Annotated in this window: 63 protein-coding genes, 1 tRNA gene, 1 rRNA gene and 1 pseudogene (1 of these 66 running past the window's edge); 48 read left to right on the plus strand and 18 right to left on the minus strand. The window is 45.0% G+C overall.

Annotated elements, in window-relative coordinates; genetic code table 11:
• Both HMPREF0663_RS01300 and HMPREF0663_RS01305 read right to left on the minus strand, forming a co-directional pair.
• Positions 1-203, minus strand: partial view of a phage holin family protein gene (locus tag HMPREF0663_RS01300; protein ID WP_004368243.1) — the 5' portion only. 148 nt of this gene lie to the left of the window's left edge; the window shows 203 of its 351 coding nt (coding positions 1-203); it begins with the start codon at positions 201-203; the stop codon falls past the left edge of the window.
• A 9-nt stretch (positions 204-212) separates the two neighbouring features.
• Positions 213-431 (minus strand): YtxH domain-containing protein, encoded by a 219-nt coding sequence (locus HMPREF0663_RS01305; RefSeq protein ID WP_004368244.1) that lies wholly within the window; start codon positions 429-431, stop codon positions 213-215.
• 230 nt (positions 432-661) lie between these two features.
• Between HMPREF0663_RS01305 and HMPREF0663_RS01310 the strand changes: the two genes are divergently transcribed.
• From HMPREF0663_RS01310 to thrS, 5 genes are all read left to right on the plus strand, one after another.
• Positions 662-1,150 (plus strand): SPOR domain-containing protein, encoded by a 489-nt coding sequence (locus tag HMPREF0663_RS01310; protein WP_004368245.1) that lies wholly within the window; start codon positions 662-664, stop codon positions 1,148-1,150.
• Between the two features lie 76 nt (positions 1,151-1,226).
• Positions 1,227-1,640, plus strand: coding sequence for a Holliday junction resolvase RuvX (gene ruvX / locus HMPREF0663_RS01315; protein ID WP_004368246.1), 414 nt, complete (start codon positions 1,227-1,229; stop codon positions 1,638-1,640).
• Between the two features lie 81 nt (positions 1,641-1,721).
• Entirely contained in the window at positions 1,722-2,285 is a 564-nt protein-coding gene (def, locus tag HMPREF0663_RS01320) for a peptide deformylase (protein ID WP_004368247.1), read from the plus strand.
• A gap of 15 nt (positions 2,286-2,300) precedes the next feature.
• Positions 2,301-4,277, plus strand: coding sequence for a tetratricopeptide repeat protein (locus HMPREF0663_RS01325; protein ID WP_004368248.1), 1,977 nt, complete (start codon positions 2,301-2,303; stop codon positions 4,275-4,277).
• Positions 4,278-4,377: 100 nt separating this feature from the next.
• Positions 4,378-6,342 carry a threonine--tRNA ligase gene (thrS, locus tag HMPREF0663_RS01330; protein WP_004368249.1) on the plus strand — a complete coding sequence of 655 codons (1,965 nt, stop codon included), beginning with the start codon at positions 4,378-4,380 and terminating at the stop codon, positions 6,340-6,342.
• A 408-nt stretch (positions 6,343-6,750) separates the two neighbouring features.
• Here thrS and HMPREF0663_RS11535 read toward each other — a convergent pair whose 3' ends face one another.
• Positions 6,751-8,037 carry a hypothetical protein gene (locus HMPREF0663_RS11535; protein ID WP_143150400.1) on the minus strand — a complete coding sequence of 429 codons (1,287 nt, stop codon included), beginning with the start codon at positions 8,035-8,037 and terminating at the stop codon, positions 6,751-6,753.
• Positions 8,038-8,375: 338 nt separating this feature from the next.
• On the opposite strand from HMPREF0663_RS11535, the gene infC reads away from it, so the two are divergent.
• The 4 genes from infC (at position 8,376) to HMPREF0663_RS01350 (ending at position 10,900) form a co-directional block, all read left to right on the plus strand.
• Positions 8,376-9,068, plus strand: a complete 693-nt coding sequence (gene infC / locus HMPREF0663_RS01340; protein WP_004368251.1) for a translation initiation factor IF-3 — start codon at positions 8,376-8,378, stop codon at positions 9,066-9,068.
• An 82-nt stretch (positions 9,069-9,150) separates the two neighbouring features.
• Complete coding sequence (rpmI, locus tag HMPREF0663_RS11610; RefSeq protein WP_004368252.1) at positions 9,151-9,348, plus strand: 50S ribosomal protein L35; 198 nt, start codon at positions 9,151-9,153, stop codon at positions 9,346-9,348.
• 36 nt (positions 9,349-9,384) lie between these two features.
• On the plus strand, positions 9,385-9,729 hold the full coding sequence (gene rplT / locus HMPREF0663_RS01345; RefSeq protein WP_004368253.1) for a 50S ribosomal protein L20: 345 nt from the start codon (positions 9,385-9,387) through the stop codon (positions 9,727-9,729).
• A gap of 343 nt (positions 9,730-10,072) precedes the next feature.
• On the plus strand, positions 10,073-10,900 hold the full coding sequence (locus HMPREF0663_RS01350; protein WP_004368255.1) for a carboxylesterase family protein: 828 nt from the start codon (positions 10,073-10,075) through the stop codon (positions 10,898-10,900).
• 12 nt (positions 10,901-10,912) lie between these two features.
• On the opposite strand, the gene HMPREF0663_RS01355 is transcribed toward HMPREF0663_RS01350, so the two are convergent.
• Complete coding sequence (locus HMPREF0663_RS01355) at positions 10,913-13,042, minus strand: Tex family protein (protein ID WP_004368256.1); 2,130 nt, start codon at positions 13,040-13,042, stop codon at positions 10,913-10,915.
• A gap of 373 nt (positions 13,043-13,415) precedes the next feature.
• On the opposite strand from HMPREF0663_RS01355, the gene HMPREF0663_RS01360 reads away from it, so the two are divergent.
• From HMPREF0663_RS01360 to HMPREF0663_RS01480, 23 genes are all read left to right on the plus strand, one after another.
• Complete coding sequence (locus HMPREF0663_RS01360) at positions 13,416-13,745, plus strand: hypothetical protein (RefSeq protein WP_004368257.1); 330 nt, start codon at positions 13,416-13,418, stop codon at positions 13,743-13,745.
• A gap of 183 nt (positions 13,746-13,928) precedes the next feature.
• Positions 13,929-16,298 (plus strand): TonB-dependent receptor, encoded by a 2,370-nt coding sequence (locus tag HMPREF0663_RS01365; RefSeq protein WP_004368259.1) that lies wholly within the window; start codon positions 13,929-13,931, stop codon positions 16,296-16,298.
• A gap of 10 nt (positions 16,299-16,308) precedes the next feature.
• Positions 16,309-17,346, plus strand: coding sequence for a hypothetical protein (locus tag HMPREF0663_RS01370; protein WP_004368261.1), 1,038 nt, complete (start codon positions 16,309-16,311; stop codon positions 17,344-17,346).
• Positions 17,347-17,417: 71 nt separating this feature from the next.
• On the plus strand, positions 17,418-18,494 hold the full coding sequence (locus tag HMPREF0663_RS01375; protein WP_004368263.1) for a hypothetical protein: 1,077 nt from the start codon (positions 17,418-17,420) through the stop codon (positions 18,492-18,494).
• 790 nt (positions 18,495-19,284) lie between these two features.
• Complete coding sequence (locus HMPREF0663_RS01380) at positions 19,285-21,216, plus strand: leucine-rich repeat protein (RefSeq protein WP_004368267.1); 1,932 nt, start codon at positions 19,285-19,287, stop codon at positions 21,214-21,216.
• Positions 21,217-21,232: 16 nt separating this feature from the next.
• Positions 21,233-21,430 (plus strand): hypothetical protein, encoded by a 198-nt coding sequence (locus HMPREF0663_RS01385; RefSeq protein ID WP_004368269.1) that lies wholly within the window; start codon positions 21,233-21,235, stop codon positions 21,428-21,430.
• Between the two features lie 224 nt (positions 21,431-21,654).
• Entirely contained in the window at positions 21,655-22,746 is a 1,092-nt protein-coding gene (locus HMPREF0663_RS01390) for an AAA family ATPase (protein WP_036875776.1), read from the plus strand.
• A gap of 50 nt (positions 22,747-22,796) precedes the next feature.
• Complete coding sequence (locus HMPREF0663_RS01395; RefSeq protein ID WP_004368272.1) at positions 22,797-23,279, plus strand: hypothetical protein; 483 nt, start codon at positions 22,797-22,799, stop codon at positions 23,277-23,279.
• Between the two features lie 626 nt (positions 23,280-23,905).
• Positions 23,906-25,993, plus strand: coding sequence for an ABC-F family ATP-binding cassette domain-containing protein (locus tag HMPREF0663_RS01405; RefSeq protein ID WP_004368278.1), 2,088 nt, complete (start codon positions 23,906-23,908; stop codon positions 25,991-25,993).
• Between the two features lie 26 nt (positions 25,994-26,019).
• On the plus strand, positions 26,020-28,053 hold the full coding sequence (locus tag HMPREF0663_RS01410; protein ID WP_004368279.1) for a M13 family metallopeptidase: 2,034 nt from the start codon (positions 26,020-26,022) through the stop codon (positions 28,051-28,053).
• 383 nt (positions 28,054-28,436) lie between these two features.
• Positions 28,437-31,670 carry a SusC/RagA family TonB-linked outer membrane protein gene (locus tag HMPREF0663_RS01415; protein WP_004368281.1) on the plus strand — a complete coding sequence of 1,078 codons (3,234 nt, stop codon included), beginning with the start codon at positions 28,437-28,439 and terminating at the stop codon, positions 31,668-31,670.
• A gap of 6 nt (positions 31,671-31,676) precedes the next feature.
• On the plus strand, positions 31,677-33,602 hold the full coding sequence (locus HMPREF0663_RS01420; RefSeq protein WP_004368283.1) for a RagB/SusD family nutrient uptake outer membrane protein: 1,926 nt from the start codon (positions 31,677-31,679) through the stop codon (positions 33,600-33,602).
• Positions 33,603-33,623: 21 nt separating this feature from the next.
• A complete protein-coding gene (locus HMPREF0663_RS01425) occupies positions 33,624-35,180 on the plus strand; it encodes a DUF1735 domain-containing protein (RefSeq protein ID WP_016665583.1) in 1,557 nt (518 codons plus the stop codon).
• 516 nt (positions 35,181-35,696) lie between these two features.
• Positions 35,697-37,325 carry a malolactic enzyme gene (locus HMPREF0663_RS01435; RefSeq protein ID WP_004368286.1) on the plus strand — a complete coding sequence of 543 codons (1,629 nt, stop codon included), beginning with the start codon at positions 35,697-35,699 and terminating at the stop codon, positions 37,323-37,325.
• Between the two features lie 297 nt (positions 37,326-37,622).
• A complete protein-coding gene (gene metA, locus HMPREF0663_RS01440) occupies positions 37,623-38,540 on the plus strand; it encodes a homoserine O-acetyltransferase MetA (protein ID WP_004368288.1) in 918 nt (305 codons plus the stop codon).
• A gap of 30 nt (positions 38,541-38,570) precedes the next feature.
• On the plus strand, positions 38,571-40,457 hold the full coding sequence (locus HMPREF0663_RS01445) for a peptidase U32 family protein (RefSeq protein ID WP_004368289.1): 1,887 nt from the start codon (positions 38,571-38,573) through the stop codon (positions 40,455-40,457).
• Entirely contained in the window at positions 40,444-41,454 is a 1,011-nt protein-coding gene (locus HMPREF0663_RS01450) for a hypothetical protein (RefSeq protein WP_004368290.1), read from the plus strand. Before HMPREF0663_RS01445 ends, HMPREF0663_RS01450 begins: the two co-directional genes overlap by 14 nt.
• A gap of 226 nt (positions 41,455-41,680) precedes the next feature.
• Complete coding sequence (locus HMPREF0663_RS01455; protein ID WP_004368291.1) at positions 41,681-43,180, plus strand: hypothetical protein; 1,500 nt, start codon at positions 41,681-41,683, stop codon at positions 43,178-43,180.
• A 36-nt stretch (positions 43,181-43,216) separates the two neighbouring features.
• Positions 43,217-43,663, plus strand: coding sequence for a hypothetical protein (locus HMPREF0663_RS01460; protein ID WP_004368292.1), 447 nt, complete (start codon positions 43,217-43,219; stop codon positions 43,661-43,663).
• A gap of 57 nt (positions 43,664-43,720) precedes the next feature.
• Positions 43,721-45,265: a hypothetical protein gene (locus HMPREF0663_RS01465; protein WP_231375190.1), complete on the plus strand. Its 1,545-nt coding sequence runs from the start codon at positions 43,721-43,723 to the stop codon at positions 45,263-45,265.
• A 25-nt stretch (positions 45,266-45,290) separates the two neighbouring features.
• Positions 45,291-48,761: a hypothetical protein gene (locus HMPREF0663_RS01470; protein WP_004368294.1), complete on the plus strand. Its 3,471-nt coding sequence runs from the start codon at positions 45,291-45,293 to the stop codon at positions 48,759-48,761.
• A 44-nt stretch (positions 48,762-48,805) separates the two neighbouring features.
• Positions 48,806-49,378, plus strand: coding sequence for a hypothetical protein (locus tag HMPREF0663_RS01475; protein ID WP_004368295.1), 573 nt, complete (start codon positions 48,806-48,808; stop codon positions 49,376-49,378).
• 50 nt (positions 49,379-49,428) lie between these two features.
• Positions 49,429-50,253: a zinc ribbon domain-containing protein gene (locus HMPREF0663_RS01480; RefSeq protein ID WP_004368296.1), complete on the plus strand. Its 825-nt coding sequence runs from the start codon at positions 49,429-49,431 to the stop codon at positions 50,251-50,253.
• A 68-nt stretch (positions 50,254-50,321) separates the two neighbouring features.
• Here HMPREF0663_RS01480 and HMPREF0663_RS01485 read toward each other — a convergent pair whose 3' ends face one another.
• From HMPREF0663_RS01485 to HMPREF0663_RS01495, 3 genes are read right to left on the minus strand one after another with little or no spacing between them, the layout of a single operon-like run.
• The gene (locus HMPREF0663_RS01485; protein ID WP_004368297.1) at positions 50,322-51,560 is read right to left on the minus strand and encodes an ABC transporter permease; all 1,239 of its coding nucleotides are present in this window, start codon (positions 51,558-51,560) and stop codon (positions 50,322-50,324) included.
• A gap of 19 nt (positions 51,561-51,579) precedes the next feature.
• Positions 51,580-52,329 carry an ABC transporter ATP-binding protein gene (locus HMPREF0663_RS01490; protein ID WP_004368298.1) on the minus strand — a complete coding sequence of 250 codons (750 nt, stop codon included), beginning with the start codon at positions 52,327-52,329 and terminating at the stop codon, positions 51,580-51,582.
• A gap of 47 nt (positions 52,330-52,376) precedes the next feature.
• A complete protein-coding gene (locus HMPREF0663_RS01495) occupies positions 52,377-53,552 on the minus strand; it encodes an efflux RND transporter periplasmic adaptor subunit (RefSeq protein WP_004368299.1) in 1,176 nt (391 codons plus the stop codon).
• Positions 53,553-53,710: 158 nt separating this feature from the next.
• Here HMPREF0663_RS01495 and HMPREF0663_RS01500 point away from each other — a divergent pair, with 158 nt between their 5' ends.
• Positions 53,711-55,075, plus strand: a complete 1,365-nt coding sequence (locus HMPREF0663_RS01500) for an MATE family efflux transporter (protein WP_004368300.1) — start codon at positions 53,711-53,713, stop codon at positions 55,073-55,075.
• Between the two features lie 84 nt (positions 55,076-55,159).
• Here the strand turns inward: HMPREF0663_RS01500 and HMPREF0663_RS01505 are convergent, their stop codons facing one another.
• Entirely contained in the window at positions 55,160-55,966 is an 807-nt protein-coding gene (locus tag HMPREF0663_RS01505; RefSeq protein ID WP_143150401.1) for a hypothetical protein, read from the minus strand.
• A 116-nt stretch (positions 55,967-56,082) separates the two neighbouring features.
• Here HMPREF0663_RS01505 and HMPREF0663_RS01510 point away from each other — a divergent pair, with 116 nt between their 5' ends.
• From HMPREF0663_RS01510 to HMPREF0663_RS01530, 5 genes are all read left to right on the plus strand, one after another.
• Entirely contained in the window at positions 56,083-57,453 is a 1,371-nt protein-coding gene (locus HMPREF0663_RS01510) for a DNA recombination protein RmuC (RefSeq protein WP_004368302.1), read from the plus strand.
• Positions 57,440-57,919 carry a low molecular weight protein-tyrosine-phosphatase gene (locus HMPREF0663_RS01515; RefSeq protein ID WP_004368303.1) on the plus strand — a complete coding sequence of 160 codons (480 nt, stop codon included), beginning with the start codon at positions 57,440-57,442 and terminating at the stop codon, positions 57,917-57,919. The genes HMPREF0663_RS01510 and HMPREF0663_RS01515 overlap by 14 nt, the downstream gene beginning before the upstream one ends.
• A gap of 292 nt (positions 57,920-58,211) precedes the next feature.
• A complete protein-coding gene (gene nth, locus HMPREF0663_RS01520) occupies positions 58,212-58,862 on the plus strand; it encodes an endonuclease III (RefSeq protein WP_004368304.1) in 651 nt (216 codons plus the stop codon).
• 1 nt (position 58,863) lies between these two features.
• Entirely contained in the window at positions 58,864-59,574 is a 711-nt protein-coding gene (locus tag HMPREF0663_RS01525; protein ID WP_004368305.1) for a DUF2461 domain-containing protein, read from the plus strand.
• Positions 59,571-61,109, plus strand: a complete 1,539-nt coding sequence (locus tag HMPREF0663_RS01530) for a ComEC/Rec2 family competence protein (protein ID WP_004368306.1) — start codon at positions 59,571-59,573, stop codon at positions 61,107-61,109. The genes HMPREF0663_RS01525 and HMPREF0663_RS01530 overlap by 4 nt, the downstream gene beginning before the upstream one ends.
• On the opposite strand, the gene HMPREF0663_RS01535 is transcribed toward HMPREF0663_RS01530, so the two are convergent.
• The 4 genes from HMPREF0663_RS01535 to HMPREF0663_RS01550 all read right to left on the minus strand — a co-directional run bounded on the left by HMPREF0663_RS01535 (position 61,099) and on the right by HMPREF0663_RS01550 (position 68,108).
• The gene (locus tag HMPREF0663_RS01535; protein WP_231375187.1) at positions 61,099-61,818 is read right to left on the minus strand and encodes an ABC transporter ATP-binding protein; all 720 of its coding nucleotides are present in this window, start codon (positions 61,816-61,818) and stop codon (positions 61,099-61,101) included. The two genes, HMPREF0663_RS01530 and HMPREF0663_RS01535, sit on opposite strands and share 11 nt — an antisense overlap.
• A gap of 4 nt (positions 61,819-61,822) precedes the next feature.
• Positions 61,823-65,311 (minus strand): preprotein translocase subunit SecA, encoded by a 3,489-nt coding sequence (locus HMPREF0663_RS01540; RefSeq protein ID WP_004368308.1) that lies wholly within the window; start codon positions 65,309-65,311, stop codon positions 61,823-61,825.
• Between the two features lie 260 nt (positions 65,312-65,571).
• Positions 65,572-66,939 (minus strand): alkaline phosphatase family protein, encoded by a 1,368-nt coding sequence (locus HMPREF0663_RS01545; RefSeq protein WP_004368309.1) that lies wholly within the window; start codon positions 66,937-66,939, stop codon positions 65,572-65,574.
• Positions 66,936-68,108 (minus strand): Lnb N-terminal periplasmic domain-containing protein, encoded by a 1,173-nt coding sequence (locus HMPREF0663_RS01550; RefSeq protein WP_004368310.1) that lies wholly within the window; start codon positions 68,106-68,108, stop codon positions 66,936-66,938. The genes HMPREF0663_RS01545 and HMPREF0663_RS01550 overlap by 4 nt, the downstream gene beginning before the upstream one ends.
• A gap of 141 nt (positions 68,109-68,249) precedes the next feature.
• Between HMPREF0663_RS01550 and bamG the strand changes: the two genes are divergently transcribed.
• From bamG to HMPREF0663_RS01570, 4 genes are all read left to right on the plus strand, one after another.
• Complete coding sequence (bamG, locus tag HMPREF0663_RS01555; RefSeq protein ID WP_004368311.1) at positions 68,250-69,551, plus strand: BamG family beta-barrel-assembly machinery protein; 1,302 nt, start codon at positions 68,250-68,252, stop codon at positions 69,549-69,551.
• 24 nt (positions 69,552-69,575) lie between these two features.
• Positions 69,576-70,211 (plus strand): LptA/OstA family protein, encoded by a 636-nt coding sequence (locus tag HMPREF0663_RS01560; RefSeq protein ID WP_004368312.1) that lies wholly within the window; start codon positions 69,576-69,578, stop codon positions 70,209-70,211.
• Positions 70,212-70,295: 84 nt separating this feature from the next.
• Complete coding sequence (locus HMPREF0663_RS01565; RefSeq protein WP_016665590.1) at positions 70,296-71,525, plus strand: hemolysin family protein; 1,230 nt, start codon at positions 70,296-70,298, stop codon at positions 71,523-71,525.
• A 186-nt stretch (positions 71,526-71,711) separates the two neighbouring features.
• Positions 71,712-73,853: a peptidylprolyl isomerase gene (locus HMPREF0663_RS01570; RefSeq protein ID WP_004368314.1), complete on the plus strand. Its 2,142-nt coding sequence runs from the start codon at positions 71,712-71,714 to the stop codon at positions 73,851-73,853.
• A gap of 342 nt (positions 73,854-74,195) precedes the next feature.
• Here HMPREF0663_RS01570 and HMPREF0663_RS01575 read toward each other — a convergent pair whose 3' ends face one another.
• Entirely contained in the window at positions 74,196-75,011 is an 816-nt protein-coding gene (locus HMPREF0663_RS01575) for a hypothetical protein (protein WP_004368315.1), read from the minus strand.
• A 226-nt stretch (positions 75,012-75,237) separates the two neighbouring features.
• Here HMPREF0663_RS01575 and HMPREF0663_RS01580 point away from each other — a divergent pair, with 226 nt between their 5' ends.
• The 4 genes and pseudogenes from HMPREF0663_RS01580 to msrB form a co-directional block, all read left to right on the plus strand.
• On the plus strand, positions 75,238-76,512 hold the full coding sequence (locus tag HMPREF0663_RS01580; protein ID WP_004368316.1) for a replication-associated recombination protein A: 1,275 nt from the start codon (positions 75,238-75,240) through the stop codon (positions 76,510-76,512).
• 27 nt (positions 76,513-76,539) lie between these two features.
• Positions 76,540-77,496, plus strand: coding sequence for a D-2-hydroxyacid dehydrogenase (locus HMPREF0663_RS01585; protein WP_004368317.1), 957 nt, complete (start codon positions 76,540-76,542; stop codon positions 77,494-77,496).
• A complete protein-coding gene (locus tag HMPREF0663_RS01590) occupies positions 77,497-78,138 on the plus strand; it encodes a trimeric intracellular cation channel family protein (protein WP_004368318.1) in 642 nt (213 codons plus the stop codon).
• Between the two features lie 136 nt (positions 78,139-78,274).
• Positions 78,275-78,739: pseudogene (gene msrB, locus HMPREF0663_RS01595) on the plus strand (peptide-methionine (R)-S-oxide reductase MsrB); the annotation flags it as partial.
• Between the two features lie 373 nt (positions 78,740-79,112).
• Here msrB and HMPREF0663_RS11885 read toward each other — a convergent pair.
• The 5 genes from HMPREF0663_RS11885 to pyrB all read right to left on the minus strand — a co-directional run bounded on the left by HMPREF0663_RS11885 (position 79,113) and on the right by pyrB (position 82,263).
• A tRNA-Cys gene (locus HMPREF0663_RS11885) sits at positions 79,113-79,183 on the minus strand.
• A gap of 58 nt (positions 79,184-79,241) precedes the next feature.
• Entirely contained in the window at positions 79,242-79,430 is a 189-nt protein-coding gene (locus HMPREF0663_RS01600; RefSeq protein ID WP_004368321.1) for a hypothetical protein, read from the minus strand.
• Between the two features lie 80 nt (positions 79,431-79,510).
• Complete coding sequence (gene glyA / locus HMPREF0663_RS01605) at positions 79,511-80,791, minus strand: serine hydroxymethyltransferase (RefSeq protein WP_004368322.1); 1,281 nt, start codon at positions 80,789-80,791, stop codon at positions 79,511-79,513.
• Positions 80,792-80,853: 62 nt separating this feature from the next.
• Positions 80,854-81,309, minus strand: a complete 456-nt coding sequence (locus HMPREF0663_RS01610; RefSeq protein ID WP_004368323.1) for an aspartate carbamoyltransferase regulatory subunit — start codon at positions 81,307-81,309, stop codon at positions 80,854-80,856.
• Positions 81,310-81,315: 6 nt separating this feature from the next.
• Complete coding sequence (pyrB, locus tag HMPREF0663_RS01615; protein WP_004368324.1) at positions 81,316-82,263, minus strand: aspartate carbamoyltransferase; 948 nt, start codon at positions 82,261-82,263, stop codon at positions 81,316-81,318.
• A gap of 117 nt (positions 82,264-82,380) precedes the next feature.
• Between pyrB and HMPREF0663_RS01620 the strand changes: the two genes are divergently transcribed.
• The gene (locus tag HMPREF0663_RS01620; protein ID WP_004368325.1) at positions 82,381-84,693 is read left to right on the plus strand and encodes a transglycosylase domain-containing protein; all 2,313 of its coding nucleotides are present in this window, start codon (positions 82,381-82,383) and stop codon (positions 84,691-84,693) included.
• Between the two features lie 489 nt (positions 84,694-85,182).
• Positions 85,183-86,651: ribosomal RNA gene (locus HMPREF0663_RS01625) — 16S ribosomal RNA — on the plus strand; the annotation flags it as partial.

Below are 86,651 nucleotides of genomic sequence, written 5' to 3' on the forward strand. Positions count from 1 at the left end.
GCGTACACGGCAGCAAAAGATATGTAGATAAGGGCCAATATAAGGAGCAGCGACAGCACGAGCGTAAGAGCGATGGCCGTTATCAGGCGCACCACTTTTTCTATTACATCGAGCTTTGCAAACTCCGTTTGAAGCCCGATGTAATGCTTGAGCACCTCTGCAAGTTGCCCTATTGTTTCTATGTTTTTATCGTTAGAAAACATGCCGATATCTTATTCTACCGTATCTGTAGCTGCATCTTTGATGTCGTCTACCAAGTCATCTACTTGCTTTCTTGATAGTTTGATGTCGTGTTTTTTGCAGAAGTCGTCTACCGCATCGGCAATTTTATTACGTGTGTCAGCACCTTTTTCGGGTGCAACAAGCAAACCTAAAGCAGCTCCGGCGATAGCTCCGCCGATGAAAGCTCCGATATAACCTAATGTTTTCATAAATGTGATATTTAAAAAATTATACGTTCTATATACATTATATATACGGGACAAATATAACAAAAGATTTGTTATTCGTGACAAGAAGTGCTGCCATTTTTTGTTAAAATATGCGTATTTCCTTGATTTAACAAACTTTATGTGCGGTTTTTCAGTGTCTTTGTGAGATATTTTGTAATTTCGCCAAGGAAGTAAACAAATGGTTTAATCTATAAATAACTGAGTAGAATATGAAAAAAAGTATTGTTTTATGTGCAGGATTGTGCATGGTATTGACTTTCACCGGTTGTAAATCAAGCGAAAGTGCTTATCGTAAAATGTATGAAAAGGCACAGGCTCAGGAGAACGCACACGCACAGGAACAGCCTCAGACCGAAGCTCCTGTCGTTGCTCCGCTGACAGAAAAGCCGGCTACACAGACTACCGTTGTCGACAATTTAGATAATGTTTCTGTTCGTTCAGAGAATGTTCAGCTCGTTAATGGTTCCGGATTGCAGGACTTCAGTGTAGTTGTAGGCTCTTTCTCGTTGAAGGCTAATGCCGAAGGACTCCAGAGCACGTTGAAATCGGAGGGCTATGATGCACAGATAGCCTATAATCCCGGTAACAATATGTACCGTGTGATTTCCGCTACTTTTGCATCTAAAGCCGATGCAGTAACGTCTCGTAACCAGTTCCGCAGTAAGTATCCCGATGCTTGGTTGCTATTCAAGAAGTAAGTATCGGAAAGAGATATCAGGCAGGAATGCCGCATTTGTCTGACATGTTAGTGCGACAGACGCCTGCCGGTACTATATGACACGTATACTTTCTATAGATTACGGGCGGAAGCGTACGGGGGTAGCAGTCACCGATCCATTGCAGTTAATTGCGGGTGGATTGGCGACTGTTGCTACATCAGAGCTATTCAACTACCTTATGCAGTATGTGCAGCATGAGGAGGTGGAGCGTATAGTGATAGGAAAGCCTATGCAGACCAACGGCCAACCGAGCGAGAACCTGCAACGGGTAGAGCAGTTTGTGGACAGATGGCGTAAGGCAATGCCGCAAATACCTATCGAGTACTACGACGAGAGGTTTACTTCGGTGATAGCACAACGGGTTATTATCGACAGCGGATTAAAAAAGAAAGCGCGACAAAACAAGGCGCTGGTAGATGAGATCAGTGCAACGATCATTCTTGAAGACTGGATGGCTTCAAGAAAATGATTAGTACTACTATGGTTGGAAGAGAGAAATGTCGACAATAACTGCATCCTCTATGATTTTGAAATAATATTTTAATAACGAATGATATTACCTATTTATATATATGGACAACCGGTGTTGCGCAAGGTGGCGAAAGATATAACGCCGGATTATCCGGACTTGGAAGAGCTTATTAAAGATATGTTTGAGACGCTAACGGCGTCGGATGGCGTGGGATTAGCTGCTCCCCAAATTGGGAAAAGCATAAGAGTTGCTGTGATAGACCTTGATGTGTTGAGCGGTGAGTTGCCCGAATATAAGGATTTCAGGAAAGCATATATCAATCCGCACATCATAGAAATCGACGATAACAGCAAGAAAGAAATCATGGAGGAGGGCTGCCTGTCTATTCCGGGAATTCATGAAAGCGTTACAAGACCGTCGCGTATTCATGTACAGTATATGGATACAGCCTTTGTACAGCATGATGAATGGGTGGATGGATATTTGGCTCGTGTGATGCAACATGAGTTCGATCATCTGGATGGAACTATGTTTGTGGATCGTTTATCGCCTTTCCGCAAGCAGATGGTCAATAGTAAACTCAAGGCTTTGATACAAGGTAAGTATCGTTGTTCTTACCGTACGAAGCCGGTACACAAATAGAATTATCCCCGAAATATGTATCGAAAGCTCATTGTTTGGGTACTTTTATGTCTGTCATTGAATGCATATGGGCAGTTCAATACCGACAGATTACTCACGAGTGGACAGATTGCACTTCACTATGAGGACTATGTTCTTTCGATTCAATACTTCAATCAAGTTATTTCTTTGAAGCCTTTTCTGTATCAACCTTGGCAGTATAGAGGCGTTGCCAAGTTCTATCTCGACGATTATGTGGGAGCAGAAGCTGATGCAACCGAGGCAATTAAATTAAATCCGTATATCCACGGACTCTACGATTTGCGGGCTATTTCGCGCATACGACAGGAGAAATATGAGGATGCCATTGCAGATTACACTCAAGCCATACGTATTGATCCGCAGATACAGAACTATTGGTTCAACCGTGCCATCTGTATGTTGAATACGAAAGAATACGATCGAGCGTTGCTGCAAACGGATACCATCGTTTCTAAATGGGCGAAATTTGCCAATGCTTATACCTTGAAAGCAGAGATATATCTGCAAAAGAAAGATACTACGCAGGCAGCCAAATGGCTCGATAAGAGTTTGGAACTCGATCCGTATGACGGCAATTCGTGGACTACGCGCGCTTATATCAGTCTTTCGAGGCATAAATGGCGCGATGCAGATCAGGAACTTTCTAAGGCTATACACCTGAAACCGAATACAGTGAACAACTATGTGAACCGTGCACTTGCACGATTGAACTATAATAATCTGCGCGGAGCGATGGCCGATTATGACAAGGCATTGGAGTTGGACGACAGGAATTTCCTTGCTCATTATAACCGCGGACTGCTTCGTATGCAGCTTGGAGATGATAATCGTGCCATCTCCGATTTCGATTATGTTATCAAATTAGAACCTAAGAACTTTTTAGCAATATTCAATCGGGCACTGCTGAACGACCGTACGGGTAATTTGCAGGCGGCTATCCGCGACTATTCACTTGTAATAGATCAATTCCCTAACTTCTGGACTGGGCTTTCTCATCGTGCTAACTGTTATCGTCGATTGGGACAGGTGGCAAAAGCCGAGCTCGATGAGTTTCGCATTCTTAAGGCCCAAATGGATAAACGGCTTGGCGTACAGCAACGGTGGAGCAAAAGTAAATTGCACCAAATGCGCAAACGAAGCGAGATAGATCCCGAGAAATACAATGAAATTGTTGTCGAAGATGAGAACAAAGTGGAACACGAATATAAGAGCGAATATCGCGGACAGATACAAAATAGAGCCGTAGACGTGGCGTTTATGCCTATGTATGAGCTTTCTTATTTGCCTTATAAGAACGGTGTAAAGGCGTATCAAGCCTATGAACGCGAGGTTGAAGCCTTTAATACCCAAGCTAAACCGGCCCACCACGTGTATGTAACGTGCAATACCGGTCAGTTGAGCGAACGGCAATCGAAGGCTTATTTTGCCATGATCGACTCTCTTTCGGCACATATCGCAGCAGTACACCATATTGACGACACTCGTAATTTGCTGTTCGAGAGAGCCGTAGCCTACGGACTATTGCAGAATTACGATGCTGCGATCAGCGATCTCACCGTATATTTACAGATCGATAGCACCTCTTCGATGGGGTATTGGCAACGTGCAGTATGCCAAACAATGATGAACAATTTCGATGCTTCCAAGGGAGTGGATACACAATTGAAAGTGGCAAAAGCAATGGAAGACTTCAACAAAGCCATTGAACTCAATTCCCGAAACGCGTACATATACTATGATCGTGGCAATTTGCATGCCATGAAAAAAGAATATACGCAGGCTGCAGACGACTATACCATGGCTCTTAAATACGATCCGCGACTGGCCGAAGCCTATTATAACCGCGGCTTGGCACGAATATTCAGTAACAACAGGGCCGAAGGGATTGCCGATTTAAGCAAATCGGGAGAGCTCGGACTTTATGATGCCTACAGTGTTATCAAGCGTTATTCAGTTAATAAGAGCAAATAAGATATAGTACATCTAATGCTATTTTTAAATGAAAACATTACTTGTTCTCGAAAGAAAGCATTACTTTTGTGCCCGATAAAAGATTAAATACTAATTTGTTATGGTAAAAATCACATTTCCGGATGGCTCTGTACGTGAGTACGAACAGGGCGTGACGGGGTTACAAATCGCCGAGAGTATATCACCTGCTCTCGCTCGCAACGTTGTATCTTGCGGTGTTAATGGTGAGACAGTAGAGCTGAACCGTCCGATCAACGAAGACGCAACCATTGCTCTTTATAAATTTGAGGACGAAGAAGGCAAGCATACCTTTTGGCATACTTCTGCCCACTTATTGGCCGAGGCGCTACAAGAGCTATATCCGGGCATACAATTTGGCTTTGGACCGGCCATAGAGAATGGGTTCTTCTATGATGTTATGCCCAAGAAAGGCGACGTGATATCAGAGAGCGACTTTCCAAAGATAGAGGCCAAGATGATGGAACTTGCTAAAAAAGATGAACAGGTGGTTCGTAAATCTTTGTCTAAAGCGGATGCTTTGAAGGAATTTAAGGCCGACGGACAGGTATATAAGTGCGAACATATCGATCAAGACCTCGAAGACGGCACGATTACAACATATACACAAGGCGCGTTTACCGACCTTTGTCGCGGTCCGCACCTGATGTCTACCGGTCTTATCAAGGCCGTTAAGATAACCAGTGTGGCCGGTGCATTCTGGCGAGGCGATGCAAAACGTGAGCAATTGACACGCATCTACGGCATCACTTTCCCCAAGAAGAAGATGCTCGACGAATATCTCGTGATGCTCGAAGAGGCCAAGAAGCGCGACCATCGCAAGATAGGAAAAGAGATGGAACTGTTTACTTTCTCCGAAAGAGTAGGCAAAGGATTGCCTATCTGGTTGCCGAAAGGAACGGAATTGCGCCTGCGTTTGCAGGATATGCTGCGCAAGATACAGAAACGTTTCGGCTATCAAGAAGTAATAACTCCGCATATCGGTTCCAAGAATTTGTACGTAACATCGGGCCATTATGCACATTACGGCAAAGATAGTTTCCAACCCATCCACACGCCGGAAGAAGATGAAGAGTACATGCTAAAGCCGATGAACTGCCCTCACCATTGCGAAGTGTTTGCATGGAAGCCGCGTTCTTACAAAGATCTGCCGTTGCGTATCGCCGAATTCGGCACGGTGTATCGCTACGAAAAGAGCGGAGAGTTGCACGGACTCACCCGTGTACGTTCGTTTACCCAAGACGATGCGCATATTTTCTGCCGTCCCGATCAGGTGAAGAGCGAGTTCCTGCGTGTGATGGATATCATACAGACCGTGTTCAAGATATTCAACTTCGATAACTTCGAAGCACAGATATCGCTCCGCGATCCTAAGGATCGTGAGAAATATATCGGCGCCGATGAGGTTTGGGAAGAAAGCGAACAGGCGATAAAAGAAGCATGTGCCGAGAAAGGACTCGATGCAAAGATAGCTTATGGAGAGGCTGCATTCTATGGACCGAAGCTCGATTTCATGGTAAAAGATGCCATCGGTCGCCGTTGGCAGTTAGGAACAATTCAGGTAGATTATAACCTTCCGCAGCGTTTCAAGTTGGAATATACCGACGAGGATAACGTGAAGAAGACGCCTGTAATGATACACCGTGCTCCGTTCGGCAGTCTTGAACGTTTCACAGCCGTGCTTATCGAGCACACCGCAGGTCATTTCCCGTTGTGGCTCACGCCCGACCAAGTGGCCATACTGCCCATTTCTGAAAAGTATAACGACTATGCCAAGAAGGTGTCTAAATACTTTGATGCGCAGGGAGTACGTGCAACAATCGATGATAGAAACGAAAAAATCGGCCGTAAAATTCGTGATAATGAATTGATGCGTGTGCCCTACATGGTGATCGTAGGCGAAAAAGAAGCTGCCGACGGCCTTGTTTCGATGCGGAAACAAGGAGGAGGCGAACAGGCTACCATGACTATGGAAGAATTTGCCAAGCGCATTAATGGCGAGGTTGCCGAGATGCTTAAGGTAACCGACATACATCCGAAAGACTGATACATCTTGCATTGTGCAGGGGCAGAGGGGTAAAACAGCCGTTCTGCCCCTGCTTTGTTTTTGCTTTGTACATGAAAAAGGTGCCGGTTTGTGCGGCTGTGTAATTTAAATACCGTTTTTTCACTATGGTAATAGAGGTATCGGACACGAGATTTATTTTCCTTATATATCGATAATATACAGCAGATATATCAATGATAGATAAAAGGTCTGTCGAAAATTTTCTTTTGAAAATATTGTTATATAGGAATTTTTTATGTAGAATATTTTCGGTCTAATAACATCTTGTGTCTGAAAAATTATACGCCTGTGTTTTCGTATAAAGTCAATTAAATATAAGTAAGAGAGAACCATGATTTATAGAGATCAGTGGTTTTCTCTTACTTAAAATTGTGTGTAACGATAAGTCTATTTCACAGCGACTTTCTTGCCATTCTTGATATAAATACCGTGGTTGAGCTCTTTAATATCGGAAACGTTCCGCTTGACCAATTGACCGGCAATATTATAAACATCCGATTTTTTTGTTTTATCTTTGTTAATAGAAGAAATGCCGGTAATTATAGAACCACTGCCCGATGTTGAACTGTACGTTAACGTATAGCCGTTGGTGTTGATGGTACCGTTGTTTACCAAAGTCGTAATGGTAGTATTTTGCGTTAGATTCCATGTAACACCTGTACCAACAGTTACATTTAGAGCCGTAGCATATGAATCCTTTGCCACATATCCGGTAACAGTCCATGTTGAGTCGGTTTGCAACACCAGATTTCCTGTGCCGCCATAAGTGCTCCAACGGGTGTTGTAGTCCACATACATCAGATTGTTACTTGGCACGGTCAGGTCTACATCTTTCAGTGTGAGTGTACCTGTAATGTTGGTAGGAATTTCACATAGAGGAGCGCTTGAGTCGGTTAATGTAATCTTGCCCCCGTTGATGGTGATGGTACCATTATAGCCTTCTGAGTCTCCCGAGCCACTCTGTAGAATCATCAATCCGCGAGAACTGCTGCCGGACGTGAAGTCGCAGTTATTGATAGTGATAGAGTTGTCGCCTTCGATTACGCCAATTTCGCCTTGAGAACTGGAGCCTGTCGCATCTGTAGCTGTAATAGTGCCCGTCGAATAGAGGATGGCACAGTCGGTACCTGTGGTAACATAAGAGCCTTCATTGATGGTTACCGTGCCACCGCCACGGTCGGTAGCACAGACAGATGAGTTGCTGCCACTGGTAGTAATCGTTAAATTGGTAGCATTGATGGTACCGCCACCTGTAGCATGGATGCCGCGTGAGAGATTTGCAGTATTCGTAATAGTTACATTACTGATATTTAGAATGCCGGAACCGTAAGCAAAACCGGCATTAGCTCCGATGGCCGATGTGGTGATAGTTCCGCCGGCCATATTGATGATAGCATTACTTCCGTTCACGTATACGGCCGAATTAATGCCATAGAATGAAGAACCGTCTGAATCACTGGTATCGCCCCCTGTCTTTTGAATAGTACAATTGGTAAGTCCCAGTGTGCCTTTCGTTACTTGAACTACATTGTAGTCAGATGTCGAACAGGTAAGTGTTTGATTTGAAAGTACAGTTGATGTGGAACCATCAGAGAGGGTGTAGGTTGCTCCCGAAGGAGAAGAAGTGGTAGAACTTGTACTTCCACCATCGTTACGAGAACTGCTTTGTGCCATAATTGATGCCGAATTCATGCACAAAAGCGCAAAAAATAAAAGGGTAGACTTTTTCATAAAAAGTGAATTTTGAATTGTTAAACTTATTGATTGATAATGTATTAGTCTATTTGATCGATGTTGCAAATATAGTAAAAGATCGGATAAGTTTCTGTCCATTAACATTTTTTATTTAATATGTTTGATTTTTACTGTGAATTTGAATTTTGTTTTTCTCTAAAATAGTAAATAAGTCCCAATTGAAAGTTTAATAAAATAATATTAAAAGTTTTGCTAATTGGTGGAAAAAACGTAACTTTGCAGCCGTTTAGCAGAATAAACACAATTAAAATAGTTGAATGAAGAATGACAAAATGAATAATCAGTACCGCGTGAATGAGCAAATTCGCGTAAGGGAAGTACGTATTGTAGGTGACGACGGCTCTACTGTAATGCCAACACGGCAAGCCTTGGATATGGCACGTCAGCAAGGTGTTGATCTTGTAGAGATATCTCCTAATGCCCAGCCACCCGTTTGTCGTCTCATCGACTATTCCAAGTTTCTTTACCAACAGAAGAAGCGTCAGAAAGAAATGAAGGCCAAACAGGTAAAGGTGGAAGTAAAAGAAATACGCTTCGGACCGCAGACCGATGAGCATGATTACCAGTTCAAGTTGAAACATGCTAAGGAATTTCTTAACGAAGGGAATAAGGTTAGGGCATACGTCTTCTTCCGTGGGCGCTCCATTTTGTTCAAAGAACAGGGCGAAGTTCTACTGCTTCGTTTCGCAAACGACCTCGAAGAGTTGGGGAAGGTAGAGCAAATGCCGAAGCTCGAAGGCAAAAAGATGTTTCTTTATCTTGCACCGAAAAAGGTCGGGGTGGCAAAGAAAAGTCAGCAGAAAATGGATCGCGAGAAACGTGAAGCCGAGGCCAAAGAGCAGAAAGGGGCCAAAGCAGAAGACGAGACTGCGGCAGTTAATCCCAATGCAGGTCTGTTTGCCAACGCCAAAAATGGCGAAGACGCGCTGAAGAAACTCAGTCAAGAGTAAACGAAATGAAAGAATGTGCGTAACGTCTTGGTATATACGTTGCCACAGAAGTAAATAAATAACAATTTAAAATTAACAAAAAATGCCAAAAGTAAAGACAAATTCCGGTGCAAAGAAGAGATTCCGTTTTACCGGTACTGGTAAGATTAAACGTAATCATGCTTACCATAGTCACATTCTGACTAAGAAAACAAAGAAGCAGAAGAGGAATTTAGTTCATCAAACTCTTGTTGATCGAAGCAACATGAAACAGGTACGCGACCTGCTTCGCCTGCGTTAATTCATTTTTAGTCGAACAATTAAAGGAAAAGAAACTATGCCAAGATCAGTAAATCATGTTGCTTCAAAAGCAAAAAGAAAAAGAATTCTGAAGCTCACCAAGGGTTACTATGGAGCGAGAAAGAATGTTTGGACAGTAGCAAAGAATACTTGGGAGAAAGGTCTGACTTATGCTTATCGCGACCGTCGTAATAAGAAACGTACTTTCCGTGCATTGTGGATACAGCGTATCAATGCTGCTGCACGTCTTCAGGATATGAGTTATTCGCAGTTAATGGGGGCTCTTCACAAGGCTGGCATTGAGATCAATCGCAAGGTTCTTGCAGATTTAGCTGTTAATAACCCAGAAGCTTTCAAGGCTATTGTTGATAAAGTGAAGTAAAATCGTTTAAATCAATAATACAAAGAGATGTATCAAGGCGATGCTTGGTACATCTCTTTTTTGTTTTATCTCGATGGTGTGAGTATGCTTCTTAAAGGCCATAAACACACGTTAAAAAACTCTTTTTATCGCTATTTTTATGTTTAAACAATCCTAATCCGGTGGTATGGCCGTTATTTTTTCCGTATCTTTGGCAATGATGGCGTAAATCGAATGTAATTAAACTTACGATAAATTATTGAGATACTGCCTATCTTATGCAAAAATAGTGTAAGCAGAGCGCAAAAGAAATTGCTTGGAATTACTGATATGTAATCTGTTTTAGGCAATACAATATTCGAGTATGAAAGGTTTAAAAATAAGAAAATACGGCTTTGTACTTTTATTTATTTTCTGTTGTCTGCCGTTAATGGCGCAACAGATCGATAAAGGTGATTTTAAAACTGTAAGCGATTTGGCTCCTAACGGTTATCGTTTTTGGATATATACGCCGGCTGATTATGAGCAAGGGGGACATCCTCTTCCGCTTGTCATCTTTCTTCATGGTGCCAGTCTTTGTGGAAATAATCTGCAAAAGGTAAGGCGTTACGGCGTATTGGATGCCATCGACAGAGGGAAAATAATCCCCACGTTGGTGGTAGCACCGCAAAATACGGGTGGTGCATGGAATGCACATAAGATCAATGACTTATTGGAATGGACGAAAAATCATTATGCTGTAGACACTACCCGTGTGTATGTTCTGGGCATGAGTTTGGGAGGTTACGGCACAATGGACTTCGTTGGGACCTATCCTGATAAGGTCGCAGCAGCCATGGCTCTATGCGGCGGTTGCTCTTTAAGCGATGTCGGCGGACTCGGAAAGGTGCCTTTGTGGATTATGCACGGTACGGGCGACCGCGCCGTATCGGTGAAACAATCGCAGAATGTGGTTAGTAAATTACAGCAAATGGGGCTCGACAAACTGTTACGCTACGACTGGCTGAAAGGCGCATCTCATGGGTTTTTAGCCCGATTGTTTTACTTGCAGAAAACCTACGATTGGCTCTTTTCGCATTCATTGCAGGACAGTCCCCGAACAATAGATAAGCATTTCGACATCACTTCGGCAGATATTCAGCAGACGTATCAAGAGCTTCGCGTCGTTCCTTCTATGTACGACAACGATTAGAATACCATATCTCTACAATTTCATCGTCAAACTTATTCGCCTGCGCTGCATATCTACCGCCAAAACCTTTACCTGCACATGCTCGTGCAGATGTACCACGGTAGCCGGATCGCTTACGAATTTGTTCGCCAGTTGCGATATATGTACGAGTCCGTCTTGATGAACGCCGATGTCGACAAAGGCACCGAACTTGGTAATATTAGTCACAATGCCGGGCAAGAGCATCCCTTCGTGCAGGTCGTCTATGGTCTTTACGTTCGGATCGAACTCGAACAATTCGATTTCTGCACGCGGATCACGCCCGGGTTTTTCCAGTTCTTTCATAATATCATTGAGCGTCGGAAGCCCCACTTCCTTAGTTACATACCTGTTCAAATCTATGCCTTTCTGCCTTGTTTTGTCTTTTATCAGCTCGTCTACGCTGCATCCGCAATCGTCGGCCATCCGCTCTACGATGCCGTAACTCTCCGGATGAACCGCACTGTTGTCCAATGGATTTTCGGCATTCGGAATGCGGAGGAAGCCTGCACATTGCTCATAAGCCACGGGCCCTAATCGGGGAACTTTTTTCAACTGTACGCGCGAGACAAACTCACCGTTCTGTTTTCTGTATTCCACGATATTCTTGGCAAGCGTAGGACCGAGTCCGCTCACGTATGTAAGCAGGTGCTGACTGGCCGTATTCAGGTTTACACCCACCGAGTTCACGCAACTTGCCACCGTTATATCAAGGCTCTTTTTCAGTTTCGCTTGGTCTACGTCGTGCTGATATTGCCCTACACCGATGCTTTTTGGATCGATTTTCACGAGTTCAGCAAGCGGATCCATCAATCGTCTGCCTATTGAAACCGCGCCACGTACGGTAACATCTTCATTCGGAAACTCCTCTCGTGCCGTCTTCGAGGCCGAATAAACGGAAGCGCCGTCTTCGCTTACCACAAATACATGTATGCCCTCTTTCCGGTAATGAGCCTCCCGAAGAATGTCAGAGGTTTCTCTGCTCGCCGTTCCGTTGCCCACTGCAATGGCCTCGATGTCGTATTCGTCGACGATTTCCGCAAAGTGTCGCATGGCTGCTTTCCTGTTTCCTTTGGGCGGAAAAGGGTAGGCAACGTCGTTATAAAGCAGGTTTCCCTGCGCATCGAGGCATACCACCTTGCATCCGGTGCGTATTCCGGGATCGACACCCATCACGCGTTTCTGTCCTAAAGGGGCTGCCAACAGCAGCTGACGAAGGTTTTCGGCAAACACACCGATAGCTTCTTCGTCGGCTTTTTGCTTATATAAGGCGGCTATTTCGGTCTCTATAGAGGGTTCGAGCAGCCGTTTATAAGCATCCTCTGCCGCTTCTTTCACCAATAGAGCGCAATCTCCGTACCCTCTGACGAACTGTCGCTGCAGTTGAGAAACGGCTCTTTCGTTGTCAACCGAGATATTGATGCGCAGAATACCCTCGTTCTCGCCGCGACGCATGGCCAGCAGACGATTGCCGGAGCAACGGCGCAACGGTTCCGAAAAGTCGAAATAATCGCGATATTTAGCCGCTTCGTCGGTATCTTTTTGGGTTTTAACAACCTTAGACGTAATTACCGCTCCGTGCAGAAAGGCATTACGCAGCCGTTGTCGGGCCTGTTCGTTCTCGCAGATATTCTCTGCAATGATGTCTTTCGCACCGTCTATGGCCGCCGAAACGCTGTCTACCCCCTCTTTAACGAACCTCTGTGCCGCCTGCATCACGTTTCGTTCGCGTTGCTGCATAATGATATCGGCCAAAGGTGCCAATCCCAATTCGCGTGCCACCTGTGCCCGTGTGCGACGTTTGGGCTTGTAAGGCAGATAGATGTCTTCCAATTCGGTGCTGTCCCAACAGTCGTCTATGCGTTTTTGCAGTTCCGGCGTCATCTTTTCCTGCTCCTCTATAGTGTTGCAGATGGTCTGTTTACGTTTTACGAGTTCGTTCAGCCGGTCGTTCCACTCGCTGATAAGTCCGATCTGCACTTCGTTCAACCCTCCGGTACGTTCTTTCCGATAGCGTGCAATAAAGGGTATAGTGCATCCTTCATCAAGAAGTTGCAGTACATTTTCTACTACCGAGTCGGCCAAATGCAACTTGCTAACAATGATCTTTGTAAAAATATTCATCTTTTTCCGTGGTTTCTGTCTTGTTTAAGTATTATTAAACGGAAATAAGGAGGTATGCTTCGGTTTGCCGATACACCGCCTATCCTTTGCAAAGATACTGTTTTTATGGTAAGAACAGGCAGAAAGTGAAACTTTTGTAACGTGAATAAAATATAAACAAACGCCGGGTAATGCAGAAATAAAAGCGGTTTATGACCGGAAAACGAGGGCAGGTTATGCGAATATAAGTTAATATTTTAAATTCCCATACCGTAGACATTTAATTTATAAATATAATTTCTTACATTTGCAACGTATATAGTTATTTTTATTGTACGCATTGTACAAAATACTTATAATGCACAGACGGTAAACGGTAATTGGCAAAATCGTCATGATAGGAAGAAACACAACCATAAAACAACGCTTGGCATGGATGTTATTGACAACATTTATGCTTATGTTGCTGTTGAAAGGTATTCACTATCATGGCAACGTTTATTCGAGCAAAAAGGCTGCGGTAGAGCATTGCGACAGTATCGATGCGGTGAAAAGCACGTGCTCTATTTGCGAATTTACATTACATGAGTCGGTGGAGCCCCATAACTATTCTTACGCTCCCGTACTCTTGTTTTCGATCTATACCATACCCGAACCGACTTTTGTTGCAGCTTATCGTCCTTTTATTCCGATAAGCGCCCATTCTCCTCCATGCAAGGCGTGAAGTCCATGCTTGCAGCGTGTGCATGAAAAACGGTACATGTATCAGCCATATTACATATTTCTATGACCGATATATGTTCTGTCTGTCGGCGTTACACGGGCTATGTATGGATTATGTTGTCTCGGTCTGTGCGGGATTGAGGCAGATAACTTTATTCTGAAGAAATCAATTTAATTTTAATATATGTGTTACAATATTCATGTGCGCAGTATCGCCATGATGATCGTTACAATATTGTCTGTGCTGTACAGTCGTGCAGAGGTGTGCTCAGCGGTAGCGGATAACAGTGTAAAACGTATCGTTGTTATCGATGCCGATACGCAGCTACCGTTGGCAGGAGCACGGATCATCATTGGCAGACAGGAGTGGCTGACCTCGAAAGATGGGCATGCAGAAGTGCCGCCAGCGGCTCTTGTAGGAAAGATATGCATGATAAAAAGCGTGGGTTACGAGCCTGTAAGCGTAGATATAAGAACGCTTGTGTCGGCAGAAACGCCGTTTACCGTGCGTATGATGCCCTCGATCAACAGTCTCGAAGAGGTTGTAGTCTCCGGAAAATATGGAGAAAATTCTCCTGTACGGCAGTCTGTGGCCCTTGGTAGTAACGAAATACAGCGCAATGGAGGCGTTTCGTTGGCAAAAATGCTCGAAAGTGTGTCGGGTGTGAGCACCATCAGCAATGGGGCTACGATATCTAAACCCGTCATACAAGGTATGCATAGCAGTCGCATTTTGCTTCTTGACAACGGTATACGGTTGGAAGGACAGGGTTGGGGAGCCGATCATGCGCCGGAAATAGACCAAACTGGCTTCGGTAAAGCCGAAGTTGTGAAGGGTGCAGAGAGCGTTCGTTACGGTTCGGGGGCATTAGGAGGCGTAGTATTGCTCAATCCGGCGCCGTTACCTTATGGTTCCGACCGTTGGAGTTTATCGGGTTATGCCGGTATGGGATATGCTACGAATGGCAGAGGCAAGGATATTTCGGCTACCGTAGAGACGGGTAAAGGGGCTTGGGCCGTTCGTCTGCATGGATTGTGGCGATATTCCGGCGATTATTCCACGGCCCGTTATCTGCTCAATAACACCGGACAGCGCGAGAACAGCTGGTCTCTATTTACGGGATATAGGGCAAAGAAGTTCGATGCTTCTGTCTTCGCGAGCTGGTATCATACCAAAAGTGGCATATTCTTCGGTTCTCATGTGGGCGGATTAGAAGACCTCTTGGCAAGATTTCGTACGGGTAGACCGGTGGAAGAGTCCGTTATGCCTTACACAAGCGATATACGTGTGCCTTATCAACAGGCCGATCATCTGCTGTTGAAAGGTGAACTGGCTTGGCATCTTGCCCGAAATAGCCATCTTATATTGGATGTTGCGTATCAGCATAACCACCGTCAGGAGTACGAAAACCGGCGTAGCGAAGTTTATGATTATGTACCCGTAATGGATATACACCTGCGCAGTTTCTCTCTCGATCTGCGTTGGCGTAAGCCGTGGAAGGCTGTAGGATGGGAAACACAGTGCGGTTTGTCGACCATCTACCAGCGCAATGTAAATCAGGAGGGCACGGCTTCTACGCCTTTTATTCCCAATTATACTACCCTTGCATCGGGTGTTTATCTTATTCAGAAAGCGGTCTTGGGCGGCGTACAAGCCGAAATAGGACTGCGATACGACTTTCGTAATACCGATGCGAGCGGTTACGATTGGCGTCGCGAGCTCTATGGAGGTACCAAACGGTATAGCAATTTTACCGGTAGCATGGCCTTCTATAGACAGTTCGACAGGCACTTTTCCGCAAGAATAAATATGGGATTGGCATGGAGGGCGCCCGATGTGAACGAGCTTTATAGCAATGGTTTGCATCATGGCAGTTCATGGTCGTTGGGCAACAGAGACCTGAAATCGGAACGAGGTTATAAGTTCGTCGCCGGTGCAGAGTACAAAGAGGCGTGGTTGTCGGTAGAGCCGAGCCTCTTCTACCAGTATATCGGCAATTATATATACGACAGCCCCGACAAATCTTTGGGTGAGGGAGGCATCCATGTTCATTGGAATGGCGTTTATCCTATATTTGCCTTCCGGCAAGACAACTGCCATTTTTATGGCGCAGACCTGAATGCTCGTGTCGTATTACCTAAAGGGTTCGCGCTCAAGGGGAAAGGAGAATGGACGAGAGCACGCAATGCTACGCTGCATACATGGCTGCCCCTCATTCTGTCGGACAGGTACACGTTTGCGGCAGAATGGCAATGTAAGTGGGGTAGAAGGCGACAATGGAAGGCTGAAGCAAGGGTTGAAAACCTGTTTGTATGCAAACAAACGCGCTTTGACAGGGAAAAGGAGCTCGTTGATGATACGCCCTCGGCCTATTATCTGCTCAATACGTATGCGGAAATTGCTTGCCGTATCGGCAGTGACCGTACGGTCAGAGTCATGTTGTCTACCGAAAATCTTCTCAATAACGAGTACAAGGAGTACACCGATCGGTTCAGATATTACGCTCATGCCCCCGGGCGAAGCGTATCTGTCAGGACAGTAATTAATTTTTAAACAATATATTATGAACAGAAAACTATTTGTATGGACGGCGCTGATGTTTGCTGCCGTCTTGTTGTTTGCCTCGTGCGATAAGAATGCACTTGAGGCCCCGAAGCCGAAGGTGGAGGATGAAATCAAAGGACATGATGAGTGGAATAAGATTAAACTGGTGATGCGAATGGGCAAAATGAGTGCCGATAATAAGTTTGTAGAGGCCTACGACGAGTCGTATCAGAACGTGATACCCGTGAAACAGGTTATAGAAATAGGCCGTGCAGCGGGTGGTACGGGCAGTGTTCAGATACAAAGTGCGCTCAAAGAGTTCCAAGTTATCAAGGGCAGCAATGTTTATTATACGCTCGAGATGTTATATTACGATCGCAAAGGCAGGCTGATGAACGAACAATTTTGTACTTGTCCGGCCAAAAAGGAGTTACAGATGCTGCCCATACACCAGCATTTTTTTACGATCAGCGATAAGGATTTTTCAGGAAAGGAGGCCTATCCGACCACGCTCGATGGCAAAGAAATAGATGAATTCGGTAAGTCTGGCGGCACAAGACCGTCGTTTCAACAGCTACAGAAGCTAACGAAAACGGTATTCAATTACTCTTATCGCGATACAGATCCCGTGGACAAAACGATAGGAGATACCTATCAGGATGAGAAGACAGGCAAGAGCCGCACCGTGGACCGGATAAGGAAAGGCCGTTCGTTGGATGCCTCGGTACCTTACGACCGTGTAGGATTGAAAGGATATTTCCGGTTTGTGCGTGCCGACATACGCTTCCAGATGCGCATAGACCTCGTTCATGTACTGCCGGGGGATAAGTATATCGGTCGTGGAGAGGGTGGATTGCTCGATTTCGATGAGCGTCATCCGGCATGGAGTGTTAGCGATGTGATACTTAAACTGCCTTTCCGTGTGGTGGCCGATGCCGATAATAACATCGACGTTTACGTAAAGGAATTGGCCAAGGTGCTTGGTAAAGACGAAAAAGATGTGGCGGCAATACTTAAAAGTAGCGATATAAAAGTGCAGAAGGGCTTCCGAATGTAAGCACGGCAACCTGTTCTTATGTACAATTTGTTCATAGTAAAATAAAAACAAACCTAAAATAATTGTCAATTATGTATAGAATTTTAAACAAATCGATATGGGCGGGCATGGTGTTTATCCTTATGTCTGCCGTATTTACGGCTTGCTCTTCCGACGATAACAACACCCCCGCACCCGAGCCGCAGCCTAAACCTAAGGTAGAAGGCGATATAGACTGGGCCACTTGCGAAGTGCTTTTTAAGGAAGGACACCTGCATGGCGCAAAGTTTCACGGTAATCCCATGTCTTCTAAAATGACCTTCCCGAGAGAGCAACATTGTGTGCTGAAGAAGAATGCCGACGGCACCATCGCCCTGATATCGGGTAAGGGAATGGAAGGGCGCAAATACTTTGTGGCGCTCGGAGGGTATTACTATGCCCTGCGTCTGGTATTTAAAAATGCTGCCGGAAAGGTGTTGAACGACGAAATAAGCAGCAAAGAAAATGCGTCGCATTATCAGATTTTCTACACTGTATCCGACCTCGACGACAGCGGTAAGCCGTATGTACCGAAGAATGTACGTACGGGGAATGCTCTTAAAGGCGATTGGGACAAGAAAGACTTTGCCGCAAGAGCAGCGATGAGTTCAGACTTTTTCGACTATAGATACCGCGATACCAATCCCGACAGCTTACAGATATCCACACAAATACCCGGAGGCAGCGCAGACGATGTGGTAAGCCTCCTGCGTATAGGGCGCGTTACAGACGGCACGCAACCACAGGATTACGTCGGTTTCAAGGGCTATTTCAATTTCTATTTGCAACCTAAAGATGAAGAAGAGCAGGAACTTCCGAGCTATTTCATTGCCATGCGACTGCTCTATGCCAAAGCCACGAAGTACTTAGCTACGGCCGATCCCGACGATGAAGACGATACCTATAAAAATATTAAGCGGCCTCTACCTTATTATTCTGCACCGACTGAGTGGAAAGAAGTATTGCGCTTTAATCTCCCGATACGTGTTATTGCAGAGCAAAACGACTCGTTCCGCGATCCTGAACGCTTCTATGAAGACCTTAAACGGGAGTTCAAAAAGAGCGTAGAGGAACTAAAGAAAGAGTATGAAGAGCTTATTCCCGACGATAACAGCAGCTTTTATATGTAATTACAGCCTTTAGATAAGGAAAACAGACGATACTAATGCCACGCAATTAGCTTAAATTGCGTGGCATTTTTCGGCTATCTATCCTAATATAGTTCCTAATAAGAACAAAAAAATGGGGTAGTTTCTCATAATTTACAATAAAAAAAGTATTTTCTTAAAAGAATTGTTTACCTTTACAGCCGGTTACGATTATTTGTAACACAACATAAGAGTTTTAACGAAGCGTTATGCTTATCTTGTGGCTTGAAAACTTAGGAAACTTTCAAAGAAATACAGAGAATGCATACGGATCGCCACGCATAAAGGCGTGGGCTGTAAACCGTATTCTGTATTTCAGGTATTCCTAAGACCTTCAAGCTACGAATGTGGGCATTGCAGTTCCACGCTTCATGTGTAATAAAAGGGCCTTTTACGAGGAACAGACGGGGCATATAAGGAGTTTATGCGTATGGTGTATAAGGAATAGACACGGTTTTTAATGAAATTCATGCTATTTTATAGAATAGAGAGTTGTAATTCTTTAAAAGCAAACTATTTATATTTTATTGAAGTTTCGCAGATGTTTAGCTTCTTAAAATGTAAGATGTTGTGCTGTTAAGATGCAAAGACATTAGTTATAGGTACTAAAAACGAATTGAATAAATAGTTTAGGTTTGCAGGTTTAATTCGCTGTTTTTCGGTAATTCAACGGCTTGCAGACTTGTGTAAACTTGATAGATAGTCTTACAATTTTATTTATATTTTGCAGTAGTGGGTAACAACTGCAGTTAAAAGAGAATTAATAAAAGAAATGAAAAGAATTATATTGTTGTGCTTTGCCATGCTGAGTATAGGGTATGCCATGGCAACACTCGAAACCAAAGTGGCAGCAGATGGCTCTGTAACACTTACGTTGAAGGCCGCCGGAGATTTGGCCAATGGCTTCAACGGGTTACAGGAAAGCGTTAAAAATGCCAAGAAAATAGCTGTTGTTACGGCTGCCGGCGTATCTATGAGCAGTGCAGATATGACGGCTTTGTGTGGCGGTTATGATGGGGCAAAGTTCCCTTTAATGGAGAAACTCTACTTGGAAAATGCCGATGTTTCTAACGACGACGACCTTAAATGGGTAAGTGTAAACACGCATCTGAAGTCGATTACTTTTCCTAAAAACACGAAGAAGATACCGGACAGGTGCTTGAAATTTGCAGGACATGGAACTGTTGAAGAAGTTATTATTCCCGATAATCCCGACCGTTCGCTTACTATCGGCGCGCAAGCCTTTGCCATTTCTACGTTAAAGCGGGTGGTATTGGGCTGCGTATCGAGCGGAACAATAGAGTTACAGGCTTTCTTGGATTGTACTGCACTGACCAAAGTAGACTTTCATACGGGGTGGACAAAAATCGATTATCAGGCGTTTCTCGGTTGTACGGCACTGAAAGACGTTGTGTTGCCCGAAGGAATTACAGAAATAGGGTATGGCGCTTTTTCGGGTTCTGCCATAGAAACGATACATTTGCCAAGCACTCTGAAGACCATACGTGCAACGGCTTTTCTCTGTAGTAACCTGAAATCGATAACTATACCGGCAGGTGTAGAGCTGATAGAGGGGCAGGCTTTCCAGAACTGTTATAACCTGTCGGATGTATATGTGTTGGGTGCGAATACGAAAGCACAGGAACAAGCGTTCCCTCCGGCTAACACCTATAATTACAATTACAACGGTGCAGGAGCCGGAGAAGTTGTAACTAAAGATGCATTTACTTGCGGCGACGGCAATATGCGCACCCGAACAGTGCTGCATTATCCTAAAGATGCTTACGACAAATATGTTAATCAGAACACGAAAACATTGGGCACAGCGGGGAATACTGCACGTTACGTGACCGATAAAGACGGCAACAGATGGCCCGTTGTCGATGAAGGAAAGTACAATAATAATACAGGTGATTACGCCGGATGGAACAACTTTATGCTCGTATCGGGGCTGAAAAAGGAGGAAACTTGGGAGGATGATAAGCGTATAGATGATAAATGGTACACGCTGTGCCTGCCGTTCGACATGACCGAGACGCAGCTCAAAAGCGCGTACGGCAGTACTGTAGAAGTGGTGGAATTTTCGGATGTAGAGGTTACTACGAGTGCCGATCACGACAAAATGATAACATTGAAATTCAAAACTCCCGTTACTTCCACCCGTGCTCACCATCCCTATATGATCCACCCGGGAATGCATGCAGGCACGGCAACGGGTGTAAAGACCACTATCACCGGCATTGAAAAACAAGAGGAGAAACAAGAAAGTCTTGAAAACCAAAAGGTTGTTGTAACTAAAGATGGCGTTACCTACACGTTTATAGGCAATTATGAAAAAACGAAGCATCTGCCTGCACCGTCTTATTACTACTATTCGGGGAAAGACGTATCGCAGTTTGCCAACGCATTTTATAAGTGGACTGCTGCCAACTCGGGTACATGGACACCGTACACCGCATGCGTAGTTCTCGATAAGGATAATGGTGCGAATGCCAAACCTATGGTTTCGTTCTTCTCAAAGGAGGATAACAGCCCGACGGGTATAAATTCTGTTACTGCCGGAAAGGGCATCTCAGACCGCCAGCCGGCCGACAATAAGGTGTACAACATGAACGGGCAGGTGGTATGCAGCGGTAATGTAAACCTGAAAAACCTGTCCAAAGGCATCTATATAGTGAATGGTAAGAAGTATATTGTACGATAAATAAGAAAAATAAACAATGAAAAATAGGTATATAAAACCTACTTGCGAAGTTGTATTTATGGAAATCTCGCGCCTTTGCAGCGGCAGTGGAACAAACGCAGGCGCCAGTATCGGCGGACAAGGAAGCCCCAATGAGCAAGAACAGGGACATATAGAAACCGGTGGACCCGGTGTATCGGGTGCCAAAGGAACTTGGTTAGAAGAGGAATGGTAAAGTAACATAAAAGTCTTTCCCGAAAGTGAAACGATAGAAAGGGCTGCAAGGTTTCTATAACGCTTGCAGCCCGTCTTTTTGATGTTCCGTATGTTTATTCGGCATAGAGATGTTGTATAAAGTGCGTATTTCTTATGTGTAATCGCGATAAAATATATTACTGTAATTCACGAGCGTATCGCGAATTTTTCGTAACTTTGTCGCCTTATTCTTTAATTGTTAATATGAACAATATCAAAAAGATAGTCCTCACGGGAGGACCATGTGCAGGTAAGACCACTGCACTCGTAAAAGTGATAGAACACTTCTCGAGTCTGGGCTTCAAAGTGTTTACCATTCCCGAAGTTCCCACGCTGTTCAGTCAGTCGGGCATGGACTATCTAACCACGAACAAAGGCTTCTTTTATGAAGGCGAAAAGGCAACGCTCGAAATACAGATGGCATTGGAAGACAAGTTCATGCGCATGGCTTCGGAATGTAAGGAGCCGACAATCATCGTTTGCGACCGCGGGGCAATGGATATTTCGACATACATGAAGCCCGAGATGTGGCGCGAGATAACGGCGTCGATCGGTACTTCTACCGCCGAACTTCGCGACCATCGTTACGACGCGGTGCTCCATCTTGTATCGGCAGCCGATGGGGCCGAACAGTTTTATACTACCGACAATAACAAGCACCGCAGCGAAGGACTGGAGCTGGCACGGCAGTTGGATAAGAAAGTAATTGCGGCTTGGACGGGACATCCGTACCTGCGGGTAATCAATAACCATGAAGATTTCAGCAATAAAGTTTACCGTGTGCTGAAAGAGATATCGAGTGTACTCGGCCTGCCGCAACCTATCGAAGAGGAGCGCAAGTACATCGTGGAGCTTCAGGGTGCCGTTCCAGACTGCATAGAGAGCGACATCACACAGACTTATCTGGTGGCCGAACCCGGTAGCGAGATACGCCTGCGTCGCCGCAGATGGCAGGGTAAGTACGTTAATGTGCTCACCACGAAGAAACGAATATCGGCAACAGAGCAGATACAGACCGAACGTCAGATCAATAACAACCTCTATTCGTCGCTTTTGCAGCAAGCTGATCCGTACCGACATACTATCCGTAAGGTGCGTAGGAGCTTCATTTGGAAAGGACAGTACTTCGAACTCGACGATTATCTTGCCCCTGTAAGCCATTTAATGATACTCGAAACCAAGGGTGTTGTAGAAGATGAAGCCGTGAAGTTCCCGCCTTTTGTGAAAGTAATCGAGGATATTACGGGCAATTCAGAGTATTACAATTACAATCTCGCACTGCGGGCGAATTCGTAATTTGTTCCGAAAAAGCCGGTTAACCGAAATGTAAACCAAGGTAACGCATAATGAGAAAGTTATTTATACCGCTACTGTTGCTTGCCATGTTGTGTGCTTTTGCATGCGGATCACGTACGGATAACGGCAAACAGAACGCAGAACAAGTTCATGAAATCGTGATAGATACCATTGCTGCGGACGATTCTTTACCCGATGATGTAATAGAGGGAGCAGGCTGTATTTACTATCGTACAAAGGGCAGATTTGTGAACGAAGAACCTCAAACGGATGTTATTTTCAACGCAGGATATCCCTATGCGGCCATGAAGATCAATGGAGAATTGCAGATAATGAAGCTGATACGTTGTAATGATAATTTCTCTGTGACTGTTTTTAAGAACAAGAAATACACGGTGGTAGTCCGTGTATCCAAAGAAAAGGCATGGGGTGGGGAAGACTCATCCGGTGCTCTTCAGGAAGGAACCATCACCGTAACCGACCGTAAAGGTGCGAAAAAGAAAATAAAGTTTTACGGATATTGCGGCTGTTAGTAAAAAATCGTTATATCTTAGTTAAAGAATAAGGTCTTTAAATTACCGGCAATAGTTGGACAAACGTTGAACTTAGTTGCAACAAAGTTATAACTAAGTTGTAGCGAAGTTGCAACTTTGCGCTTGCAACTTATTGAAAATAAAGGTACGTTCCTATATATAGAAGATAGAAAAGGAACTTCGTCGAAGAAAAGAAGCTATGCCGTAGACTTCTTTTTTCTTTATATTTTTTCCGTCGTCCGTTTTCTTTTTCTTTTTCGTTCGTTTTGCCTGTCGGGCATATTTTTCTTTTTCAAATGCGATATTATCACGGTAGGCCGCTGCTCTGTGCGGTTGGTAACGGCGATAGTTGGTTCCTTTGATAAGGATACATGTACTGCCTGTCCTGAATAGATGCCGCATCTGTGGGCGATAGACCGAAGCTATAATCGATATATAGCAAAATACCATGGAGGAATCATGATAAAAACAGCTGGCCTGTGTTTGATTTCCGTGCGAAATGTTGTATCTTTGCAAACAGTTTTATTGCGCTCCTCGGGGGCGGAAAGAACCGGCTGTACGTGGGGCAATTACTGTGCAGAGTAACGTATTGCAAGGGAAATTTAAAGAAAAGACGATAGAAACGAATGATTTCAGTAGAAGGTTTGAAAGTAGAATTCGGTGTGAAACCGCTGTTTCATGATGTGAGTTTCGTGGTGAACGACCGCGACCGAATTGCCTTGGTGGGTAAGAACGGCGCGGGAAAATCTACTTTGCTCAAGATATTATGCGGCATGCAAAAGCCCACGGCGGGCGTTGTTGCCGTGCCTGCCGATACCACTATCGGCTATCTGCCGCAGGTGATGAAGCTGTCGGACGATACCACCGTGCTCGAAGAAACGCGCAAAGCCTTCTTCAGGAACACCGAATTGAAAGCACGTATAGACCGCATGGAGCGCGAACTTGCCGAACGTACCGATTACGAAAGCGAGGAGTATCTTGCTTTGGTGGAGCAGTTTACGCAGGAACACGAACGCTACATGATGAACGGAGCCGAGGGCTACGAGGCCGAAATGGAGCGCACGCTGACGGGATTGGGCTTTCTACGAACGGATTTCGACCGCCCTACGTCTGAATTTTCGGGCGGATGGCGCATGCGTATCGAACTTGCGAAGATACTGTTGCAACGCCCCGACGTGCTTCTGCTCGATGAACCGACCAATCATCTCGACATCGAAAGCATCCAATGGCTTGAACAATTCCTTGCTCAATCGGCCAAATCGGTGGTTTTAGTAAGCCACGACAAGGCTTTCATCAACCATGTTACCAACCGTACAATAGAGATCACCTGCGGTCATATCGAAGATTATCGTGTGAAATACGATGAATATCTTACGCTGAGAGCCGAGCGGCGTGAGCAACAATTGCGGGCTTACGAGAACCAACAGAAGGAGATTGCCGACATGAAAGACTTCATCGAGCGTTTCCGGTACAAACCTACAAAGGCGGTACAGGTACAGAGCCGCATCAAGCAGTTGGCCAAGATCGTGCCTTTGGAGGTGGATGAAGTAGACAATAAGGCCATGCATCTGAAGTTTCCTCCATGCTTGCGTGCCGGCGATTTTCCTATTATTGCAGAAGATCTCGGTAAGGTTTATCCCGCTACCTCTCTCCAACTCTCCTCTGAAAAGGTAGACCGAGAAGGAATAAAAGAAAGTGCAACGACACCGACTTCTGCTCCCTTGCAGGGAAAGGTTGAAGGGGGACATCTTGTCTTTTCGGGTGTAAACATGACAATTCGGCGTGGCGAGAAGGTCGCCTTTGTGGGAAAAAACGGAGAAGGTAAGTCGACTCTCGTCAAATGTATCATGGGAGAAATCCCTTATACGGGCACGCTGAAGATCGGACATAACGTGCAAATCGGCTATTTTGCACAAAACCAAGCCCAGCTGTTGGACGAAAATCTGACGATACGCGATACCATCGACCGCGTGGCAACGGGCGACATGAGGCTGAAAATCAATGACCTGTTGGGCGCATTCATGTTCGGTGGCGAGATTGCAGACAAGAAAGTGAAGGTGTTGAGTGGCGGAGAACGGTCTCGATTGGCCATGATAAGGCTGCTACTCGAACCGGTTAACCTGCTTATCCTCGACGAACCGACTAACCATTTGGACATCCAGTCGAAAGATATACTGAAAGAAGCGATCAAAGCCTTTGACGGTACCGCCATCATCGTGAGTCATGACCGTGAGTTTCTGGACGGTCTTGTAACGAAAGTCTACGAATTCGGTGGAGGAAAAGTGCGCGAACATCTCGGCGGCATCTACGATTTTCTTAGAACAGCCTCACCCGTTGTCTCCGATGGAAAGGGAGAACTGCACGCTAACTCTATCGATGCAGCGCTGCAACAAAAATCGTCTGCCCCCAATATAGCTTCTTTTTCAGGGGGAGAAGGACGGGAAGAAGCTCCCCCGACCGGTAATCTTTCCTACGCCGAGCATAAGGAACGGCAGAAGAAGTTGCGCAGAGCACAGAAAGCAGTTGATGAGAGCGAAGTCAAGATAGCGAGCATGGAAAAGCGAATTAAGGAGCTGGACGACCTGCTGATGCTGCCTGCCAACGCTTCGAACATGGAACTTGTAACCGAATATACCGCCACCCGAAAGGCGTTGGACAGCGAAAACGAACGCTGGATGGAGCTCTCGGAGCAGCTCGAGGCAATGAAAGTTTAAATCACACATATAAAAAATTAAGAAATATGAACATGAAACAAATTTTACCGGCCATGATGATGGTGGCCGCTCCCACTATGGGATTGGCGCAAGATAAGCCGGGTATTCGCCTGTCGAACCTCGACAGAACCGTCCGTCCGGGCGACGATTTCTACGAATTTGCAACGGGAGGATGGCAGAAAAGTCACCCGCTTCCGCCCGCTTACTCGCGCTTCGGCAGCTTCGACCAGTTGCAAGAAGACAATAACAAGCGTATCAACACCATTCTTGGCGACTTGCTGAAAAAGCAATACAAAGCCGGCACGACGGAACGAAAGCTAAGCGATTTCTACAAATTGGCTATGGATTCGGTACGTCGCAACAATGATGGAGTGGCGCCGATGAAGCCGTTGCTCGACGAAATGGAGGCCGCCCGAACCTTGGATGCGTTGCGCCAATTGCAACTAAAGTATGCGTATTTCGGATACGGAGTGCCCATGGGCTGCTTTTTCGGGGCCGATGAAAAGAACTCATCCATGAACATTCTGAACATTTATCAGGGCGGTTTGACGCTCGGTTTGAAAGAATATTACCTCGATAACGACGCTGCTACGGTCGCCATCCGTGAGACCTACCGCGGACATATTGCTAAGATGTTCCGCCTGTTCGGCTTTACAGAGGCGCAAGCCAATGCAAAACGCGACGCTGTTTTGCGCTTTGAGACCGCTGTTGCATTAATTTCGAAGAGCCGCACCGAACTCCGAGATCCGCAAGCCAACTACAATAAGATGACTCTACAGGAGTTTAAGGAAAACTACCCCAACATTCCGTTGGAAGCAATGATGCAGGCCGAGGGTGTGAAATCGGCTTATATTCAAGATATGGTGGTAGGTCAGCCCTCGTTCATGGCGGGTATCGACAAACTTACATCAGTGCTTACGGCCGACGATCTGCGCGCCTTGATGGAGTGGGATGCTATTATGTCGGCGGCAAGTTATCTGAGCGACGACATTCAGGCGGCCAACTTCGAGTTCTTCGGCAAGGTGATGAGAGGGCGACAAGAGGACTATCCGCGCTGGAAACGCGTAACATCGCAGGTCGACAACCAGTTTGGAGAGGCCTTGGGCAAGATGTATTGTGCACGTTATTTCCCCGAATCGAGCAAAAAACGCATGCAGCAATTGGTGAAAAACCTGCAGGTTTCGCTCGGTCAACGTATCGATGCGCAGACATGGATGAGCGATACTACGAAATTGGCTGCACACGAGAAGCTCGCAACGTTCTACGTAAAGATAGGCTATCCCGACAAATGGGAAGACATGAGCGCGTTGACGATCGATCCTGCAAAGTCGTATTACGAGAACGTACAGGCATGCAGATTGTTCTGGGACAAGCGGAATATCGAAAAACATGCAGGCAGACCGGTGGACAAAGATGAATGGGGAATGACGCCGCAGACGGTGAATGCCTACTATAACCCCACGACCAACGAGATTTGTTTCCCTGCAGGTATTCTGCAATATCCATTCTTCGACGCGCAAGCCGACGATGCATTCAACTACGGCGCTATCGGTGTAGTGATCGGACACGAGATGACTCACGGCTTTGATGACCAAGGACGGCAATACGATAAGACGGGAAATATGCGCGACTGGTGGACGGTTACCGATGCTGCTAACTTCAAGGAGCGTGCCGATATGTATGCTACGTTCTTCTCGAACATCAATGTGCTGCCCGATTTGAAGGCAAACGGTCGCCTTACGCTCGGCGAGAACCTTGCCGACCACGGCGGTCTGGAAGTGAGCTTCCATGCTTATCGCAACGCTACCAAGCAGAAACCACTCAAAGTGAAAGACGGTTTTACGGCCGATCAGCGGTTCTTCCTCGCCTATGCAGCGGTGTGGGGACAGAACATAACGGAGAAAGAAATACGCTCGCGTGTGAAGAGCGATCCTCACTCTTTGGGCGAGTGGCGCGTGAACGGTGCCCTCCCGCACATCGAAGCGTGGTATAAGGCATTCGACGTGAAGCCGGGCGACAAGCTCTACTTGCCCGAGAACGAACGCTTGAAACTGTGGTAAGTCGTTAGCGGAAAGATAATTTTTTATATTTAGAACATCAAAAGGGCGTGAACGCTCGGTAACGGAAAAGGAACCGTACACCGAATGTTCGCGCTCTTTTCTTATTGCCTCACTCATCCATTTTTTCTGATGACCGATAAAAATGAGATGGATTATTTTCTTCCTTCTGTCGAATTGTCTATGTTATTTCAACATTGAAAAAATACAAATTATTATAAAAAATAATAATAGATATGGCTTTTAATTTTAAAATGCTTGTATTTTTTTATGTAAAAATCTATATTTGTAACCAGTTGTCCTGAATAATCAAACGACCGATTAATGAAAACTTTTGATTAGACTTAGATTAATTAACAAAAAGTACTTAACTAAATAAAAATATCATGAATGAAAAGTTGAAGAAAGATTTGTGCATTAAAAAAGGCCATTTCTTGACATCTATGAGACTTTTAGCCTTGTTCTTGTTTTCAGGAGTGAGTCTTTTTCTTAATGCGAACAGCAACAGGAAAGAACGAGGAGTCTTATCCTATGTGGTTGGACAGCCAGATGTAAGAATATATGAACAAGGGAAAAACGCCGATATTCTTCGTCAGGTGCAGAATGAAACCCGTATGTTAACGGGTATTATTACGGATAAAGTAACGGGAGAACCGCTTGTCGGAGTAACTATTCAAGTAAAAGGAAAGCCCAATTTAGGTTGTATTACCGATGTAAACGGGCGTTATAAACTTACAGGAATTATTTCTGATGACGATATAACCATCTCCTATATAGGTTACACAACAAGAACATTGAGAATAGGTAATGTGGGTGAGTTGGATATCCAGCTGACTCCGGCAGATGCCCAGATGGGTGAGGTGGTGGTGATAGGTGCAGGTACGCAACGCAAAATATCTGTAACGGGCTCCATCTCTACCGTTTCGGGAAATGATTTGCGTACGCCGAGTTCTTCGCTTACCAATAACCTTGCCGGCAAGTTGGCCGGTGTAATCGCCAAAACAAACAGCGGCGAGCCCGGCTCAGTGGGCGAATTCTATATTCGCGGCGTATCAACCTTTGGCGGACGTACACGGCCTCTCATTCTTTTAGATGATGTAGAAATCTTTCCCGGCGACCTTGATCGCATTCCGCCAGAGACCATTAAGAGCTTTACCATTTTGAAAGACGCTTCGGCTACGGCCATTTATGGCGCGCGTGGTGCTAATGGCGTAATGATTATAACAACGAAGACGGGCGAGAAAAATACCAAAACTGCCATTAACGTAACGCTGGAAGCCTCGTATTTGCATCCGGTGAACCGTGTGAAGTTTGTAGACGGACCAACTTATATGCGTATGTATAACGAGGCATTAATTACTCGCCATCCGAGTGCAACCCCGAGATATTCCGAAGATGCGATTGAAAATACAATCAAAGGAGTAAATCCTTATGTGTATCCGAATGTGAATTGGTACGACCAACTGTTTAAAAGTGGATGTTTCAATCAGCGGGCAAATCTCAGTGTGTCGGGCGGTGGAAACAGAATTGCTTATTACATGAGCTTGCAGTCGAACCATAACACGGGATTGCTGAATACGCGAAACGGCTACGCGTTCAATAATAACTATAATAACTGGGAGTATATTTTTCAGAATAATCTGACCTATGATCTCACGAACACCACGAAAGTCGGTCTTCGAATGAATACGCAAATAGGCAATACAAAAGGACCTAATATTGCATCGCGAGACCTTTTGTGGGATACATTTCAAAACGATCCTGTAACGTTCCCTGTAATGTTCCCCGCACAAGAAGGCGATAAACATATTCGTTTCGGTAATGCCGTGATGAGCGATAGTCGTTTGTTTGTGAACCCCTATGCTAAAATGTTGAGCACTTATCGGGAATTAAATTACGCAACATTCAACACCTCGCTGAACGTTACCCAAGAGTTGGATTTTATAACCAAGGGATTAAACGTTACAGCATTGGTGAATTGGAAACAATATGCAAGCTCCAACTATTCACGCTCCATCACACCTTATTACTACAGAGTGGTAGACGGCAGCTGGCAAGCGAGTGATCCCAATGCGTTTGAAACGGAACTTTTAAGGAGCGGTACCGACTTTATATCACAGTCGGATATCACAAAACACAATGATGATACGTTCTATTTTGATGCTCGCTTGAACTATAGCCGGCGTTTCGGCGGACATACTGTTGGCGGCATGCTGATGTACATGATGCGCGAATACCGCGAAGAAGTGTATCCAAGTAGGAACCAAGGTCTCTCCGGTAGATTTACCTACGATTACAACAATACCTATTTGGCCGAAATAAACTTTGGGTATAACGGAACCGAACGCTTGGCTAAAGGGCAACGTTTCGAGTTCTTTCCGGCAGCATCGATCGGTTGGGTGGTTAGTAACGAGAAGTTCTGGAAGCCCGTTTCAAAATATATTGATTTTCTGAAACTCCGTTGTAGCTATGGTCTTGTAGGAAACGATGATACTGGAGAGGATGCAGGGGCAGCCCATTTCCTCTATATAAACGAAGTGAATGTAGGAGACGGAGGCAGTTATACTACCGGTCCGTACAACGGTTCTCCGTATAATATTACTAAAAAAGGTCCTGGTGTTGTTCGCTATGCCGTGGAGGACGCTCATTGGGAGCGCGTTAAAGAGTTCGATCTTGGACTTGATCTGCGTTTGTTTAACCAATTAGACATTGTTTTCGATTATTTTCATCATAAAACCGATCGTATCTTAATGCGTCGTGGTTCCTTCCCTACAATCTTAGGTTATTGGTCGGCCATTCCTTTCAGTAATATTGGTAAAGTAGACAATAAGGGCTTCGAGTTGGCTGTAGTATGGAATACGAATATCAATAAGGAATTACATGTGGAAGTACGAGGTAACTTAACCTATAATCAAAATAAATATGTGTATGTAGACGATCCGGATTATCCTTACGTATGGCAAACGAGAACAGGGAAACCATTAAGTCATTGTATCGGGTATATTGCTGAAGGATTGTTTAAATCGGAGGAAGAAATAAGATTGCATGCCGATCAGTCGGGCTTGGGTAGCACGCCCATGGTTGGTGATATTAAGTATCGTGATGTGAATGGAGACGGAAAGATTACCACAGAAGATCGAGTGATGATTTCGGAATATGGAAGTTTGCCGCGCATGCAGTATGGAATTGGCGTAAACCTTACATGGAAAAAACTGGACTTCGGTGTATTCTTTAACGGCTCTGCCAAGATTAAGAAGATTTTGCAAGGCTTCCAGCCTTTCCATGCTAATAACAGCAGTCAACGCACTGTTATGCAATGGGTGGCCGATAGCTATTGGGCAGAAAGCAATCCTGATGCAAATGCGAGTTTTCCCCGTCTCGGGCTTTCCGAGAGCGATGATGCTAATAACCAACCGAGTAGTACGTTTTGGTTGCGCGACTTCAGCTTCTTGCGTTGGAAGACTCTTGAGATAGGTTATTCGTTCCGTCATTGTCGCCTTTACTTTAGCGGCGATAATCTTGCTGTGTTCAGTCCTTTTAAGTATTGGGATCCGGAGATTTGGTGGAATTCCTATCCACTTCAGCGAACGTTCAACATTGGTGTGCAAATTAAAATTTAATGAATTATGTTTAGTTTGAATAAGATAAAGAAAATGTCGATGGTATTATTGCTGTCGGTCTTTGTGCTAACTTCATGTAATTATTTGGATATCGTACCGCCGCAAGCTCCCGATTTCGATGATACGATGAAAGACAGAGATGCCACATTAGGCTTCCTATATTCTTGTTATACGGGCATTCCAGCTATTTATTTTGATTGGTTCTGTCAGTATTTCGGGGCAACCGACGAGTATGTGGAACCGCAATTATATGGGCATCGGGAGCAGTTTGTTTCTTACAACCAGATGACGCCGTCAAACCATACGGAGTTTGGACCGTGGACAAACTGTTATAACAATTTAGGGCAGTGCCATCTATTCATGAAATATATAGACGTGCTGCACCCCGATAATGTGTCGGAGGCGGATAAAACTCGTTGGAAAGCAGAGATAAAATTCTTGGAGGCTTTCTATCATATGCAACTGCTGAATGCTTACGGGCCTATTCCTTTAGTAGATCATTATATTCCGCAGAATACGGCCAAGACTGATTTTCCCGGGCGTAGTCATTATGATGTATGTGTGGATTCTATTTGCAAATGGTATGATGACGCAGCTGAACATCTGCCTGCCACGGTGTCTGTAGAAGAATTGGGACGTGCAACTTCTACAGCTTGCAAAGCGCTTAAAGCTCGCGTGCTGTTATATGCAGCGTCGCCATTATGGAATGGTTCGTTTCCTTATCCCAATTGGGAGAACACGGTTTATGAAACTCCCGGGCGGGGAAAGGAGCTAGTTAGCCGCATTGCTGTCCCTGCCAAATGGCAAAAGGCTTTGGAAGCATGCAACGAGGCTATTGACCTTGCGGTGAACGAAGGCAAAAGAGAATTGTTCGATATAGCGTCTTCAGAAGTTTTAAGAAATAACGACCAGCTTTCGTTGCCCGATTATAACGGTGCTGATGAAACCTTCAGAAAGAAAGTAATGCTGATGCGTTACCTCATGACAACTACCGAAACGGAAGGCAACAAGGAGACGATATTTGGTGTAATTACCACGGAAGTGAACCCAATGCTGATAAGTATTCCTCATGGAGTTACGCTGAACGGGAGTGGAAACCCCATTGGTGGATGGGCAGGTATGTCGCCCACACTTTACACAATGTCGCACTTCTTTACCGCGGATGGCAAGTTGCCCGAACGCGATGGTAATTTTTACCCGAAAGCAGACTGGCTGCAATCTGCGGGATTGAGCAATGCGAATATTATTAAGCTACACGATAAGCGAGAACCTCGTTTCTATGCATGGATGTCTTTCGATGGCGATGTGTACGGAGAGGTTATTTCGAACGGAGATCCTTTAACCGTTAACATGCTCAGTGCTGCCAGACTTGGCCAAGGCTATAATCCCTCTCGATACCAACGTGATAATAACCAGACAGGGTTCATCAACAGGAAGTTTATTCAACCCAACATCAAATTCAGGCAAGATGGTGGAAACAACATACGCATGGTGCCATTCCCCATCATTCGTTTGGCGGAACTATACTTAGATCGTGCAGAATGTTACGCCAATGTAGGGAATGTTCAGAAAGCGTTGGATGATTTGAACGTGGTGCGTAAGCGTGCCGGCGTTCCATTACTGACAACCGCCGACATCACCACCAGTCACACTTTGATGGACATGGTGCGCGAAGAGCGGTTCGTGGAGTTGTGGGGCGAAGGTCATCGCTATTACGATTTACGACGCTGGATGCTGGCACCCGATTATCTGAAGGCTGGCCGCTTCGAGGGATTAAATGCGCTCGAGAAGGTGAATCCGTCGTTTACGGAATTCAATCAAATTAAGCATATCGATCAGCCATTCCAGTGGAACGATCGTATGTACATGCTCCCAATTGCTGCCAGCGAGGTTTATAACGATCCTAATCTAAGGCAGTCGCCAGGCTATTAACCATGAAATAAATTTACGATGATGAAAAAGTTAATATATTATATTCTGTTGTTGTTTATGTGCGCGGGCGTGGCCACATCGTGCCATAACAGCGATTACGATTTACAAAATTTGGTACCCGACGCCTATCACAAGGTGGCTTATGTGAAGAATTACGGCCAGCACAACCTATCGTTGTTTACCACACAATCAACGGCCACCGACACCCTGATTGTACTAAAGGGTGGAAGTGAACCGAACACGAGTGCAACCTATCGCATGAAGGTGCTTTCACAAGACGAGTTGGACAGTGTATATAGTGATGTACAGGGGGTAAATTATAAACTGATACCGCAGTCGGCGTTTACTTTCGAGAGTGGCGAGGATATTTCTTTTGCTGCGGGTGAAGCGGGGAAGTATTTTCCGGTGAGCTTCAAGCCAATGGAAATTTTCCAACTAATAGAGGCCAACCCGAGTAGCAGGTTCGTGTTGCCATTACAGTTAGTGAGCACAACCGACAGCGTGAACGCCGATATGTGCAGCGTGTTGTATTTACTGGACGTGCGCAGCCCGATGATATCTTTCGCCGAGAAACAGATCGCCGAAATGATGATATATAAATCGCTCGACGTGATACTGCCTATGAAGATACAGAATTGCGACGCCAACAAATGGAATATCACCTGTACGCTCGACGCGACGGACAATGCGCAGGCGGTGGCCGATTATAATTCTTTCCACGGCACTAACTACGAACTGTTGCCTGCAAATGCCTACACCGTGGAGAACCTTTCATTTGCTATGGGCGCGCTTACGGCCGAAGCCACGCTCAAAATTGATCGTGCACATCTGGTGAGCGATCATAGTTATCTACTCCCGTTGAAGATCGGCTCCTCGTCGATGGGTGATCAAATGCAGATAGATGGCACTTACACGTATGTGGTGCTGAGCAACCCGCGTCTTACAACGCGCGAGGTGGATCGTTCCGACTGGCAGGTAACGTTCTGCAACAACGATAACGCCATAGGAGGATCGGAGGATAATGCAGGCATTGGCGCTATTTTCGACAATAACAACGGAACGTTCTGGCATACGGGATGGCAGATTCCAGACGCCTCTTCGTTCTCGCACGATGGTGTTTCAGGTGATGATTACGATTATTCGCACTCGCATAATTACCATGCTTTCAAGGGGCATCGTAATGCCGATGAAACAGTGTTTGTCATCGATATGGGTAAGGCGCACCACATTATTGCTGTGGGGATTACACAGCGATCGAACTTCTCGGATTTCCATACGGGCGACGTGATGCTTTCGGCCGATGAGCAGTTCCTTTTCAGGCCTGTGGCCGACGGCGGAAATTTGAGCGACTATCATCAGGTAGCACTCAACCATTGGCAGAAGTTACTAACGGTGGATGCACCCCACGACGGTGAACCACACTGGTTCGACGCGGCACAAACGGTGATTAATGCCGGCGGCGTGAAGGGAAGATTCGTAAAGATGATGGTGCGTGGTTCTTACCGTGACCAAAACGTTAGTTTGGTAGAGTTCCGGCTCAGAGAGTTGCTGGCCATAGATGGTGTGGCAGTGGAATAGCTGATAAGGACATCTGGCAATCAGTATTTCTTCTCCGCTGTGCAGTGATACTGGTGCAAGGCATTCGACGTGAAGTCGGGCGACAAGCTATATCTGCTCGAAAGCGAGTATCTACAACTATGGTAAGTCGTTAGCGGAAAGACGAATTTTTATACTTAGAACATCAAAAGGGCGTGAACGCTCGGGAGCAGAAAATGAACCGCACACCGATTGTTCGCGCCCTTTTCTTATTGCCTTACTCATCCCTTTCATATCGCCAACCGCCAAAGAAACACCATGTTATGCAGACAGGCGGCCTGTCTAAGCACGATAGAGACAATGCTTATACCGCTTAGAAGCATAGCCTTATCAACTGCCACTTTATACCTGATGGAGATTTTTACTCGAATTAGAAACCGATAGTCATTAAAATTATGAAAAAACGAGTTCTCTCCATATTCGCCTCTTCTATTTTTTACTATATTTGCAAACATAAACAACATGGGCGCCATTGCTCGAAATATAAAAATATAACTTATGAAAACAGCTCAAGAAATATTGAATGATCCGTTCTGCAACAAGGGAACAGCATTCACATTGGAAGAGAGAAAGGCATTGAACCTTACGGGAGCGTTGCCGTCTGTAGTACAAACACTTGAAGAACAAACGGTGCAGACCTACAAAGAATACCAAAGAAAAGCTACCGATTTGGAGAAACGTGTCTATCTGATGACGCTGTTTAACACCAACCGTATTCTTTTCTACGCCCTGATGTCGCGGCATGTGGCTGAGTTTATGCCTATCGTTTACGATCCTACAGTGGCAGATGCCATCAGACAATACGATGAACTGTTCATGAAACCGCAGGATGCAGCGTTCTTATCCATAGATTCTCCCGACGATATAGAACAATCCTTGAAGAATGCGGCGGGCGGTAGAGACATACGACTCATTGTGGTGACCGATGCTGAAGAGATATTAGGTATCGGCGACTGGGGCGTCGGAGGCGTGGCAATCTCTATCGGTAAGCTGATGGTTTACACGGCTGCTGCGGGTATCAACCCCAATCAAGTATTGCCGATGGTACTGGATGTGGGCACCGATAACCCTAAGTTGCTCGCTGATCCGTTATATCTTGGCAACAGACATCTTCGTGTGCGCGGCGAAAAATATTATGATTTCGTAGATAAATTCGTTATTACGGCCGAGCAACTCTTCCCGCACTTGTATCTTCACTGGGAAGATTTCGGGCGTTCCAATGCCGCAACGATTTTGGAAAAGTATCAAGATCGTATCACTACATTCAACGACGACATACAGGGCACGGGCATCGTAGCGCTCGCAGGTATTCTCGGCGCTCTGAATATTTCGAAAGAGAAATTCGTTGACCAGCGTGTGATGGTCTTCGGAGCCGGTACGGCCGGTGTGGGTATTGCTACGCAGATATACGAGGAGTTTCTGCAACAAGGGCTTTCAAAAGACGATGCCCGCAATCGTATCTACTTGGTAGATAAGCAGGGAATGCTGTTTGACGATACCGTAGGACTGACCGATGGACAAAAACGTTTTACTCGCCATCGCGCGGAGTTTGCCGATGCAACGGCATTCACCGACCTTTATAGTTCTGTAAAGGCTGTGCATCCTTCCATTCTCATCGGCACATCGACCACGCCACACATGTTCAGCGAGCAGGTTGTTAAGGAAATGGCGTCGGCTGTGAACCGCCCTGTAATCTTCCCGTTATCCAATCCTACCGAGCTGGCAGAGGCTACCGCGGAAGATCTTATCCGTTGGACAGACGGTCGAGCGCTTGTTGCTACGGGCATACCCAGTGCTCCTGTTGTGTATAATGGCGTAACTTACGACATTGGACAGGCCAACAATGCCTTGATGTACCCGGGATTGGGACTCGGTGTGATAGCCTCTACGGCCAAGATTGTTAATCAGTCGTTGCTGTCGGCTGCAGCCCATGCCCTTGGTGGAATGGTCGATACCTCGAAATCTGGTGCTGCCGTATTGCCTCCGGTGGACAAACTGACGGAATTCTCCGAGCATATCGCTGTGGTTGTAACGGAGAATGCCATCAAACAGGGCATAACAAAAGAAAAGATAACAGATGCCCGAAAGGCTGTAGAAAATATCAAATGGCAGCCTAAGTATTCTTGACAAGCGGGCATATTTGGTGTCTGCATCATTTCAATTCGCTGTGGAGAAAGCATTTGTTTTCTCCACAGTAGGTTTGTTATTCTGTGGTGAAAGGTGGATTGCATGGCTTCCTCTGCTTCTCGTTTGCTTGGAGTGCCGCTGATTTATTATCTGTTTTTGCAGCTCCGTAATCCCTTCTTTCCCCACTTAATTGCCCCGTTACTTATCGTAATTCGGATTTATATTGTATCTTTGCAGTTGAGGCGTGGCGTGCGAACCTGCCTCACGAATTCAGAATGAAAACAGATTGATGAACGAATGCCATTAAGATTACCCGATAAACTGCCGGCAGTAGACCTGCTGAAAAAGGAAAATATCTTTGTTATGGATGAAAGTCGTGCCCACAGGCAGGAGATCCGTCCATTGAAGATTGTGGTGCTGAACCTGATGCCGTTGAAGATTACGACAGAAACAGATTTGGTACGGTTGCTTTCCAACACGCCTTTGCAGCTCGAAGTCAACTTCATGAAGCTGCGTAGTCATACACCCAAGAACACTCCGGTGGAACACATGATGATGTTTTATAAAGATTTCGACGAGTTGGCAAAGCAGAATTGGGACGGTATGATTATCACCGGTGCGCCCGTGGAGCAAATGCCGTTCGAAGAAGTAGAGTACTGGGGCGAGCTTAGCAAGATATTCTCTTGGGCACGCAACCATGTTACGAGCACGCTGTATATCTGTTGGGCGGCGCAAGCCGGACTGTATTATCATTACGGCATACCCAAATATCCCTTGAAAAAGAAGATGTTTGGCATCTTCCGGCAATATCCTTTGATGCCCGAACTGCCCATCTTCCGCGGTTTCGACGACGTTTTTTCCATGCCGCAGAGCCGTCATACGGAAGTTCGCCGTGAGGATATCGTGGCGAACAATCACCTCACGCTCATCAGCGATTCACCGGATAGTGGTGTTGGAATGGTAATGGCGCGCGGCGGAAGAGAGTTTTTTATTACCGGACATCTGGAGTATGCCTCCGATACGCTCGATAAGGAGTATAAACGCGATGCAGGAAGACGGGGCGATGTAGAAATGCCTGTAAACTATTATCGCGGCGATGATGTGCGTAACGAGCCCTTGGTAACGTGGCGCGCCCATGCCAATTTGCTCTTCAGCAATTGGGTGAATTACTACGTTTATCAGGAAACACCTTACGATATCAATGATATCAGATGAAGTATTTGCAAATAATAATGATTTTCGTTTATGCGTAAACTCGAGCTGTTGGCGCCGGCCAAAAACCTTGCGTGCGGCATTGCAGCCATCAATCATGGCGCTGATGCCGTGTATATCGGTGCAGATCGCTTCGGTGCGAGGGTTGCCGCAGGCAATTCCGTGGCGGATATAGAGGCGCTGTGCTGCTATGCCCATCGGTTCGGAGCAAAGGTTTACGTCACCATCAATACTATTATTTATGAAGAAGAACTTGCTGCCACCCGCGATATAATATGCCGCTTGGCTGCATCGGGCGCAGATGCACTGCTCGTACAGGATATGGCCGTGGTGGAGATAATGAATGCATTGCGGCGCGAGAATGCAGATATGAAGTTGCCGGCACTGCATGCTTCCACACAAACCGATAACAGAACGGCCGAGAAGGTGGCATGGCTGAAGTCGACAGGCTTCGAACGTGCCGTGCTTGCCCGTGAGCTTTCGGCCGCCGAGATTGCCGAAATCCACGGTCGGGTGCCCGATATGGAGTTGGAAGTATTTGTGCATGGCGCCCTTTGTGTGAGCTATTCGGGCGTTTGTTACGCCTCTCAACATTGCTTCCATCGGTCGGCCAACAGAGGCGAGTGCGCACAGTTCTGCCGCATGAAGTTCGACCTTATAGATTCGGATGGCAGAGAAATCGAGCATCAGCGGCATCTGCTGTCGCTGAAGGATATGAACCGGATAGACGATCTCGAACTGCTTGCCGATGCCGGAGCGTGCTCTTTCAAGATAGAGGGCAGGCTGAAAGAGGCGGATTATGTAAAGAATGTGGTCTCGGCATACAGCAAACGACTGAACGAAATTATAGCAAGACGTCCGCAAGATTACCGACGCGCTTCGCTGGGAAAGGTAGAATATGCCTTCGAGCCCGATCTGAAAAAGACTTTCAACCGTGGTTATACCGATTATTTTCTGCATGGGCGACAGCCCGACATTTACTCTCCCGACACGCCGAAGGCACTCGGCGAATACGTCGGACGCGTGAAAGAATTGCGCAACAACAGCTTCAATGTGGCGGGAACTGCCGTGTTCAGCAATGGCGACGGGCTTTGCTTCATCAACGATGAGCACGAATTGGAGGGCTTCCGCGTGAACAGAGTAGAGGGTAACCGGCTGTTCCCGTTGAAAATGCCGGCACATCTGCGCTCGGGATTTGCACTGTATCGAAACAACGATGAGGCTTTCGGAAAAATTCTCTCGCAGCGGACAGCCGTGCGAAAGATACCTATTAGCATCGCATTCGGCATTACGGAAAACGGCTTCAGCCTGTCTGTTACGGGCGAAGGCATCGTGCCTGTGACCAAGACATTGGCGATGGAAAAGCAGAAAGCCCTGAAACCGCAGCGCGAAAACATACTCAATCAGCTCGGAAAACTCGGCAATACGCCCTACGAGGCGCAGCAGATAGAGATACAAGAGGGGGCAGACAAATACTTTGTGCCGTCGAGCAAACTCGCCGAATTGCGCCGTGCAGCGATGGAAAGTATTGTACCCGCGGCCGATCGGCAGCCCTTGCAAGTCTTTTCTTCGGCCGTTTCACCGGTAAAATATTGGCAACCCGAATACGAACAACACCCCTATCTTTTCAATGTTTCCAACCGTCTGGCCGGCCGATTTTACGCAGATCGCGGCATGAGAGGCATTGCTTCGGCGTTCGAAACATCGCATCTTCACGACACATCAGGTGCATCTCGTCGCCCCGACCTGCTCATGCAATGTCGTCATTGCCTGCGTTTCAGCTTGGGATATTGCGTGAAACACGGCGGAAAAAAGCCCTTCTGGCGCGAACCCTTGTATCTCAGATTGGCAGATGGGCGACGTTTTCGCCTGCAATTCAACTGTAAAGAATGTCAAATGAACCTATATGCAGAAAACTAAGAAGTTTACCGTAAGCCTGTCGGCACTTTGGTTTGTGTCGGTGCTTTTGTTGCTTTCGTCGTGTTATCATAAGAAAACAGCTAAGTCGGATGCGCTGGTTCAGTACAGCGAACGGCAGCTCGATTCGCTTTCTTTCCAAAGTACGCACCACTATACCAATAACTATAACTTTATTGTGAAGAGTGATTCCTTGGTGTTGTTGAAGCAACAACCCGAAGAAATGATATCGGGTTTGATGACCGACTCGCTGGTTCTTCGCCGACACGAGCACGTGGTAGTAGCCGATATTCGTATGATTTCTACCGATAGCATCGACTCCGTGTGGGTACAGTTAGCCAGCGATCAGCACACATTCGGGTGGATACACGAGACCGAAATGCTGCCCAAAGTGGTACCCGACGATCCTATATCGCAGTTCATCTCTACGTTTTCCGATGTTCATTTGCTCATTTTCTTGGTCGTTATCAGCATCATAGCCGTAACTTATTGGATACGTAAGTTGCTGAGGCAGCGGGCGCGTATCGTGCATTTCCGCGATATAGACTCGTTCTATCCCACGTTGCTGTGCCTTCTCGTGGCCTCCTCGGCGGCACTCTATGCCTCTATACAGATGTTCGCCCCTGATGTTTGGCGGCATTTCTACTACCATCCCACGCTCAATCCCTTCGGTGTACCCGCCATACTGTCGGTATTTCTCCTTTCCGTATGGGCTATGCTGATAGTGGGCATCGCTGCTGTAGACGACGTGCGCCATAGGTTACCGTTCGGCGAGGCTGTGCAATATCTGAGCGGACTGGTGGCTGTATGTGCCGCAGACTATATTATTTTCAGTATTTCCACCTTATATTATATAGGCTATATCCTGCTTGCTGTTTACTTTATGTTTGCTATTCATAGGTATGTGGAGTACAGTCGTGCCCGATATGTGTGCGGAAATTGCGGTGCAACGCTCTCGCATAAAGGCCGTTGTCCGCATTGTGGAGCCGTTAATTCCTGACATGATCCTTCTTTCGTTTGCATTTGTGTAAGGAACAGAAGTGTGCTCTAACGCAGATAGAAGCATGGCCTGAGTGCGATATACGGCCGTTCTATTCTTATCGTATCGCCTGTTTATAAAGCCAATAAGGTGTGATAGAGTATTAAAACTTTATGTAAAATGGGCGTAGTATGATGTTTTTTGATTACTTTTGCAACAATATACTTTTTATAAACGTCATATCTGCATGAGAAAGATATTGAAAAGCCTCTTCTATATAGTGCTTTTGACAATCATAACAGTAAGTTTTAGCAGTTGTGGAAACAGGCAGAAAAAAGATTTCAACTTAATGCTCGTCAGCTTGGCGGATAAAGATCGGACCATCGACCGTAACGATTGGCAGTCGATTGAATACTATCTTGACGCCAACAAGGCCCAACTTAAAGAATTTTACCACGACGGACAACTCGATATAGAGGCTGTGAAAAGCTATATAACCGAACTGTTCGAGCACAGACGTCCGGCTAAAAAGATCTCGTTCGTGGGTATAGGAGGGCGCGAATATCTTGCCGTTAACTTCTATCTTGAACGCTCCGGTTCGATGATTGCCTACGATTCGCCGGCGGGAGACGGTTCTTTTAAAGCGGCTATCGTGTCGATGCTCAACAGTTTACCGAACAATAACGAAGACAATAAGATATATATTGTAAACAGCAGCATTAATGCCTATCCGCAAGGGTTCCGTAAGTTTATTGCAGATAGCGATATATTCGAGGCTACAAAAGGTATAGGCGATGCCGGATATACCGATTTCGGAGCTATCTTCGGCAATATCCTCAACAAGACCGGCAATGATGAATTGAGCATCTTGGTTACCGATATGATTTACTCGACCAAGGATATGGCAGGCGTTAATCCGCAGAAAGTATTTGCCGAGGCACAGGGAATGACCAACGCAGTGTTCAAGGATGAGGTTAAAAACCGAGCAATGCTCATCGTGAAAATGCGGGGTTCGTACAACGGATTTTACTATCCTTACAACTCTCCTTCGAAAGGGTATCGGTACGATGGGTATCGCCCGTACTACATTGTTGTGGTTGGAAGCAACGACAATATAGCCCGCTTGACCAAAGACAAGAATTATATGTCATTCGCGCGTTTTGCTTCTATGCGCGGATACGAAAACATGTATCTCTTCGAGACCGACGATGTGTACAAGCCTTATTGCTCTCTACTTCTGAAACATGGTAGTATTCGCGGCAGATTTCGCCCCGAACGTGGACAGAACACCCAAATACATGCCATTGAAGATGTAGAACCCGACCGTAACAGCGGAGACATTCGTTTGACTTTAGCTGTAGATTTGTCGGGTATGCTTATTGATGATCAGTATCTTACGGATAAGGCCAATTACCGCATAGATGCCGATGACAAGATAGAAATCAAGGAGATACGTCGCATCGGTAAAGGTGATGTAACGCTGGCAGAAAAGAAATATATCGGCAGTGCTACGCATCTGTTCATCTTGTCGGCCGACCGGATAACGCACGAGCAGGATGTAAATATCAGGCTACTTAACCGTATGCCGCAGTGGATTACCGCATCGTCGAGCGACGATGATACCCATGTCGATAGCCGTACTACTTTCGGGTTGAAGTATTTGCTGAATGGTATTTACAGCAGTTATGAGAAATATTCCGACGGCGAACCCTATTATTTCCGGCTGCAGTTGAAGTTTAAAAATTAAGCAATGGGCCAACCTAAAAGAAATTAATCTTACGAAATGAAAAGAAATACTTTATTGCTGATAACGGGAATTGTACTTACAGTCTTGTTTATCATATTTTCCACTACGGTTTTAGAGGCCATGTATTACGAAGATGAGTTCTCTGTAGACATGTATAACCAAAATCTTTATTTTATCGTAGCGGTTATTTCGGCGGTAGAGGCATGGGCTTTTGCCGGAATATACTATTATGTAATCAACAGTGTGAGTTTCTCCCGATGGTATCATTGGCTGTTGGTGCTGGCGATTGCGGCGGTATCCGTTCCGATAGAAATTTATGTATATCTGAATGGAGTGTTCGATACGGAAGGCGTATCTTATTCTTCTCAGCTCTTAAGTTTTAGCGTGGTAGTAATGGTGGTAGAGGCTCTGCTCTTCGTATTGGCGAGCTATTCCGTGCGTTGGTGGTCGTCTAACTGCAGGCATACCCCTATTCCGGAATAATAACAGGCGCTTTGCGTCGATGTCTGCATGCAGACATAAAGATATTGAAAAAGAATGATGAGACTATTCTTATTTTTAGTTGGCGGTACTGGCAGCCGTGTTATGCGCCCGCTCATTATGCAGTTTGCAGCCGGAGTTCATCCGGTTGACGATAACGGGAGTCCCATATCCTTGGAGGTGATCCCCATTATTGTAGATCCGCACAAGGCAAACGAAGACCTGAAACGTACCGATAACCTGTTGCGCTGGTATAAGCAACTTCGTAAATCTCTATATGGCGAGAGTGCTGACGTGGCAAAGGGTTTCTTCTCTGTCAAGATTTCATCGTTGAGCGATATTCTGCCTAACGGCAGTAACCTGAGCGATACGTTCCTTTTCAATATGGGAGCAGTGGAGTCGAAGAAGTTTCAGGATTTCATTGCCTATTCCACATTAGACACAGGAAATCAGGCCCTATGCTCGATGATGTTTTCCGACGACCAGCTTAACACTAAGATGGATATCGGCTTTGTGGGCTCTCCGAATATTGGTTCGGTGGCGTTGAACGAGTTTAAAGACTCCGAAGAGTTCAGGCAGTTCTCCAATGTATTTCAAAAGAACGATCGTATTTTCGTGGTTAGTTCTATCTTTGGCGGTACGGGGGCGGCAGGTTATCCTATCATAGTTAAGAACATTCGCAATGCCGGAAATAATGCCCAAATAAACAATCGCGGTAATCTGCGCGATGCACGGATAGGGGCTTTGACGGTTTTACCGTATTTCAATGTGCAACAGGATGAGAACAGCCCTATCTCGCGTGCCGACTTTATCTCGAAAACAAAGTCGGCCCTGTTCTATTATCACGATAACCTGACGGGGCTGAAACGAAATGGAGTAGACATACCCATGTCGAAGATCAATGCTTGTTATTACTTGGGAGACGAAATTCCCTCTAATCCGTATTTCAATGATCCCGGAGGTAATGGGCAGCGCAATGATGCCCATGTGGTGGAGTTTGTGGGTGCATTGGCCGTACTCGACTTCCTTTCCATGCCCGACGAGCAGCTGCAAACTATCGAGGGCAACGCGATAAATCCGGTATTCAAGGAATACGGACTCGCCAGTGATAAGACAACGCTGTCGTTGAAAGACTTCGGAGTGTCTACACGTGCACTGATCAATAAGCAGTTTATTAAGTTCCATCTTGCCTATATGTATATTACAAATCAGCTGAAAGCAGACATTGGCAGAGGTTATACGGAAGACAAACCCGAAATAAAGAACAGTTTTCTATCCACAAGTTTTTATTCTACGCTGACAAGCGACTTCTTTGTAGGGTATCGTTTGTGGCTAAAAGAGCTGAAAGGCAATCAACGTAGCTTCCAACCTTTTAATCTGAATACGGATAAACTGAGCGATGCACTTACCGATATTGCACCGAAAAGCGGTCTTTTTAAGTCGGTAATCGATTATAAAAGCGTACTTTCAGCGTTGAATAAAGCCTCACAGCAAGCCGTAAAAACGCAGCAGTATGGTACCGATAAAGTAGCGCTGAAACTTTTAGACCTGCTTGATGAGACGCTCGATAAGTTGGTAGACGAGAAATACGATTTGTTTTCATAACCGGTAAAAGCAAGAACAAACGAACATGTCAAAGATATTATCATACAATAAAAAGACAACCGGTGAGGGTTGGATACCTTTGAATAACCAGTATCATGCCGATGAAATCGACATGATCGATGATCCTAACGGCGGTCTTTCGCAACGTCCGCGTACTGCAATCCCATCCCCGTTCGCTCAGATGGACTTGGTAAAGAATGCATTCAAGCGTCTTTCCATGCATACAAGTCTGAATGGCGAGGCTATGGATGAGAAACTCGTGGCCAATGCACTCGATGTGGCACAGCTGTTTTTCAATTATACCGAACTTCGCAACCGGTTGCATATCGTGGAATGGAACCGTGCGACAGCGCTCGGTGAGCTGAAAAACTCATCTCAACATAAGCTGTTGGGCGAGACAATAGAGATGTTTCTTGAACAAGACAAGGAGGCTTTTAACTTCGACCGTATGGATCGTTTGTACTTTTTGGTGCTTGGAAATCAGGTCATCGGCAGCACTTCTCCCGTTACATTGTTCATGTCGACACCCAATGCGATGCCCCATGTATTCGATATTCCTGTGGAGCAGAACGTGAAATTGTTCGACCTATGGCGGCCGCTTTATATGCGTAACGAACGTTTTATTAAGTACATTTACGCTTTGTTTACGGCTTATCCCGACTTGAAAAAACTCTGTAGCGAGGTTAATGCTTACCTCATTGCCAATATGAAGTTGCTTTCGGCAGACATGCAGGATGAGATTTTGAAAGAAATAGGTAATCCCTTGGTATACGATGTTGCCAATGTAGAGAAGGCGCGTTCGTATCTTGAGACCAATTTCGATCGTTTGGATGAGGGCGTTCAGGCGCTTGGAGTACCTTTCTATTGTGCTCGTTCCGAAGATATACAGGCTGCTATTGCACGGAGCGACTTCATGATAGTACCTTCGCGTGCGACAAACGAACGGCTTCCGTTGGTATTGCAGAACCATTTGAATGCCACGTTTATCGATCCGTTCAAGTATATTACCGGCGCTTGGGATGATACCACAGTCATACAACCGGAGGATTATGCATTGGAACCCGATAAACGTGTGCTCCCTGCAACTACGCATCAGTACCCTTGGTTGACCGATGACGACTTCTTCCAACCATCGTTGATCAAGCTCGATTATACGTTAGACCGCGATTGTTTCTTCGATGGAAACCTTTCTATCGGCAGTAGAGAGACAGACGACTGCGACTTTGTGCTCCCGTTGAAGCCCATTTATTTCAAATACTTTGATGTAAAAGATCTGTATGGAACAATAGGCGGCCGTCCGAGGTTCGAACTCCAGCACTGCAAGAACGGACAAACGGAAACCGTAACAGCCATACTTCGCATTCCTGTACAGAAACAGAACGGATATATTACCCTCCAGCGAATTTACGTGTCGGCAAATAGTGTCGATACAACTTACGATGTGAAGAACAATCGTGGGTATTTTATTACTGTGCCGTTTGCATTGAGTATTTTCCCGTTTGTACGTACGCAGGGCCTGAAACAATACAATGTGCAGCTGGTAGACCGTGCACTTGGCATGCTCGAAAACCACCATTTATCTTTGTCTTTCTATAAGAATGGCTATCGAAACAAGGTAGCCGATGCCGATATTCTTATGCGTAACCGGTCGTTGAAGTCAGAAAAACGTGTAGGATCGAGCTATTATTGCTTGCATAGCGATTTCGATTATATCGGCATAACGCTATCTGATGGCAACGAAAACCTTACTGCCGAGGGCGTTATCTGTCCGCGGTGGTCGGATTATATACCCGGGCACGAGGCATTTACATTTGCTGTCGACTTCGGTACCACCAATACGCATGTGGAAACTATGTGCGGAGCAAACATGCCGGAACCCCTTAAAATAACTTCTGCATCGCGCGACCGTTTGCTCGCCACATTATATAATGGAGAGAGTATCCTATACGATGTTATTCTTAAACAGGAGTTCTTGCCTAAGAATATCGGCGAAGATTACGGTTTCCCGCAACGTACAGTGCTTTCGGAATGCGAGCGTTTAGATGCCGAGAATGCCGATTATATCGTGGCGCTCGGCGATGCAAATATCCCGTTTATATACGAGAAAGAGTCTATCGGTTACGGAAATCGCATCGTTCCGAACCTGAAATGGTCTACAGAGATGGCAAACAGCAAGCGCGTGAAGGCATATCTTACCGAATTGGCACTGCTCATGCGTACCAAAGTATTGCTGGAGAACGGCGATATATCTAAGACTCGTCTTGTTTGGTTCTATCCGCTAGCTATGAAAGTCGGCAATATACGCAAGATGGGCGACATGTGGGCAAAGACTTTCCGCGAGGTTTTCGGAGTGCGCGACACCGAGACGAACCTTATACAAATGCCCGAGAGCGTGGCTCCCTATTATTTCTATAAGAGTTCGAGTACGTTCCGCGGCGCAGCATCTACCGTGGCAAGCATCGATATAGGCGGCGGTTCGAGCGACGTGGTGGTATTTGAATCGAATGCACATCAGCCGGTTATGCTCACTTCTTTTCGATTTGCCGCCAACGTACTCTTTGGCGACGGCTTTTCAGACGTACCTCATGGCGACACAAACCCCATGCTTATGAAGTACGTAGATTACTTCAAGCGACTTTTCGACGGCGATGACGACCGTTACGGCGAACTTAACGGCATCCTCGACGATATAACTGCCAAACGTAAAAGTGAGGATATCAACACGTTCCTCTTCTCTGTAATAACCAATAAGGTAGTATCTGGCAACGATGTTTTCTCGTATAACATGCGCTTGAACGAGGACGAACAGCGGAAGATCATATTCATATATTTCTATGTTGCGCTGATTTATTACGTTGCACGTATGATGAAGCACCGACAAATCGACAAACCGCGCAGCATTATGTTTAGCGGAACAGGCTCGAAAATACTCGATATCGTAGGCAGCAATCGCGACTTAGACCAGTTGACGCAGACTGTATTCGAGCGGGTTTACGGAGAAACTTACGATACAGATGGCCTCTCGGTGATTATGGAGAAGCGCGAACCCAAGCAAATTACATGTCGTGGCGCCCTTATGCAGGTGAGAGACCACGCCGGATGCGAACAGGTAAGCGAGCTAAATCGACTGATGGACGACTTTGACAGTTCTCTCAAGTATAATTATTCCATGATAGACAAGGAATGCCTGACTTATGCAGACATGGAAGATGGCGATATACGCAGCCGAATTGTAGGAGAGGTGAGGGCTTTTAACGATTTCTTCGTACAACTTTGCGACGATATTCGGGTAGTAGACCGCTTTCTTGTAGACAATAGGTCGTTGCAACAGTTCCGCGAATATGTAAACAAAGACTTGGAACACCACCTGCTTCATGGCTGGAACTTTGTAAACAAGAACCAAGAGGATAGGAATGCAACCGACACGATCGAAGACACTGTGTTCTTTTACCCGATAATCGGGAGCATCAGAGATAACCTGATAGAGCACCTTTAATGCCTTGGCAGAAGGAGTGATAAACTAAAATTTGCAGAAGAAACATGGGGAATATATTTTCAGGTTTGCTCGGTAAGCAGGGCTCTTCGGAGCAACAACCGGATGCGGCGGGGCAGTCTGCCGGAGATACAGGCGCCGACAGCCTTTTCTCTCAGTTGAATGAACGGATAACATCTTTAGAGAATAGAATAGATAGGCTGGAGGAAGAATTGCGACAACTCTCGAAACGTGAACAACAGAGTGCCGGTGTATCGAAGGTAGACAGTAAGGATAACGAACTTACAATGCCTGTTTACGGGCAACAGAGGCAACTCTTTCTTGCTGCACCCACTACAGATGGCGTTTTCAGTCATGCCTCCTCGGTAGAACAGATTGGGAAAAGCATCTATCAACTTACTACAATAGATGGGGTAAACGGCAGTTTTATCTTGCTCGATACGCCGGATGCCATTGCTACAGCTATGATCAGTGTGTCGCAGTTTATAAAACCAGTGTGTAAAGTCGGTGGAAATGTGAGCGGTTATCCGCGCCACATCATCACCGAGGAAGAGGGTACAGCCGTGAAAGACGGTGAGCATTGGAAGATGATGCGTAAGGCGCAAGTAAGGTTCGAATAGCGCCTATCGCTCTTTTTACATACAACAAGATATGAAAAGAAAAGAAACTGATGGAAATAAAATGTCCTAAATGTAGATTTAGATACGATACGAAGGCGCCATTGGGGATGAGTGAAATAGCCTGTGTTTGTCCTCGTTGCGGTACTCCTTTCACTTATATCTTGCCCAAGGATGAGGCTTTGCAGGCAAAACATACGGAAGATGTTTCTGCAATGCTCCACGACGAAGAAACTTTAAGAGATGGGCGAGAGCCGGTGGCAACGGCCGTTACTGCACATAAAGGTAACGAAATTCATGATGAGATTGCCGGCTATAACGCCGATGTGCGTAGTGGTTACCGTAACGAGAGTGCCAAGGAGCGGCAGCATGTTGCGCCTCCACCCCTGCTGCATGTGCCGTCTGGTCATAATCGGGGCTGCTTGAAAGGTTTCTTGTTGGTTTTGGTATCGATGGTGTTTGCTATCATTCTGGCTTTTAACACCTGCAAATCTTCCGGCGGTATAGACGAAATTCAGACCGAACATGTGGTGCAGAGTTCTTCTGTAGGTTTTTCGGAACGGGACGAAAGCAGGCGGATAGAGGAAGATTCTGCCGGATCATCCGACGGATATGAGGAGGTGCATCCCGAACCGATACCCGATTGGATACAAGGAAGATGGATTTACGATACCTCTTACGGTAGGATAGTACTGACGATAAAAGGTAAATATATTTCGGAAACACTCGATGGAAAGACGAGCAATGGCACCTTTTATTATCAGCAAGGCAAGTTGCATTGCGATTTCAAAGATAGTACCGAAACCATTTATCTGGTAGACGAAGCGGCTAAACAGATAGATGCGGGCGATGGAATGTATATGACGAAGCAGAAATAAAAACAGGGGAGTGGTTATCGTTCCCCTGCTTTTATGATGCGTATCTGCCATCTGTGGCATGTTTGTTTTTATTCGTATCTGATGGCTTCTATAGGATCGAGCTGCGCTGCTTTCTTTGCCGGATACCATCCGAAGAACACTCCGGTGAAAGTACATACGGCAAAACTCATCGCTATACTCCAACTCTGTATGTATATAGGCCAGTGGGCCAGCAGTTTTATAGCATACGAAGCGCCTATGCCGAGGGCCACTCCGATAACGCCGCCCGTAACGCTTAGCAAGATCGCTTCTATCAGAAATTGGTTCAATATGTCTATACCTCTTGCGCCGACACTCATTCTCAGGCCGATTTCACGGGTACGTTCGGTAACGCTCACATACATGATGTTCATGATGCCTATGCCGCCCACGATGAGCGAAATGCCTGCCACGCAGCCCAATAAGATAGTGAGCATGTTGGTAGTAGAATTCATCATGCTCGACAGTTCCTCTTGAGAGCGTATGTTGAAATCGTCGTCATCGGCTTCCGTTATATCGGTTGCGTCTTTCAGCTTATGGTTCCGACGCAAGATGGCGGATATTTGATCGATGGCTTTATCCGTAACTCCCTCCGTTATGGCAGAGCATTGTATGCCTCCCAAGTATGTTTGTGCCAATATACGTTTCATTACTGCCGTATACGGAGCCAGTGCCAAGTCGTCTTGATCCATACCCATAGAGTTGTAACCCTTTTTCTTCAATACGCCTATCACGCGGAAAGGAATGGAGTTGAAACGTACCACCTTGCCGATAGGATCGCTGCCATCGGGAAACAGGTTCTTAACAATCGTCTGTCCGAGGATACATACTTTGGCGCTGGATTTGATTTCAGCGTCGGTAAACATATCTCCATCTTCTACTGTAAGCTGCCTTATCTCAAGATAGTCTTGATTAACACCGTAGATAGACGACGGAGTATTGTTGTTACCGTATATGAATTGGCCGCTACTATTTACCACCGGACTGATGGCCTTGATATATGTACACTCGTTTTTGATATCCTCGTAGTCTTTCATCTTGAGTGTTTCCATCGACGAGGCATCTTGTCTTACACCGCCACGCATATCGGCTCCGGGACTTATCATAATCATATTGGAGCCCATTTCGGCAATATTTGCCTGTATACTTCGTTTGGTTCCTTGCCCTATGGCTAGCATGGTAATCACCGAGGCAATACCGATAATGATGCCCAATGCCGTGAGAAACGACCGCATTTTATTAGCTGCGATGGCTCTTAAGGCTATTTTTAAGAGGTTTATATAATTCATATATTGTTGCTGTAATTAACTATTCGTCGGAATTTGTAGGCAATGCGGCAAGTCCGTCTGCCGCTGACAAGATGTCTTGATTATACTCGTCGCTGATCACTTGCCCATCTCTAAGCTGAATGTTTCGGCTCGAATAGTGCGCAATGTCGGGATTGTGTGTCACGAAAATGATTGTCCTACCCTCGGCATGCAGCTTTTGAAAGAGCACAAGGATTTCGAAACTCGTCCTTGTATCGAGGTTCCCAGTGGCTTCATCGGCCAGTATAACGGCAGGATTGTTAACTAATGCCCGCGCTATAGCTACGCGCTGCATCTGTCCGCCGGACATCTGATTGGATTTGTGATACAGTCTGTCGCCCAAGCCAACGGCTTTCAGCGCTTCCACAGCACGGTCGAACCGCTCTTTGGCGCTTACTTCAGCGTTATACATCAGCGGGAGTTCCACGTTTTCTACGCTTGTCGTCTTGGGCAAGAGGTTATAGTTTTGGAAGATAAAACCTATCTTCCGGTTCCTCAAAATGGCACGCTGCGACTTCGACATCGTGCGTACAGACACGCCGTCCAAGTAGTATTCGCCGCTCGAAGGGGTATCCAAGCAGCCCAACTGGTTCAACAGAGTAGACTTACCCGAACCGGATTTCCCCATTATAGTTACGAACTCACCTTCGTATATCTTGAACGACACGTCACGGAGAGCATGTACAGTTTCGTCGCCTACGAGGAAATCGCGCTTTACATGTTGCAATTCTATGACAACTTTCTTATCCATATTTATTCTTTTTGTTTCGGCTGTGCAGGGTAGGGTTACGTTTTACCTTACTTTTTCCTGCCCCTTGGGCCCGGTGCAAACGGACTACTTTCTTGATTGTTGCTTGTTTCTTGTTCGTTGTTCGAGCCCACTTTAATGGCTGTTATCACTTCCTTACCTTGCGAAATGCCGCTCAAAATCTGCGTATGCGTGCCGTCTGTCATACCGATGTTCACGGCATGTGCTTTCAATGTATTGTTGTTTTCGAGCGTCCACACCTTATTCTTAGCCTCCGTGTCTACAATCTTCTTGTTGCCCACAGTCTCCTTGGTGGGCGTAAAGCGCAGCGCTTTCGACGGTACGCTCAATACCCCTTTGCGCTCGGCCGTGTAGATAGTGACGTTAGCCGTAAGTCCCGGCTTCAGTTTAAGGTCTGTATTGGGCGCACTGATCACCACCTCGTAGGTCACAACGTTATTTGTAGTCGTGGCTTCTTGCCTTACTTGCTTCACTACACCCTCGAACTTGTCGTCCGGATAGGCATCTACAGTGAAGGTAACTCGCTCTCCGTCGGCCACATCGCCGATGTCTGCCTCGTCTATATCGGCCACCACCTGCATATTGGTCAGGTCTTTGGCGATGGTAAACAGTTCGGGCGTGCTGAAACTTGCTGCTACCGTCTGCCCCTCTTCTACGCTTTTAGACAGCACGATGCCATCGATCGGCGAGGTTATAGTGGCATATCCCAAGTTCGTTTGTGCCTTCCTGACCGTCTCTTGTGCCGATGCTACCTGTTCTTTAGCCTGCTTGTAGGTCAGCTGGGCATTCTCGTAATCGTCGGCGCTCACCAAACCTTTCTTGTACAGAGTGGCATATCTTTTAAAGTTCTCGGCCTGATAATTCAGCGTACTCTGTGCACTTGTCAGATTTGCTTGGGCTGTTTTCAGCTCGCTAATGAGGTTTGTCTTGTCGAGTTCGGCAATAACTTGACCTTTCTTCACCACACTATTGTAGTCTACATATAACTTGTTAACGATGCCCGACACCTGTGTACCTACGGTAACCGATGTAACCGGCTCTATCGTACCCGTGGCCGTGATGCTGTTTTGTATGTTTGCAGGCGCCACCTTTGCTGTATCGAAAGCAATTTCTTCTTTCTTCTCGTTGCCCGAGAGCAGCCATGCAGTCACTGCCGCTATGAGCACTATGCCCGCTGCTATCCATACTTTGCTAACCTTCTTCATCTGTCTGTTATTCTTTCGTTATCATTTTTTTCGTTTGGTTATTTGACCGTATAATCATCGGAAAGTTTATTTGCGGGCGTTTATCTTAACATAAATTTGGAATACATCTGTCTTCCGTCTTTGTTTTATGCTTAACTTTGTGCAGACAAGTGCACTCAATGAACAGCAGAAACAGCCAAATACTTCGTTTGGCATTGCCCTCTATCGTATCGAACATTACCGTTCCGTTGCTCGGGCTGGTAGATCTTACGATCGTCGGTCATATGGGCGATGTGGCTTATATCGGCGCTATCGCCGTGGGATCGATGATTTTTAACGTCGTTTACTGGATATTCGGTTTCCTTCGCATGGGCACCAGCGGCATGACATCGCAGGCACTCGGCGCACGTAATCTGGCAGAAGTCATGCGGATGCTTGTGCGTTCATTGGCGATAGGCGGAGCAATAGCGTTGCTGCTCATTGTGTTTCAGTGGCCTATACGATGGGTTATGCTCTCGATTATGCACCCTTCGGCACAGGTAACTCCCCATGCAGTCACCTATTTTAATATATGTATCTACGGCGCACCCGCCATGCTCGGGCTTTATGGCCTTACGGGATGGTTCATAGGCATGCAGAATACCCGCATTCCGATGATGGTCTCCATTTTACAGAACGTGGTGAATATCGTGGCAAGTCTATCGTTTGTCTTTTTTCTTCATTGGAAAATCGAGGGCGTGGCCGTAGGAACACTCGTTGCACAGTGGGCAGGTTTCCTCGTTGCATTGGCCTGCTGGGTGCGGTATTACTCACGATTGAACCGCTACGACTGGCACTCGTCGCTCTTCGACCGTAAGGCGATGAGCCGTTTCTTTACCGTCAATCGCGACATTTTTCTGCGTACACTCTTCTTAGTTGGCGTGAATTTCTTCTTTATATCGGCCGGAGCGCGGCAGGGAGACGTCATTCTGTCGGTAAATACTCTGCTGATGACGCTCTTTACCCTGTTCTCTTACGTGATGGATGGCTTTGCTTATGCGGGCGAAGCCCTTAGCGGTAAGTACTACGGAGCCCGCAACCGTGAGGCGTTCACCGGACTTGTGCGAGCCTTGTTTCGTTGGGGTGCCGCCATGGCAGCGGCTTTTACGTTGGTTTATGCGGTGGGCGGAAACGCTTTCCTTAGCCTGCTTACCAACGAAACGCTTGTGGTAGAGGCGGCCGAACCTTACTTTTATTGGGCGGTATCGATACCCGTTGCGGGCGTTGCGGCATTTATCTTCGATGGCATTTTCATCGGAATTACCGCTACGCGCGGCATGCTCGTCTCGTCTGTAGCGGCCGCCTTGGCGTTCTTTGCGATAGACCTGTTGCTGCAACCCGTCATGGGCAATCATGCTCTGTGGCTTGCTTTCATTGTTTATTTGGCCATGCGAGGTGCCGTGCAATGGCGGATTTTCGGCCGACAGAGATGGGAGGAGGAACCTTCCCCTGCCCCTCCAAAGGAGGGGAGTGCCTTGCAGAAGCCGGATAAACTATCCATCTAATTGCCTTAAATGGGTAATATAAGCACGTTACAAAACTCTTCTATGGTGCTTAGATGGCCTGTCTAAGCGTGAAGTTTCTATGTGCTATCTTTCGCGCTCGTTCCAAATGGCGTTGAAATCGGCCTCGGTAATCAGTGCTTCTTCTATAGGTTCCTCTTCATAACAGTCGTAAATAAGCATTTCGAAGTCGTACGATATGCTCCTTTCGTCGTGTCTTTCATCGTAAAATTCGGTAGATGTTGCACTGCGAAGAATGGCGCGTGTTACGCTTTCATGATTGTATTCAGCATAATAGGTTTTATCGTTGAAGCATTCTTTGATATACTTCTTTCCGGTAAATGATGTGCTGACGAGGTTCGAGAGTACGTCTCTAATCTCTCTTAACAGCTTGTCTGTAGCCTCTTTTCGGGCAAGTTGAACACTGATGGTTAACGATCCGAAAGGCACATCGCTAACGATTGTCGGTTGCAGAGGTACTGAAAGTCGGCCGAAACTGTCGCGTATTTCTGCGATTTTCATCTCGCATTCTTCTTGAAGATGTTCCACGTAGGGATTGAGATTATAGAGAAAATGAATGTTGAAAATATTCTTATTATGCGTTATTTCCAACAACCAGTAATTGTCTTTATATGCAGATAGCGACGTAGGGGAGTAATAAAATTCTTCAAAACCGCCTTCTGTAACAAGAATATCGGTAAAACGTCGCCACTTTCGCCGGATTTTAATTTGCTTGAGACCATAGCATATCTGTTGTAGAATAATGAAAGATATGATTAGGATAGCAAGAAATAGAAAACTATACCTTACGTCCGGACTGACGATAAAGTAAAAGATGATAAGCAATGCGCCAAGTATTACTACTATAGTTAGCCAACAGTCTAATCGTTTCATAAGCATGTGTTTTGCACAAAGATAAGAAATATTCGGAAAGTGTGCAACATTTTGCGGCATAAAATAAAACATGCGTTTTATTTTGGAGTGCGGTCTTTTTCAGCTATCTTTGCGGTATGGAAATAGTATTCTTGGTTGTTGGCGTCGTTATAGGCGGCATAGTAACCTATTTTGTGTTGAATGCGAGGCAGAAAGACGCGGCTGCCAAGCTGATGTTAACTACACAACAGCTGGCGCAGGAGCAGTCGGCAAATAGGCAGTTACGGGCCGATATGGATGGTGCAGTGGCCGAAAAGCGCGATTTGCAGGAGCAACTTACGCAGTTGAAGATAGACCTTGAGCGCGCCAACACGCAGTTGCAGGCCGAGCAGGAGCATAATTCGAAAGAAGCAGAGATGCGGAAAGAGCAGTTCGAACAGCAGCTAAAAACCGTTCAGGAGCAGTTCTCGAACCTTGCAACCCGTGTGCTCGATCAGACGGCAGATAAGCTGAAACACTCTAATTCGGAGTCGATGGAGAGTATCACCCGCCCGTTAAAGCAGAACATAGAGCAACTTCATCAGGTTATCCAGACCACTAATAGCGAAACAACCAAGCATACAGCATCGTTATCTCAGCAACTTAAGGAGATGGCAGAGCAGACGCAAAAGATCGATGCTACCGCTACAAGGCTGACAAACGTTATACGCGGCGGTAACAAGGCGCAGGGGAATTGGGGGGAGAGACGCCTCGCAGAGTTATTAGAAAGCCAAGGACTGCGCCAAGGAATAGACTATGACATGCAACAAACCATCACTGATGACAAGGGAAATGCCGTTCTGAACGACGAAAGCGGTAGGCGTATGATCCCCGACGTGATACTTCATTATCCGAACAACGAAGATGTAATCGTTGATTCCAAAGTATCTATCGATGCTTATTATAATTATGTGAACACCGAGGACGAGGGTTTAAAGCGGAAATATGCCGAAGATTTGGTGCGCAGCATACGCACTCAAGCCTTCGGTTTGGCCAAGAAAGACTATAGCAAGTACGTTCAAAAGCCGCGAAAAGCTATCGATTTCGTCATTATGTATGTGCCTTTCGAGGGCGCTTTGCAGCTGGCGTTGGCCACAGAACCCAAGATTTGGGGCGAAGCATTCGACAGACAAGTGCTGATAACGAGCCAGCAAAACCTCATAGCTATACTGAAGATGATCCAGATAGCATGGCGGCAGTACGCCCAGACGGAAAATCAGAAGAAAGTGTTCGGTATGGCTGAAGAGCTTCTGAAGCGTGTAGGAGACTTCATAAAACGCTTTGATAAAGTGAAAAAGGATATAGAGAACCTGCACAGAGATTACGACGATGCCTACAGTAAAGCCTATACAGGTCGCCAAAGCATTGTGCAGAAGGCCAACGAACTGAAGCAACTCGGCGTAAAGGAGAGCGCCAATCAGCCCATACCTGATACGGAACCCAACCTTTTGGAAGATGAAGAAGATTAAACTATTGTTCGTTTGTTTGGGTAATATATGCCGAAGTCCGGCGGCAGAGGGCGTAATGAAGCATATCGTACACCAAGCCGGCGCCGACGAAATGTTTTATATAGACTCGGCAGGCATAGGTGATTGGCACGTCGGACAGTTGCCCGATGCCCGTATGCGCAGGCATGGAGCGGCGCGAGGTTATGATTTCGGCAGTCGTGCACGACAGTTCAAGCGCGACGACTTTAAGCGTTTCGACTGCATATTGGTAATGGATCACGACAATTTACGTATGGTCAATGCCATGACAAACGACGAAGAAGACCGCCGAAAGGTGCATCTGCTGACGGAATATCTTACGGAACACCACGACGCAGCCACTGTTCCCGATCCTTATTACGGCGGAAGTGCCGACTTCGACTATGCTTTAGATTTAATCGAAGATGCCTGCCGCGGTTTATATCATAAATTAACGATTTCTGTATAGAGCCAGCTTATCGGCGGCAAAATCTGCGGACAGATAGGACAATGGAAGCCTAAATTGCCGAAATATCTATGCTCTGATATCGGTAGAGCAGATAAATAAGTCTCGTATTAGATACATCTGTTTGTTATAGACAGTATATCTGATGTGAGATTTTTCCGTATTTTGTGTTCTCAAGAGCACCGGCCGCAGCTTTTTCATTTATCGTCTTGTATAGACAAATGCAGCTGTCGGGCCTTAAAAACAAATGAATTTATTTTGCATTTTATTCTACTTGCAGTAACTTTGCATTGTTATGAATAGAAAAGAACGCTATGTTTATATTTTGAATTACTTCCGTAAAAAGATGCCGAACGTGTCGACAGAGCTACATTTCGGGAGTGCTTTTCAGTTGCTTGTATCAACGTTACTCAGTGCACAGTGTACGGATAAGCGTATCAATCAGATTACTCCGGCGTTATTTCGGCGCTATCCGACGCCGCAGGAAATGGCTAAAGCAGAGGTAGAAGATGTACTTGAGTATATTAAAACGGTGAGTTATCCGAACGCGAAGTCGAAACACCTTGTGGAGATGGCACGGATGATCGTAGATGACTTTGGGGGCATTGTTCCTGAAACGATGGAAGAGTTGACGAAGTTGCCCGGAGTAGGGCGTAAGACTGCCAATGTATTGCAGGCAGTTTGGTTTGGTAAGGCCACTATGGCTGTAGATACGCACGTGTATCGTGTGAGTCATCGACTGGGATTGGTACCGAAAACGGCCAATACACCCTATAAAGTGGAGCGTGAACTGTTGCGGAATATTCCGAAAGAAGACGTGCCCGACGCACACCATTGGTTGCTGTTGCACGGCCGTTATGTATGTTTAAGCCGGATACCCAAGTGCCCGGAGTGTCCGTTTGGTAGCTTCTGTCCGAAATTGTTGGAGAACTCGAAATTAGAATAATATGGATGCAAAAAGAATAATCCGATTTTTGAAAGACGTATCGGCTAATAACAATCGTGAATGGTTTCTGGCACATAAAGATGAGTATCTTGCCTGTAAGGAGGATTACGAAGCCGGTGTAGCAAAAGCAATCGCGGCAATTACGGAGTTCGATCCTACCGTTTCGCACATTACACCTAAGGATGCGTGTTTCCGATTTTATAGAGATACGAGATTTTCACAGGATAAATCTCCTTACAAGAACCACATGGGAGCCTATATTTGTGCACATGGCAAGAAGTCGCTGCATGCCGGATATTACCTGCACATAGAGCCGGGACGATGCATAGTTTCCGCCGGTTCTTATTGGTTGCCTACTAATATATTGACTTCGTGTCGTAATGAAATCATGGGTAATATCGATGAATGGCGCAAATGTGTGGAGAATGGAAAATTCGTAAAGTATTTCGGTTATGCCAACGAGGGGGAGTGGAACGATGAATATATGTCCCCCAAAGGGTTCGGACTGACACATCTTAAGACGGCTCCGAAAGACTTCCCGCGCGATTATGAGTTCTTGGAATACCTGAAAATGAAGGATTATGCCTGCTGGAATATGGTGGGAGACGATTTCTTCAATGGCGATAAATGGCTGGTACGAATGGCGGATATGTTTAAAGTAGCTAAGCCGATGATGGATTTTATGAACAGTGTGATTGATGATTATGAATGAAAATAGACGGTAACATTCAATTGTTTCCGCTGTTGCGCGTGGCGCTTGCATTGATTGCTGGTATTGCAATAGGCAGTTATGTGGGCGACGGTCTGCCAATGCATGTTTGGTTCGTGGCTCTAATCGCCTCGCTCTTGATGGCGTTGATAGGTTATAAAAGGTGGCAATTGCAGAGTGTGATGCTATTATTGTCGACATTCCTATTGGGTGCATGGATGCTGTCTGTCCGCGAAACCGAATATCGGAAAAACGTTTATGGCGATTGTACTTATAAGGCTGTAGTAATAAGTCGCCCCGTTGTTAGGGGAAAAGTGTTGCAATGCGATCTGCTTGTAGCATCGGGACCTATGAAGAATAAGAAGATTAAAGCCTCGATTTTGCGGGATACCATAGACAAAAGATATCTTCGATTGGCACTGGGTGACGGGATTGTTGCCCGTTCTGTTTTGGAAAGACCGAAGAACTATTATACTCATTCGCACTTCGATTATGCTTTATGGCTCCGTATTCACGGTTACGAAGCGCAGACTTTCGTTTATTACACGAATTGGCAAAAGGCGGAAGTAGGGCTGGGCGATCTATCAAGAATGGAGCGTATCCGACTGAAGGCACGACAATTTCGCGACCGATTGATGGTACATTTCCGTGCTTATGGACTGGCCGAACAGGATTATGCCGTTGTGGCAGCAATGACACTGGGGGATAAAAGTATGCTTTCAAAGTCCATGAAAGAAGAATATTCTTTAGCCGGAGCATCCCATTTGCTTGCACTTTCGGGGCTTCATCTCGGCATCATTTACTTCATGCTTACACTTCTGTGCTTGGGGAACAGACATTTTATGCTTGTTCAAGTATTCATTCTTACGGCCATTTGGACGTATGTGATTATGGTAGGAATGGCACCGAGCGTGTTGCGTTCTGCCATAATGCTGACTGTTTATGCCTTTGTAACCTTGCTAAATCGTAAACGTATGTCGGTTAATGTTTTAGCCTTGGCGGCTATCGTTATGCTGATAGCTGATCCGCTCGTACTGTGGGATGTGAGTTTTCAGTTGTCGTTCATGGCCGTGATGGGTATTCTGGTATTCTATTTCCCGCTCTATCATCTTGTTAAAGACCAGATACTTTTTACTTCGAAGGCCGTTCGTTGGCTTTGGGGAATGGTTGTGGTTTCCGTATCCGCACAGCTCGGTACAGCTCCATTGGTGATGTATTACTTCGGAAACGTCTCTTTTTATTTTCTTCTTACCAATCTTTTTGCCGTTCCGCTTGCCACCATTATTCTATATTGCGTGTTTGTATCGGTGTTGACGGCACCTTTCCCTGCACTTCAAAGCATTGTAATTGCCTTGTTGTCTGCAGTGGCGGGCGTATTAAATCGCGGTATCGCCGTGATAGCATCGCTTCCCGGATCGCATATAAGCAATGTAAATGTTAATTTCTATCAAGTTGTACTTATGTATTTGTTGATAGGATGCCTTTATGGTTTAGGCTTCTATTGCAGGAAAATGGTAAGAAGTGCTCCTAAATACTGAAGTATTCTTCCAGTTCTTTCTCCGCACATCTGTTGTTGTTCGGTAGGTCTTTGATAATGCGACCGTGCTCTAACAATGCAATGCGCGTACTTATTTCTACGGTATGCTGTAGATTATGACTGCTCACAATGATGGTTGCTCCCGTTTTTTGGTTATAATCGAGCAAAATTTTCTTTAGGATATTCTGGCTTGAAGGATCGAGAAAATTGAAAGGTTCGTCGAGAATAATTAATTTGGGGTGCGTGAACATAGCTGATATAATACCTATTTTCTGCTTGTTGCCGGCAGAAAAATCACGGATAAGTTTCTTTTGTCCGAGAATTTCATTGCCCATGAAAGTCTTGAAATCTTCAAGTTGAGTTTCGATAGGGGCGCCGTTCTGATTGTTCACTGTGCTAATGAACTCAAGATACTCCTCTGCTGTAAGGAAATCGATTAGAAATCCTTCGTCGATATAAGCACCGGTAAATTGTTTCCAGACTTCGGTTTTCGAGGGTTCTATTTCCCCTTCAATCTCTTTGTCCGATATTAATATCCTGCCGGAATCGGCATTCACGAGGTCGAGCAGCAAGCGGAAAAGGGTGGTTTTCCCTGCACCATTGTTACCTACAAGGCCGAGAATTTCGCCTTGTCCGATTAAAAATTCGGGGATATCGACAGCAGTCTTATCCCCGAATTTCTTCATTAATTGTTCAAATTTGATTTGCATATCTTTATCTGATGTTCCTGCCATGGCAGTTCTTGAACTTCTTTCCCGAACCGCAAGGGCACGGATCATTAGGACGCGGCATCTTTTCTTTAATGATAGGAGCCTGCGGTTGGCGTGCTGTTTCGCGTGTATCTTGATGCGCAGCGGCCGCTTGATGAGGATCATTCAGCTCTTGTTTCATTTCATTATAGCGTTGACTTCGCTCTTCGGGGGCTGCCTCGCGCACTTCGTCTTGCTGCATTTCGGGAATTTGTCCACGCATTAAGATGCTTGCCGTGCGGTTGTTCATGTCGTCAATCATAGTATCCCAGAGCTTAGCACTCTCGAGTTTGAAGATCAAGAGCGGATCCTTCTGTTCATAAGAGGCATTCTGCACGCTGTGACGCAGCTCATCAAGCTGGCGTAGGTGTTCCTTCCAATCGTCGTCGATGATATGAAGAAGAGTGACTTTCTCAAACTGTTTCACCACATCTTTAGCCTCAGAATCGTACGCTTGTTTCAGGTTACAAGGGATATTATATACACGTTTGCCGTCTGTAATGGGCACCATAATCCGTTCATACATCTGTCCTTGATTTTCTTGTACCTGCTTTATGATCGGCCATGCTACGCTCTGTATGCGGTCTGTCTTACGTTTGAATGCGGCCATAGCATCTTGGAACGATCGTTCTTCCAAGTCGTTTCTCTTGTTATTGGCAAAATCTTCTTCGGTAAAAGGTACCTCCATGGCAAGAACTTTTAAGAACTGTTCCTTGATACCCTCGTAATCGTTGGTTTCGATGATATTCACTACACGGTCCCAAATTACGTTCGTAATATCCATACCTATACGTTCTCCCATGAGTGCATGGCGGCGCTTCTCGTAGATAACCGTACGTTGTTTGTTCATAACATCATCGTATTCGAGCAGATGTTTACGGATACCGAAGTTGTTTTCCTCTACTTTTTTCTGGGCACGTTCTATACTTTTCGAAATCATAGGGCTCTCAATGCGTTCTCCGTCCTTAAATCCGAGGCGGTCCATAACACTGGCTATGCGCTCGGAAGCGAACAAACGCATGAGCTTGTCTTCCAAAGAAACGTAGAAAACAGAACTTCCCGGATCACCTTGGCGGCCGGCGCGACCGCGTAACTGGCGGTCTACACGACGGCTTTCATGGCGCTCTGTACCAATAATAGCCAATCCTCCGGCGGCTTTTACCTCAGACGTAAGCTTGATATCCGTACCACGACCGGCCATATTGGTGGCTATGGTAACGGCACCGAGCAGGCGTTCTTCTTGTTTTACAAGTTGTTCAGCCTGTTTCAATGCTGTATCCATATCGTGTTTGTCTACCTTTTTTTCCTCAATAAGGAGCTCTGCCTGATGCTCTGCTGCCGTATCTTTGTCGATGAAACCTTTGCCGTCTGTGCTTACCCAAGCCTGCCCCTTGTTGGACCGACCGGCCTCTGCAACGATATCAGCTTCCTTTTGATGGAGCTTTGCGTTCAACACCTGATGCGGTATTCTGCGCATTTGAAGCATCTTGCTCAGCAATTCCGAGATTTCTACTGATGTAGTTCCGACCAGACAGGGACGCCCGTTAAAGCGCATATCCATAATTTCTTCGATCACGGCATTGTATTTCTCGCGCGCTGTTTTGTACACCCGATCGTCCATGTCCTTACGTATAACAGGGCGATTTGTCGGTATTTCTACGACATCCAGCTTGTATATGTCCCAAAACTCGCCTGCCTCGGTACTTGCAGTACCCGTCATACCGGCAAGCTTATGGTACATTCGGAAGTAATTCTGCAAGGTAATGGTGGCGAAGGTCTGTGTGGCAGCTTCGACTTTTACATGCTCTTTCGCCTCGATAGCTTGGTGCAAGCCATCGCTCCAGCGGCGTCCTTCCATGATACGTCCCGTCTGTTCGTCTACAATCTTTACCTCTCCGTCTATCACGACATACTCATCGTCTTTGTTAAACATGGTATACGCCTTGAGCAATTGTTGCAAGGTGTGCACACGTTCGCTCTGTACGCCATAGTGAGCCAATAGCTCATCTTTCTTATCGAGGCGGTCCTGATCGCTGATATTGGTTTGTGTTTCGAGATTGGAAAGCTCGGATGCTATATCCGGAAGTACGAACAAATCGCGGTCGTTTACCTGATTTGCCAGCCATTCGGTACCTTTATCGGTGAGATCGGCAGAGTTTAATTTCTCGTCGACCACAAAGTATAACGGTTCTACAGCCTTGGGCATCTCGCGGTTGTTGTTCTGCATGTAATACTCTTCTGTCTTGAGCATGCCCGCTTTGATACCCTCTTCAGAGAGATATTTGATAAGCGGTTTGTTCTTAGGCAGGCATTTATAAGAGCGATAAAGTGCAAGAAAACCCTCGTCCGTCAGCTTCTGATCCTTGTTCTGCAGCCCTTCCGTAATCTTTTGTTTGGCTTCGGCAAGGTATTGAGTGGCCAGTTTACGCTGAACATCTACCAGTCGTTCTACTAATGGTTGATATTCTTCGAACATCTGATCATCGCCTTTCGGCACCGGTCCGGCAATGATGAGCGGCGTACGGGCATCGTCTACGAGCACCGAGTCAACCTCGTCTACGATGGCATAATTATGGGAACGCTGCACAAGATCGGCAGGAGAAATAGCCATATTGTCGCGAAGATAGTCGAATCCGAACTCATTGTTGGTGCCGAAAGTGATGTCTGCAAGATAGGCGTTGCGACGCTCCGCCGAGTTCGGGCGGTGCTTGTCGATACAGTCTACCGAGAGTCCGTTGAACTCATAAAGCGGTCCCATCCATTCCGAGTCGCGTTTGGCAAGGTAATCGTTCACGGTTACGACGTGCACGCCATTGCCCGTCAACGCGTTCAGAAATACCGGCAGAGTGGCCACGAGCGTCTTTCCCTCACCGGTGGCCATTTCGGCAATCTTGCCTTGATGCAGGGCAATGCCGCCGAAGAGCTGTACATCGTAATGTATCATTTCCCATTTCAGGTCGTTTCCTCCGGCCGTCCAATGGTTATGATAGATGGCTTTATCGCCATCGATGGTAATAAAATCTTTTTTCGGATCGGCAGCCAGTTCGCGGTCGAAATCGGTTGCGGTAACAACAGTTTCTTCGTTTTCGGCAAATCGGCGGGCTGTATCTTTCACGATACTGAATGCCACGGGCATAATATCATTAAGGGCTTTCTCGTATATATCGAGCGCTTCTTTCTCGAGTTTGTCTATCTGATTGAAGATACTCTCGCGTTCATCGATGGGTGTATCTTCGATATTCTCTTTCAGTTTTGCAATCTGCTCCTTTTGTTCCTTAGCTGCATCTTGCACATATCTCTGTATTTCTTTGGTTTTTGCACGCAATTCATCGTTGCTAAGTGCCTTTATCTCCGGATAGATGGCATTTACACTTTCGACGAGCGGCTGAATGAGACGCATATCGCGTGCAGATTTGTCTCCGAAAAGAGACTTTAATAGCTTGTTAAAATTCATTTTATCGTATTGTTTTTATTTTCCTATATATAATTAATGTGCAAATTTACGAATAATAATCGGTAATCTGCCATTTATGGAATAATTATTTGCCGATGATATTGCAGAGACAGATTACTGCCGTATCGGCGGTAAAGCAGAGATGGGTGTATGTTGTGGAAATGACAGATATGCTATCTGTTTCAGTCAGATATATAGTATGATAGACTTATACCACGGATATATCCGACATAAACCACCCTTCTGCTTTCTGCATGCCGTTATTGCAACGGTGCAGCTTTGCAGGCATTCGGTGCCCGTATTTGTATGGCTTTGGCAATGGTAGGCGCAATTCGGTCTACCGTAACAGGGGTATTGATGCGTTGTGGCTTTATTCCGCTTCCGTAAAAAATAATGGGAAAGGGGATAAATGCCGCACGCGATGTGTACGATTCGTGGTTGTCTTCGTTTAAAAGCTGCCATCCGGGCGAAACTTCTATGATAAGATCGCCACTGATAGATGGGTTGTAAGGACTCTCTTGTACGGCTCTGACGCCCGAGACCTGTACAAGAAATTCTTTTGAACGCGAAATAATGTCGGAGAACGAGATGCGCTTGTCTTCGATAAGTTTCCGGTTCAGGTAAATTTGGTTGTGGAAACAGGTCTCTACATAACGCCCCTGCCCGTAGATAGCGCCCAAATACATGTTGAGCAGATTAGCCGTGCGGTTGATATAGAATGTTCCCGTGGGGATACGATATTTGGCAAAGTCTACCTTCGGATCGTCGGTATAGCCTGTACTTGTGAGTACAAAAAGCACGTGTTGTGCACCAACACTCTGTTCTATATGGCTGAGTAGTGAGGATAGAGTATGATCGAGGCCACGATAGACACTCTCCATACCGATGCGCCATTGTGCCGAATTGTCAGTTGCTTTGGCCGAGAGTGTGATGGAGATGTAATCCGTATTCTCGTCGCGCCCCATGGCATTTCCATTAATACAGCTGATAGCAATGTCGCTAACGGCATCGTTAGTAAGAGTCTTTGCCTTAGATGGTTTCACATTAACGCTACGGTAAGAGTTCAACCATTTCTGCCCGTTTTGCGAATAGTATTGAGATGTTACCCAATCTCCGCTCTTTTCATCTATCCAAAAGGCCCCGTCAGCTGCGTGACCTGCTGACAATACGGCAGCATCACGGTCGGCTGCAATTCCATATACGATAGCAGCACCGTTGGTAGATATTTTGAGTTCGTCGGCAATTGTCGACGTAGACATGTTTTGCGGAGAGGTTTTGTATTTGCTGTCATCTACGCAGAACAGTGGCCGCAGTGTATTGCGGTCGAGCCATTGCGTACCGATGATATTATTATAATAAGGAGTAGTACCCGTAGAAATGGCAGCTATGGCCGATGAACGGTCTACCGGAGCGAACGGATAGCTTGCTGCTTCGTACACGGTACCTTGCTGTAGCAGTTTTTTAAAGCCGTTTGGTGAATACAGAGTGGCGAAATGTTCTATATAATCGGTGCGCAGTTGATCGATACTGATGTTGACCACGAGGCGTGGAGCGACTTGCAGCGATTGTGCATAGGCTTCCGTGCCCGTTAATGTTGCCAAAATAAGCGCAGATATATATTTATTCATTTCGTTGTTTTATAGATTTTTTTGCAGCTGTAATACAACCACGTGATACGTATAAGCAAAGATAGTGCCACAATAAACATACCTTCTGCATAGCTCTGCCAATAACCTAATACAAAGAAAAGTAAAAGTAATGCTCCCCAGAATGGCAAATAAGTATGGATTTGTTTATTTCTAAGTCTCTTGACCGTAGGATATACGAAAAATAACGATAAAGGACAAAGTGCCAATATTTGGAAATTGAGGCTCACGGCGGGATGTTTGGAGAAGATCATCAGGAAGAGTATTAGGCCTGCAAGGCCATCTAACGTCATTACCAAGATATCGAACCCCCACCATACACGTTTAGTACCCCATTCGATGGCGCAAACTATCAATACAATCAATAAGAAAATCAGTGCGCATGTTATCGGCATGGGTAACGAAGAGTGCATAATTCCATCGGGATCAGGTTCGTAGAGAATGTGGAATGTAGAGTCTACCAAAGCCCTGCGATGCCCGTGTGTGTCGATTACAATGGCATGGGCAAAGTCTTGCATAAGGCTGTCGGGTAGGAATTGTCGGGCGGTGTAGCTCGTTTTAGCATCAGCCTTAACGCCGAGAAGCAGATCGTTTCCGAAATTTGCCCACGGGTGCGAGGCAGTCCATTGACGGATCATGCTGCGATAGGTTGCCGATGTCTGCGTATCGACAGCATAGACTACGCTGCCTTGAATATGATCCGTAATCATATCTCTTGCGCGAGTGGTGCAGTTATCGTAGAAATAATTGTATCTGTAAACTCTATTCTCGGGGCGATAATTCTCATCGATGGCTTGTGTAATGGCCCACTTTTCTTCGCGCGTAAGGTTCAGTTTCTGTTCTGTGATCCATCGTCCGGCCGCCTGATACTCGTCGACAAAGGCATTAAAAGGTATGATACCCATTTCGTAGTCGGTGAGTCCGAAGACAAAGCGCAGTATGAAGAATTTCTGTTTAAATGAGAAAATGCCGTAGTTGATGGCCAAGTCTTGATCTCTGCCTTTATCATGATACCTTATTGCCGTATGGCCATAAAGGGAATAAACCTCCTCTCCGGGCCCGCAGGTGAGCAGTCCTATCTCTACAGAGTCCATGCTTTGTAACAAAGCGTTGTCGGTTTGAGCATTCGCATAGACCGTTGTTAATAACATAAAAATAACACTCCATGCGCACCTTAAAATATAATTAAAACGTTTCACGATGCAAAAATAGCTTATATTTTGCAGTTATCGTGCCCTTATTTCGAATTTTTTCGATATTTTTGCAACCAAAAATAAGAATTATAGAGGAAAATGAAAAAAATAATATGCGCTGCTTTCATGGCTGCAATATCTACGACAGCGCTTGCTCAGAGTGGTACCAATTCGCCTTATAGTGCGTATGGTTTGGGAGAACTTACTGAACAGTCGAGCGGTTTCAATCGGGGAATGAATGGTTTAGGACTGGGGTTTCGTGAACATAATCAGGTAAATTATCTGAATCCGGCTTCGTATTCTGCGCTCGATTCTCTGAGTTTTATTTTCGATACAGGTTTGTCTTTACAGTTGACAAACTTCAGTGAAAATGGCAAAAAAGTAAATGCCAATAATGCCGATTTCGAGTATGTAGTTGCCGGATTTCGTGCTGCACGCCATGTAGGTGTTAGCTTCGGTATCATTCCTTTTACTAATGTAGGTTATAACTATGCCAATACGCAATATGTAGGAGGCAGTGCGGCAGCCTCGTCTACTACCTATACCAATACTTATGCAGGAGATGGCGGTCTTCATCAAGTATATTTAGGTGCAGGTTGGGAGCCTTTTAAGGGCTTTTCTGTCGGTGTGAATGCCTCTTATCTGTGGGGGACTATAAACAGATCCGTAATAAATAGCTACAGCGATGCTAATGTAAATACGCTGTCGAAATACTATAATTCTTCTACCAGAAGTTATAAAGTAAACTTCGGTATGCAGTATACTGCGCAGGTATCGAAGAAAGATGCCGTGACTTTGGGCGTCACCTATGATTTTGGGCACAAACTTAATGCCGATCCGGAGTGTAGGGTTATTTCAAGGAATACCCAGACCGGAGTTGCCGATACTGCCGTATATAAGATAGAAAATGGCTTGGAATTGCCGTCTACCTATTCTGCCGGCATCATGTGGGATCATCATTCGAAATGGAAGATAGGACTGGATTACTCTTTTCAAAAGTGGTCATCGGTGAAATATCCGGTGTATAATGTGGTAAATGATGTACCGCAATACGCTCTTCAGACCGACTTGTTCAAGGATCGTCATAAGATGACTTTTGGAGGAGAGTATTGCCAAGATATGAATAGTCGCAGTTTCTTGAAACGTATACGTTATCGTGCGGGAGTTTCGTACGCGACACCTTATTTAAAAATAAACGGGCAAGATGGGCCGAAAGAACTAAGTGTAAGTGCAGGTTTCGGCATTCCTATCGTAAATGGCTATAACAACCGTTCCATTCTGAATATATCGGCGCAGTGGGTAAATAGAGAAGCAACGGGATTGATCAAGGAAAATACATTCAGAATCAATATCGGACTTACTTTCAACGAGCGTTGGTTTGCGAAGTGGAAAGTGGAATAAAAGAAACATCCTATTGTAGAGACTTTGAGGTATTCTGTATTTTCATTTACGCTTCTTCTTCTGTTTTTTGCTTCTTGTGAGGAACAGAAAGAACATATTGCACCGGCGATACGCGAGCGAGATTCCGTGGCTATGATGATAAGTTATGGGGTAAATACCTTGATATCCGACTCGGGAGTGATAAAATATAGGATTGTAACCGAGAAATGGGAGGTAAACGAAAACTTACATCCGCAGCGATGGATATTCGATAAGGGGCTTTTTTTGGAGCAATTCGATGAAAAATTTCACGTACAGTCGTATATACAATGTGACACGGCTTACTATTTCAACGAGAGACGTCTATGGGAATTACGTAGCAGAGTACATATTTTGACGAAAGATGGACTTCGGTTTACCAGTGAACAACTGTTTTGGGATGAACGAAATCATGAACTATATTCGCATGTCTATTCTCATCTCGTTACCCCTGAACGTACATTGGAAGGGAGCTACTTTAGAAGTGATGAAAAAATGACGAAGTATTTTGTTTCGAATAGTCGTGGTTCTTTTGAAAAGAACGACTTTAGCGGAGAGGGAGATACGCTAACCTCCGCTCCTGATACGACAAAAGCGAAATTAAGGCTGCAAGCTCCTCCGCAGCGTAAGATCGGAAATTAGACTAAGCTTAAATTATATATATTCATTTAAAATACATTTATCGGTTTGGATATAGATATACCTCTTATAATAAGTATCATCGTTATGATGGTCTTGTCGGGCTTCTTTTCCGGAATGGAAATTGCGTTTGTCTCGAGTAATAGGATGCTTGCAGAGATGGACAAAGAAAAGAGCGGACTCTCTCAAAAACTGCTTTCTCTCTTCTATCACCATCCTAATGGCTTTGTAAGTACCATGCTGGTAGGTAATAATATTGTGTTGGTTATATATGGTATCTTGATAGCTCGCTTGTTTGACAATACGATATTCCGTGGAATGGATGCTGCATTTACCGTGCCTGCCGATACCATTCTTTCTACGTTTATCGTACTTTTCACGGGAGAGTTCTTGCCCAAAACGCTTTTTAAGAGTAATCCCAATCGTCTGCTTAGTTTGTTTTCAGTACCGGCTTATCTATTTTATATCATTTTGTGGCCGATCAGTCGTTTGTCGACTTTCCTATCCAAATGTCTTTTACGGATGGGCGGTATAAAGATGGATAAGGAAACCGACGACGAGGGCTTCTCTAAAGTAGATTTGGATTATCTTGTAAATTCGAGCATTGATAATGCGCGAAGTGATGAAGAGATAGAAGATGAAGTAAAAATATTCCAGAACGCATTGGAGTTTCCTGATACAAAGGTGCGCGACTGTATGATACCACGTACGGAAATTAATGCAGTAGATATCAATGAATGTACTATAGAGGAACTTAAGCAGAAGTTTATAGAAAGCGGGAATAGTAAACTGATTGTGTATAATGAAGATATAGATCATGTTATAGGTTATATACACAGTTCGGAACTGTTTCGTAATCCTGATCGTTGGAAAGAAAATGTGTGTACGATGCCTTTCGTGCCTGAAACGATGGCAGCACAAAAGTTAATGAAAATATTACTCCAGCAGAAAAAGAGTCTCGGAGTAGTAATTGATGAGTTCGGAGGAACAAGCGGTATCGTTTCACTTGAGGATATTGTGGAAGAGATATTCGGAGAAATAGAAGATGAGCACGACAGTACGAAGTATGTGGCGAAAAAACTCGATGATGGTAACTATCTTTTATCCGCACGTTTGGAAATTGATAAGGTGAATGAAATGTTTGGATTGGATTTGCCTGAGAGTGATGAATATATGACTGTTGGCGGTCTTATTTTGCACGAGTATCAAAGTTTTCCGAAATTGAACGAAATCATCAGGATAGACAAGTTTGAATTTAAGATTATAAAAAATACTATGACAAAAATAGAACTTGTGAAATTAACCGTGACAGGCTGATGTGTTGTAATAAGTGGATTTAAAGGCAATTTTTATATTAAAAGTTCTGTAGTTTGATAATATTTTAGTATTTTTGTACGCATTTAATGCAGAAAGCACAAAAATAATTTATATGGAGGATTGATAAGTGTATATATTTTTGTGCTTCTATGGTATGACAAAAAGAATAATAAATAATAACTTAAAATGGCAGCATTAGGAAAAATCAGAGGAAAAGGTACAATCCTGATAACTGTGTTGGGTATTGCACTTTTTGCATTTATTGTAGAAGAAGGTGTTCGCACTTGCGAATCGAGACAAAACGAGCAACGTCAACAGATTGGTCAAGTGTTAGGTAAAAACATTGATGTTCAAGAATTTCAGAAGCTTGTTGACGAATATACCGAGGTTATTAAAATGCAGCAAGGACAGAACAATCTGAATGATGAACAATTGAACCAAGTAAAAGATATGGTCTGGAATACGTATGTTCAGACTAAGATAATTGAGAAAGAGGCCGAAAAGCTTGGTCTTATTGTAACAGATGAAGAATTGCAGAATATATTAAACCAAGGAACAAATCCCATGCTTCTCCAAACGCCGTTTGTAAATCAGCAGACCGGTCGCTTTGATGCAAACGCCTTGAAAAAGTTCCTTGCCGATTATAGGAGTCAGCAGACTACCAATTCGCAACTTGCAGAACAATATCATACGATTTATAAGTATTGGTCGTTTGTAGAGAAAACGCTTCGTCAGCAGATACTTTCTCAGAAATATCAGAGTTTGTTTGCCCATTGTTTGCTGTCTAATCCTATAGAAGCCAAGATGGCATTTAAGGATGAAAACGAAGAAAGTCGGATAGAACTTGCTGCGTTTCCTTATTCGAGTATAGCCGATGATAAGGTGCAGGTGACAGATGCAGACTTGAAAGCTAAGTACGATGAGCTGAAAGCTCGTTTTAGGCAGTATGTGGAGAGCCGAGATATAAAATATGTGGATATTGAGGTTATGCCTTCTTCACAAGATCGTGCAGCTCTTCAAAAAGATTTTACTGGTTATGCGAAAGACCTTGCTGCTGCTACCGATCCTTCAGATGTTGTAAAAAAGAGTACGTCGGTAATCAACTATCTTGGTATTCCTGTGGCTAAGACGGCTTTTCCTGCAGATATTGCTGCACATCTTGACTCAATGTCGGTAGGACAGACTTACGGACCAGTTGAAAATAAACAAGATAATACGTTGAATTTAATAAAGTTGGTGGCTAAGCAACAGTTGCCGGATTCTATTCAATATCGTATGATTCAAGTTGGTGGTGCTACTGTTGATGCTGCTCATAAGACAGCAGATTCCATTTATACAGCATTGAAAGGCGGAGCTGATTTCGAGGCTATTGCTAAAAGATATGGGCAGACTGGTGAAAAAACATGGATAACTACGGCACAGTATCAGAATGCACCTTCGATGGATAAGGATACCAAGACTTATATCAGCGTGTTGAACACGGCAGCAGTGAATGCCATCGAGAATATTCCGGTTGTACAGGGGAATATTATTCTTCAGGTAGTTGACCGTAAGAGTATAATACCTAAATATACTGCAGCTGTGATTAAGAAGAATATTGAGTTTTCGCGTGACACCTATTCTGCTGCTTATAATAAATTCAGTTCTTTTGCAAGTACCAACCAAACAGCTGACGATATTGTGAAGAATGCGCAGAAAAACGGTTATAAGGTGCAGGAAGCAAAAGATTTGACGACAGCAATTCATTATATTGCCGGTATTCGTGGAACGCGTGAGGCTGTGAAATGGGTGTTCGATGCAGACGAAAACGACGTGTCTCAAATGTTCGAATGTGGAGATAATAATCATCTGCTCATTATGGTTCTCGATAAGATACATCCGGTCGGCTATCGTTCTTTGAATGATCCACAGGTAAAGGAGATAGTAAAAACAGAGGTGCTGAAAGATAAGAAAGCAGAGCAGCTTATGAACAAATTGAATGGTGTAAATTCTTTAGCATCGGCTAAAGCCAAGGGTGGTAAGGTTTCTCCTATAGATCAGGTTACTTTCTCTGCACCGGTATTTGTTTTGTCTACCGGCGCGAGTGAACCTGCTTTGAGCGGTGCTGTTGCAGCTACAGCGAAAGGCAGGTTTAGTGCAAAACCCGTGAAAGGTAATGCAGGAGTCTATCTTTTCCAAGTAGTTAACAAGACAGACCGCAAGGCTAAGTTCGATGACAAGGCCGAGGAACAAAAACTTCGCCAAAAGGCATTGCAATATGCAAGTAATTTCATGAACGAATTATATATTAACGCTAAGGTAGTTGATAATCGTTACCTTTTCTTCTAAAGAGATTTTTAAAGAAATAAAATGCCCGATATCTACATCAGATATCGGGCATTTTTTTATTTGAACTTTCATCATTGTTTTTACAGATAATATTCCTGTTCGATCTAAAAGAACGAAATAATAAGAATATATGTTTTTATTACCATCTGTAATTATAAATTTAAGTTTCTAAAAATTAAAAAGATATGTATCTATTTTAATATGTGTTTCTTTAAAATAAAAACGCAAGTATATACGTAAAACAATACCTGCGTTTTTCTTATGGTTAATTAAGTTAAAAGAATTTAGTCTTGCTAATGTTTGATTCGTGCTTTTATTAATTGATGAAAAAATCGACAATAATTAATAATCATCGTTTTCATCGGAGACGTCTTCCGCCTCCATATTCAAGTCTTCCGGTTCTGTATCGAAGGTTGTGCGATAGCTTTCTTCGGTCAGCTTATCTTCATCAAAAGTATCATCATCTTCATCTTCTGTATCATTGTCCGTTATTTTGTTCAACTCTTCTTCGCCTTCATTTTCAGGTGTATTGGAGTCTTGCTCCTTTTCCTCTTCTTCAGATTCGAATTTCATTTTAGGTTTTTCAAATTCAGGTTTTTCTTTGGCAAAGATTGCTTCTACCCATGAACCCTTGGGTATCTCCAGAACTTCGAAGCCATCGTTAAGTTTTTTCTCATATGTCCCTCCCGGTTTGTGAAGACGGTCTTTGGGGAGTGTGGTCGTACTTATGTCGAAACCGCTCGTGATAATATCCTGAATACTTTGCGAAAGCGACTCCCAACCGCCGCCGAAATTACGTTCCAACACTTCGATAAGTTTGGTCGCAGAGATATGGCGTATATTCTCGTAGGTAAGATCGGTTACGCGCATGATAGGACGTTTCTTAATTGCCCAACGGACTTTTGCAGAGTCATCAATGCGTACCAGTCCGGTTTTGAAGCCTCGTTCCTCGTATTTGGCAACCACCTCGGGTTTGTCTATCTTTATTTCTTCGATATCGAATGCGCTACGAATGATATCAACATAATGACGCATGTTGCCTTTAAGATCGGCGTCTTTTTCTGCTGCCTCCCACATGCGGAAGATGTCGTTCTCCTGAATATCCCATACATTGCTCTTAGTCAATGTTTTTAGAGTTAAAACTTTTTGCTGTTTCATATCTTTTTAAATGCTTAATTCAAAATTGTTGCGATTGGTGAGCGGTGTTAAATTTGTTTTTAAATAGTGTTGTTTCGTTGTCTCTTGTTCGTTTTTCTATATTTTTATGCTGCAAATGTAAGTACTTAATTCTTAATTCGCAAACTTTTTGCAAGAAAAAATAAATGAAATAAAAAAACAATATATGCTATCTATCAATCATCGATCTTTTATGTATCTTTGCAACATGAGTGAGCCATTAGCAGAGAGAATGCGTCCGCGCACGCTTGACGAGTATGTGGGGCAACAGCATTTAGTAGGAGAGGGGGCGGTGCTTCGCAAGATGATCGATGCCGGCCGTGTATCTTCGTTTATCTTATGGGGACCGCCGGGGGTAGGGAAAACTACGCTTGCACAGATTATTGCAAATAAATTAGAAACCCCATTCTATACCCTTAGCGCCGTAACGAGTGGTGTAAAAGACGTTCGAGATGCCATCGAACGTGCCAAAAGCAACAAATTCTTCAATACAGCTTCACCTATTTTGTTTATAGATGAGATACATCGTTTCAGCAAATCGCAGCAAGATTCTCTTCTCGGTGCCGTAGAGCGGGGCGTTGTAACGTTGATCGGTGCCACTACCGAAAATCCTTCGTTCGAGGTAATCCGGCCTTTGCTTTCGCGTTGTCAGCTCTATGTATTGAAATCTCTTGAAAAGGAAGACTTGCTGAGCCTTCTTGAAAGGGCTGTTACGCAGGATGTAGAATTGCGAAAAAAGCATATTCTATTAAAGGAAACCGGAGCCATACTTCGGTATAGCGGCGGCGATGCCCGTAAATTGTTGAACATCTTGGAACTTGTTGTAGAGTCTGCGAATAGCGAAACCATCGAAATTACCGACGAGGTGGTGGTAAACCGTCTTCAGCAGAACCCGCTCGCATACGATAAAGACGGTGAAATGCACTACGATATTATCTCTGCATTCATCAAGAGTATCCGCGGTAGCGATCCGGATGCAGCACTTTATTGGATGGCTCGGATGATCGAAGGTGGGGAAGATCCGCAGTTCATAGCAAGAAGACTTGTTATCAGTGCCGCCGAAGATATAGGCTTGGCAAACCCTAATGCCTTGCTGCTTGCCAATGCAGCTTTCGATGCTGTAATGAAGATAGGGTGGCCCGAAGGGCGTATTCCGCTTGCCGAAGCGGCAGTCTACTTGGCAACCAGTCCTAAAAGTAATTCTGCTTATTTAGGAATAGATACGGCCCTCGGCATTGTAAAAGAAACGGGTAATCAGCCTGTGCCCTTGCATTTGCGTAACGCACCGACACAACTTATGAAGCAGCTGGGCTATCATGACGGCTATAAATATAGTCATGATTTCCCCGATCACTTCGTGGTACAGCAATATATGCCCGACGATTTGCAAGATATCAGAATATGGCATCCGCAGCATTCGCCGTCGGAAGAGAAGCTGTTTCTGCAGATGCGTCGGTGTTGGGGTGAAAGGTTTAATGAATAATGTTAAAGAAGAAAGGAATTTTAGCAGATGAAAATTGTAATATTGGATGGCCATTGTGCAAATCCCGGCGACCTCTCGTGGAAGACATTGGAAGAGTTCGGGGAACTTACGGTTTACGACCGCACATCGAAAGCGAATGTCGTGGAACGTGCCAGAGATGCGGATGTTATACTTACCAATAAGGTGACGTTGCGATCGGATGTATTGAATAAACTGCCGAAACTGAAATATATAGGAGTACTTGCAACGGGTTATAATATTATAGATACCGATGCGGCCAAGAAGCGCGGCATTATTGTTTGTAATATTCCGGCATACAGTACAAACAGTGTGGCGCAGATGGTCTTTGCACATATTCTTACTATCACGAATAGGGTAGAGCATTATACTGCGCAGATACGCGAAGGAAGATGGAGCCGCAATCCCGATTTCTGCTATTGGGATACGCCGTTTCATGAGCTCGCAGGAAAAACAATCGGTATTGTCGGACTTGGTGATATCGGTTGTAGAGTGGCCCGTATAGCTCATGAGTTCGGGATGGATGTGTATGCTTTTACGAGCAAGAATGCTTCCGATCTTCCCGAATGTATTCGGAAGACAACGATGGAGGGACTGCTTGCCGTGAGTGATGTTCTTACATTGCATTGTCCGCTTACCGAATCTACGCGCGAAATGATAAATAAAGACAGTCTGAAGCAGATGAAACGCGGGGCTATTCTCATTAATACCGCTCGCGGTCCGCTTGTGAACGAGCAGGATGTGGCCGATGCGCTCAGTTCGGGATACTTGGCAGCCTATGGTGCCGATGTAATGTGTGCAGAACCCCCATCAGAGGATAACCCTTTGTTCGGAGTACCCAACGCTTATCTTACGCCTCATGTGGCGTGGGCGACCATTGAGGCACGCCGAAGATTAGTGAATATTGCAGTGGCTAATGTGAAAGCTTTTGTAGACGGAGTACCACAAAACGTTGTCAATAAATAGATGTTCTACGAAGATATCCAGATCGTTCATACTGTACAGCAGATAATAGAGTTCGTGGGAACCTTTGCCTTTGCCATATCCGGAATACGTCATGCAGCGGCAAAGCATTTCGATTGGTTCGGTGGATTTGTGTGCGGTTTTGCTGTTGCGATAGGTGGCGGTACTATTCGTGATGTGATGTTGGGCGTAACACCTTTTTGGATGACTTCCTCTCTTTACATCATTTGTACGGTTCTTGCACAGGTATTCGTTATTGTGTTTTCTCGCTCTTTAAAGCGTCTCGATAACGCATGGTTCGCTTTCGACACATTGGGGTTGGCATTGTTTACCATTGCCGGACTACAGAAGACGCTTGCATGTGGGCACCCTTTTTGGGTGGCTATCATTATGGGGTGTATTACCGGTGCGGCCGGAGGCGTTATCCGCGACGTGCTTCTCAACAACGAGCCCGTTATCTTTCATAAAGAGATATATGCCATGGCGAGCATTCTCGGCGGTCTTGTTTATTGGTTACTCATGTATGCAGGATTCAGTGTAGGGATTGTGGCCGTTGTCACTTTTGTTATTATCTGTCTTGTGCGCTTTTTGGCTGTAAAATATCATATCTCACTTCCCATTTTGCATGGAGAAGAACAGGAATAAACTATAGAAATAATAAGTTTCAGGATTATTAAAATTATATATTATGAAGTGTAATGTACTAAAACTATCGATGAGTGTGGCAGCTTTGTTTCTTATGAGTTGCTCTGTTGCAAAGGATAACAAAACCGAAAAGAATATGAATTTAAACGGAAATATGAAGTTCGAAAAACCGGCAGACGAGGAGTTAAGGAAAAAACTTACCCCTTTGCAGTACGAGGTAACCCAGCATGCGGCTACCGAACGCCCTTATGATAACGAATACGATGGCGAGTTTCGTTCGGGTATCTATGTGGATATCGTGAGCGGAGAACCACTGTTTATTAGTTCTGACAAGTACGACAGTGGCTGCGGATGGCCTGCTTTTTCGCGACCAATTGATGATTCTTTGCTTGTTGAAATTACCGATCGTTCTCATGGTATGGTTCGTACAGAGGTAAGAAGCAGGCGTTCCGGTTCGCATCTTGGCCATGTTTTTAACGACGGTCCTGCCAAAACGGGCGGCATGCGTTATTGTATCAACAGTGCTTCGCTACGTTTTATCCCCGAAGATAAGATGGAGTCAGAGGGCTACGGCAAGTATCTTAAATTGCTGAAAAAGAAATAGTGTGTTTGTTGAATAAGATATTTAATAAACACACACCATCGTTTTATCCGTCTTATATCGTATATGTAAGGCGGATAGAGCATTTGTGCAACTATAATATTTATAACGTAGATGTGTCTTATTCGGAGCAGTTTTTGTAATTCTCGGTTATAGCCGATTGAAAAACAAGACGCTCTTGGCAATTCTATCATTCGTAATGTTTTCCGTTGTCTGCTGTACTCGTGTTATTCGAATATAAAGTTCATGAGAATAATAAATTGCTGATGCGGTTATAAGATTGTTCATTTTTTAAGCAGTAACGGAAAGAACAGGAGCGGGAGTGTTGATATAGAAGAAGGGAATTTCCTCATGAGAAATTCCCTTCTTGTTGAGGTACCTGGCAGAGTCGAACTGCCCTACACGGTTTTGCAGACCGTTACCTAACCGATCGGCCAAGGTACCATGGTGCTTAATGCGTGTGCAAAGATAAGATAAAATATTGTGCCAACCAAATTTTTATTTACTTTTTATGGTAGCAACTCGGTTTTCTCTTGCCTTTACCTTGCTGTAAAAGAAATTGATCGTGTATGGCACAGCCCTTGCATCCGTAGCATTTGTCGTCGGCATGGCGTATGGCTTGGTAGATGCGATAGCCGGCATAACCGACGGAAAGGCATAAAACAAATCCTATTATAATATACTGTACCATTTATTCTGAATAAGAGCGATAAAGACAGGTAAAGAGAATTGGGGTAACTTCCCAATTCTCTTCTTGTTATGAGTACCTCTTTAATATGCGAAAAGAGGATAATCTTTCATCGTTTCGTTTACTTTCTGGTGTACATGGCCGATCGATCGGTCGTTTTCAGGATCGTTGAGTACCTCCTCTATCAGTTCGGCAATAAGTTTCATCATATTCTCTTTTGCGCCACGAGTGGTCATGGCTGCTGTACCAAGACGGATGCCACTTGTCTGGAATGCAGAGCGGGTATCGAAAGGAACCATATTTTTATTTACCGTAATGTCTGCTGCAACAAGGGCGTTTTCTGCCACTTTACCTGTGAGATCGGGGTATTTCGTGCGAAGGTCTACAAGCATAGAATGATTGTCTGTGCCTCCGCTAACGATGGTGAAACCACGATCTGTAAGTTCTTGTGCAAGGACAGAGGCGTTGAGTTTCACCTGTGTTGCGTATTCTTTCCAAGAGGGTTGCAGGTTTTCATAGAAACCTACCGCCTTTGCAGCTATGACATGTTCCAATGGGCCGCCCTGTGTACCGGGGAAAACAGCACTGTTGATCAGTTGACTCATCATCTTGAGTTCGCCTTTTTTGGTAGTAAGTCCCCAAGGATTTGCAAAGTCTTTCCCCATTAGGATAATGCCTCCGCGTGGTCCGCGTAGTGTCTTATGCGTAGTAGAAGTTACGATATGGGCATATTTAACCGGATTTTCGAGCAGTCCGGCTGCAATCAATCCGGCCGGATGAGCCATATCTATCATCAGGAGTGCTCCTACTTCGTCGGCGATATGTCGCATACGTTTGTAATCCCATTCGCGACTGTAAGCCGAACCTCCGCCGATAATAAGTTTGGGTTTGTGTTCGTGAGCCAGTTTTTCCATTTCGTCATAATCTATACGGCCGGTTTCTTTGTTGAGGTTGTAACCTATGGGATTGTAGAGAATGCCGGATGTGTTGACGCGGCTTCCGTGAGATAAATGACCTCCGTGATCAAGATTTAAGCCTAAAAAAGTGTCGCCGGGCTTCAGGATCGCAAGCAATACAGCGGCATTTGCCTGTGCACCGGAATGCGGCTGTACGTTGGCGAACTCGGCACCGAATAGTTTCTTAACCCGCTCGAGTGCCAATTCTTCAACTTGGTCTACCACTTGACATCCGCCGTAATAACGCTTTCCGGGAAGCCCTTCTGCATACTTATTTGTGAGATAACTGCCCATTGCTTGCATTACTTCATTACTTACGAAGTTTTCAGAAGCAATCAATTCCATGCCTTTTAGCTGGCGCTGGTGTTCTTTTTCGATAAAATCGAAAATCTCTTGATCTCTTTGCATGATTATAAATGTTATTTGTTATATTACTTAATGCATGTTATAGCATTCTGGAAGGGGGAAACTTAGCATAACTCTACCTTACTTATATCTTGCTCGGTATCGCAATAGTGGCATTTAAGAACGCCCTTGTCTTTGTCGACAATGTTGAAAATAGTATCCATAGGTTCGTTGTTTGTAATGCATTTGGGGTTGTTGCATTTTACAATACCGCGAAGTTCATCGGGAGTTTCGACCGTCTTTTTTTCCACAACCTCATAATCTTTAATGATGTTGAGCACAATTTTTGGGGCAACAACAGAGAGGCGGCTGATCTCTTCGTTGGTAAAGAATTTGTCGGAAACTTTAATAATTCCTTTCTTTCCAACCTTTCTGGATATGAAGTTGTTGCCTATGGTAACGGGAGTATCGAGGTCTTGTAAACTCAGTAGGTTTACTACCTGATAAGTTTTTTCGGCAGGAATATGATCGATGACCGTACCGTTCTCGATGGCAGCAACCAAACGTTCTTTCTTGTCCATGTTCGATTAATGAATAATAGTTTTGTCTTGTTTGATGTCTTCTAATGTAATTCCGAGACAGTAACAGAAAATGGCTTCTCGCGCATAGAGGCCGTTTTGTGCCTGTTGTATGTAGTAGGCATGTGGATTATCGTCTACATCGTAGGCGATTTCGTTAACGCGTGGAAGCGGGTGAAGGATGCGCATATTGGGTTTGGCGGCATGCAGCATTTCATTTTTCAAGATATATACGTTTTTGACGTGTTCATACTCCATCAGGTCGGAGAAGCGTTCTTTCTGCACACGAGTCATATATAGAATGTCTGCATCGGCTATTACTTTATCATTGAAAGCAGTATGCTCTTGATATTTTATGCCGTGTTCCTTGCAATATATCTTATATTCGGTAGGCATAGCCAGCTCTTTGGGTGCAATAAAATGGAAAGTCGGGTTGAAATGGCGCATGGCGGTGATTAAAGAATGTACCGTGCGTCCATATTTCAGGTCGCCTATAAGATAGATGTTAAGATTATCGAGAGTGCCTTGAGTCTTATAAATAGAATAGAGATCGAGCAGGCATTGTGAAGGATGCATGTGAGCTCCGTCGCCGGCATTGATAATCGGTTGGGGGGACACTTCGCTTGCATATTGGGCTGCTCCTTCGATATAATGACGCATAGCAATGATATCCGCATAATTACTAACCATGAGAATAGTATCTTTCAGCGTTTCTCCTTTGGTGACACTTGAGGCTTTTGCGTCGGAAAAGCCTATGACCTTGGCACCAAGCCGATTGGCTGCAGTTTCGAAACTAAGACGTGTGCGGGTGGATGGTTCGAAGAAAAGGGTGGCTACTACTTTACCTTTAAGTAGTTCTCTGTTAGGATATTTCTCAAACTCTTGTGCCATCTCTATCAGATACATGATTTTTTCTTTAGAGAGATCGGCAATGGTCACAAAATCATGTTTTCCCATTTATATCTTGTTGAATGTTACGATTTCGTGTGCTAAGATAATCATAATTTTTTGTTTATATGCTTTATTTCAAAAGAATATTGTATTTTTGCATCAAATATTTTTTAGCAACTCGGAATGAGAAAGGCGTTTATACATATTCTTTGGGGAGTACTTATTGTAGCATTGCTTGCCGGAGTGTTGTCGTTTACTGCGATATGGTTCGGCTGGATTGGCTATATGCCGCCTATCGAAGATTTGCAAAATCCGATCAACAGATTTGCTACGCAAGTGTATTCCGCTGATGGAAAAGTATTAGGAACTTGGAATATCAACAAAGAAAATCGTATTGTTATACCGTATTCTAAGATTTCTCCGCACCTTGTCCATGCATTGGTCGCTACAGAAGATGAACGCTTTTATGAACATTCGGGAATAGATTTCATTGCATTGGGCAGGGCTGTCGTAAAGAGAGGTTTGTTGGGACAAGCCAGTGCTGGTGGCGGATCGACCATAACGCAGCAATTGGCAAAGCAATTATATTCGGAGAGCGCGAAGACCACATTGGAAAGAATTCTTCAAAAGCCAATCGAATGGGTGATTGCTGTAAAACTTGAGCGGAATTATACTAAAGAAGAAATTATCGCTTTGTATTTGAATTACTTCGACTTCCTTCATAATGCAGTAGGAATTAAGACGGCGGCTAATACCTATTTTAATAAGGAACCGGCTGACTTGACTGTAGAAGAATCTGCTACATTGATAGGACTTTGCAAAAATCCCTCTCTTTTTAACCCTGTAAGATATCCTGAACGTTGTACAGAGAGGCGTAATGTGGTTCTCATGCAAATGCAAAAAGCCGGATATTTATCTCGTGCAGAATACAATGAATATAGCGATAAACCTCTTGTGCTGGACTTTCATCGTACAGATCATAAGGATGGCAGTGCTACTTATTTCCGTGAGTTCTTAAGACAGTACATGATGGCTACAATTCCGGAAAAGACTAATTATCCTTCATGGAATAAAAATCAATATGTGCTCGATTCCATTGCATGGGCATCAGATCCTCTCTATGGTTGGTGCAATAAGAATTTTAAGAAAGATGGCAGCCCTTATAATGTTTATACAGACGGTTTGAAGGTCTTTACAACAATAGATTCCCGTATGCAGAAATATGCAGAAGAAGCAGTTTATGGGCATGTGGCGAAGTTTCTGCAACCGGCATTTTCGAGAGAAAATCGTAAAAAAGTAAATGCTCCGTTTACAAATTTATTGTCTTCGGCAGAGGTAAATTCTATTATGTCTCGTGCTGTGCGACAGAGTGATCGCTATAAAAATTTGAAAGCGTCAGGTGCGACAGATGTCGAAATAAAGAAATCATTTCATACTCCTGTGGATATGACTGTCTTTACGTATCATGGAGATATTGATACAACAATGACACCGATAGATTCTATACGTTATTATAAATCGTTTTTACGTGCAGGATTTATGAGTATGGATCCTAAAACGGGGTATGTGAAAGCCTACGTTGGGGGACTTGATTACTCTCATTTTATGTATGATATGGTAACGGGAGGGAGACGACAGGTTGGTTCTACTATCAAACCATTTTTGTATTCTTTGGCAATGGAAAATGGTTTTTCTCCTTGCGATAAGGCCCCGAATGTACAACATACGTACATGGTGGCCGGCCGTCCTTGGACACCACGTAATGCAAGTCATAGCAGGTATGGGCAGATGGTTACGTTAAAATGGGGACTTGCACAATCCAATAACTGGATATCGGCATACCTCATGAGTAAATTAAATCCGCAGCAATTTGTGAGCTTGTTGCATGATTACGGAATTAACAATCCTGATATATATCCTTCTATGTCGCTTAGTCTTGGGCCTTGTGAAGTTTCTGTTGCAGAAATGGTAAGTGCATATACTGTTTTTGTAAATCACGGTATTCGTACAGCTCCTATTTATGTTTCTCGCATAGAGGATAATGAGGGCAATGTTATAGCTTCATTTCAACCAAGAATGAATGAGGTTATTAGTGACGAAAGTGCGAATAAAATGCTTGTTTTGCTGCAGGCTGTCGTTGATGGGGGTACTGCTGGCAGATTAAGATATAAATATAATATAGAAGGAGAGATAGGTGGTAAGACCGGAACAACAAATAGAAATTCTGATGCTTGGTTCATGGGAATTACCCCGGAATTGGTAAGTGGCTGTTGGGTTGGTGGCGAAGATCGAGATATACATTTTGATTCGATGCAAATGGGGCAGGGAGCTACAATGGCACTTCCTATTTGGGCGTATTATATGAAAAAGGTGTATAGAGATCATGCTTTAGGATATAATCCTCATGCATCTTTTGGTTTGCCTAAAGATTATGATCCATGTTTAAAAGGTGAAGATTCTGCGGACGATTTTGGGATAGAAGAAGTATACGAATAAAAGTATAACTTTACACGGTTTATAAGTAATATTCGTGTTCATTTTTCTTTTTTGGGGATTCTTTTTTTCTTTCTTTTTTCATTTTCTTGTTCAAATATTTGGCGGTTTTATATTTTTGTATTACTTTTGCCGTCGCTTTCCCTCAGATGTGGGGGTAGTATGTTAGAAAGAGTTCTTTGACTAATTTACATAGGAGACAGAAGAAGTAGTACGAAAAAGCTATCCGTAGCCATGTCTTTTTATTTATTATTTTGATGTGTTTTATGGATAGGGTAGGAAAATCATTCGACTTTGTCATTTATATCCTTGATTCGGGTTATATTTTGTCATTTGCATATCGTTTGTGATCCAATTTGAGCTAACTTATGAGCGTTTTAATACAGACATTTTAGGTATTTGGTGATATTCTTTTAGGTATTTAGGTTTTGCAGTTTATGCTGTTCCTTTTTCCTTTTTTTGTTTATCCATTTATACCTTAATTAATATTTTACAATGTAGAGTTTGATCCTGGCTCAGGATGAACGCTAGCTACAGGCTTAACACATGCAAGTCGCGGGGCATCATGGAGGTTGTTTTCAACTTTTGATGGCGACCGGCGCACGGGTGAGTAACGCGTATCCAACCTTCCCATTACTACGGCATACCCCGTTGAAAGGCGGCCTAATTCCGTATGCAGTCCGAAGCAGTCATCTAATTTGGACGAAAGGTATATTCTATCGGTAATGGATGGGGATGCGTCCGATTAGCCAGCCGGCGGGGTAACGGCCCACCGGGGCATCGATCGGTAGGGGTTCTGAGAGGAAGGTCCCCCACACTGGAACTGAGACACGGTCCAGACTCCTACGGGAGGCAGCAGTGAGGAATATTGGTCAATGGGCGTAAGCCTGAACCAGCCAAGTAGCGTGCAGGATGACGGCCCTATGGGTTGTAAACTGCTTTTATGCGGGGATAAAGTTGGGGACGTGTCCCTTTTTGCAGGTACCGCATGAATAAGGACCGGCTAATTCCGTGCCAGCAGCCGCGGTAATACGGAAGGTCCGGGCGTTATCCGGATTTATTGGGTTTAAAGGGAGCGTAGGCAGTTTTTTAAGCGTGCTGTGAAATGTACCGGCTCAACCGGTGATGTGCAGCGCGAACTGGGAATCTTGAGTACGCAGTAAGCAGGCGGAATTCGTGGTGTAGCGGTGAAATGCTTAGATATCACGAAGAACTCCGATTGCGTAGGCAGCTTGCTGTAGCGTAACTGACGCTGAAGCTCGAAAGTGCGGGTATCGAACAGGATTAGATACCCTGGTAGTCCGCACGGTAAACGATGGATGCCCGCTGTCGGCCTTTTTTGGTCGGTGGCCAAGCGAAAGCGTTAAGCATCCCACCTGGGGAGTACGCCGGCAACGGTGAAACTCAAAGGAATTGACGGGGGCCCGCACAAGCGGAGGAACATGTGGTTTAATTCGATGATACGCGAGGAACCTTACCCGGGCTTGAACTGCCATTGACTTGAATAGAGATATTCATTCCCTTCGGGGCATTGGTGGAGGTGCTGCATGGTTGTCGTCAGCTCGTGCCGTGAGGTGTCGGCTTAAGTGCCATAACGAGCGCAACCCCTTTTTTCAGTTGCCATCGGTTAAAGCCGGGCACTCTGTGAATACTGCCGCCGTAAGGTGTGAGGAAGGTGGGGATGACGTCAAATCAGCACGGCCCTTACGTCCGGGGCTACACACGTGTTACAATGGCGCGTACAGCGAGTCGGCCGTATGTAAATGCGGTCCAATCCTTAAAACGTGCCTCAGTTCGGACTGGGGTCTGCAACCCGACCCCACGAAGCTGGATTCGCTAGTAATCGCGCATCAGCCATGGCGCGGTGAATACGTTCCCGGGCCTTGTACACACCGCCCGTCAAGCCATGAAAGCCGGGGGTGCCTGAAGTCCGTGACCGCAAGGGTCGGCCTAAGGCAATA

The organism is Hoylesella oralis ATCC 33269 (assembly GCF_000185145.2).
In the GTDB taxonomy this organism is placed as follows: domain Bacteria; phylum Bacteroidota; class Bacteroidia; order Bacteroidales; family Bacteroidaceae; genus Prevotella; species Prevotella phocaeensis.

What these genes read in the sequence shown, in the direction of transcription:
- HMPREF0663_RS01305 (WP_004368244.1), bottom strand. Translation starts at nt 431, where the DNA reads ATGAAAACATTAGGTTATATCGGAGCTTTCATCGGCGGAGCTATCGCC.
- HMPREF0663_RS01310 (WP_004368245.1), top strand. Translation starts at nt 662, where the DNA reads ATGAAAAAAAGTATTGTTTTATGTGCAGGATTGTGCATGGTATTGACT.
- ruvX (WP_004368246.1), top strand. Translation starts at nt 1,227, where the DNA reads ATGACACGTATACTTTCTATAGATTACGGGCGGAAGCGTACGGGGGTA.
- def (WP_004368247.1), top strand. Translation starts at nt 1,722, where the DNA reads ATGATATTACCTATTTATATATATGGACAACCGGTGTTGCGCAAGGTG.
- HMPREF0663_RS01325 (WP_004368248.1), top strand. Translation starts at nt 2,301, where the DNA reads ATGTATCGAAAGCTCATTGTTTGGGTACTTTTATGTCTGTCATTGAAT.
- thrS (WP_004368249.1), top strand. Translation starts at nt 4,378, where the DNA reads ATGGTAAAAATCACATTTCCGGATGGCTCTGTACGTGAGTACGAACAG.
- HMPREF0663_RS11535 (WP_143150400.1), bottom strand. Translation starts at nt 8,037, where the DNA reads ATGGCACAAAGCAGTTCTCGTAACGATGGTGGAAGTACAAGTTCTACC.
- infC (WP_004368251.1), top strand. Translation starts at nt 8,376, where the DNA reads ATGAAGAATGACAAAATGAATAATCAGTACCGCGTGAATGAGCAAATT.
- rpmI (WP_004368252.1), top strand. Translation starts at nt 9,151, where the DNA reads ATGCCAAAAGTAAAGACAAATTCCGGTGCAAAGAAGAGATTCCGTTTT.
- rplT (WP_004368253.1), top strand. Translation starts at nt 9,385, where the DNA reads ATGCCAAGATCAGTAAATCATGTTGCTTCAAAAGCAAAAAGAAAAAGA.
- HMPREF0663_RS01350 (WP_004368255.1), top strand. Translation starts at nt 10,073, where the DNA reads ATGAAAGGTTTAAAAATAAGAAAATACGGCTTTGTACTTTTATTTATT.
- HMPREF0663_RS01355 (WP_004368256.1), bottom strand. Translation starts at nt 13,042, where the DNA reads ATGAATATTTTTACAAAGATCATTGTTAGCAAGTTGCATTTGGCCGAC.
- HMPREF0663_RS01360 (WP_004368257.1), top strand. Translation starts at nt 13,416, where the DNA reads ATGATAGGAAGAAACACAACCATAAAACAACGCTTGGCATGGATGTTA.
- HMPREF0663_RS01365 (WP_004368259.1), top strand. Translation starts at nt 13,929, where the DNA reads ATGTGTTACAATATTCATGTGCGCAGTATCGCCATGATGATCGTTACA.
- HMPREF0663_RS01370 (WP_004368261.1), top strand. Translation starts at nt 16,309, where the DNA reads ATGAACAGAAAACTATTTGTATGGACGGCGCTGATGTTTGCTGCCGTC.
- HMPREF0663_RS01375 (WP_004368263.1), top strand. Translation starts at nt 17,418, where the DNA reads ATGTATAGAATTTTAAACAAATCGATATGGGCGGGCATGGTGTTTATC.
- HMPREF0663_RS01380 (WP_004368267.1), top strand. Translation starts at nt 19,285, where the DNA reads ATGAAAAGAATTATATTGTTGTGCTTTGCCATGCTGAGTATAGGGTAT.
- HMPREF0663_RS01385 (WP_004368269.1), top strand. Translation starts at nt 21,233, where the DNA reads ATGAAAAATAGGTATATAAAACCTACTTGCGAAGTTGTATTTATGGAA.
- HMPREF0663_RS01390 (WP_036875776.1), top strand. Translation starts at nt 21,655, where the DNA reads ATGAACAATATCAAAAAGATAGTCCTCACGGGAGGACCATGTGCAGGT.
- HMPREF0663_RS01395 (WP_004368272.1), top strand. Translation starts at nt 22,797, where the DNA reads ATGAGAAAGTTATTTATACCGCTACTGTTGCTTGCCATGTTGTGTGCT.
- HMPREF0663_RS01405 (WP_004368278.1), top strand. Translation starts at nt 23,906, where the DNA reads ATGATTTCAGTAGAAGGTTTGAAAGTAGAATTCGGTGTGAAACCGCTG.
- HMPREF0663_RS01410 (WP_004368279.1), top strand. Translation starts at nt 26,020, where the DNA reads ATGAACATGAAACAAATTTTACCGGCCATGATGATGGTGGCCGCTCCC.
- HMPREF0663_RS01415 (WP_004368281.1), top strand. Translation starts at nt 28,437, where the DNA reads ATGAATGAAAAGTTGAAGAAAGATTTGTGCATTAAAAAAGGCCATTTC.
- HMPREF0663_RS01420 (WP_004368283.1), top strand. Translation starts at nt 31,677, where the DNA reads ATGTTTAGTTTGAATAAGATAAAGAAAATGTCGATGGTATTATTGCTG.
- HMPREF0663_RS01425 (WP_016665583.1), top strand. Translation starts at nt 33,624, where the DNA reads ATGAAAAAGTTAATATATTATATTCTGTTGTTGTTTATGTGCGCGGGC.
- HMPREF0663_RS01435 (WP_004368286.1), top strand. Translation starts at nt 35,697, where the DNA reads ATGAAAACAGCTCAAGAAATATTGAATGATCCGTTCTGCAACAAGGGA.
- metA (WP_004368288.1), top strand. Translation starts at nt 37,623, where the DNA reads ATGCCATTAAGATTACCCGATAAACTGCCGGCAGTAGACCTGCTGAAA.
- HMPREF0663_RS01445 (WP_004368289.1), top strand. Translation starts at nt 38,571, where the DNA reads ATGCGTAAACTCGAGCTGTTGGCGCCGGCCAAAAACCTTGCGTGCGGC.
- HMPREF0663_RS01450 (WP_004368290.1), top strand. Translation starts at nt 40,444, where the DNA reads ATGCAGAAAACTAAGAAGTTTACCGTAAGCCTGTCGGCACTTTGGTTT.
- HMPREF0663_RS01455 (WP_004368291.1), top strand. Translation starts at nt 41,681, where the DNA reads ATGAGAAAGATATTGAAAAGCCTCTTCTATATAGTGCTTTTGACAATC.
- HMPREF0663_RS01460 (WP_004368292.1), top strand. Translation starts at nt 43,217, where the DNA reads ATGAAAAGAAATACTTTATTGCTGATAACGGGAATTGTACTTACAGTC.
- HMPREF0663_RS01465 (WP_231375190.1), top strand. Translation starts at nt 43,721, where the DNA reads ATGAGACTATTCTTATTTTTAGTTGGCGGTACTGGCAGCCGTGTTATG.
- HMPREF0663_RS01470 (WP_004368294.1), top strand. Translation starts at nt 45,291, where the DNA reads ATGTCAAAGATATTATCATACAATAAAAAGACAACCGGTGAGGGTTGG.
- HMPREF0663_RS01475 (WP_004368295.1), top strand. Translation starts at nt 48,806, where the DNA reads ATGGGGAATATATTTTCAGGTTTGCTCGGTAAGCAGGGCTCTTCGGAG.
- HMPREF0663_RS01480 (WP_004368296.1), top strand. Translation starts at nt 49,429, where the DNA reads ATGGAAATAAAATGTCCTAAATGTAGATTTAGATACGATACGAAGGCG.
- HMPREF0663_RS01485 (WP_004368297.1), bottom strand. Translation starts at nt 51,560, where the DNA reads ATGAATTATATAAACCTCTTAAAAATAGCCTTAAGAGCCATCGCAGCT.
- HMPREF0663_RS01490 (WP_004368298.1), bottom strand. Translation starts at nt 52,329, where the DNA reads ATGGATAAGAAAGTTGTCATAGAATTGCAACATGTAAAGCGCGATTTC.
- HMPREF0663_RS01495 (WP_004368299.1), bottom strand. Translation starts at nt 53,552, where the DNA reads ATGAAGAAGGTTAGCAAAGTATGGATAGCAGCGGGCATAGTGCTCATA.
- HMPREF0663_RS01500 (WP_004368300.1), top strand. Translation starts at nt 53,711, where the DNA reads ATGAACAGCAGAAACAGCCAAATACTTCGTTTGGCATTGCCCTCTATC.
- HMPREF0663_RS01505 (WP_143150401.1), bottom strand. Translation starts at nt 55,966, where the DNA reads ATGAAACGATTAGACTGTTGGCTAACTATAGTAGTAATACTTGGCGCA.
- HMPREF0663_RS01510 (WP_004368302.1), top strand. Translation starts at nt 56,083, where the DNA reads ATGGAAATAGTATTCTTGGTTGTTGGCGTCGTTATAGGCGGCATAGTA.
- HMPREF0663_RS01515 (WP_004368303.1), top strand. Translation starts at nt 57,440, where the DNA reads ATGAAGAAGATTAAACTATTGTTCGTTTGTTTGGGTAATATATGCCGA.
- nth (WP_004368304.1), top strand. Translation starts at nt 58,212, where the DNA reads ATGAATAGAAAAGAACGCTATGTTTATATTTTGAATTACTTCCGTAAA.
- HMPREF0663_RS01525 (WP_004368305.1), top strand. Translation starts at nt 58,864, where the DNA reads ATGGATGCAAAAAGAATAATCCGATTTTTGAAAGACGTATCGGCTAAT.
- HMPREF0663_RS01530 (WP_004368306.1), top strand. Translation starts at nt 59,571, where the DNA reads ATGAAAATAGACGGTAACATTCAATTGTTTCCGCTGTTGCGCGTGGCG.
- HMPREF0663_RS01535 (WP_231375187.1), bottom strand. Translation starts at nt 61,818, where the DNA reads ATGCAAATCAAATTTGAACAATTAATGAAGAAATTCGGGGATAAGACT.
- HMPREF0663_RS01540 (WP_004368308.1), bottom strand. Translation starts at nt 65,311, where the DNA reads ATGAATTTTAACAAGCTATTAAAGTCTCTTTTCGGAGACAAATCTGCA.
- HMPREF0663_RS01545 (WP_004368309.1), bottom strand. Translation starts at nt 66,939, where the DNA reads ATGAATAAATATATATCTGCGCTTATTTTGGCAACATTAACGGGCACG.
- HMPREF0663_RS01550 (WP_004368310.1), bottom strand. Translation starts at nt 68,108, where the DNA reads ATGTTATTAACAACGGTCTATGCGAATGCTCAAACCGACAACGCTTTG.
- bamG (WP_004368311.1), top strand. Translation starts at nt 68,250, where the DNA reads ATGAAAAAAATAATATGCGCTGCTTTCATGGCTGCAATATCTACGACA.
- HMPREF0663_RS01565 (WP_016665590.1), top strand. Translation starts at nt 70,296, where the DNA reads ATGATGGTCTTGTCGGGCTTCTTTTCCGGAATGGAAATTGCGTTTGTC.
- HMPREF0663_RS01570 (WP_004368314.1), top strand. Translation starts at nt 71,712, where the DNA reads ATGGCAGCATTAGGAAAAATCAGAGGAAAAGGTACAATCCTGATAACT.
- HMPREF0663_RS01575 (WP_004368315.1), bottom strand. Translation starts at nt 75,011, where the DNA reads ATGAAACAGCAAAAAGTTTTAACTCTAAAAACATTGACTAAGAGCAAT.
- HMPREF0663_RS01580 (WP_004368316.1), top strand. Translation starts at nt 75,238, where the DNA reads ATGAGTGAGCCATTAGCAGAGAGAATGCGTCCGCGCACGCTTGACGAG.
- HMPREF0663_RS01585 (WP_004368317.1), top strand. Translation starts at nt 76,540, where the DNA reads ATGAAAATTGTAATATTGGATGGCCATTGTGCAAATCCCGGCGACCTC.
- HMPREF0663_RS01590 (WP_004368318.1), top strand. Translation starts at nt 77,497, where the DNA reads ATGTTCTACGAAGATATCCAGATCGTTCATACTGTACAGCAGATAATA.
- HMPREF0663_RS01600 (WP_004368321.1), bottom strand. Translation starts at nt 79,430, where the DNA reads ATGGTACAGTATATTATAATAGGATTTGTTTTATGCCTTTCCGTCGGT.
- glyA (WP_004368322.1), bottom strand. Translation starts at nt 80,791, where the DNA reads ATGCAAAGAGATCAAGAGATTTTCGATTTTATCGAAAAAGAACACCAG.
- HMPREF0663_RS01610 (WP_004368323.1), bottom strand. Translation starts at nt 81,309, where the DNA reads ATGGACAAGAAAGAACGTTTGGTTGCTGCCATCGAGAACGGTACGGTC.
- pyrB (WP_004368324.1), bottom strand. Translation starts at nt 82,263, where the DNA reads ATGGGAAAACATGATTTTGTGACCATTGCCGATCTCTCTAAAGAAAAA.
- HMPREF0663_RS01620 (WP_004368325.1), top strand. Translation starts at nt 82,381, where the DNA reads ATGAGAAAGGCGTTTATACATATTCTTTGGGGAGTACTTATTGTAGCA.